The sequence below is a fragment of the Pseudomonas sp. BRM28 genome, from assembly GCF_002939405.1.
Lineage (GTDB): Bacteria > Pseudomonadota > Gammaproteobacteria > Pseudomonadales > Pseudomonadaceae > Aquipseudomonas > Aquipseudomonas palmensis.
Map to the genome: position 1 here is coordinate 3,208,586 of NZ_PEFV01000001.1, position 112,543 is coordinate 3,321,128.

105 protein-coding genes, 2 tRNA genes and 7 pseudogenes (2 of these 114 cut by a window edge) are annotated in these 112,543 nt (G+C 64.2%); 61 read left to right on the top strand and 53 right to left on the bottom strand.

Annotated features, from left to right (window positions below):
• Positions 1-90, bottom strand: the beginning of a protein-coding gene (locus CR917_RS15120; RefSeq protein WP_054914325.1) for a LysR substrate-binding domain-containing protein. Its footprint begins 858 nt before the window's first position; the window shows 90 of its 948 coding nt (coding positions 1-90); the start codon lies at positions 88-90; its stop codon lies off the left edge, out of view.
• Between the two features lie 101 nt (positions 91-191).
• Here CR917_RS15120 and CR917_RS15125 point away from each other — a divergent pair, with 101 nt between their 5' ends.
• The 5 genes from CR917_RS15125 (at position 192) to CR917_RS15145 (ending at position 8,930) form a co-directional block, all read left to right on the top strand.
• Complete coding sequence (locus CR917_RS15125; RefSeq protein ID WP_043864071.1) at positions 192-1,502, top strand: L-fuconate dehydratase; 1,311 nt, start codon at positions 192-194, stop codon at positions 1,500-1,502.
• 70 nt (positions 1,503-1,572) lie between these two features.
• A complete protein-coding gene (locus tag CR917_RS15130; protein WP_104572569.1) occupies positions 1,573-2,886 on the top strand; it encodes an MFS transporter in 1,314 nt (437 codons plus the stop codon).
• 198 nt (positions 2,887-3,084) lie between these two features.
• A complete protein-coding gene (gene mexE / locus CR917_RS15135) occupies positions 3,085-4,317 on the top strand; it encodes a multidrug efflux RND transporter periplasmic adaptor subunit MexE (protein WP_043864073.1) in 1,233 nt (410 codons plus the stop codon).
• Positions 4,318-4,329: 12 nt separating this feature from the next.
• Complete coding sequence (locus CR917_RS15140) at positions 4,330-7,509, top strand: efflux RND transporter permease subunit (RefSeq protein ID WP_054914324.1); 3,180 nt, start codon at positions 4,330-4,332, stop codon at positions 7,507-7,509.
• Positions 7,506-8,930 carry an efflux transporter outer membrane subunit gene (locus tag CR917_RS15145; RefSeq protein ID WP_043864075.1) on the top strand — a complete coding sequence of 475 codons (1,425 nt, stop codon included), beginning with the start codon at positions 7,506-7,508 and terminating at the stop codon, positions 8,928-8,930. The genes CR917_RS15140 and CR917_RS15145 overlap by 4 nt, the downstream gene beginning before the upstream one ends.
• Before the next feature lie 220 nt (positions 8,931-9,150).
• On the opposite strand, the gene nfuA is transcribed toward CR917_RS15145, so the two are convergent.
• From nfuA to CR917_RS15160, 3 genes are all read right to left on the bottom strand, one after another.
• The gene (gene nfuA, locus CR917_RS15150) at positions 9,151-9,735 is read right to left on the bottom strand and encodes a Fe-S biogenesis protein NfuA (protein ID WP_058540345.1); all 585 of its coding nucleotides are present in this window, start codon (positions 9,733-9,735) and stop codon (positions 9,151-9,153) included.
• A 57-nt stretch (positions 9,736-9,792) separates the two neighbouring features.
• On the bottom strand, positions 9,793-10,827 hold the full coding sequence (locus CR917_RS15155) for an acyltransferase (protein WP_104572570.1): 1,035 nt from the start codon (positions 10,825-10,827) through the stop codon (positions 9,793-9,795).
• A 111-nt stretch (positions 10,828-10,938) separates the two neighbouring features.
• On the bottom strand, positions 10,939-13,236 hold the full coding sequence (locus tag CR917_RS15160; protein WP_054914322.1) for a fatty acid cis/trans isomerase: 2,298 nt from the start codon (positions 13,234-13,236) through the stop codon (positions 10,939-10,941).
• Between the two features lie 156 nt (positions 13,237-13,392).
• Here CR917_RS15160 and metH point away from each other — a divergent pair, with 156 nt between their 5' ends.
• Together metH and CR917_RS15170 are read left to right on the top strand one after the other, a co-directional pair.
• Complete coding sequence (gene metH / locus CR917_RS15165) at positions 13,393-17,100, top strand: methionine synthase (RefSeq protein ID WP_104572571.1); 3,708 nt, start codon at positions 13,393-13,395, stop codon at positions 17,098-17,100.
• A gap of 54 nt (positions 17,101-17,154) precedes the next feature.
• A complete protein-coding gene (locus CR917_RS15170; protein ID WP_043864080.1) occupies positions 17,155-17,373 on the top strand; it encodes a DUF2970 domain-containing protein in 219 nt (72 codons plus the stop codon).
• 98 nt (positions 17,374-17,471) lie between these two features.
• Here the strand turns inward: CR917_RS15170 and CR917_RS15175 are convergent, their stop codons facing one another.
• Complete coding sequence (locus CR917_RS15175) at positions 17,472-18,092, bottom strand: TetR/AcrR family transcriptional regulator (RefSeq protein WP_043864081.1); 621 nt, start codon at positions 18,090-18,092, stop codon at positions 17,472-17,474.
• A 159-nt stretch (positions 18,093-18,251) separates the two neighbouring features.
• Here CR917_RS15175 and dkgB point away from each other — a divergent pair, with 159 nt between their 5' ends.
• The gene (dkgB, locus tag CR917_RS15180) at positions 18,252-19,055 is read left to right on the top strand and encodes a 2,5-didehydrogluconate reductase DkgB (protein WP_104572572.1); all 804 of its coding nucleotides are present in this window, start codon (positions 18,252-18,254) and stop codon (positions 19,053-19,055) included.
• Here the strand turns inward: dkgB and CR917_RS15185 are convergent, their stop codons facing one another.
• The 4 genes from CR917_RS15185 to CR917_RS15200 are packed head-to-tail and all read right to left on the bottom strand — an operon-like array spanning position 19,056 to position 21,708.
• A complete protein-coding gene (locus CR917_RS15185; protein WP_078481167.1) occupies positions 19,056-19,295 on the bottom strand; it encodes a DUF2790 domain-containing protein in 240 nt (79 codons plus the stop codon).
• 55 nt (positions 19,296-19,350) lie between these two features.
• The gene (locus CR917_RS15190) at positions 19,351-20,568 is read right to left on the bottom strand and encodes a cyanate transporter (protein ID WP_054914319.1); all 1,218 of its coding nucleotides are present in this window, start codon (positions 20,566-20,568) and stop codon (positions 19,351-19,353) included.
• The gene (locus tag CR917_RS15195) at positions 20,568-21,023 is read right to left on the bottom strand and encodes a nucleoside deaminase (protein WP_054914318.1); all 456 of its coding nucleotides are present in this window, start codon (positions 21,021-21,023) and stop codon (positions 20,568-20,570) included. Before CR917_RS15195 ends, CR917_RS15190 begins: the two co-directional genes overlap by 1 nt.
• Before the next feature lie 19 nt (positions 21,024-21,042).
• On the bottom strand, positions 21,043-21,708 hold the full coding sequence (locus CR917_RS15200; protein WP_080922938.1) for an ankyrin repeat domain-containing protein: 666 nt from the start codon (positions 21,706-21,708) through the stop codon (positions 21,043-21,045).
• 92 nt (positions 21,709-21,800) lie between these two features.
• On the opposite strand from CR917_RS15200, the gene CR917_RS15205 reads away from it, so the two are divergent.
• The gene (locus tag CR917_RS15205) at positions 21,801-22,724 is read left to right on the top strand and encodes a LysR substrate-binding domain-containing protein (protein WP_081315101.1); all 924 of its coding nucleotides are present in this window, start codon (positions 21,801-21,803) and stop codon (positions 22,722-22,724) included.
• Here the strand turns inward: CR917_RS15205 and CR917_RS15210 are convergent.
• Positions 22,666-23,676 carry an AraC family transcriptional regulator gene (locus CR917_RS15210; protein ID WP_104572573.1) on the bottom strand — a complete coding sequence of 337 codons (1,011 nt, stop codon included), beginning with the start codon at positions 23,674-23,676 and terminating at the stop codon, positions 22,666-22,668. The genes CR917_RS15205 and CR917_RS15210 overlap by 59 nt on opposite strands.
• Positions 23,677-23,856: 180 nt before the next feature.
• Here CR917_RS15210 and CR917_RS15215 point away from each other — a divergent pair, with 180 nt between their 5' ends.
• From CR917_RS15215 to CR917_RS15225, 3 genes are read left to right on the top strand one after another with little or no spacing between them, the layout of a single operon-like run.
• The gene (locus tag CR917_RS15215; RefSeq protein ID WP_043861759.1) at positions 23,857-25,041 is read left to right on the top strand and encodes an acetyl-CoA C-acyltransferase family protein; all 1,185 of its coding nucleotides are present in this window, start codon (positions 23,857-23,859) and stop codon (positions 25,039-25,041) included.
• Between the two features lie 13 nt (positions 25,042-25,054).
• The gene (locus CR917_RS15220; RefSeq protein WP_043861758.1) at positions 25,055-25,903 is read left to right on the top strand and encodes a 3-hydroxybutyryl-CoA dehydrogenase; all 849 of its coding nucleotides are present in this window, start codon (positions 25,055-25,057) and stop codon (positions 25,901-25,903) included.
• 9 nt (positions 25,904-25,912) lie between these two features.
• Complete coding sequence (locus tag CR917_RS15225; RefSeq protein ID WP_043861757.1) at positions 25,913-26,518, top strand: TetR/AcrR family transcriptional regulator; 606 nt, start codon at positions 25,913-25,915, stop codon at positions 26,516-26,518.
• Positions 26,519-26,537: 19 nt separating this feature from the next.
• Here the strand turns inward: CR917_RS15225 and CR917_RS15230 are convergent, their stop codons facing one another.
• From CR917_RS15230 to CR917_RS15250, 5 genes are read right to left on the bottom strand one after another with little or no spacing between them, the layout of a single operon-like run.
• A complete protein-coding gene (locus CR917_RS15230; protein ID WP_043861756.1) occupies positions 26,538-26,915 on the bottom strand; it encodes a response regulator in 378 nt (125 codons plus the stop codon).
• A gap of 55 nt (positions 26,916-26,970) precedes the next feature.
• Positions 26,971-28,197, bottom strand: coding sequence for a hybrid sensor histidine kinase/response regulator (locus tag CR917_RS15235; RefSeq protein WP_043861755.1), 1,227 nt, complete (start codon positions 28,195-28,197; stop codon positions 26,971-26,973).
• Positions 28,191-28,766 (bottom strand): chemotaxis protein CheB, encoded by a 576-nt coding sequence (locus CR917_RS15240; RefSeq protein ID WP_043861754.1) that lies wholly within the window; start codon positions 28,764-28,766, stop codon positions 28,191-28,193. The genes CR917_RS15235 and CR917_RS15240 overlap by 7 nt, the downstream gene beginning before the upstream one ends.
• Positions 28,763-29,584, bottom strand: coding sequence for a protein-glutamate O-methyltransferase CheR (locus tag CR917_RS15245; protein WP_043861753.1), 822 nt, complete (start codon positions 29,582-29,584; stop codon positions 28,763-28,765). Before CR917_RS15245 ends, CR917_RS15240 begins: the two co-directional genes overlap by 4 nt.
• Complete coding sequence (locus CR917_RS15250; protein ID WP_054914314.1) at positions 29,581-33,072, bottom strand: response regulator; 3,492 nt, start codon at positions 33,070-33,072, stop codon at positions 29,581-29,583. Before CR917_RS15250 ends, CR917_RS15245 begins: the two co-directional genes overlap by 4 nt.
• A gap of 269 nt (positions 33,073-33,341) precedes the next feature.
• Between CR917_RS15250 and CR917_RS15255 the strand changes: the two genes are divergently transcribed.
• A complete protein-coding gene (locus CR917_RS15255) occupies positions 33,342-33,701 on the top strand; it encodes a response regulator (protein WP_054914313.1) in 360 nt (119 codons plus the stop codon).
• A gap of 118 nt (positions 33,702-33,819) precedes the next feature.
• Entirely contained in the window at positions 33,820-35,133 is a 1,314-nt protein-coding gene (locus CR917_RS15260) for a glycosyltransferase (protein WP_104572574.1), read from the top strand.
• Here the strand turns inward: CR917_RS15260 and cobF are convergent.
• Both cobF and CR917_RS15270 read right to left on the bottom strand, forming a co-directional pair.
• Positions 35,102-35,839, bottom strand: coding sequence for a precorrin-6A synthase (deacetylating) (gene cobF / locus CR917_RS15265; protein ID WP_104572575.1), 738 nt, complete (start codon positions 35,837-35,839; stop codon positions 35,102-35,104). The genes CR917_RS15260 and cobF overlap by 32 nt on opposite strands.
• Before the next feature lie 65 nt (positions 35,840-35,904).
• Positions 35,905-37,194 (bottom strand): OprD family porin, encoded by a 1,290-nt coding sequence (locus tag CR917_RS15270; RefSeq protein WP_054914311.1) that lies wholly within the window; start codon positions 37,192-37,194, stop codon positions 35,905-35,907.
• Between the two features lie 358 nt (positions 37,195-37,552).
• Between CR917_RS15270 and CR917_RS15275 the strand changes: the two genes are divergently transcribed.
• From CR917_RS15275 to CR917_RS15285, 3 genes are all read left to right on the top strand, one after another.
• Positions 37,553-37,912, top strand: coding sequence for a histone-like nucleoid-structuring protein, MvaT/MvaU family (locus tag CR917_RS15275; RefSeq protein ID WP_043861747.1), 360 nt, complete (start codon positions 37,553-37,555; stop codon positions 37,910-37,912).
• Positions 37,913-38,131: 219 nt separating this feature from the next.
• Positions 38,132-38,653: a lactoylglutathione lyase gene (gloA, locus tag CR917_RS15280; protein WP_043861746.1), complete on the top strand. Its 522-nt coding sequence runs from the start codon at positions 38,132-38,134 to the stop codon at positions 38,651-38,653.
• 103 nt (positions 38,654-38,756) lie between these two features.
• Complete coding sequence (locus CR917_RS15285) at positions 38,757-39,005, top strand: hypothetical protein (protein WP_054914310.1); 249 nt, start codon at positions 38,757-38,759, stop codon at positions 39,003-39,005.
• A gap of 84 nt (positions 39,006-39,089) precedes the next feature.
• On the opposite strand, the gene ahpF is transcribed toward CR917_RS15285, so the two are convergent.
• The 7 genes from ahpF to CR917_RS15320 all read right to left on the bottom strand — a co-directional run bounded on the left by ahpF (position 39,090) and on the right by CR917_RS15320 (position 46,102).
• Positions 39,090-40,652 carry an alkyl hydroperoxide reductase subunit F gene (gene ahpF, locus CR917_RS15290; RefSeq protein WP_058540356.1) on the bottom strand — a complete coding sequence of 521 codons (1,563 nt, stop codon included), beginning with the start codon at positions 40,650-40,652 and terminating at the stop codon, positions 39,090-39,092.
• Positions 40,653-40,769: 117 nt separating this feature from the next.
• Positions 40,770-41,333 (bottom strand): alkyl hydroperoxide reductase subunit C, encoded by a 564-nt coding sequence (ahpC, locus tag CR917_RS15295; protein WP_043861743.1) that lies wholly within the window; start codon positions 41,331-41,333, stop codon positions 40,770-40,772.
• A 218-nt stretch (positions 41,334-41,551) separates the two neighbouring features.
• On the bottom strand, positions 41,552-42,907 hold the full coding sequence (gene gorA, locus CR917_RS15300; RefSeq protein ID WP_104572576.1) for a glutathione-disulfide reductase: 1,356 nt from the start codon (positions 42,905-42,907) through the stop codon (positions 41,552-41,554).
• A 98-nt stretch (positions 42,908-43,005) separates the two neighbouring features.
• Positions 43,006-43,845, bottom strand: coding sequence for a UTP--glucose-1-phosphate uridylyltransferase GalU (gene galU, locus CR917_RS15305; RefSeq protein WP_043861741.1), 840 nt, complete (start codon positions 43,843-43,845; stop codon positions 43,006-43,008).
• Between the two features lie 195 nt (positions 43,846-44,040).
• Positions 44,041-44,889, bottom strand: coding sequence for a c-type cytochrome (locus CR917_RS15310; RefSeq protein WP_370409331.1), 849 nt, complete (start codon positions 44,887-44,889; stop codon positions 44,041-44,043).
• A gap of 62 nt (positions 44,890-44,951) precedes the next feature.
• Positions 44,952-45,602 carry a cytochrome c gene (locus tag CR917_RS15315; RefSeq protein WP_100632575.1) on the bottom strand — a complete coding sequence of 217 codons (651 nt, stop codon included), beginning with the start codon at positions 45,600-45,602 and terminating at the stop codon, positions 44,952-44,954.
• 146 nt (positions 45,603-45,748) lie between these two features.
• Positions 45,749-46,102, bottom strand: coding sequence for a hypothetical protein (locus CR917_RS15320; RefSeq protein WP_043861738.1), 354 nt, complete (start codon positions 46,100-46,102; stop codon positions 45,749-45,751).
• 155 nt (positions 46,103-46,257) lie between these two features.
• On the opposite strand from CR917_RS15320, the gene CR917_RS15325 reads away from it, so the two are divergent.
• The 8 genes from CR917_RS15325 (at position 46,258) to csrA (ending at position 52,047) form a co-directional block, all read left to right on the top strand.
• Positions 46,258-46,560 (top strand): DUF1883 domain-containing protein, encoded by a 303-nt coding sequence (locus tag CR917_RS15325; protein ID WP_043861737.1) that lies wholly within the window; start codon positions 46,258-46,260, stop codon positions 46,558-46,560.
• Positions 46,561-46,564: 4 nt separating this feature from the next.
• Positions 46,565-46,735 (top strand): hypothetical protein, encoded by a 171-nt coding sequence (locus CR917_RS27435; RefSeq protein WP_088514404.1) that lies wholly within the window; start codon positions 46,565-46,567, stop codon positions 46,733-46,735.
• Positions 46,736-46,761: 26 nt separating this feature from the next.
• Positions 46,762-47,835: a nitronate monooxygenase family protein gene (locus CR917_RS15330; RefSeq protein ID WP_104572577.1), complete on the top strand. Its 1,074-nt coding sequence runs from the start codon at positions 46,762-46,764 to the stop codon at positions 47,833-47,835.
• A 78-nt stretch (positions 47,836-47,913) separates the two neighbouring features.
• Positions 47,914-48,672 (top strand): molybdate ABC transporter substrate-binding protein, encoded by a 759-nt coding sequence (modA, locus tag CR917_RS15335; RefSeq protein ID WP_043861735.1) that lies wholly within the window; start codon positions 47,914-47,916, stop codon positions 48,670-48,672.
• A complete protein-coding gene (modB, locus tag CR917_RS15340; RefSeq protein ID WP_043861734.1) occupies positions 48,672-49,352 on the top strand; it encodes a molybdate ABC transporter permease subunit in 681 nt (226 codons plus the stop codon). The genes modA and modB overlap by 1 nt, the downstream gene beginning before the upstream one ends.
• Before the next feature lie 3 nt (positions 49,353-49,355).
• Positions 49,356-50,444 carry a molybdenum ABC transporter ATP-binding protein gene (gene modC, locus CR917_RS15345; protein ID WP_054914303.1) on the top strand — a complete coding sequence of 363 codons (1,089 nt, stop codon included), beginning with the start codon at positions 49,356-49,358 and terminating at the stop codon, positions 50,442-50,444.
• Positions 50,445-50,496: 52 nt separating this feature from the next.
• Complete coding sequence (locus tag CR917_RS15350) at positions 50,497-51,534, top strand: DNA topoisomerase IB (protein ID WP_054914302.1); 1,038 nt, start codon at positions 50,497-50,499, stop codon at positions 51,532-51,534.
• A 315-nt stretch (positions 51,535-51,849) separates the two neighbouring features.
• Complete coding sequence (gene csrA / locus CR917_RS15355; protein ID WP_043861731.1) at positions 51,850-52,047, top strand: carbon storage regulator CsrA; 198 nt, start codon at positions 51,850-51,852, stop codon at positions 52,045-52,047.
• Positions 52,048-52,095: 48 nt separating this feature from the next.
• Here csrA and CR917_RS15360 read toward each other — a convergent pair whose 3' ends face one another.
• Genes CR917_RS15360 through CR917_RS15370 form a run of 3 tightly spaced genes read right to left on the bottom strand, consistent with a single transcriptional unit; the run spans position 52,096 to position 55,121 of the window.
• Positions 52,096-52,488, bottom strand: a complete 393-nt coding sequence (locus tag CR917_RS15360) for a response regulator (RefSeq protein WP_054914301.1) — start codon at positions 52,486-52,488, stop codon at positions 52,096-52,098.
• A gap of 19 nt (positions 52,489-52,507) precedes the next feature.
• Complete coding sequence (locus CR917_RS15365; RefSeq protein ID WP_043861729.1) at positions 52,508-53,953, bottom strand: ATPase domain-containing protein; 1,446 nt, start codon at positions 53,951-53,953, stop codon at positions 52,508-52,510.
• A 4-nt stretch (positions 53,954-53,957) separates the two neighbouring features.
• Positions 53,958-55,121 carry a nitrogen regulation protein NR(II) gene (locus CR917_RS15370; protein WP_043861728.1) on the bottom strand — a complete coding sequence of 388 codons (1,164 nt, stop codon included), beginning with the start codon at positions 55,119-55,121 and terminating at the stop codon, positions 53,958-53,960.
• A gap of 269 nt (positions 55,122-55,390) precedes the next feature.
• Here CR917_RS15370 and CR917_RS15375 point away from each other — a divergent pair, with 269 nt between their 5' ends.
• The 9 genes from CR917_RS15375 (at position 55,391) to CR917_RS15415 (ending at position 61,731) form a co-directional block, all read left to right on the top strand.
• Positions 55,391-55,585 (top strand): hypothetical protein, encoded by a 195-nt coding sequence (locus CR917_RS15375; protein WP_043861727.1) that lies wholly within the window; start codon positions 55,391-55,393, stop codon positions 55,583-55,585.
• Positions 55,586-55,599: 14 nt separating this feature from the next.
• On the top strand, positions 55,600-56,304 hold the full coding sequence (locus CR917_RS15380) for a YoaK family protein (protein WP_043861726.1): 705 nt from the start codon (positions 55,600-55,602) through the stop codon (positions 56,302-56,304).
• Between the two features lie 109 nt (positions 56,305-56,413).
• Positions 56,414-56,498, top strand: a tRNA-Leu gene (locus tag CR917_RS15385).
• Between the two features lie 208 nt (positions 56,499-56,706).
• A complete protein-coding gene (locus CR917_RS15390; RefSeq protein ID WP_104572578.1) occupies positions 56,707-57,129 on the top strand; it encodes a nuclear transport factor 2 family protein in 423 nt (140 codons plus the stop codon).
• On the top strand, positions 57,126-57,890 hold the full coding sequence (locus CR917_RS15395) for an SDR family oxidoreductase (protein ID WP_104572579.1): 765 nt from the start codon (positions 57,126-57,128) through the stop codon (positions 57,888-57,890). The genes CR917_RS15390 and CR917_RS15395 overlap by 4 nt, the downstream gene beginning before the upstream one ends.
• Positions 57,887-59,134: an NAD(P)/FAD-dependent oxidoreductase gene (locus CR917_RS15400; RefSeq protein WP_104572580.1), complete on the top strand. Its 1,248-nt coding sequence runs from the start codon at positions 57,887-57,889 to the stop codon at positions 59,132-59,134. The genes CR917_RS15395 and CR917_RS15400 overlap by 4 nt, the downstream gene beginning before the upstream one ends.
• Positions 59,131-59,946 (top strand): DUF1365 domain-containing protein, encoded by an 816-nt coding sequence (locus CR917_RS15405; RefSeq protein WP_104572581.1) that lies wholly within the window; start codon positions 59,131-59,133, stop codon positions 59,944-59,946. Before CR917_RS15400 ends, CR917_RS15405 begins: the two co-directional genes overlap by 4 nt.
• Positions 59,933-61,204 (top strand): cyclopropane-fatty-acyl-phospholipid synthase family protein, encoded by a 1,272-nt coding sequence (locus CR917_RS15410; protein ID WP_104572582.1) that lies wholly within the window; start codon positions 59,933-59,935, stop codon positions 61,202-61,204. Before CR917_RS15405 ends, CR917_RS15410 begins: the two co-directional genes overlap by 14 nt.
• A 26-nt stretch (positions 61,205-61,230) precedes the next feature.
• Positions 61,231-61,731: a DUF2878 domain-containing protein gene (locus CR917_RS15415; RefSeq protein ID WP_100632522.1), complete on the top strand. Its 501-nt coding sequence runs from the start codon at positions 61,231-61,233 to the stop codon at positions 61,729-61,731.
• On the opposite strand, the gene CR917_RS15420 is transcribed toward CR917_RS15415, so the two are convergent.
• From CR917_RS15420 to CR917_RS15430, 3 genes are all read right to left on the bottom strand, one after another.
• Positions 61,700-62,224, bottom strand: a complete 525-nt coding sequence (locus CR917_RS15420; protein WP_043861719.1) for a DUF3833 domain-containing protein — start codon at positions 62,222-62,224, stop codon at positions 61,700-61,702. The genes CR917_RS15415 and CR917_RS15420 overlap by 32 nt on opposite strands.
• The gene (locus tag CR917_RS15425; RefSeq protein ID WP_104572583.1) at positions 62,221-62,754 is read right to left on the bottom strand and encodes a chalcone isomerase family protein; all 534 of its coding nucleotides are present in this window, start codon (positions 62,752-62,754) and stop codon (positions 62,221-62,223) included. Before CR917_RS15425 ends, CR917_RS15420 begins: the two co-directional genes overlap by 4 nt.
• Positions 62,755-62,867: 113 nt before the next feature.
• Positions 62,868-63,059 carry a hypothetical protein gene (locus CR917_RS15430; RefSeq protein WP_104572584.1) on the bottom strand — a complete coding sequence of 64 codons (192 nt, stop codon included), beginning with the start codon at positions 63,057-63,059 and terminating at the stop codon, positions 62,868-62,870.
• Positions 63,060-63,227: 168 nt separating this feature from the next.
• Between CR917_RS15430 and CR917_RS15435 the strand changes: the two genes are divergently transcribed.
• On the top strand, positions 63,228-63,629 hold the full coding sequence (locus CR917_RS15435) for a glycine zipper domain-containing protein (RefSeq protein ID WP_054914293.1): 402 nt from the start codon (positions 63,228-63,230) through the stop codon (positions 63,627-63,629).
• Between the two features lie 71 nt (positions 63,630-63,700).
• On the opposite strand, the gene CR917_RS15440 is transcribed toward CR917_RS15435, so the two are convergent.
• The 3 genes and pseudogenes from CR917_RS15440 to CR917_RS28115 all read right to left on the bottom strand — a co-directional run.
• On the bottom strand, positions 63,701-63,997 hold the full coding sequence (locus CR917_RS15440; RefSeq protein WP_043861715.1) for a hypothetical protein: 297 nt from the start codon (positions 63,995-63,997) through the stop codon (positions 63,701-63,703).
• Positions 63,998-64,075: 78 nt separating this feature from the next.
• A complete protein-coding gene (locus CR917_RS28110) occupies positions 64,076-64,468 on the bottom strand; it encodes a CZB domain-containing protein (RefSeq protein WP_370409334.1) in 393 nt (130 codons plus the stop codon).
• A 3-nt stretch (positions 64,469-64,471) separates the two neighbouring features.
• Positions 64,472-64,747, bottom strand: a pseudogene (locus tag CR917_RS28115) (methyl-accepting chemotaxis protein); the annotation flags it as partial.
• Positions 64,748-65,272: 525 nt separating this feature from the next.
• Here CR917_RS28115 and CR917_RS15450 point away from each other — a divergent pair.
• Positions 65,273-65,794, top strand: a complete 522-nt coding sequence (locus tag CR917_RS15450) for a hypothetical protein (protein ID WP_146095015.1) — start codon at positions 65,273-65,275, stop codon at positions 65,792-65,794.
• Positions 65,795-65,825: 31 nt separating this feature from the next.
• Here CR917_RS15450 and CR917_RS15455 read toward each other — a convergent pair whose 3' ends face one another.
• A complete protein-coding gene (locus CR917_RS15455) occupies positions 65,826-66,248 on the bottom strand; it encodes a hypothetical protein (RefSeq protein ID WP_058540370.1) in 423 nt (140 codons plus the stop codon).
• 130 nt (positions 66,249-66,378) lie between these two features.
• Here CR917_RS15455 and CR917_RS15460 point away from each other — a divergent pair, with 130 nt between their 5' ends.
• The 4 genes from CR917_RS15460 (at position 66,379) to CR917_RS15475 (ending at position 67,953) form a co-directional block, all read left to right on the top strand.
• Entirely contained in the window at positions 66,379-66,813 is a 435-nt protein-coding gene (locus CR917_RS15460; protein WP_104572585.1) for a GNAT family N-acetyltransferase, read from the top strand.
• Between the two features lie 46 nt (positions 66,814-66,859).
• Complete coding sequence (locus tag CR917_RS15465; RefSeq protein WP_054914290.1) at positions 66,860-67,114, top strand: hypothetical protein; 255 nt, start codon at positions 66,860-66,862, stop codon at positions 67,112-67,114.
• Between the two features lie 154 nt (positions 67,115-67,268).
• A complete protein-coding gene (locus tag CR917_RS15470) occupies positions 67,269-67,601 on the top strand; it encodes a hypothetical protein (protein ID WP_043861710.1) in 333 nt (110 codons plus the stop codon).
• Between the two features lie 25 nt (positions 67,602-67,626).
• Positions 67,627-67,953 (top strand): DUF2388 domain-containing protein, encoded by a 327-nt coding sequence (locus CR917_RS15475; protein WP_043861709.1) that lies wholly within the window; start codon positions 67,627-67,629, stop codon positions 67,951-67,953.
• A 129-nt stretch (positions 67,954-68,082) separates the two neighbouring features.
• Here CR917_RS15475 and CR917_RS28120 read toward each other — a convergent pair.
• Positions 68,083-68,274: pseudogene (locus CR917_RS28120) on the bottom strand (hypothetical protein); the annotation flags it as partial.
• 170 nt (positions 68,275-68,444) lie between these two features.
• On the opposite strand from CR917_RS28120, the gene CR917_RS15485 reads away from it, so the two are divergent.
• Entirely contained in the window at positions 68,445-69,593 is a 1,149-nt protein-coding gene (locus tag CR917_RS15485) for a serine hydrolase domain-containing protein (protein ID WP_104572586.1), read from the top strand.
• A 34-nt stretch (positions 69,594-69,627) separates the two neighbouring features.
• Here CR917_RS15485 and CR917_RS15490 read toward each other — a convergent pair whose 3' ends face one another.
• From CR917_RS15490 to CR917_RS15500, 3 genes are all read right to left on the bottom strand, one after another.
• Positions 69,628-69,924, bottom strand: coding sequence for a hypothetical protein (locus tag CR917_RS15490; protein ID WP_043861706.1), 297 nt, complete (start codon positions 69,922-69,924; stop codon positions 69,628-69,630).
• 235 nt (positions 69,925-70,159) lie between these two features.
• Positions 70,160-70,579, bottom strand: a complete 420-nt coding sequence (locus tag CR917_RS27100; protein WP_146095016.1) for a hypothetical protein — start codon at positions 70,577-70,579, stop codon at positions 70,160-70,162.
• Positions 70,580-70,618: 39 nt separating this feature from the next.
• Complete coding sequence (locus tag CR917_RS15500; RefSeq protein ID WP_058540375.1) at positions 70,619-70,828, bottom strand: hypothetical protein; 210 nt, start codon at positions 70,826-70,828, stop codon at positions 70,619-70,621.
• Between the two features lie 65 nt (positions 70,829-70,893).
• Here CR917_RS15500 and CR917_RS15505 point away from each other — a divergent pair, with 65 nt between their 5' ends.
• Positions 70,894-71,379: a GNAT family N-acetyltransferase gene (locus CR917_RS15505; RefSeq protein WP_058540376.1), complete on the top strand. Its 486-nt coding sequence runs from the start codon at positions 70,894-70,896 to the stop codon at positions 71,377-71,379.
• A gap of 72 nt (positions 71,380-71,451) precedes the next feature.
• Here CR917_RS15505 and CR917_RS15510 read toward each other — a convergent pair whose 3' ends face one another.
• Both CR917_RS15510 and CR917_RS15515 read right to left on the bottom strand, forming a co-directional pair.
• Positions 71,452-71,919, bottom strand: coding sequence for an anti-virulence regulator CigR family protein (locus tag CR917_RS15510; RefSeq protein ID WP_082405690.1), 468 nt, complete (start codon positions 71,917-71,919; stop codon positions 71,452-71,454).
• Between the two features lie 103 nt (positions 71,920-72,022).
• The gene (locus tag CR917_RS15515; protein ID WP_043861703.1) at positions 72,023-72,223 is read right to left on the bottom strand and encodes a hypothetical protein; all 201 of its coding nucleotides are present in this window, start codon (positions 72,221-72,223) and stop codon (positions 72,023-72,025) included.
• A gap of 175 nt (positions 72,224-72,398) precedes the next feature.
• On the opposite strand from CR917_RS15515, the pseudogene CR917_RS15520 reads away from it, so the two are divergent.
• Positions 72,399-72,725 (top strand): annotated as a pseudogene (locus CR917_RS15520) (nucleoid-associated protein); the annotation flags it as partial.
• A gap of 497 nt (positions 72,726-73,222) precedes the next feature.
• Here CR917_RS15520 and CR917_RS15535 read toward each other — a convergent pair.
• Together CR917_RS15535 and CR917_RS15540 are read right to left on the bottom strand one after the other, a co-directional pair.
• Positions 73,223-73,296 (bottom strand) — tRNA-Cys (locus CR917_RS15535).
• A gap of 182 nt (positions 73,297-73,478) precedes the next feature.
• Positions 73,479-75,644: a methyl-accepting chemotaxis protein gene (locus CR917_RS15540; protein ID WP_058540377.1), complete on the bottom strand. Its 2,166-nt coding sequence runs from the start codon at positions 75,642-75,644 to the stop codon at positions 73,479-73,481.
• Between the two features lie 458 nt (positions 75,645-76,102).
• Between CR917_RS15540 and CR917_RS28125 the strand changes: the two are divergent.
• The 4 genes and pseudogenes from CR917_RS28125 to CR917_RS15555 all read left to right on the top strand — a co-directional run.
• Positions 76,103-77,035 (top strand): annotated as a pseudogene (locus tag CR917_RS28125) (sensor histidine kinase); the annotation flags it as partial.
• Positions 77,036-77,296: 261 nt separating this feature from the next.
• Positions 77,297-77,893 (top strand): annotated as a pseudogene (locus CR917_RS28130) (methyl-accepting chemotaxis protein); the annotation flags it as partial.
• Positions 77,894-78,101: 208 nt separating this feature from the next.
• Positions 78,102-80,192, top strand: a pseudogene (locus CR917_RS15550) (TonB-dependent receptor); the annotation flags it as partial.
• A 241-nt stretch (positions 80,193-80,433) separates the two neighbouring features.
• The gene (locus CR917_RS15555) at positions 80,434-82,899 is read left to right on the top strand and encodes an EAL domain-containing protein (protein WP_256589687.1); all 2,466 of its coding nucleotides are present in this window, start codon (positions 80,434-80,436) and stop codon (positions 82,897-82,899) included.
• A 41-nt stretch (positions 82,900-82,940) separates the two neighbouring features.
• On the opposite strand, the gene CR917_RS15560 is transcribed toward CR917_RS15555, so the two are convergent.
• A complete protein-coding gene (locus CR917_RS15560) occupies positions 82,941-84,425 on the bottom strand; it encodes a PLP-dependent aminotransferase family protein (RefSeq protein ID WP_058540379.1) in 1,485 nt (494 codons plus the stop codon).
• Between the two features lie 161 nt (positions 84,426-84,586).
• Between CR917_RS15560 and CR917_RS15565 the strand changes: the two genes are divergently transcribed.
• A complete protein-coding gene (locus tag CR917_RS15565; protein ID WP_058540380.1) occupies positions 84,587-85,651 on the top strand; it encodes a phosphotransferase in 1,065 nt (354 codons plus the stop codon).
• Positions 85,652-86,971, top strand: coding sequence for an aspartate aminotransferase family protein (locus CR917_RS15570; protein ID WP_043861696.1), 1,320 nt, complete (start codon positions 85,652-85,654; stop codon positions 86,969-86,971).
• Between the two features lie 96 nt (positions 86,972-87,067).
• Here the strand turns inward: CR917_RS15570 and CR917_RS15575 are convergent, their stop codons facing one another.
• Positions 87,068-88,102, bottom strand: a complete 1,035-nt coding sequence (locus CR917_RS15575; RefSeq protein WP_043861695.1) for an ABC transporter substrate-binding protein — start codon at positions 88,100-88,102, stop codon at positions 87,068-87,070.
• Between the two features lie 70 nt (positions 88,103-88,172).
• Positions 88,173-88,946, bottom strand: coding sequence for a class II aldolase/adducin family protein (locus tag CR917_RS15580; RefSeq protein ID WP_043861694.1), 774 nt, complete (start codon positions 88,944-88,946; stop codon positions 88,173-88,175).
• 171 nt (positions 88,947-89,117) lie between these two features.
• Between CR917_RS15580 and CR917_RS15585 the strand changes: the two genes are divergently transcribed.
• Positions 89,118-90,518 (top strand): PLP-dependent aminotransferase family protein, encoded by a 1,401-nt coding sequence (locus tag CR917_RS15585; protein WP_104572588.1) that lies wholly within the window; start codon positions 89,118-89,120, stop codon positions 90,516-90,518.
• Positions 90,519-90,701: 183 nt separating this feature from the next.
• The gene (locus CR917_RS15590) at positions 90,702-91,754 is read left to right on the top strand and encodes an NAD(P)-dependent alcohol dehydrogenase (protein WP_043861692.1); all 1,053 of its coding nucleotides are present in this window, start codon (positions 90,702-90,704) and stop codon (positions 91,752-91,754) included.
• Positions 91,755-91,763: 9 nt separating this feature from the next.
• On the opposite strand, the gene CR917_RS28135 is transcribed toward CR917_RS15590, so the two are convergent.
• The 3 genes and pseudogenes from CR917_RS28135 to CR917_RS15600 form a co-directional block, all read right to left on the bottom strand.
• Positions 91,764-92,591 carry a methyl-accepting chemotaxis protein gene (locus tag CR917_RS28135; protein WP_371920452.1) on the bottom strand — a complete coding sequence of 276 codons (828 nt, stop codon included), beginning with the start codon at positions 92,589-92,591 and terminating at the stop codon, positions 91,764-91,766.
• Positions 92,592-92,621: 30 nt separating this feature from the next.
• Positions 92,622-93,647: pseudogene (locus CR917_RS28140) on the bottom strand (cache domain-containing protein); the annotation flags it as partial.
• 222 nt (positions 93,648-93,869) lie between these two features.
• Positions 93,870-95,285, bottom strand: a complete 1,416-nt coding sequence (locus CR917_RS15600; RefSeq protein WP_043861690.1) for an amino acid permease — start codon at positions 95,283-95,285, stop codon at positions 93,870-93,872.
• Between the two features lie 360 nt (positions 95,286-95,645).
• Here CR917_RS15600 and CR917_RS15605 point away from each other — a divergent pair, with 360 nt between their 5' ends.
• The 4 genes from CR917_RS15605 (at position 95,646) to CR917_RS15620 (ending at position 100,443) form a co-directional block, all read left to right on the top strand.
• On the top strand, positions 95,646-97,058 hold the full coding sequence (locus CR917_RS15605; RefSeq protein ID WP_043861689.1) for a PLP-dependent aminotransferase family protein: 1,413 nt from the start codon (positions 95,646-95,648) through the stop codon (positions 97,056-97,058).
• Between the two features lie 81 nt (positions 97,059-97,139).
• Positions 97,140-97,775 carry a LysE family translocator gene (locus CR917_RS15610; protein WP_104572590.1) on the top strand — a complete coding sequence of 212 codons (636 nt, stop codon included), beginning with the start codon at positions 97,140-97,142 and terminating at the stop codon, positions 97,773-97,775.
• Positions 97,776-97,882: 107 nt separating this feature from the next.
• The gene (locus CR917_RS15615; protein ID WP_104572591.1) at positions 97,883-98,566 is read left to right on the top strand and encodes a response regulator transcription factor; all 684 of its coding nucleotides are present in this window, start codon (positions 97,883-97,885) and stop codon (positions 98,564-98,566) included.
• Positions 98,567-98,574: 8 nt separating this feature from the next.
• On the top strand, positions 98,575-100,443 hold the full coding sequence (locus CR917_RS15620) for an ATP-binding protein (protein WP_218278980.1): 1,869 nt from the start codon (positions 98,575-98,577) through the stop codon (positions 100,441-100,443).
• A 90-nt stretch (positions 100,444-100,533) separates the two neighbouring features.
• Here CR917_RS15620 and katG read toward each other — a convergent pair whose 3' ends face one another.
• A complete protein-coding gene (gene katG / locus CR917_RS15625) occupies positions 100,534-102,804 on the bottom strand; it encodes a catalase/peroxidase HPI (protein WP_104572593.1) in 2,271 nt (756 codons plus the stop codon).
• A gap of 346 nt (positions 102,805-103,150) precedes the next feature.
• On the opposite strand from katG, the gene CR917_RS15630 reads away from it, so the two are divergent.
• The 3 genes from CR917_RS15630 to CR917_RS15640 all read left to right on the top strand — a co-directional run bounded on the left by CR917_RS15630 (position 103,151) and on the right by CR917_RS15640 (position 104,823).
• Complete coding sequence (locus CR917_RS15630; RefSeq protein WP_256589689.1) at positions 103,151-103,783, top strand: hypothetical protein; 633 nt, start codon at positions 103,151-103,153, stop codon at positions 103,781-103,783.
• 121 nt (positions 103,784-103,904) lie between these two features.
• Entirely contained in the window at positions 103,905-104,414 is a 510-nt protein-coding gene (locus tag CR917_RS15635) for an autoinducer binding domain-containing protein (protein ID WP_104572594.1), read from the top strand.
• 76 nt (positions 104,415-104,490) lie between these two features.
• Positions 104,491-104,823 (top strand): hypothetical protein, encoded by a 333-nt coding sequence (locus CR917_RS15640; protein WP_104572595.1) that lies wholly within the window; start codon positions 104,491-104,493, stop codon positions 104,821-104,823.
• 36 nt (positions 104,824-104,859) lie between these two features.
• Here the strand turns inward: CR917_RS15640 and CR917_RS15645 are convergent, their stop codons facing one another.
• A complete protein-coding gene (locus CR917_RS15645; RefSeq protein ID WP_104572596.1) occupies positions 104,860-105,843 on the bottom strand; it encodes an Lrp/AsnC family transcriptional regulator in 984 nt (327 codons plus the stop codon).
• A gap of 97 nt (positions 105,844-105,940) precedes the next feature.
• Here CR917_RS15645 and CR917_RS15650 point away from each other — a divergent pair, with 97 nt between their 5' ends.
• Together CR917_RS15650 and CR917_RS15655 are read left to right on the top strand one after the other, a co-directional pair.
• Positions 105,941-107,233 carry an MFS transporter gene (locus tag CR917_RS15650; protein ID WP_043861683.1) on the top strand — a complete coding sequence of 431 codons (1,293 nt, stop codon included), beginning with the start codon at positions 105,941-105,943 and terminating at the stop codon, positions 107,231-107,233.
• Positions 107,234-107,321: 88 nt separating this feature from the next.
• Positions 107,322-108,734 carry an amidase gene (locus tag CR917_RS15655; protein WP_058540391.1) on the top strand — a complete coding sequence of 471 codons (1,413 nt, stop codon included), beginning with the start codon at positions 107,322-107,324 and terminating at the stop codon, positions 108,732-108,734.
• A gap of 59 nt (positions 108,735-108,793) precedes the next feature.
• Here CR917_RS15655 and CR917_RS15660 read toward each other — a convergent pair whose 3' ends face one another.
• The 3 genes from CR917_RS15660 to CR917_RS15670 all read right to left on the bottom strand — a co-directional run bounded on the left by CR917_RS15660 (position 108,794) and on the right by CR917_RS15670 (position 111,898).
• Positions 108,794-110,071, bottom strand: coding sequence for an NADH:flavin oxidoreductase/NADH oxidase family protein (locus CR917_RS15660; RefSeq protein WP_058540392.1), 1,278 nt, complete (start codon positions 110,069-110,071; stop codon positions 108,794-108,796).
• 95 nt (positions 110,072-110,166) lie between these two features.
• The gene (locus CR917_RS15665) at positions 110,167-110,607 is read right to left on the bottom strand and encodes a MerR family transcriptional regulator (protein ID WP_043861680.1); all 441 of its coding nucleotides are present in this window, start codon (positions 110,605-110,607) and stop codon (positions 110,167-110,169) included.
• A 124-nt stretch (positions 110,608-110,731) separates the two neighbouring features.
• Positions 110,732-111,898 carry an MFS transporter gene (locus CR917_RS15670; RefSeq protein ID WP_058540393.1) on the bottom strand — a complete coding sequence of 389 codons (1,167 nt, stop codon included), beginning with the start codon at positions 111,896-111,898 and terminating at the stop codon, positions 110,732-110,734.
• 94 nt (positions 111,899-111,992) lie between these two features.
• On the opposite strand from CR917_RS15670, the gene CR917_RS15675 reads away from it, so the two are divergent.
• Positions 111,993-112,543 carry the 5' portion of a LysR family transcriptional regulator gene (locus CR917_RS15675; protein WP_104572597.1) on the top strand. Its footprint extends 343 nt past the window's final position, so only the first 551 of its 894 coding nucleotides appear in the window; it begins with the start codon at positions 111,993-111,995; its stop codon lies beyond the right edge, outside the window.

Sequence of the window (112,543 nt, forward strand, 5' to 3'; positions counted from 1 at the left end):
GGCGTTGAGCAAGGTGATCTGGCGGCTGGAAATTTTCAGCGCGCCGAGGCTGCGTGGCAGCAGCGGATCGGCTTCAGGGCTCGCAGACATATCGAATTCGGTATCCCTGGTTAGGAAACCGCGATTATGCACGTATCGCTCGGCAACCTACAGTCGGGTCTCCAAGTGGTCACCGAGAACAAGAGCCCGCCATGAGCATTCGAATTACCCACCTGAGCGTTCGCGATATCCGTTTCCCTACCTCGCTGTCGCTCGACGGCTCCGACGCGATGAACAGCGCACCGGACTATTCGGCGTCCTACGTGGTGCTGCACACCGACAGCCCCCTGGAAGGCCACGGCCTGACCTTCACCATCGGCCGCGGCAACGAGATCTGCGTGGCCGCGATCCAGTCGCTGGCACCGATGGTGGTGGGCCTGACCCTGGAAGAGATCACCGCCGACATGGGCGCCTTCTGGCACAACTTCACCGTGGGCGACAGCCAGCTGCGCTGGCTGGGCCCGGAAAAAGGCGTGATCCACCTCGCCACCGCGGCCATCATCAATGCCGTGTGGGACCTGTGGGCCAAGCACGAAGAAAAACCGGTGTGGAAGCTGCTGGCCGACATGAGCCCCGAGCAGCTGGTGCGCTGCCTGGACTTCAGCTACGTCACCGACGTGATCACCCCCGAGGAAGCCATCGCCCTGCTGCGCCGCAATGCGCCGGGCAAGGCCGAGCGCGAGGCGCAGATGCTGCGCGAAGGCTACCCGGGCTACACCACCGCACCGGGCTGGCTGGGCTACAGCGAAGAGAAGATGCGCCAGCTGACCCGCGAGGCCGTGGCCGATGGCTGGACCCACGTGAAGCAGAAAATCGGCGCCAACCTGGAAGACGACATTCGCCGCGCCGGCATCCTGCGTGACGAGCTGGGCTGGGAACGCACCCTGATGATGGACGCCAACCAGGTGTGGGGCGTGGACGAATCGATCGAGAACATGCGCCGCCTGGCCGCCTTCGCACCGCTGTGGATCGAGGAGCCGACCAGCCCCGACGACATCCTCGGCCATGCCACCATTCGCCAGCGCATCGCGCCGATCGGCGTGGCCACCGGCGAGCACTGCCACAACCGGGTGATGTTCAAGCAGATGTTCCAGGCCGGTGCGCTGGACTTCTGCCAGCTCGACGCGGCGCGCCTGGGCGGGCTGAACGAGGTGCTGATCGTGCTGCTGATGGCGGCCAAGTACGACGTGCCGGTGTGCCCGCATGGCGGGGGTGTGGGTTTGTGCGAATACGTGCAGAATATCGCGCTGTTCGACTACATCGGCGTTTCGGCCTCGCTGCACAACCGCGTGCTGGAATACGTCGACCACCTGCACGAGCACTTCATCGACCCGGTGGTGATCCGCCGCGGCCGCTACATGCCACCGCTGCGCCCCGGCTACAGCATCGAGATGCACGCCGACACCCTGGAGCGCTACCAGTACCCGAACGGCCCGGTGTGGCTGGACATCGCCCGCACCTGATCGACACCCAAGCCCGCCGCCGCGCCCTGCGCGTTGGCGGGCCGCACCATCAATACCGGGGTTAACAATAATGACAATCCTCAATACCGCGACAGCGGCGGCCGCGCCCGCCGTGCCTGCCGAACAACGCCTGAACAGCCTGCTGCTGCGCAAACTGCTGCCGCTGCTGGTCATCGTCTACGTGATGAGCTTTCTGGACCGCACCAACATTGCCCTGGCCAAGGCCAGCATGGGCATCGACCTGGGGCTGTCGGCCGCTGCCTACGGCCTGGGCGCCGGGCTGTTCTTTCTGACCTACGCGCTGGCCGAGGTGCCGAGCAACCTGATCATGCACCGGGTGGGCGCACGTTTCTGGATCACCCGCATCATGATCACCTGGGGCCTGCTGTCGGCGGGCATGGCGTTCGTGCAGGGCGAGACCTCGTTCTACATCATGCGCCTGCTGCTGGGCGTGGCCGAGGCCGGGCTGTTCCCGGGGGTGATGCTGTACCTGACCTACTGGTTCGACCGCGAACAGCGGGCACGCGCCACCGGTTACTTTTTGCTGGGCGTGTGCCTGGCCAACATCCTCAGCGGCCCGCTGGGCGGTGCGTTGCTGCAGATGGACGGCTTGCTGGGCTGGCATGGCTGGCAGTGGCTGTTCGTGATCGAAGGCCTGCCGGCGGTGGCGCTGGCGTATGTGGTGTGGAAGAAACTGCCTGACGGGCCGGCCTCGGCCAAATGGCTGTCGGAGGCCGACAAGCGCGACATCGAGCAGCGCCTGAGCGCCGAAAAAGCCGCCGCGCCGCCACAGACCCGCCTGAGCCAGATGTTTCGCGACAAGCAGATCTGGCTGGCGATCGCGGTGTACTTCGTGCACCAGATCACCATCTACACGGTGATCTTCTTTCTGCCGGGCATCATCGGCACCTATGGCAACCTGTCGCCGTTCCAGATCGGCCTGCTGACCTCGGTACCGTGGATTGCCGCCGCCATTGGCGCCGCGACCTTCCCGCGCCTGGCCACCACCCCCACCCGCTGCCGGATGATCATGTTCTTCGGCTTGCTGACCATGGCGGCGGGGCTGGTGATTGCCTCGTTCTCCAACTCGTTCATCGGGCTGGTGGGCTTTTCGCTGACGGCGCTGATGCTGTTCGTGGTGCAGTCGATCATCTTCGTGTTCCCGTCCAGCCGCTTGAGCGGCAGTGCACTGGCGGCGGGGCTGGCGTTCGTGACCATGTGCGGGCTGTTCGGCGGGTTCGTCGGGCCGTCGGTGATGGGGTTGATCGAGCAGACCACCGGCAGCACGCGCAACGGGCTGTGGGTGATCGCCGGCCTGCTGGTGCTGGCGGCGCTGATCAGCACGCGGTTGCGTCAGGGGCAGGAGGAGAAGGTTCAGGCCTGACATCTCGAATCGGCGCTGCCTGCATCGCGGGTCAAGCCCGCTCCCACAAGGATCATCGCGGTCCCTGTAGGAGCGGGCTTGACCCGCGATGGTGTTCATATCATTCCGAATGATAGTTACCTTCGCCCCATTCGATTCGTTGTTAATAGTTACAAATCGCAGAATCCGCCCACTCTCAATACATTGGCGGATCTATCCATGGAACACTCACTCAAACCCTTGCGCTATCCCCTTGCTGCCCTGGCACTGGTGGTGATGAGTGCCTGTGGTCGTACCCCGGAGGCCCCGCAAGCGCCCGGTGCGCCGAAAGTCACGGTGGCCAAGGTGCTGGAGCAGCCCATCAACGAATGGGACGAGTTCACCGGCCGCCTCGAAGCCCCCGAAACCGTCGAAGTACGCCCGCGCGTTTCCGGCCAGATCGACCAGGTAGCCTTCACCGAAGGTGCCCAGGTCAAGAAAGGCGACCTGCTGTTCCAGATCGATCCGCGCCCGTTCCAGGCTCAGGTACGCCAACTTGAAGCCCAACTGCAACAAGCCCGCGCCACCGCCACCCGCAGCCAGACCGAAGCCCAGCGCGGCGAGCGCCTGCGCAGCAGCAATGCGATTTCCGCCGAACTCGCCGAGTCGCGCACCAGCGCCGCCGCCGAAGCCCGCGCCGGGGTGGCCGCGATCCAGGCGCAACTGGACCTGGCCAGGCTGAACCTGAGCTTCACCCGCGTGACCGCGCCCATCAGCGGCCGTGTCAGCCGCGCCGAGTTCACCGCCGGCAACATCGTCACCGCCGATGTCACCGCGCTCACCAGCGTGGTGTCCACCGACAAGGTCTACGCCTACTTCGACGCCGACGAGCGCGTGTACCTCAAGTACACCCAGCTGGCCCGCGACGGCCAGCGCGGCCAGAGCACCCCGGTGTACCTGGGCCTGTCCAACGAAACCGGCAACCCGCACCTGGGCCAGATGAACTTCGTCGACAACCAGGTCAATCCCAAGACAGGCACCATTCGCGGTCGCGCGGTGTTCGACAACAGCGACGGCCAGTTCACCCCCGGGCTGTACGCGCGCCTGAAACTGGTCGGCAGCGCCACCTATTCGGCCGTGCTGATCAACGACGAGGCCGTGGGCACCGACCTGGGCAAGAAGTTCGTGCTGGTGATGGACAAGGACAACAAGGCCGATTACCGCGCCGTGGAGCTGGGCCCCAAACTCGAAGGCCTGCGTATCGTGCGCAGCGGCCTGAGCAAGGAAGACCGCATCGTGGTCAAGGGCCTGCAGCGTGTACGCCCTGGCTCGCCGGTCAGCCCTGAAGAAACCCCGATGGCCAGCGATACCACCCTCGCCGCCCTCGCCCAGCAACGCCAGGCCCTGGAAGCCAGCACCCCGAGCAAGCCGGTCACGGTCAAGCTCGCCAGTGCCGCGGCACCACGCGGTTAAGGGACCAGACCGATGAATTTTTCCCAGTTCTTCATTACCCGGCCGATCTTCGCCGCCGTGCTGTCGCTGCTGATCCTGATCGCCGGCAGCATCTCGCTGTTCCAGCTGCCGATCAGCGAATACCCCGAGGTGGTACCGCCCACCGTGGTGGTGCGCGCCAACTTCCCCGGCGCCAACCCCAAGGTGATCGGCGAAACCGTGGCCGCGCCGCTCGAGCAGGCCATCACCGGTGTAGAGAACATGCTGTACATGTCCTCGCAGTCCACCGCCGACGGCAAGATCACCCTGACCATCACCTTCGCCCTGGGCACCGACCTGGACAACGCGCAGGTGCAGGTGCAGAACCGAGTGACCCGCACCCAGCCCAAGCTGCCCGAGGAAGTCACGCGTATCGGTATCACCGTCGACAAGGCCTCGCCCGACCTGACCATGGTGGTGCACCTGACCTCGCCGGACAACCGCTACGACATGCTCTACCTGTCCAACTACGCGATCCTCAACATCAAGGACGAGCTGGCTCGCCTGGGTGGCGTGGGTGACGTGCAGCTGTTCGGCATGGGCGACTACTCGCTGCGCGTGTGGCTGGACCCGAACAAGACCGCCTCGCGCAACCTGACTGCCAGCGACGTGGTGGCTGCCATTCGCGAGCAGAACCGCCAGGTGGCCGCCGGCCAGCTCGGTTCGCCGCCCGCCCCCGGGGCCACCAGCTTCCAGCTGTCGGTCAACACCCAGGGCCGCCTGGTGAGCGAAGAGGAATTCGAGAACATCATCATCCGCTCCGGCGCCGACGGTGAAATCACCCGCCTCAAGGACATCGCCCGGGTGGAGCTGGGCTCCAGCCAGTACGCCCTGCGTTCGCTGCTCAACAATCAGCCGGCGGTGGCGATCCCGATCTTCCAGCGCCCTGGCTCCAACGCCATCGAGATCTCCGACGAAGTACGCGCCAAGATGGCCGAGCTGAAGAAGGACTTCCCCGAGGGCATGGACTACAGCATCGTCTATGACCCCACCGTGTTCGTGCGCGGCTCGATCGAAGCGGTGGTGCACACCCTGTTCGAGGCGCTGATCCTGGTGGTGCTGGTGGTGATCCTGTTCCTGCAGACCTGGCGCGCCTCGATCATCCCGCTGGTGGCGGTACCGGTCTCGCTGATCGGCACCTTTGCGGTGATGCACCTGTTCGGCTTCTCGCTCAACGCGCTGTCGCTGTTCGGGCTGGTGCTGGCCATCGGTATCGTGGTGGACGACGCCATCGTGGTGGTGGAGAACGTGGAGCGCAACATCGAGCTGGGGCTCAACCCGCTGGAGGCGACCAAGCGCGCCATGAGCGAAGTGACCGGGCCGATCATCGCCACCGCGCTGGTGCTGTGCGCGGTGTTCATCCCGGCGGCGTTCATCTCCGGCCTGACCGGGCAGTTCTACAAGCAGTTCGCCTTGACCATCGCGATTTCCACGGTGATCTCGGCGTTCAACTCGCTGACCCTGTCGCCGGCGCTGGCTGCGGTGTTGCTCAAGGGCCATCACGCCCCCAAGGACCGCTTCTCGAAACTGCTCGACCGCCTGCTCGGCGGCTGGCTGTTCAAGCCGTTCAACCGCTTCTTCGAGCGTGCCAGCCATGGCTACGTGGGCACCGTGGGCCGCGTGATCCGCAGCAGCGGCATCGCCCTGTTCGTGTACGCCGGGCTGATGGTGCTGACCTGGATGGGCTTTGCCGCCACCCCGACCGGTTTCGTGCCCGCCCAGGACAAGCAGTACCTGGTGGCCTTCGCGCAACTGCCGGATGCGGCCAGCCTTGACCGCACCGAATCGGTCATCAAGAAGATGAGCGAGTTCGCCCTCAAGCAACCGGGTGTGGCCGACTCCATCGCCTTCCCGGGCCTGTCGATCAACGGGTTCACCAACAGCCCCAACAGCGGCATCGTGTTCGTCGCACTCAAGTCGTTCGACCAGCGCAAGGACCCCAGCCAGTCGGCCGCGGCGATTGCCGCCACGTTGAACGCGCAGTACGCCGACATCCAGGAAGCCTACATCGCGATCTTCCCGCCACCACCGGTTCAGGGGCTGGGTACCATCGGCGGTTTCCGCCTGCAGATCGAAGACCGTGGCAACCTGGGCTACGAGGCGCTGTACAAGGAAACCCAGAACATCATCGCCAAGAGCCACAACGTGCCGGAGCTTGCCGGGCTGTTCACCAGCTACCAGGTGAATGTGCCGCAGGTGGATGCCGCCATCGACCGTGAGAAGGCCAAGACCCACGGTGTGGCGATCAACGATATCTTCGACACCCTGCAGATCTACCTGGGCTCGCTGTACGCCAACGACTTCAACCGCTTTGGCCGTACCTACCAGGTCAACGTGCAGGCCGAGCAGCAGTTCCGCCTGGATGCCGAGCAGATCGGCCAGCTCAAGGTGCGCAACAACCAGGGCGAGATGATCCCGCTGGCGACCTTCATCAAGGTCAGCGACACCTCCGGGCCGGACCGCGTGATGCACTACAACGGCTTCATCACCGCCGAGATCAACGGTGGCGCAGCACCCGGCTACAGCTCCGGCCAGGCCGAACAGGCCATGGCAAAACTGCTCAAGGAAGAGCTGCCCAACGGCATGACCTTCGAATGGACCGAGCTGACCTATCAGCAGATCCTGGCCGGCAACACCGCGCTGTTCGTGTTCCCGCTGTGCGTGCTGCTGGCGTTCCTGGTACTGGCTGCCCAGTACGAGAGCTGGAGCCTGCCGCTGGCGGTGATCCTGATCGTGCCGATGACCCTGCTGTCGGCCATTACCGGGGTGATCCTGTCCGGTGGCGACAACAACATCTTCACCCAGATCGGCCTGATCGTACTGGTGGGGCTGGCGTGCAAGAACGCGATTCTTATCGTCGAGTTCGCCAAGGACAAGCAGGCCGAAGGGCTCGACCCGCTGGCTGCGGTGCTGGAAGCCTGCCGGCTGCGGCTGCGCCCGATCCTGATGACCTCGTTCGCCTTCATCATGGGTGTGGTGCCGCTGGTGTTCTCCTCCGGGGCCGGCGCCGAAATGCGCCATGCCATGGGTGTGGCGGTGTTCTCCGGGATGATCGGGGTGACGATTTTCGGCCTGTTGCTGACCCCGGTGTTCTTTGTGTTGATCCGTCGTTATGTAGAGCGCAGCGAGGCCCGCAAGGCGGCCCGCCAGCTGCAGCTGGAGAACCAGGCATGAACCACTTGAAACTGTGGGCACCGAGCCTGCTGGTGCTGGCCCTGGCCGCCTGTGCGGTCGGCCCGGACTACCAGGCCCCGCACACCGACGCCGCGCACCTGGCGGCGGCCGATGCGCAGGAGGCCAAGGCGGCCTTCGACCGCACCCGCTTCGATGCGATCTGGTGGCGTCAGTTCGACGACCCGGTCCTCAACCAGCTGGTGAGCCAGTCGCTGGCCGACAACCGCGAGCTGCGCGTGGCGTTTGCGCGCCTGAAGGCGGCGCGGGCGATCCGTGACGATGTGAGCAACGATGCGCTGCCCACCGTCACCAGCCGCGCCAGCAGCGACCTGGGCAAGGGTCAGATACCTGGCCAGACCGACCGCCGGGTCAACAGCGAGCGCTACGACCTGGGCCTGGACATGGCCTGGGAGCTTGACCTGTTCGGCCGCATTCAGCGCCAGCTGGAAGCCAGCGAGGCGCAGGAGGCCGCGGCACAGGCCGACCTGCAACAATTGCAGGTGAGCCTGATTGCCGAGCTGGTTGATGCTTATGGACAACTGCGCGGTGCGCAGTTGCGCGAGAAGATAGCCCTGGCCAACCTCAAGACCCAGCAGGATTCGCGCGGCATTACCGAAACCCTGCGTGATGCGGGGGTTGGCAACGAACTGGACGTGGTGCGCGCTGATGCGCGCCTGGCGGCGGTAGAGGCCAGCGTGCCGCAGCTGCAGGCCGAGCAGGTGCGTGCGCGCAACCGCATCGCCACCTTGCTGGGGCAGCGGCCGGATGCATTGAGTGTCGACCTGTCGCCGGCGCAGTTGCCGGCGATTGCCAAGGCCCTGCCGATTGGCGACCCGGGCGAACTGCTCAAGCGTCGCCCGGATGTGCGCAGTGCCGAGCGCCAGCTGGCGGCGGCCACGGCGAATGTGGGGGTGGCCACGGCCGACCTGTTCCCGCGGGTGAGCCTGAGCGGCTTCCTGGGCTTTACCGCAGGGCGTGGTTCGCAGTTGGGGTCGAGTGCGGCGCAGGCGTGGGCACTGGGCCCGAGCATCACCTGGGCGGCGTTCGACCTGGGCAGTGTGCGGGCGCGTCTGCGCGGCGCGAATGCCGAGGCCGAGGGTGCGTTGGCGACCTATGAGCAGCAGGTGCTGCTGGCGTTGGAAGAGTCGGAGAATGCGTTCAGCGATTACGCCAAGCGTCAGCAACGGCTGATGGCGCTGCTGCGCCAGAGCGAGGCGAGCCGCAAGGCCGCGGACCTGGCGTCGATTCGTTACCGTGAAGGTACGGTGGATTACCTGGTGCTGCTGGATGCCGAGCGTGAACGGCTTACTGCCGAGGACGCGCAGGCGTTGGGCGAGGTGGACCTGTATCGCGGGATCGTGGCGATCTACAAGGCACTCGGTGGTGGCTGGCAGACCGACAGCGTGGCTGCGGCGAACTGATTCAGAGCTCCTTTGGTTGGTTAGCACCGACCACTTTGCCCCGCCATTGGCGGGGCTTTTTTTTGTGGCCTTGCGGGCCTCTTCGCCGGCACATCGGCCTTCTTGGCCCTTGAAATGCAGCGGGCCCCTTCGCCGGCAAGGCCGGCTCCTACACAGGTCACGGTAAACCTGTAGGAGCCGGCCTTGCCGGCGAAGGGGCCCGCCAGAACGCTACAACTGCTTAGTAGTAGGCGTTTTCTTTCTGCGAATGGTCGGTCACGTCACGCACGCCCTTGAGCTCCGGAATGCGTTCGAGCAAGGTGCGCTCGATGCCTTCGCGCAAGGTAACGTCGGCCTGGCCGCAACCCTGGCAACCACCGCCGAACTGCAGCACCGCAATGCCGTCCTCGACCACTTCGATCAGGTTGACCTGACCGCCGTGGCTGGCCAGCCCCGGGTTGATCTCGGTTTGCAGGTAGTAGTTGATGCGCTCGTTGATCGGGCTGTCGGCATTGACCATCGGCACCTTGGCGTTCGGCGCCTTGATGGTCAACTGGCCGCCCATGCGGTCGGTGGCGTAGTCCACCACCGCATCTTCCAGAAACGGGATGCTGACCGCATCCAGGTAGGCGGTGAAGGACTTGAGCCCCACCGCTTCGTCTTCCGGCTTTTCTTCACCTGGCTTGCAGTAGGCAATGCAGGTTTCGGCGTAGTTCGTACCCGGCTGGGTAATGAAAATGCGAATGCCAATGCCTGGGGTATTCTGCTTTTCCAGCAGATCGGCCAGGTAATCGTGCGCGGCGTCGGTAATCGTTATGGCGCTCATGTAAGTTCCTCACAGACTTGTGCGCAGTTTACGCCAACACGGCCGGCGAACAAAGTCCTAGTAATTCTGTCGGGAAAGTGCCACCGGCACCGCCGGGCCCAGGCGCGCCTCGAACCAGCCACTCATGCGCCGGTACAGGCCCTTTTCCAGCCAGCGGTAACTGGCCCACGACGCCCCGCCGATCAGCGGCACGCACAGCGCGAACACCAGGTAGGGGTTGAGCCCCAGACGCTCGCTGGCAAACCAGCCGCCGTACAGCACCAGCACATGGATCAGGTACACCGAATAGGAGCAGTCGCCCAGGGCCTTGAGCACCCGGTTGCCTTTGAAATACGGCTCCAGCGAGATGCACGCCAGCACGATCAGCGCGCTCGGCAGGCCCCAGTGCAGCAGGCGCGACGAATTATCCAGGCGATAGATCGCCACCGATGCGGCCGCCAGGGTCAGCAATGGCAGCCACAGCCCCTGGGCAATCCAGCCGCGTCGGTAGAGCACGCCGATGGCTACGCCCAGCAGGAACTCGTAGATGATGTTGTTGCTGTAGAACCGCCCCAGCACGCCCAGGCCGGTGAGCACCTCGCTGACCGCGAACAGCGCCAGCGCCACCAGCCACAGGTGATGGCGCTGGCGCACCAGGAACACCAATGAGAACAGCAGGTAGAAGAACATCTCGTAGTTCAGCGTCCAGCCCACGTTGAGCGTGGGGTACAGGCCGTAGCCGCCGGGGTTTTCCGCCGGAATGAACAGCAGCGACAGCAGCAGGTGCGACAGCTCCAGGGTCTGATGCGGCATCCACTGGCTGGCCACCACCAGCAGCAGCGCCATCAGGCCGGTATAGAACCAGTAGGCCGGCACGATGCGCAGCACCCGGTTGAGCAGAAAGCGCCGGGGCGCCATGGGTTTGTCGCGGGTCGAGAGGTAGATCACCAGCCCGCTGATGACGAAGAAGATGTCCACCCCGACCGCACCGCGATCGGCCAGAAACTGCCCTACCGGGCCGCTGGCCTTGAAGTCGAAGAAGATCTGCATGAAGTGGTGACAGACCACCACCCAGGCGGCGAGCGCCCTCAATGCCTGAAGCGAAAACAGCATGTCGATTCCCGTCTCTCGTTACCCCACCCTGGCCCCGCACAAATCGGGACCGCTTGCGGGTGGGACTACGAAAGGCCGGGAAAGATCAGCCCGATCTGCCCGGCGGTTGCTTCAGAGGTTCTCGTAGCGGTTCATGTCGAGCACGCCGGCCTCCACCGGATCGGTCTGCTGGATGTAGCGGCTCAGGTCATGAAAGTACTGCCAGAACTGCGGGTGGCTGCGGCGCACGCCCCAGCGCATGACGATGCGCTCGAAGCGGGCCGGATCGTCCCGCGCCGCCTCCATGTCCTCGACCCACTCGGGCACGTCGCTGGCCGGAATGTTGAACATGAAGTTGGGGTAGCTGCTCATCACCCCCGGGTAGAGGGTCAGGGTGTCCAGCCCCGGCTGGTAGCGGTAGGCCTCGCCGAGCATGAACGCCACGTTGCTGTGGGCGCGGTTGCGCAGCAGGCTGTAGACCTTGCGCTGGCCGCCCTGCCCTTCGATGCGCAGCATGGTCGCCTCGGGCAGCTGGCCGATCACCTTGAGCCCGGCCGCCGGGCGCGAGGCCAGTCGGCTCAGGGCCTGCTCCACGTCACGGAACTCCTCGCTGCCGGGCAGCGAGCAGTACGCGCCCTGGCAGCGGTTGATCGGGTCTGGCGCGGCGTTCAGGCTGCCGGTGCGCTCCACCAGCTTGAGGCCGAAGTCGCGCTTGGGGTCGCGCGGGTCGAGCTTGAGGGCGGTCGGGGTCTTGCTGTCGATCGCCTCGTAGTCCAGCCACATCTTGACCTTGCCGCTGTTCTGGTACCAGTCGCCGAGGATGTCGCTGCGCTGCTTGGCCGGCATCAGGCGCAGGAAGTTGACCTCGGCCCCGTTGCGGATCAGGTCGAAGTAAAGGCGTGTCTGCGCCTGGTGCGAGACGTTGCCGTACACGTCGAAATTCACCGCCAGCTGGTAATAGGTGCGCTCGAACAGCGGGTAGTCGAACAGCCACAGGGTCTTGGGCACATCGCCGATCAGGCCCTTGCTCACCGAGGCACTGTCGAAGTGGCGGAAGATGGTCAGCAAGGCGTTGTCGTTGCCGGCCCACAGGCTCGACCAGCTCGGTGGCGGCAGGTCGGCATAGGCGTCGCGGCGCAGTTTTTCGTACTCGTTGCGCTTGTCGCGGTAGGCGTGCCACAGGGTCAGGATGCTGCCCACGTCGTCGATCTGACCGGGCATCGCCAACAGGGGCGTGGCCTTGCCGCGGTACTCGGCATCGGTGATGTAGCGGTCGTGTGCCGGCTCCTGGAACAGGGTCCAGAAGTTGTCGCGGATCACGTCGGTGGCGATCTGCCCACGGCATACCGGGCCGCGAATGAAGGTGCGCACGAAGTACTCGGCGTTATCGAGCATGAACTGGTAGCGCGCTATCGCCGGGATCGCCTCGAAGGTCTCGAACGGGTTGGCGCGGTGGCGCGGGCCGTAGCCGGGCAAGGCCGTGGCATGCCAGTCGCCGCTGTAGAACAGCTGCTTGACGCGCTTGAGCTTGTTCGGCCCCATCGGGTAGGTGATGTGGGTCTTGTGCACGATCACGCCCTGCACGGGCATCAGGCGGTAGTAGAAGTCGGTGCCGGGCGGATCGTTGGGGCGGCGTGTGGCGATCAGGTCGATCGGCTGGCCGCTGGGCGTGCGCGAGCGCACCCACTGGAAGAAGTGGCCCTGCTCGCCGCCGACAAAGTAGATGTGCGCCAGGAACAGGTGCTCGTACAGCCAGCGCCCCACCAGCGCCTCGGTGGACCCGGGGCGGTTGAGCAGCGCCTCCCACTCGGTGATCTGCGCGGCCTCGCTGGCACTTGGCTGGATCGGGTTGTACTCCACCGGCGCACCGGCGGCGAACCAGCGCTGCAGGGTCTGGTACTCGGCATCGGTAAGGCCGGTGACGGCCAGCGGCATGCCCTCCCTGGGGTGGGCGCCGGCGTAGGCGTCGAACTCGCCGGGCAGCGGGCACATGTTGTTGCGGTTGAGCCCCAGCACGATCTCCTCGGGCAGCTTGGCGTTGGGGGTGAGCGGCGTGTTGTGGCCCAGCTCGAGCATGCGCGCCATCAGCGCGGCCTGGCTGCCCTGGCTGTCGAGCACCGAACTGAAGCCCTTGCGCTGCCAGGCCTCGACGCTGTGCGCGTCGTAGAACAGCCGGGTCGGCGCGACCGCCGTACTGCGGTCGCCCTGATACACAGGCACCTTGGAGGCACCGCGCGCGGCGCCCTCGGCACTGCCCAGGTTCAGCTGGCAGGCCGCGTCGTTGCAGGCATGGCAGGCAACGCACTTCTCGGTGAAGATCGGTTGGATGTCCCGGGTATAGGAAATAGCCGGGCTTGTGACGGGGGCTTGTCCGAGCGCCGCGCCGCTGATGAGCAGTGCGAAGGCGCCGGCAAGTAAACGATGCACCATGTGCCAAATGTCCTGGGTATTGATAGCTTCACGATTCTACCGGTGGCGGCAGCGTGCCAACATGAATCAAATTCATGCAAACCGGCAACACGCCTAAAAACCGCGCAGGTTTGTTATTATTCCGCAACTTTTGTATTTGCCCGACCAGGTAGTCCTATGTCTGACCGCAGCGCCCGTTACCAAGCACTTCAGCAAGCCCTCAAAGAGCGCATACTGATCCTCGATGGCGGCATGGGTACTATGATCCAAAGCTACCGCCTGGAGGAACACGACTATCGTGGCACGCGCTTTGCCGACTGGCCTAGCGACGTCAAGGGTAACAACGACCTGCTGCTGCTTTCGCGCCCCGACGTGATCGCGGCCATCGAGAAAGCCTACCTGGATGCCGGCGCCGACATCCTCGAAACCAACACCTTCAACGCCACCCAGGTATCCCAGGCCGACTACGGCATGGAATCGCTGGTGTACGAACTCAACGTGGAAGGTGCGCGCATCGCCCGCCAGGTGGCCGATGCCAAGACCCTCGAAACCCCCGACAAGCCGCGCTTCGTCGCCGGGGTGCTGGGCCCCACCAGCCGGACCTGCTCGATCTCCCCGGATGTCAACGACCCCGGCTACCGCAACGTCACCTTCGACCTGCTGGTGGAAAACTACATCGAGGCCACCCGCGGCCTGATCGAGGGCGGCGCCGACCTGATCCTGATCGAGACCATCTTCGACACCCTCAATGCCAAGGCGGCGATCTTCGCCGTGCAGCAGGTGTTCGAGGACGACGGCATCGAGCTGCCGATCATGATCTCGGGCACCATCACCGACGCCTCGGGCCGTACCCTCTCGGGCCAGACCACCGAGGCGTTCTGGAACTCGGTACGCCACGCCAACCCGATCTCGGTGGGCCTGAACTGCGCACTGGGCGCCAAGGACCTGCGCCCCTACCTCGAAGAGCTGTCGAACAAGGCCGGCACCCACGTTTCGGCGCACCCCAACGCCGGCCTGCCGAACGCCTTCGGCGAGTACGACGAGACCCCGGCCGAAACCGCCGCGGTGATCGAAGAGTTCGCCGCCAGTGGGTTTCTGAACATCATCGGCGGTTGCTGCGGCACCACCCCGGGGCATATCCAGGCCATCGCCGAGGCAGTGGCCAAGTACCCGCCACGGGCGATCCCCGAGATTCCCAGGGCCTGCCGCCTGTCGGGCCTGGAGCCGTTCACCATCGACCGCAGCTCGCTGTTCGTCAACGTCGGCGAACGCACCAACATCACAGGTTCCGCCCGCTTCGCGCGGCTGATCCGTGAAGAGAACTACACCGAGGCGCTGGAAGTGGCCCTGCAGCAGGTCGAGGCCGGCGCCCAGGTGATCGACATCAACATGGACGAAGGGATGCTCGATTCCCAGGCGGCCATGGTCAAGTTCCTCAACCTGATCGCCGGCGAACCCGACATCTCCCGGGTGCCGATCATGATCGACTCCTCCAAGTGGGAAGTGATCGAGGCCGGCCTCAAGTGCATCCAGGGCAAGGGCATCGTCAACTCGATCTCGATGAAGGAAGGCGTCGAGGCGTTCAAGCACCATGCCCGCCTGTGCAAGCGCTACGGCGCCGCCGTGGTGGTGATGGCCTTCGACGAGGTCGGCCAGGCCGATACCGCCGCCCGCAAGCGCGAGATCTGCAAGCGCAGCTACGACATCCTGGTCGATGAGGTGGGCTTCCCGCCCGAAGACATCATCTTCGACCCGAACATCTTCGCCGTGGCCACCGGCATCGAGGAACACAACAACTACGCGGTGGACTTCATCGAGGCCTGTGCCTACATCCGCGACCACCTGCCGTATGCACTGACCTCCGGCGGGGTATCCAACGTGTCGTTCTCGTTCCGTGGCAACAACCCGGTGCGCGAGGCGATCCACTCGGTGTTCCTCTACCACGCGATCCAGAACGGCCTGACCATGGGCATCGTCAACGCCGGCCAGCTGGAGATCTACGACGAGATCCCGGCGCTGCTGCGCGAGAAGGTCGAGGACGTGGTGCTCAACCGCACCCCCGACGGCACCGATGCGCTGCTGGCGATTGCCGACGACTACAAGGGCGGCGGCGCGGTCAAGGAGGTCGAGAACGAGGAGTGGCGTTCGCTGCCGGTGGACAAGCGCCTCGAGCACGCCCTGGTCAAAGGCATCACCGCGTTCATCGTCGAGGACACCGAGGAGTGCCGCCAGCAGTGCGCGCGCCCCATCGAGGTGATCGAGGGGCCGCTGATGAGCGGCATGAACGTGGTGGGCGACCTGTTCGGCGCAGGCAAGATGTTCCTGCCCCAGGTGGTCAAGTCGGCGCGGGTGATGAAGCAGGCGGTGGCTCACCTGATCCCGTTCATCGAACTGGAAAAAGGCGACAAGCCCGAGGCCAAGGGCAAGATCCTGATGGCCACGGTCAAGGGCGACGTGCACGACATCGGCAAGAACATCGTCGGCGTGGTGCTCGGCTGCAACGGCTACGACATCGTCGACCTGGGCGTGATGGTGCCGGCCGAGAAGATCCTGCAGGTGGCGCGCGAGCAGAAGTGCGACATCATCGGCCTGTCGGGGCTGATCACACCGTCGCTGGACGAAATGGTGCACGTGGCCCGCGAGATGCAGCGCCAGGACTTCCACCTGCCGCTGATGATCGGGGGGGCAACCACCTCCAAGGCGCATACCGCGGTGAAGATCGAGCCCAAGTACAGCAACGACGCGGTGGTCTACGTGACCGACGCCTCGCGTGCGGTGGGCGTGGCCACGCAGTTGCTGTCCAAAGAGCTCAAGCCGGCCTTCGTGCACAAGACCCGCGAGGACTACGTGGAGGTGCGCGAACGCACCGCCAACCGCAGCGCGCGCACCGAGCGCCTGAGCTATGCGCAGTCGATCGAGGCCAAGCCGAAGTACGACTGGTCTGACTACCAGCCGGTGGCACCGACCTTTACCGGTACCCGCGTGCTGGAGAACATCGACCTCAAGGTGCTGGCCGAGTACATCGACTGGACGCCGTTCTTCATCTCCTGGGACCTGGCTGGCAAGTACCCGCGCATCCTCAACGACGAGGTGGTGGGCGAAGCGGCCACCGCCCTGTTCGCCGATGCACAGGAAATGCTGGCCAAGCTGATCGACGAGAAGCTGATCAGTGCCCGCGCGGTGTTCGGCTTCTGGCCGGCCAACCAGGTGGCGCACGACGACATCGAGGTGTACGGCGATGACGGCCAGCCCCTGGCCCTGCTGCACCACCTGCGCCAGCAGACGATCAAGCCCGACAGCAAGCCCAATTTCTGCCTGGCCGACTTCGTGGCGCCCAAGGACAGCGGCATCACCGACTACGTGGGCGGCTTCATCACCACCGCCGGCATCGGCGCCGAGGAAGTGGCCAAGGCCTACCAGGACAAGGGCGACGACTACAGCTCGATCATGGTCAAGGCCCTGGCCGACCGCCTGGCCGAGGCCTGCGCCGAGTGGCTGCACGAGCAGGTGCGCAAGGAGTACTGGGGCTATGCCAAGGACGAGCACCTGGACAACGAGGCGCTGATCAAGGAGCAGTACGCGGGTATCCGCCCTGCCCCGGGCTACCCGGCGTGCCCGGACCACACCGAGAAGGAAACCCTGTTCCGCCTGCTCGACGGCACGGCGATCGGCGAGACCGGCCCGAGCGGCGTGTTCCTCACCGAGCACTTCGCGATGTTCCCGGCGGCGGCGGTCAGCGGCTGGTACTTTGCCCACCCGCAGGCGCAGTACTTTGCCGTGGGCAAGGTCGACAAGGACCAGGTCCAGAGCTACACCGAGCGCAAGGGGCAGGACCTGGCGGTAACCGAGCGCTGGCTGGCGCCCAACCTGGGGTACGACAACTAAGCGCTGGTGAGGTAAGGGTCTACACTGAGCTGAAGCCTTTTACAGGAGCAGATCATGGAAGACCCGGCCGAACACAAACCGCCGACCTTCTGGCAAATGCTGCACAGCGTGCTGGCTGCAGCCTTTGGCGTGCAGACCGGCAAGAACCGCGCCCGCGACTTCACCCACGGCAAGCCCGCGCACTTCATTGCGCTGGGCACGGCCTTCACGCTGGTGTTCATCCTGGTGCTGATAGGGCTGGTTCAGCTGGCGATGCACCTCACCGCCCGCTGAGGCGACCGCGTTGGCGCCTTCGCCGGCAACGCCGGCTCCTACAGGTCATGTGTGGCCCTGTGGGAGCCGGCCTTGCCGGCGAAAAGGCCGGTACAGCCTCAGGGCTCCAGCCCGATCCCGCGCAGTATCACACTGGTCACCGTCTGCAACGCCCGCTCGAACTGCGGTTCGCTCAGCGGCTGGTGCGCGTTGAGCAGGTTCACCTGGTGGCTGAAGTCGGCGTAGTGCTGGGTCGAGGCCCAGATCATGTACAGCAGCCCCGAGGGCTCCACCGGCAGAATCCGCCCGTCCTCGACCCACTGGCGAATCTTGCCCTCCTTGAGCTTGGCCCATCCGTACAGGCTGTCATCCAGCGCCGCCCCCAGGTGCGGCGCACCGTGGATGATCTCGTTCGCCCACACCTTGGAGCCGTGCGGGCGGGTCCAGGAATGGTTCATCTTGGCGCGGATATAGGTGCTGAGCACGATGCGCGGGTCATCGTAGAGCTCGAAGCACAGGGCGTCCTGCTTCCACACTTCCAGCAAGCCGAACAGCACCGCCTGGTACAGCTCGGCCTTGGTGCTGAAGTAATAGTGCACGTTGCTGCGCGGCAGCGCGGCGGCCTCGGCGATGTCGGCCATGGCCGTGCCGGCAAAGCCCTTCTCGGCAAAGACCTTTTCTGCTGCCAGCAGGATGCTGTCGACATTGCGTTGGCGAATGCTGTGCTTGTGCGCGGCCATGGGCGGGTCCGTTGCGGATGACCCTGCAAGGCTACCACCGCCAGGGCGATTCGTGCCGCACGCTCAAAAAAGTTGTGCCGCGGGCGGTGTTTTTCAGCGCCGTGCGCTGTCCGATACTGCGCCTCACCGCATTACATCCCACACAAGAGGACGCACTCCATGACTATTCCCCTGCTCGGCCTGGGCACCTTCCGGCTCAAGGACCAGGTGGTCATCGACTCGGTCAGCCAGGCCCTCGAACTGGGCTATCGGGCCATCGACACCGCGCAGATCTACGGCAACGAGGCCGACGTCGGGCACGCCATCGCCGCCAGCGGCGTTGCACGCAACGAGCTGTTCCTGACCAGCAAGATCTGGACCGAGAACCTGGGCGCCGACAAGCTGATCCCCAGCCTGAAAGAGAGCCTGCACAAGCTGGGCACCGACTATCTGGACCTGACCCTGATCCATTGGCCGTCGCCCAAGGGCGCCGTGCCGGTGGCCGAGTTCATGGGCGCCCTGCTCGAAGCGAAGCGCCAGGGCCTGACCCGCCAGATCGGCGTGTCCAACTTCACCATCGCCTTGCTGCGTCAGGCCATCGAGGTGGTGGGCGCCGAACAGATCGCCACCAACCAGATCGAGCTGCACCCCTACCTGCAGAACCGCACGCTGGTGGATTTCATGCACGAACAGGGCATCGCGGTGACCTCCTACATGACCCTGGGCTATGGCAAGGTGCTGCACGATCCGCTGATCCAGCAGATCGCCGAACGCCATGGCGCCACCCCGGCGCAGGTGGCCCTGGCCTGGGCTAAGCAGCTGGGCTATGCGGTGATCCCCTCCTCGACCCGGCGTGAAAACCTGGCCAGCAACCTGAAGGCAGCGCAGCTGCGCCTGAGCGAACAGGACATGGCGCAGATTGCCGGCCTGGACAAGGGCGAGCGCCTGGTCGACCCCGAGTCGCTTGCACCCGCCTGGGACTGATCAACCGCGGTCGGTGCACACCTTGGCCAGTTTCAGGTACTGCACGGTGTGCTGCCGGCCGGCAGAGTCCACGTAGGTCATGTACGCCTTCACCACGTCGCAGACCTCGGTGGCCGGCTCGTCCAGTTGCACCACGCGCGCCACGTCCAGTGGCATGCCGTACTGATAGACCGTGGTCGTCTGGGCCTGGGCGGCACCGGCCAGCAACAGCGCCAGGGGCAGCAGCGTTCGCAGCGTCATGACAGTTCTCCCGTGAAATGGAAGGCACGCCCGGCACCGGCGCGCGCCGACCCTTTCAGTGTGGTGCCATGCCTGCCCTGGCGTCGCTTTCGCGGATCAACGGCATGCCCATCGCCTGCGCATAGCCGCTGGGGGCGAAGCGCCAGGTCACCAGCAGCATCAGCAGCACCGTCACGCTCAGCAGCAGCCAGGAGGCCTGGAAGTCGCCGCTGACGTCGCGCAACCAGCCGGTGACGTAAGGCACGATGCCGGTGATGATGAAGCCCACGCCCTGCACGAACGCCGCCAGCGCCCCCGCACTGGCGGGGGCCTTGAGGTGCTCGAGGGTCAGCGTGAGGCTGAGGCTGAAGCACGCGCCCAGGCCGAAGCCGATCAGGGCCACCCATAGCCCGGCGATTGCCGGGGCCAGCAGCAGGCCGACAAAGCCTGCCAGTTGCACGGTCAACGCCAGCCACAGGCCGGGGCGCCGATCCACCAGGCGACGCAGCAGCAAGGGCAGCCCGAGGGCGCCGGCCACCTGGAACACGGTCATCAGCCCCACCAGCTCGCCACCGCCCTGGGCACTGCCGCCGACCTGCTGGTAGTAGGCCGGCAGCCACGCCACCATGCTGGTGTAGCCGCCATTGATCAGCCCGAAATAGACCGCCAGCAGCCATGCCCGACGGCTGCCGAACAGGTGCCCGCTGGCACCTGCGCCGCCGACCGCCGCTTCGAGCTGCGGGCGCACCCAGGCCCATACCGCGAACGCCAGCAAGGCCGGCAACAGCCAGATGCCCAGGCCTGCCTGCCAGTGCGAGAACTGCTCGGCCACCCGCGGCCCGAGCACGGCGGCGGCCCCGCCGCCGCTCATCAGGGCTGCCGAATACACACCCATGGCCATGGCCAGGCGGTGAGGAAACCAGCGGTTGACCAGCCCCGGCATCAGCGCCTGAATGCAGGCCACCCCAAGCCCGGCCAATGCTGCGCTGGCGATCAGCGCAGCGGCGGAGTCGAGGGTCAGGCGCCAGGCGCAGGCCAGCGCGATGGCGGCCAGCCCGGCGAGCATCGCGCCCTGCTCGCTGACCCAGCGGCGCAACCAGGGTTGCAGCAAGGGCACCAGCCCCATGCACAGCACGGGCAAGGCGGTCAGCAGCGCGGCCTGCTGGTAACCGATGCCGGTGCTCTGGCGGATGGCCTCCAGCAATGGGCCGATACTGGTGAGGATGGGCCGCAGGTTCAGCGCCATCACCACCACCAGCAACAGCAGCAAGGTACTGCGAGCCTGCTCGCGCATCACCCCTGCACCTGCCGCCAGGCGGCGTACAGGCCCTGCTCGCCGGCTGGCTTCAGGGGTGCCAGGGGCAGCGACTGCTGCTGCGGCGGGCGTGCCATCTGCGCGTACACCGCTGCCGTCGACAGGCCATAGGGCTCGCCGTCTTCGTTGCTGTAGGCGAACCAGGCACGCTCGATACCGCACAGGTGCATGGCGGCCAGGCACATCGGGCAGGGGTGGCCGGTGGCGTAGATTTCGCAGCCCTCCAGGCGCGGGCTGCCGAGCACCTGGCTGGCCAGGCGGATGGCCTGCAGTTCGGCGTGGGCGGTCGGGTCCTGGGTCAGGTGGATCTGGTTGACCGCCTCGGCGATCACCCGGCCCTGGTGCACCAGCACCGCCGCGAACGGGCGGCCGCCGGCCTGGATGTTCGCCCGGGCCAGCCCCAGCGCTTGCTGCATGAAATGTTCGTTGGCCATGGTCAGGCTCCTGTCAGGTTCAATGGGCATCGTGGGCCAGCAGCAACTCGACGATCCGCTGCTGGCCGCGTTCCCGGGCGTGCTGCAGGGGCGTCACGCCCTGGCGGTCGGCAAGGTTGACGTCGGCACCGGCGTCTATCAGCAGTTGCACGATGGCCTGGTGGCGCGGGCCGCCATCGCTGAGCAGGATGGCTTCGAGCAGCCCGGTCCAGCCCAGCGAGTTCACGTGGTCGGGTGCAACGCCGGCGGCCAGCAGGCGGGCGACCACCTCGACATGGCCGCGCTCGCATGCGGGGATCAGCGCCGTGCCGCCATAGCGGTTGGTGCTCTTGAGGTCCGCGCCATGGGCCAGGGTCATCTCCAGAATCTGCAACTGGCCTTCGGCGCCGGCCAGCAGATACGGGCTGTCGTGCATCCAATTGCTGGCGTTGACGTCGGCGCCGGCGTCGATCAACCGGCGCGCCGCCGCCACATGCCCGCCGGCGGTGGCCAGCAGCAGCGGCGTATTGTTGCGCGAGTCGCGCTGATCGACGTCGGCGCCCTGGGCCAGCAAGGCGCCGACGCGGGTGGGGTTGCCGCTGGCGGCGGCTTCGAGCAAGGTGTCGGCCGCCCCGGCGGCCCCGGCGATGCCGAGGCTGGCGCACAGCCCGGCAACCCCGTACATCCAGTGTCTGAGCAATGACATGGCGCCTCCTTTGGTGCAATGAAGCGGGATTATCCGAGGCTTGGGGTGTAGCATGAAATTAATTGATTTCATGCATACCAGTGGGTAATCGAATGCTTGACCCCGTACTGCTGCGCAGCTTCGTGACCGTGGTGGAAACCGGCAATTTCACCCGCGCCGCCGAACGCCTGCACCTGACCCAGTCGACCATCAGCCAGCAGATCATTCGGCTGGAGCAGCACCTGGGGGTGCGCCTGCTGGATCGCAGCCAGCGCCAGGTGTGGCCGACCGAAGACGGCGAGCGCCTGCTGGGGTATGCCCGGCGCCTGCTGCGCCTGGACGAAGAGGCGCGCCAGGCGTTCAGCCCGGTGCAGGCGCAACGGGCACTACGCCTGGGGGTGCCGGAAGACCTGGCCGGGGAAGTGCTGACCGAGCCATTGAGCCGGTTCATCGGCGAGCGCCCGCATGTGCGCCTGGAGGTCGAGAGCGGGCTGAGCAGCCCGCTGCTGCGCCTGTACCGTGATGGCGAGCTGGACTTGCTGCTGGTCAAGCAATGGGGTGCGGACCGCGACCGCCATGCCGGCTGGCGCGAGCCGTTGTCGTGGGTGTGCAGTGCCGGGCAGACGCAGCTGGCCGACCCGGTGCCGCTGGTGGTGTTTCCGGTGGGGGCGCTGTACCGGCAGGAAATGATCAATGCGCTGGAAGCCCGTGGGCGCAGCTGGCGTATCAGCTATTCGAGCACCAGTCTGGCCAGCCTGGGGGCGGCGGTGAGTGCGGGGTTGGGCGTGAGCCTGATACCGACCCGCAGCGTGTTGCCGACCCATCGGGTGCTGGGTGAAGCGCAGGGGTTTACCCCGGTCCAGGGCCTGGAGCTGGCGTTGTACGGGCGCAAGGGGCTGGACGCCGATGGCCTGGCGCTGCGCGAGCTGCTGCAGACCCTGTGCGAGCAGCGCGCAGGGTGTCGAGGGGGCCAGCCCCCTACTCCCCCGCCACCCGCGCCCGGTAGCTCCCCGGGCTCTCCCCCGTCCATTTCTTGAACGCGCGATGAAACGCGCTGGGCTCCTGGAAGCCGGTCTGCTCGGCAATCTGCGCCACGCTCAACACACCATCGCGCAGACACTCGAACGCCAGTGCACGGCGCACCTCGTCCTTGATCTGCTGGTACGAACACCCCTCACGCTCCAACTGCCGGCGAAAACTGCTCGGGCTCAGGCCCTCGGCTGCCGCCATGCCCAGCAAGGTTGGCCACTGCCCGTACTGACGCCCGCGCAGATGCCGGTATACCCGCGCCGCCAATCCGTTCTGGTTGCGGTAGCGCACCACCAGCCACTGCGGCGCACTGCGCAGGAAGGTCTTGAGCGCACCCAGGTCCTGCACCACCGGCAAGCGCAGGTAGTGCGCCGAGAACTCGACCTGGGTGCGGCCACTGCCCAACTGCAGGTTCGGCCCCCACAGCAACGCGTCGTCCTCCAGCACCGCACGCCCGTCGCGCAGTTCGGTACGGTCGATGGCGATGCGCCGCCCCCCCAGCCAGCACAGCAGGCTGACCACCAGCACCAGGAAGGTCTCCTCTGCATATACCCGAGTCTGCGCATCGTCGAAATGCGACTCCAGGCTGATCACCGCACGCTGCCCACGCACCACCAGGCGCCCGCGCACGTCACGCAGGAACAGGCCGAAGTTGCTCAGGCACTGGCGCAAGGCCTTTTCCAGCGTCGGCTCCTGGATCAGCCCACGACAGATCAGGGCGAAACTGCCCAGCGGCATGCCGTGGCTGTCGAGGTTGAAGAATTCGTCGCCCAGGTCTTCAATGAGCAGCAGCCACAGCCGTGCGAACGCCCTGGCCGGCACCCGTGCATCGGGTGCGTCCACCACCGCCGGGTCGATGCCCGCCTGCACCAGCAACGCACTGGCGCGCGCCGGCTGTTGGCGCAGTGTGTACAGCATGATGTGCACGAAGTACACCGCGACCGAATCGTTTTCCCGCATGACTGTTTCCGCTATGCAGCGTAAGAATATGGCAAAAAGTGCCAGCCTCGCTGGGCAGTTATGGCATAGGCCCAGGCGTGACCTTTGCCTAGACTCGAACCCATCCCGAGCGTGGCCCCGGGCGCCATTCTGGCAGAGCCAGGCAGCGCCCCGCCACGCTTTCGCACACTGGAGTCGCGTATGAACACCCCGCAAATCTATGTAGTGAGCGCCGTTCGCTCGGCCATCGGCACCTTCGGCGGCTCGCTCAAGGACCTGCCCCTGGCCGACCTGGCCACCCAGGTGACCCGCGCCGCCATCGAACGCTCCGGCATTGCCCCCGAACAGATCGGCCACATGGTCATGGGCAACGTGATCCCCACCGAGCCGCGTGACGCGTACCTTGGCCGCGTGGCTGCGATGAACGCCGGCGTACCCAAGGAAACCCCGGCATTCAACGTCAACCGCCTGTGCGGCTCGGGCCTGCAGGCCATCGTCTCGGCCGCGCAGAGCCTGCTGCTGGGCGAGGCCGAGGCGGTGATTGCCGCCGGCGCCGAATCCATGAGCCGCGGCCCGTACCTGCTGCCGCAGGCGCGCTGGGGCGCGCGCATGGGTGACCTGAAGGGTGTCGACTACATGCTGGGCATTCTGCAGGACCCGTTCGAAGGCTTTCACATGGGCATCACCGCCGAGAACGTGGCGGCGAAAAACGGCATCACCCGCCAGATGCAGGACGAGGTGGCCCTGACCAGCCAGCAGCGCGCCGCCCGCGCCATCGCCGAAGGCCGTTTCACCAGCCAGATCGTGCCCATCGAGATCCCGAGCCGCAAAGGTCCGGTACGTTTCGAGGTGGACGAGCATGTGCGTGGCGATGTGAGTGCCGAGCAACTGGCCGGCATGAAGCCTGCCTTCAAGAAGGACGGCACCGTCACCGCCGGCAACGCCAGCGGCCTCAACGACGGCGCCGGCGCCCTGGTGCTGGCCACCGGCGAAATGGTCGAGCGCCTGGGCTTGCGCCCGCTGGCGCGCCTGGTGGCCTATGCACATGCAGGCGTCGAGCCCGAGCTGATGGGCCTGGGCCCGGTGCCGGCCACGCGCAAGGTGCTGGAAAAGGCCGGCCTGAGCGTCGCCGACCTGGACGTGATCGAGTCCAACGAAGCCTTCGCTGCCCAGGCCTGCGCCGTGTCGCGGGAACTGGGCCTGGACCCCGAAAAGGTCAACCCCAACGGCTCGGGCATTTCCCTGGGCCACCCGGTGGGGGCCACCGGGGCCATCATCGCCACCAAGGCGATCCATGAGCTGCAACGTATCCAGGGCCGCTACGCGCTGGCCACCATGTGCATCGGCGGCGGTCAGGGTATCGCCGTCGTGTTCGAACGTGTTTGAGTCGGAGTTAACCGTGAGTATTGAAAACATCGCCGTGATCGGCGCCGGCACCATGGGCAACGGGATTGCCCAGGTGTGTGCAGTGGCCGGCTACCAGGTCACCCTGATCGACGTGTCCGAGGCCGCGCTGGAGCGTGGCCTGGCCACCCTGCGCAAGAACCTGGAGCGCCAGGTCAGCAAGCAGACCCTGCAGGCCGAACAGGCCGAGGCAGCCCTGACGCGCATCGCCACCAGCACCGACTACGCGCAGCTCAAGGGCGCGCAGCTGGTGATCGAGGCAGCCACCGAGAACCTCGCCCTGAAGGTGAAGATTCTGCAGCAGGTGGCCGCCAGCGTGGCCGACGACTGCGTCATCGCCACCAACACCTCGTCGCTGTCGATCACCCAGCTGGGCGCATCGGTGAGCCAGCCCGAACGTTTCATCGGCGTGCACTTCTTCAACCCGGTGCCGATGATGGCGCTGGTCGAGATCATTCGCGGCCTGCAGACCAGCGACGCCACCTACGCCAGCGCCATGGCCCTGACCGAGCGCGTGGGCAAGACCGCCATCAGTGCCGGCAACCGCCCGGGCTTCGTGGTCAACCGCATCCTGGTGCCGATGATCAACGAGGCGATCATGGTGCTGCAGGAAGGCCTGGCCAGCGCCGAGGACATCGACACCGGCATGCGCCTGGGCTGCAACCAGCCCATCGGCCCGCTGGCCCTGGCCGACCTGATCGGCCTGGACACGCTGCTGGCGATCATCGAGTCGTTCCACGACGGCTTCAACGACAGCAAGTACCGCCCCGCTGCCCTGCTCAAGGAAATGGTCGCCGCCGGCTACCTGGGGCGCAAGAGCGGCCGCGGCTTCTTCACCTACTGAGGTACGGGCATGCCGCAGACCTGCGCCGAACGTTGCGCCAACTTTGAAGAACGTCGGGACAAGGCACTCGAACTCTTTGCGGTCAAGGGGTTCGGCCAGGTCAGCATGCGTGAACTGGCCAGCCACCTGGGGCTGACGGCAGGCTCGCTGTATCACCACTTCCCGAGCAAGCAGCACCTGCTGTTCGACCTGATCGAAGAGCTGTTCGAGGAGTTGCTGGCCACCCTGCAGCCCCGTGGGCGCGGCAAGCCCGAGGCCACGGCGTTGAGCCGGGTGATAAAGGCACACTGGGCGCTGCATGCCGAGCGCCCGTTGCAGTTTCGCCTGGCCGAACGTGACCTGTGCTGCCTGAGCGAGGAACAACAGGCACGTATCGCCCAGCTGCGCCGTGAATACGAAACCCGCCTGTTGCAGCTGATCGCCCCTCACGCGGCCCTGCCGCCGCCGGCCCGGGAGGCGACCGGCCATGTCATCGCCACGCTGCTCAACAGCCTGCCCGGCTGGTTGCAGGCCTCACCGCTGGGGCAGCCACAACGCCTGGCGCTGATGGAAAACATGCTGCTGGGGGCGATAGAGCGCACCCTGCAGACCGGTGCGCTGGACGCTGCCGCTTGAACTCACGCCAACGTCAGGCCTATTTCAGGAGTTCCTGAATCTGGTCGCGCAGGCTGTCCAGGTCGAACGGCTTGGCCAGGATCGGTGCCTTGAACGCGATCGGGCTGCCCGACTCGCGGATCTCCGCCGGGTAGCCACTGATGAAGATCACCTTCAGGTCCGGGCGCAGCTTGACCGCAGGTTCGGCGATCTGTACCCCTGAAATGCCGCCCGGCAGGCGGAAGTCGGTCACGATAAGGTCCAGGTGCGGCTTGCTGGCCAGGATCTTGAATGCCTGCTCGCCATCTTCGGCCACCAGCACGTGATAGCCCTCGCCTTGAAGATAGTCCTTCAGGATCATGCGAATGACCGGTTCGTCTTCGACGACCAGTACTACATCTTGCGCATCTTCACTCATGCCAATGCCTTCAACTCGTATTTGATTCATGGGGGATCGCTATACGACCCCGGCCTCACGCAGAGGTTGCCTGCTGCGCGCCACTTTCTTGCGGGCTGCGTACCAGTGGCAGGCGCACGCTGAATGTCGCGCCCTGGCCCTCGGTACTGCTGACCGTGATGCTGCCGCCATGGGCCAGCACGATCTGTTCGGAAATATACAGGCCCAGCCCCAGGCCGGCACTGCTCTGGTTGGAGCATACCCGCTCGAACTGCTGGAAGATGCGCTGCTGGTTCTCGGCACTGATGCCGATGCCATGGTCGCGCACCTGCACGCAGGCCATGCCCTGCTCCTCGAACACGCGCACCTGCACCGGCGACTTGGCGCCATAGCGCAGGGCGTTGGTGAGCAGGTTGGCGATCACCTGCTCGATACGAAACTCGTCCCAGTAGCCGACCAGTTCGGCGCCGGCCTGCAGGCTGATGCTCGAGTCGACCGCAGCCGCCTGGGCGGCAAAGTTCTCGACCAGGCCGCTGACCAGCTGGCACAGGTCGAACGATGCGGGCCGGATCGACAGCTTGCCGGTACGGATGCGCGACACGTCGAGCATGTCTTCGATCAGCCGGATCAGGCTGTTGATCTGGCGCTCGTCACGCTCGACCATGGCGTGCATCTTGTCCAGGGTGAAGGCATCGGCGTTGTTGCGCGCCAGGTGCAGCTTGCGCAGCTGGGTCTCCAGTATCAGACCGTTGAGCGGTGTGCGCACCTCGTGGGAGACGATCGACATGAAGTCGTCGCGCATGCGTACCGCGTGCTCCAGCTCGCTGCGCGTGACCTGCAGCTGCGCCAGCAGCAGCTCCTGCTCCTGGCGGCTGCGCTCCAGGGCCTCCAGCTGCTGGCCGAGGGCCTTGCGCTGGCGGTACAGGTCGATGAACACCGCCACCTTGCTCTTCACCGCCTGGGTGTCCAGCGGCTTGTGCAGGAAGTCCACCGCGCCGCTCTCGTAGCCCTTGAAGGCGTAGTTCATCTCGCGTGCCGCAGCGCTAACGAACACGATGGGAATGTTCTTGGTCTTTTCCGTACCGCGCATCATCTCGGCCAGTTCGAAACCGTTCATTCCGGGCATCTGGACGTCGAGGATGGCCAGCGCGAACTCGTGCTCGAGCAACAGCGACAACGCATGGTCGGCCGATTGCGCCTGGTACACGTTGCGGTCCGGCCCCTTGATCAGCGCCTCGAGCGCCAGCAGGTTTTCCGGCAGGTCGTCGACGATCAGCAGGTTTGCTTGGATATGGCTTAGCATGCACGTGGTTCCAGCTTGGCGAGCAATTGCCCGATGCCATTCAATGGGAGTATGTGGTCGGGCCGGTGCAGCGCCAGCGCCGCCTCGGGCATGACCGCGACTTGCGCCTCATGCGGGTCTTGAATCAGGGTAGTACCGCCGTGCTCCTTGATGCGCGCCAGCCCGCGCGCACCGTCTTCGTTGGCGCCGGTCAGCAACACGCCGACCAGGCCGTCGCCATAGGCATCGGCGGCCGACTCGAAGAGGATGTCGATCGAAGGGCGGGAAAAGTGCACGCGGTCCTCCTGGCTCAGGGACAGGCTGCGGTCACGCTCCACCGACAGGTGATAGCCGGGGCCGGCCACGTAGATCATGCCCGGCACCACGCTTTCCTTGTCGCGGGCCTCCTGCACGGGGCGCTGCAAGCGGCGGCTGAAGACTTCGGCCAGCTGGCTGTGGCGGTCGTCGGGCAGGTGCAGCACGCACAGCAGCGCAATGGCGTAGTCGGCGGGCAAGGCGGCAAACACCGTGAGCAGCGCCGACACGCCCCCGGCTGAAGCCCCCACCACGATCGCATCGGTGCCTTTCATGACTTTCGGTAGATCCGTTCTGGCTTGACCAGCGCGTCGAAGCGGTTGGCGTAAGCGGAAAAATCCAGGGTTTCCTTGCTGCCCAGCACCAGAAAGCCACGGTGGCACAGCGAGTCGTGAAACAGGCCGAAGGCCCGGTCCTGCAGGGTCTTGTTGAAGTAGATGAGCACGTTGCGGCACGAGATCAGCTGGGTTTCGGAGAACACGCTGTCGGTGGCCAGGCTGTGGTCGGCGAAGGTCACGTTTTCGCGCAGGCTGCTGTCGATGATCGCGTTGCCATAGGCGGCAGTGTAGTAGTCGCTGAAGGCCCGGCGCCCGCCGGCCTTCTGGTAGTTCTCGGTGTACTCGCGCATGTTCTGCATCGAGTAGATGCCCTGCTTGGCCTTTTCCAGCGAGCTGGGGTTGATGTCGGTGGCGTAGATGATGGTGCGTTCGAGCAACCCTTCTTCGCGCAGCAGGATGGCCATGGAGTAGACCTCCTCGCCCGTGCTGCAGCCGGCAATCCAGATCTTGATCGAGGGCCAGGTCTTGAGGTGCGGCACCACCTCCTCGCGCAGCGCGAGGAAGTGACCGGGGTCGCGAAACATCTCGCTCACCGGGATGGTGAGGTACTGCAGCAACTGCATGAACACACTCGGGTCGTGCAGCACCCGTTCCTGCAGGGCCGACACCGTGGCACATTCGAACTGGCGCACGGCATGCAGCACCCGGCGCTTGATCGAAGCGCCGGAATAGTCGCGAAAGTCGTAGCTGTACTTGAGGTAGATCGCCTCGATCAGCAGCCGGATTTCAATGTCGGTGTTACGTTCGATACTCAAATTCGCTCCAGTTGCGGCAGCCATACCCGAATCAGGGAGAACAGCCGGTCCAGCTCTATCGGCTTGGCCAGGTAGTCGTTGGCGCCGGCCTGCAGGCAGCGCTCCTGGTCATCCTTCATGGCCTTGGCGGTGACGGCGATGATCGGCAGCTTGCGCCAGCGCGGGTCCTTGCGAATGCGCCGGGTGGCTTCATAGCCGTCCATCTCCGGCATCATCACGTCCATCAGCACCAGGTCGATATCGCTGACCTGCTCGAGTTTTTCGATGGCCTCGCGGCCATTGCGACCGATCTCCACGATCGCGCCCTTGTGCTCCAGCGCACTGGTGAGGGCGAAGATGTTGCGCACGTCGTCGTCCACCAGCAGGATCTTGCGCCCCTCGAACACCTTGTCGCGGCTGCGCGCGGTCTTGAGCATGCGCTGACGTTCATGGGACAGCGTCGACTCGACTTTGTGCAGAAACAGCGTGACTTCATCCAGCAACCGCTCGGGTGAACGCGCGCCCTTGATGATGATCGAGCGCGAGTACTTGAGCAGGTCGGCCTCTTCGTCGCGGGTCAGGTTGCGCCCGGTGTAGACGATCACCGGCGGGAACGAGCGGATATCGTCGGCGGTCATGCGCTTGAGCAGCTCGTTGCCGAGCATGTCGGGCAGCTTGAGGTCGATGATCATGCAGTCGTAGATGTTCTCGCGCAGCAGCTCCAGGGCTTCCTGGGCCATGCCCACCGCGGTGATCTTGATGTCTTCGTCGCCGATCAGGCGGGCGATGCTTTCGCGCTGCAGGTCATCGTCTTCCACCAGCAGGATGTGCTTGAGCTTCTGGGTCAGCTTGGCTTCCAGGCGGCCGAACACGGCCTTGAGCTCCTCGCGGCTGGTGGGCTTGACCGCATAGCCGATCGCGCCCATGTGCATGGCCGCCTCGACACGGTCCTCGACCGAGATGATGTGCACCGGTATGTGCCGGGTGGACGCCTGCTCCTTGAGCCGCTGCAGCACGGTTAGGCCGGAATGGTCGGGCAGGCGCATGTCCAGCAGGATGGCGTCGGGGATGTAGCTGGCCGCCAGTTCGAAGCCTTCGTCGGCGGCCTGGGCCACCAGGCAGCTGTAGCCCAGTTCGTGGGCCAGGTCGAAGAGGATGCGGGCAAAGTTGGGCTCGTCCTCGATCACCAGGATGCAGCGGTTGCTGAACGGTGCCAGGTGACGGTCGTCGGCGAAGCTGGCCGCCGGGCGCGGGGCTTCGGCGGCCGGCAGCACGACGGGGGCCGCCACGGGCAACGGCGCGGCGGCGCGGGCCACCAGTGCCAGCGGCTGCGCCTCGACGCTCGGCTCGTACGACTCGGGCAGTATCAGGCTGAACACGCTGCCCTGGCCCAGTTGGCTTTCGACACGGATCTGGCCGCCCAGCAACTGCGCCAGGTCACGGGAAATCGACAGCCCCAGGCCCGTGCCGCCGTAGCGCCGGTTGGTGGTGCCGTCGGCCTGGTGGAAGGCTTCGAAGATGCTCTGCTGCTGGTCGTCGGCAATGCCGATGCCACTGTCGCGCACCGAGAACACGATGCCGGTGCCGGCCTGGTAGCCGATGGTCAGCGCCACCTGGCCGCGCTCGGTGAACTTCAGCGCGTTGGACAGCAGGTTCTTGAGGATCTGCTCCAGGCGCTGTCGATCGGTGAACAGGGTGGCCGGCACCTGCGGCTCTACGGTGACGCTGAAGGCCAGCTGCTTCTGCTGCGCCAGCGGCTCGAACAGGCTGCGCAGGCCTTCGGCCATGCGGCTGATGTGGGTGGTTTCGGCGCGTACATCGAGCTTGCCGGCCTCGACCTTGGCGATGTCGAGAATGTCGTTGATCAGGTTGAGCAGGTCGTTGCCGGCCGAATAGATCGACTCGGCGAACTTGACCTGCTCGGCGCTGAGGTTGTCCTGCGGGTTCTCGGCCAGCAGCTTGGCCAGGATCAGCGAGCTGTTGAGCGGGGTGCGCAGCTCGTGGGACATGTTGGCGAGGAATTCGGACTTGTACTTGCTCGAGCGCTGCAGTTCCTCTGCACGCTCCTGCAGCTCGACCTGCACCCGGTTCAGCTCGCCGTTCTTGCGGTCCAGCGCATCGCGCTGCTCGGCCAGCGCGTCGGTACGCTCGGCCAGTTGCTCGTTGGTCTGCTCCAGCTCGGCCTGCTGCGTCTCCAGATGGGCCTGGGACTCCTTGAGCACCCGGGACTGTTCCTCGAGCTCTTCGTTGGCAGTCTTGAGCTCTTCCTGCTGCACCTGCAGCTCTTCGTTGAGCTGCTGGGTTTCGGCCAGCACTTCCTGCAGGCGCTGGCGATAGCGCGCACTCTCGATGGAGGTGCCCAGGTTGTCGGCCAACCGCTCGAGAAACTCGATGTCGCGGTCCTCCACTGCGCGCAGAAAGCCCAGCTCGACCACACCATTGACCTGGCCGTCGTTGATCGCCGGAATCACCAGCACGTTGCGCGGGCACCCCTCGCCCAGCCCGGAGCTGACCTTGAAGTAGTCCTGCGGCACCTCGTCCAGGCGCATCAGGCGACGCTGCGCCACGGCCTGGGCAAGGATGCCCTCCTGGGCGCCGACGACCTGCTCCTGCCCCTGCTGCTCGCGGGAGAAGCCGTAGCTGGCCACGCGGCGCAGGCTGCCATGCTCGTCGCGCACGTACACGGCCGCCACAACGCTGCCCAGGTAATGGGCGAAGAACTGCAGGATGTTGTTGCCCAGCATCGGCAGGGTCAGTTGCCCCAGCACCTGCTCGGCCAGACGCGATTGCCCGGCGCGCTGCCAGGCCTGCTGTTCGAGGCGCTCGGCAGCGCGCTGCTGGGCCTCCAGGTTGGCCGCGTAGTTGCTGGACAGGTTGAGCAGGTCGCGGCGGCCGATGTAGGCCAGCAATGCGCTGAGCAGCACCACGAAGGCCAGGTAAAGGGAAATGGACCACTTCGTGGTGTTGCTGACCTGATCGTTGCGGGCAAGACGCAGCTGTTGCTCCATCGCGACGAAATCGTCGAACTCCTTGCGGATCTCGTCGGTCAGGCGCTTGCCCTGACCGAGCTTGATGGGCGTGCGGTAGTCGTCATTGGCGCGGCGCAGGGCGATCATGTCCTTGCCGAAGTTGTTCCAGGCGGCCTGCAGGGCTTGCAGGCGGCTCAGGCGGTCGACCTGCTGCGGGTTGTCGGCCACCAGTTCCTTGAGCGTCTCGAGTTCGGCCTGTATGCGTGGCTTGGCCACTTCATAGGGGTCGAGGAACTGCTCGTCGCCGGTGAGCAGGAACCCGCGCATGCCGGTTTCCATGTCGATGGACAGCTTGACCGCCTCGTTGGCGTTGTTGATCACCCGGTCGGTGTGGGCGACCCACTGGATGACCGACAGCAGGTAGGCAATCACGGCGACGAAAACCACCGCACTGATCAGACCGACCCCCAGGGGCAGGCCGATGTTGCGGCTCAGCAGCTTGCGAAAGCTCTGCTGATCGGTCGAGGCTGGTTGACTCATTGGAAAGGCCCGAGCAAGTAGACGAACGAAAGAGTGTGACGGATTTTCGAGCAATTGTTCCAGTTTTCCGCCAGTTCAATGCCCGCAGCGTGGCGCCGTGCCCGTGTTGGCCGGGCATCGAGCCCGTATTTGAGCCAGTGCTGCGCCAAACGTTCCCTGTTTGGCCAGAGCCCGCTATGCTCACTGGCTGGTACGTTTGACGATCCAGGGAACTAAGCACCGCGTGCTGTTTACAGATAGTGTGTCACCCATTTTCACAGGATCCTGCCATGCCCGATAATCACCCTCTTCTGGTCGTCGAAGACGACGCCATCGTGCGCATGCTGATGGTGGATGTGCTCGATGAACTGGGTTACCAGGTGGTGGAGGCCAAAGATGCCGAACAAGCGCTGCAAGTGCTGGGCAACCCGGACAAACCCCTTGCCCTGATGATGACCGATGTCGGCTTGCCCGACATGGACGGCAAGCAACTGGCGGGCAAGGCCCGCGAACTGCGGCCGCTGTTACCCATCCTGTTCGCCAGTGGCTATGCCGACAGCTTCGATGTGCCCGAGGGCATGCACATGATCGGCAAGCCGTTCAGCATCGACCAGCTGCGCGACAAGGTGACCTCGATTCTGGCCCTCTAGGCGCGCCAGCTCCCGCACCGCTGTACCTGCGGGAGCCGGCCTGCCGCCGAAGAGGCCGAAACGGGTGGCCCGGATTCTGGTTTAATACGCCTTTTTTGCCCAAAGGCCCGCCCTCCCCATGCACCCAACCGCCCTCCACGTCCTGGTCATCGGCTATGTCTGGCCCGAACCCCGCTCTTCGGCCGCCGGCGGGCACATGATGCAGCTGCTGGAGTGTTTTCTGGAGCGCGGCTGGCGCATCACCTTCAGCAGCCCCGCAGCCATCGGCGAACACAAGGCCGACCTCGCGAGCCTGGGCATCGCCGAGCAGGCCATCGAGCTGAACAACGCCAGTTTCGACCGTTTCATCGCCGACCTTGCCCCCGACGTGGTGCTGTTCGATCGCTTCATGATGGAGGAGCAGTTCGGCTGGCGCGTCGAGAAGCATTGCCCGGCGGCCCTGCGCGTGCTCGAGACCTCCGACCTGCAGAGCCTGCGCGATGCCCGTCATCAGTTGCTGCGCCGGCGCCTGGCCGAGGGCCTGGACAGCAACGACTTTCGCGCGCTGTTCAACACCTCGGGCCCCGACCTGTATCGCCAGATGGCCGGTGCCGACCTGGCCCAGCGTGAACTGGCGGCGATCTACCGCAGCGACCTGAGCCTGATGATCTCGGATGTCGAGATAGACCTGCTGGTCAATGGCTTCGGCGTGCCCGAGGCGTTGCTGCACTGGTGCCCGCTGATGCTGGCGCCGCCCACCGAAGCCTTCAGGCCGTTCGCGGAACGCGAGCACTTTCTCAGCATCGGCAACTTCCGCCACGCGCCGAACTGGGATGCGGTGCTGTGGATGAAGCACAGCCTGTGGCCGATGATCCGCCGTCGCCTGCCCAAGGCTCAGTTGCACATCTATGGTGCCTACACGCCGCCCAAGGCCACCGCGCTGCACAATGCTGCCGAAGGGTTTCACGTGATGAACTGGGCTGAGGACGCCCTGCAGGTGATGAGCGGCGCACGGGTGTGCCTGGCTCCGCTGCGCTTTGGCGCCGGCATCAAGGGCAAGCTGACCGATGCGATGCTGTGCGGCACGCCCAGCGTGACCACCCCGATTGGCGCCGAGGCCATGCACGGCGACCTGCCCTGGCCAGGCCTGGTGGCCGACACCGCCGAAGGGTTGGCCGATGCCGCGGCGCGGCTCTACAGCGAGCAACCGCGCTGGGAGCAGGCCCAGCGCGACGGGCGCCAGCTGCTGAGCGCCCGCTACGACAGGCGCTGGCACGACCAGGCCCTGGTGCAGCGCATCGAACACACGCTGGCGCACCTGGATGAACAGCGCCTGTACAACTTCACCGGGGCCATGCTGCGCCACCATCACCACAAGAGCACCCAGTACATGGCCCAGTGGATCGAGGCCAAGAACCGGCCTAGCGGCGGCGCAGCAGATACGTGTCCATGATCCAGCCCTTGCGCGCGCGGGCCTGCTCGCGCTGAGCCAGGATCTGCGCCTTGACCTGCATCAGCGGCCCCTCGATCAGCAGCTCGTCGGCAGTGCCCAGATAGGCGCCCCAATAGATGTGCAGGTGCGGATCGTCCAGTTCGACAAAGGCGCATTGCCCGTCCAGCATCACCACCACGTTGTCGATGCCTGACTCATCAGCCAGGCGTCGGCCCGGCAGGATATGCAGCGGCTCGCCAATACGGTTCAGTGCAATGCGGTGAGCGGCCGCCAGGGCCTGGACGCTGCTGATGCCGGGGATGACTTCAAGGCTGAACGCCGGCTGCGCCACCCGCTCCAGAATGCGCAGGGTGCTGTCGTAAAGCGTCGGCTCGCCCCACAGCAGGAACGCGCCGCATTGCCCCTCGGCAAGCTCGTCGTGCAGCAGGCGCCCATACAGCGCAGCGCGCTGGCGGTGCCAGTCCTCCACGGCACCGACGTAGTCTGCAGCCGCCGCGTCGCGTTGCGGGTCTTCGACCTGCACCAGGCGATAGGGCCGGGTGACGTGGCGCTCCAGCAGCTCCTTGCGCAGGCGCAGCAGGTCGTCCTTGGCGGCGCCCTTGTCCAGCACGAAGAACACGTCGGCGCGGTTCAGGCTGTCGATGGCTTCGAGGGTGATCTGCCGGGGGTTGCCCGGGCCTATTCCAATCAGCAGCAGGTGTTTCATCGCAAGCTCTCCCAGGGGCGCGCGGCCATTGTCGGCCGGCCCGCGCCACTTGGCAAAGCCTGCGCCTACAGTACGGAGAAGTTGTAGCTGACGATCACCCGGGTCTCATCCATGTCGCGGGCGAATTTTTCGTAGTTGCTGCGGTAGGTGGAGTTGCGCAGGCGCACGCTGACGTCCTTGAAGGTGCCGCTCTGCACCTGGTACTTGAGTTCGCTGTCGCGCTCCCATTCCTTGCCCTGTGCCGGGCTGCCCGGCACCTTGACGTGATCGCCGCTGATGTAGCGGGTCAGGAAGCTCAGGCCTTCGAGCCCTACTGCCTTGAAGTCGTAGTCGTAGCGCACCTGCCAGGACCGCTCCTGGGCCGCAGCGAAGTCGTTGACCTGGGCGTAGTTGACCAGGTAGGGGTTGCTGCCATCGAGGTACGGCATGGCGTTCTCGCCGTACATGCGCTGCCAGCCGGCGCTGAGCTTGTGCCCGCCCAGGCTGTAGCCAAGCATGGCGCTGAAGGCACGGTGGTCGATGTCGCCGGCACGGGCACGACCGATGTCGTCGCTCTTGATCAGGCGCAGGTCGGCCGAGAGGCGGCCCACGCTCAAGGGCTGGCTGGCCACCAGCCCGAGGAAATGCTGGCGATAGATGTTTTCGAGCTTGGCCACCTGGTACTGCGCGCTCAGGCGCTCGTTGAAGCGGTACTCCAGCCCGGCCGTGTCGAAGTGGTCGGCGCGGGTGTCGCAGGCATAGCGCTTGTTCTTGCAGTGCACGCGGATGTCTTGCTGGTCGGTCGAATCGCGGGCGGTGTACTTGTCGAGCCGCGCGGCGCTGAAGGTGAGGTTGTCGACCTCTCTGGACGTCAGCATCGCGCCATGGAACATGGTGGGCAACAGGCGCCCGTCGTTGTACTTGAGCAGCGGCATGTCCGGCAGCATGGCACCGTATTTCAATACGGTCTGCGAGTAACGCACCTTGCCGGCCACACCCAGTTTTGCGTACTGATCGGCCGAATGGCGCGGGTTGTGGCCGCTGGAAGGCAGCAGCCCGCTGTTGCTGTCGGCCGGGCTGGAATCGAGTTTGAAACCCAGCATGCCCAGCGCATCGATACCAAAGCCCACGGTGCCCTGGGTATACCCGGACTGCGCGTTGAGTATGAAACCCTGCGCCCACTCTTCACGTTTCGACGCGCCCTGGGAGGAGGCGGTGTGACCGTCACGAAAGTCGCGATTGAAATACACATTGCGCGCCTCGATGTTGACACTGCTGTCTTGCAGGAAACCACTGGCCTGGGCCGAAACAGTAACGAAGGACAACAACGCGCCGACCACCGGGCGTTGGGCAATGAAGGGAGTTGGGGCACGCATGAAAAGCAGTATCCAGAACGAAGGGCAAGGTATCCATCAGCCCCGACGGGGCTGGGCAAGGGCCGCTGCACACAACTAGGCAGCGACCGCTTATTGTCTCCAAAGCGCTCTGGCACGGGCCATTGGACCATGGTCTAGAACAGATGCCGATGCGGTAATTAATTCTTTAGTGTGGCGAGCACTGTGCAATAAGAAAGTTCCGTAGTGTGTTGTCGTAAAAGTTTGATGTTTATCGCAGGGCGATTGACTACACTCTTTTTACTGTGTTGTTTGTTTTCTACCCGGTGACGCGGCATCAATAGCGGCCTCAAGCGGTTGCGCCGCGCACGGCCCTTACCGACCAACAGGAGAGATGACAGTGTCCAGACTTGCAGAGTTTCGTGCTGCCGAAAAAGCCCTTCAGGAACAGCTTGCTCAACTGGAGGCACTGAAAAAAGACGCCGGCCTCAAACGGGAAATCGAATTCGAGCAGAAACTTGTCAGCCTGATGAAAACCTATGACAAGGGCTTGCGCGACATCATCAATATTCTCGACCCGGCGGCCACTACGCGCCGGCCTGCCAGCGCGCCGAAACAACGCCGTGCGCGCGTGGTGAAAGTCTATGAAAACCCGCATACCGGCGAGCTGATCGAAACCAAGGGCGGCAATCATCACGGCCTCAAGGCATGGAAGCAGGAGTACGGCGCACAGACAGTCGACAGCTGGTTGCGCAAGTGAAACAGTACTTCACACTTTTTTCACATGTACTGGCTCAGGATGAAGACTGCTAAAGGATTAGCGCCCCATACGCCCGCTTCGGCGGGCTTCTAATTCTTGCGCCCCGTCAGGCCTGGCCGACGGGGCGCAAACCGTTTGCGCAATCGCTTCAGTTCCGTATCATTGCTCCCTGACTGTTTTGCTGGCGCGCCAAGCGCCGGCCCTATCTGCGGAGTGCCCATGAGCCTGCAAAACCTCGACACCCTCCCCGGCGTCACCGCGCAACCGGATGCCGCGACCCACAACTTCGTGTTCAACCACACCATGCTGCGGGTCAAGGACGTCGCCAAGTCCCTGGACTTCTACACCCGCGTTCTGGGCTTCAGCCTCGTGGAAAAACGCGACTTCCCGGAAGCCGAATTCAGCCTGTACTTCCTGGCGCTGGTGGACAAGGCGCAGATTCCGGCCGACCCGGCCAAGCGTACCGAGTGGATGAAGTCGATCCCGGGCATCCTCGAACTGACCCACAACCACGGCACCGAAAACGATCCCGCGTTCGCCTACCACAACGGCAACACCGACCCGCGCGGTTTCGGCCATATCTGCATCGCCGTACCGGACATCCGCGCGGCCTGCGAGCGCTTCGAACAGCTGGGCGTGAACTTCCAGAAGCGCCTGAGCGACGGGCGCATGAAGCACCTGGCCTTCATCAAGGACCCGGACGATTACTGGGTAGAGATCATCCAGCCGACCGAGTTCTGACAGCGGCCCCGGGGGCGCGCTCGTCGGCGCGCCGCCCCCGCGCACCTGGCTGTGGTATACCGGAGCTGATACCGGTTGAAGCCACCACAGCGAGGTAGCGCTCATGCACACCCTTGAATGTGTCCACCGCAACTACACGGTCACGGCAAACGTGGTCCCGCATGCCGGCATTCCCCTGCCGTTCGAAGTCGGATGCCGCATCACCTCCCCAGACAAGCACAGCACCCGGCGATTGTGTGCCCACGCGCCGCTGTTTCTGGCCGACCTGGAAAACGCCCAGCGCGCGTCGATTGCACTGGGCAAGTCGCTGGTCGACCAGCAACTGGACAAGGGCCGGTCGCTGTTCGAATAGGCCACGCAAAAGCCCTGACAGGCTGACCTGTCAGGGCTTTTGCGTTGTTGCACCGTCACAGGCCGGCAAGGCCGGCGATGCGCCTCAGGCCGGAGCGCTGGTACGGATCAGGTGGTCGAAAGCTGCCAGCGACGCCTTGGCCCCCTCACCCACCGCGATCACGATCTGTTTGTAGGGCACCGTGGTCACGTCACCGGCGGCAAACACGCCCGGCACGCTGGTCTGGCCCCGCGCATCGACAATGATCTCGCCACGGGGCGACAGCTCGAGGGTGCCCTTGAGCCAATCGGTGTTGGGCAGCAGGCCGATCTGGACGAAGATCCCTTCCAGCGCGATGTCATGCTGCACGTCGCTGTTGCGGTCCTTGTAGCGCAACCCGTTGACCTTCTGGCCGTCGCCCAGCACTTCGGTGGTCAAGGCGCTGGTGATCACGGTCACGTTGGCCAGGCTGTGCAGCTTGCGCTGCAGCACCGCGTCGGCACGCAACTGGCTGTCGAACTCGATCAGCGTGACATGGGCGACGATACCGGCCAGGTCGATGGCCGCCTCCACACCGGAGTTGCCACCACCGATCACCGCCACACGCTTGCCCTTGAACAGCGGGCCGTCGCAGTGCGGGCAGTAGGCCACGCCACGGCTGCGGTACTCCTTTTCGCCCGGCACGTTCATCTCGCGCCAGCGTGCGCCGGTGGCCAGGATCACGGTCTTGGCCTTGAGCGTGGCACCGTTGGCCATGCGCACCTGGTGCAGCGCGCCGTCCTGGCCCGGCACCAGCGCATCGGCGCGCTGCAGGTTCATGATGTCGACGTCGTACTGCTTGACGTGCTCTTCCAGCGCCATGGCCAGCTTCGGCCCTTCGGTCTCCTGCACGGAGATGAAGTTCTCGATGGCCATGGTGTCCAGCACCTGCCCGCCGAAGCGCTCGGCAGCCACGCCGGTGCGAATGCCCTTGCGGGCCGCGTAGATCGCTGCTGCCGCGCCTGCCGGCCCACCACCGACCACCAGCACGTCGAAGGCGTCCTTGGCGTTGAGTTTCTCGGCCTGGCGCTCGCTGGTGCCGGTGTCGAGCTTGGCGACGATCTCCTCCAGGCCCATGCGGCCCTGGCCGAACACTTCGCCATTGAGGTAGACGCTGGGCACTGCCATCACCTGGCGTGCCTCGACTTCGGCCTGGAACAGCGCGCCGTCGATGGCCACATGGCGCACGTTGGGGTTGAGTACCGCCATCAGGTTCAGCGCCTGCACCACGTCCGGGCAGTTCTGGCACGACAGCGAGAAGTAGGTTTCGAAGTTGAACTCACCCTTGAGCCCGGCGACCTGTTCGATCAGCTCGGCGCTCGCCTTGGAGGGGTGGCCACCGACTTGCAGCAGCGCCAGCACCAGCGAGGTGAATTCGTGGCCCATGGGGATGCCGGCAAAGCGCAGGCTGATATCGCCCCCCGGGCGATTGAGCGAGAACGACGGGCGACGGGCGTCGGCACCGTCCTCGCGCAAGGTAATCAGATCCGACAGGCTGGCGATTTCCCGCAGCAGGTCGTGCATTTCACGGGACTTCGCGCCGTCGTCGAGGGAGGCAACGATCTCGATCGGCTGGGTGACCCGCTCCAGGTAGGCTTTCAACTGAGTTTTAAGCGTGGCGTCCAACATACGGGCGATTCCTTTTCAAACGGTAGAAAAAACAACGCCCGGGCAGAGTCGCCCGGGCGTTTTGCGGGGCGGGACAGACTTCAGGTGCGGTGGCCCGCCCTCGGCTGGTTCACGGTCTTAGATCTTGCCGACCAGGTCCAGCGATGGCGCCAGGGTAGCTTCGCCTTCTTTCCACTTGGCCGGGCAGACTTCGCCTGGGTGGGCAGCGACGTACTGGGCAGCCTTGACCTTGCGCAGCAGCTCGCTGGCATCACGGCCTACACCGCCGTCGTTGAGTTCGACGATCTTGATCTGGCCTTCAGGGTTGATCACGAAGGTACCGCGGTCGGCCAGGCCGGCTTCTTCGATCAGCACGTCGAAGTTGCGCGAGATGACGTGGGTCGGGTCACCGATCAGCGGGTACTGGATCTTGCCGATGGTTTCCGAGGTGTCGTGCCAGGCTTTGTGGGTGAAGTGGGTGTCGGTCGACACACCGTAGATTTCCACGCCCAGCTTCTTGAATTCAGCGTAGTTGTCGGCCAGGTCGCCCAGTTCGGTCGGGCAGACGAAGGTGAAGTCGGCCGGGTAGAAGAACACCACGGACCACTTGCCCTTCAGGTCGGCTTCGGAAACAGGGACGAATTCGCCGTTGTGGTAGGCAGTAGCGTTGAACGGTTTGACCTGGCTGTTGATGATAGGCATCGGTGACTCTCCTCAGGGTTGAAAAACTTGATGGGAGAATCCTAACCATTCATCGCCGATAGCGCTCATTGGCAAAGCTGATGCTGGTGATTGGTTTTGGCTATAAAGCTCAGTACAGATAGACGATTTATGTTGATGCGATCGCGGGCCAAGCCCGCTCCCACAAAGACCGTTGCAATCGCTGTGGGAGCGGGCTTGACCCGCGCTGGAAGCACCGCTTAGCGCGTAGGCGTACGCAGGGTCACGAACTCCTCCGCGGCTGTCGGGTGCACACCGATGGTTTCGTCGAACTGCTGCTTGGTCGCCCCGGCCTTGAGCGCGATGCCCAGGCCCTGGATGATCTCGCCGGCATCCGGCCCGACCATGTGACAGCCCAGCACGCGGTCGGTGTCGGCATCGACCACCAGTTTCATCAGGGTCTTCTCCTGCACGTCGGTGAGGGTCAGCTTCATTGGCCGGAAGCGGCTTTCGAAGATCTGCACCTTGTGCCCCGCCTCCAGCGCCTGCTCCTCGGTCAGGCCCACGGTGCCGATCGGCGGCTGACTGAACACCGCCGTCGGGATGTTCCGGTAATCCACCGGGCGATACTGCTCCGGCTTGAACAGGCGCCGCGCCACGGCCATGCCTTCGGCCAGGGCCACCGGAGTGAGCTGCACGCGGCCGATCACATCGCCAATGGCCAGAATCGACGGCTCGTCGGTCTGGTACTGGTCATCGACCTGCACGTAGCCGCGCTTGTCCAGTTGCACTTCGGTGTTCTCAAGCCCCAGGTTGTCGAGCATGGGGCGCCGGCCGGTGGCGTAGAACACGCAGTCGGCAATCAGCTCGCGACCATCCTTGAGGGTCGCCTTGAGGCTGCCATCGGGCTGCTGGTCGATACGCTGGATGTCGCTGTTGAACTGCAGGTCGAGACCGCGTTTTTCCAGCTCTTCCTTCAGGTGCGTGCGCACTGCGCCATCGAAGCCGCGCAGGAACAGGTCGCCCCGGTAGAGCAAGCTGGTCTTGGCGCCCAGCCCCTGGAGGATTCCGGCGAACTCCACCGCGATGTAACCACCCCCCACCACCAGCACACGCTTGGGCAGGGTCTTGAGGTAGAACGCCTCGTTGGAACTGATGGCCAGCTCGCGCCCGGGGATGTCCGGAATCTGTGGCCAGCCGCCGGTGGCGATCAGGATGTTCTTCGCGCTGTAGCGCGTGCCGTCCACCTCGACCTCATGGGGCCCGGTGAGGCGGCCGTGGCCTTCGAGCAGGGTCACGCCACTGTTGACCAGCAGGTTGCGGTAGATGCCGTTGAGCCGCTCGATTTCACGGTTCTTGTTGGCGATCAGCTGTGCCCAGTCGAACTGTGCATCTTCCAGCGACCAGCCGTAGCCTGCCGCCTGCTCGAAGTCATCGGCAAAGTGCGCGCCGTACACCAGCAGTTTTTTCGGCACGCAGCCGACGTTGACACACGTGCCGCCCAGGTAGCGGCTTTCGACCACCGCCACCTTTGCGCCGAAACCGGCAGCAAAACGTGCTGCACGCACACCGCCGGAACCGGCGCCAATCACGAACAGATCAAAATCGTAGGCCATATCAGTCTCCTTGGCAGGCCGCCAGCATACCGCCAGCCAGGCCCATAAACAAAAAAGCCACCCGAAGGTGGCTTTGTGACGCAACCGACCGAGTGAACTCAGTAGGCCTTGCCGGTCTTGTAGAAATTTTCGAAGCAGAAGTTGGTCGCGTCGATGTAACCCTCGGCGCCACCGCAGTCGAAACGCTTGCCCTTGAACTTGTAGGCAATCACGCAGCCGTCCTGGGCCTGCTTCATCAGGGCGTCGGTGATCTGAATTTCACCGCCCTTGCCCGGCTCGGTCTCTTCGATCAGCTTGAAGATGTCCGGGGTCATGATGTAGCGGCCGATGATCGCCAGGTTCGACGGGGCGTCTTCCGGCTTTGGCTTCTCGACCATGTTGCGTACACGGTACAGGTCGTCGCCGATCAGGTCGCCGGCGATCACACCGTACTTGCTGGTTTCCTGCGGGTCGACTTCCATGATCGCAACGATGGTGCAGCGGTACTGCTTGTACAGCTTGACCATCTGCTTGAGCACGCCGTCACCGTCGAGGTTGACGCACAGGTCGTCGGCCAGCACCACGGCAAACGGCTCGTCACCGATCAGCGGGCGACCGGTCAGGATCGCGTGGCCCAGGCCTTTCATTTCGGTCTGGCGGGTGTAGGAGAACGAGCACTCGTCGAGCAGGCGACGAATACCGACCAGGTACTTTTCCTTGTCGGTGCCCTTGATCTGGTTTTCCAGCTCGTAGCTGATGTCGAAATGGTCTTCCAGAGCGCGCTTGCCGCGGCCGGTGACAATGGAGATTTCGTTCAACCCAGCGTCCAGCGCTTCTTCAACGCCGTACTGGATCAGTGGCTTGTTCACCACTGGCAGCATTTCCTTTGGCATGGCTTTGGTTGCTGGCAGGAAGCGGGTGCCGTAACCGGCTGCCGGGAACAAGCATTTCTTGATCATAAACGTCCTTAACAAGGGGCTGTGCAGTACGAAATTCGGCGCAGTCTAATCAGGCGGCGATGCGCTTACAATGCCCCCGTGGCCCGGCCGAATGAATGATAGAGAAAAACTCAGTGTAGATAGTTCCCGCAGGTTGCAAATAATCCGCGTATCCAGGCCCGCAGGCAGGCCTGGATACGCGGATGGGCGAGCGTCCTAGCCGCCTGTGCCCTGCCCGATCAGCACCCCATCGACCTTCTGGCCGTAGAGGTTGACGCCGTCATTGGCGTGGAACTTGAGCCGGGTTTTTTCCACCGAGCCTTCGACCAGGCGCGGGTCCTGAGGGCGCTCATGCGCGTTGATGAAGGCCGCCACGTCCCAGGCCTGCTGGTCGGTCAGCGTGCCTGGCTTGCCCAGCGGCATGTTGTGCTTGATGAACGAGGCCGCCGTGTTGATGCGGTGCATGCCGGCACCCCAGTTGTAGGAGTCCTTGCCCCACAGCGGTGGCATCACATAGTCCTTGGCCACCTTCTGGCCCTGGCCGCTGTCGCCGTGGCAGATGGCGCACTGCTGCTGATACACCTGGGCACCGCGCTTGATGTCATAGCCCTGCGCAGGCTTGTCGACCTCCGGGTAGCCACGCCCCGGTGTCTCGACGCCGATCGGTGCCTTGCTCGCCAGCCAGTAGGCATACACCGACAACGCCGTCATCTCGGGGCTGTCGGCCGCCGGCGGCTTGCCGTTCATGCTGAACTGGAAGCAGCCCTGGATACGCTCGGCAAAGGTGTTGACCTTGTCGTTTTTCTTGCGATAGGCAGGGTACATCGGGTAAGCCCCCCACAGCGGCGCCGAATGCGCCAGCCGCCCCTGATCCAGGTGGCAGTTGCTGCAGTTCAGGCCGTTGCCAACATACTCGGGGGCCAGGCGCTTGGTGTCGACGAACAGCGCATAGCCGTCGCGCACCATCTTGCCGAAGGCGTTGTCGGGCAACTCGCTTTCGGCGGGGGGCTTGAAGCTGGCAGGCGTGCTGGCCGGCGCCACCTTCAGTTGCGACTGGTCTTCCATGGCGATCGGGGCCGCCTGAACGCCGCCCATGAACAGGGTCAGGGTAGTGAGTAGCAAGCGATTCATTGGGCGGCCTCCTGGCTGGCGCGGGTGGCAAAGTATTCAGCCAGCGCCTTGACCTCGGTATCGGTCAGGGCTTTGGCGACACCGACCATCAACTGGTTAGGGTCGTTGCTGCGCCGGCCGTCGCGCCATGCGTCAAGTTGCCCGGCCAGGTAGCTGGCAGGCTGGTGGGCCAATGGCGGAAAGTGCTCGCCTACCCCCACACCACCCGGCCCGTGACATTGCACGCACCCGGGGATGCCTCGGCTCCAGTCGCCGTAAAGCGCCAGCGACTCGACCGGGTCGGTTGCCATCTGCTGGCGACGGGTATCAGGGGTGGGCGGTACCGGCATTGCCGCCAGCGTGGCGCTGATGGCGCTGATCTCGGCGTCGCTCAGGGCCTTGGCCAGCGGCTCCATGATCGGCTGCTTGCGGCTGCCGTCACGAAAGTCCTTGAGCTGTTTGCTCACATAGGCGGCCGGCAGGCCAGCCAGGCGTGGGAAGCCGGCGGCGGCCATACCCAGGCCATCGGGGCCATGGCAGCTCATGCAGGCCATGGCAGAGGGGTTCTCCCCTCCCTGGGTGAATATCTTCTGGCCATCGGCGGCAGTGGCGGCTTGCATTGAAAGCAACAGCAGGCTGCCTATCAGGATTCGATCCAGTGGGATCATCACGGACTCCATTTTTCTTGTTATAAGCTTAGACTTATAAAATATAAGCCTACCGATACTAGGCCTATCCGGCCAGCGCTACAACGCGGGCAGGCACAGAAAAATGCAGGGACAACCACTGAATCGTTTAAACGAGGCTCACGCCGTCACTTGGAGATGCACACGCTCACAGCCGCTTTGACATCCCCCGGGCGCAGGGGAAAATTGCTCAACCGCTCATGCAGCTTGACCGCGCTGCCACTCGAGCGCTCGCTGATCTCCAGCACTGCAGCCGGGGACTTGTCCGAGAGCTTCTGCGGTACCACCACGCGCAGGCCGCTGCCCCGCTCCTCGATGGTCAGCGGGCCACGGCTATCGGCCAGTTTTTGCTGAACGCAGGTGGCAAACTCGCGTGGCGACTTGCCCGAGATCACGCTCATGGTCTCGGGGCTCTGTTCGATTTCGGCTACATTGGCACAACCGGTCAGCGCAACTGCCAGCGCTGGTACAACCCATTTCATCGGTACCCCTCCATAAAAAACCGTTGGACCATGGCCAGGCCGATTTGCTCCCTGGATTGGCAGTTTTATCTCTGGCCTTGGCACTCAGCCCCACAGTGTAACCCGACATCGTGCTATCGTTTTGATTTGCCAAAAGATCCCTTGCGGAGAGCGACATGAAATTCGTACACCAGCGCGAGCACCTCAATGAAGACGACATCGTCGTCATCCACTGCTCCCAGCGCTGCAATATCCGCCTGATGAACGATGCCAACTTCCGCAGCTTCAAGAATGGCGGCCGCCATACCTATCACGGCGGCGCCTTCGTCGACTTCCCGGCGAAGATCACCGTGCCCAGCGACGGCTTCTGGAACATCACCATCGACACCGTCGGCCCGCGTGCCCTGTCGGCGGTAAGCAAGCCGACCTTCACCCACACGATCAAGATCATCCGCCGTTCGTCGTCGAAGCTGAGATAACCCCATGAGCGAAAACATCAAGTACGTCATCAAGTACAACCTCGACGGCGAGCGTCGTTTCGACTTCGCCGTGCTCAGCAGCACGGCGCCACAGCAGGTCGAGGAAGCCTTGCGCAAACTGCACGGCGAAGACTTCAGCAAGATCACCGACATCAAGGTAAGCAAGGCGCTGTAACCCACGCCCACACAAGGAGCCCCGCGATGAGCCAATGGCCGGACCCACGTATCCTCGACCTGCTCGGTATCGAGTTGCCCATCATCCAGGCACCGATGGCGGGCGCCACGGGGTCGGCCATGGCCATCGCGGTCAGTAACGCCGGGGGGCTGGGCTCGCTGCCATGCGCGATGCTCACCCCCGAGCAGATACGCCAGGAGATCGCGACCTTCAGCCAGGCCAGTCGCGGCCCGCTCAACCTCAATTTCTTCTGCCATCGGCCACCCGCCGCCGATGGCGAACGTGCAATCCGCTGGAAGCAGGCACTCAAGCCGTACTACGAAGAAGTGGGTGCCGACTTCGGCGCCACCACCCCGGTCTCCAATCGCGCGCCCTTCGACGAAGCGGGCTGTGCCTTGGTGGAAGACTGCAAGCCTGCAGTGGTGAGCTTTCACTTCGGCCTGCCTGCGCCCGAGCTGCTGGCGCGGGTCAAGGCCAGCGGGGCCAAGGTACTGTCCAGTGCCACCACGGTCGAGGAAGCACGCTGGCTCGAAGCCCATGGCTGCGACGCGATCATCGCCATGGGCTATGAAGCAGGTGGGCACCGCGGCATGTTCCTGAGCGATGACCTCACCACCCAGATCGGCACCCTGGCGCTGGTGCCCCAGGTGGCCGATGCGGTCAAGGTGCCGGTGATCGCGGCTGGCGGCATCGGCGATGCCCGCGGTGTTGTGGCGGCCTTCGCACTGGGCGCCTCGGCCGTTCAGGTGGGCACCGCCTACCTGTTCTGCCCCGAGGCCAAGGTGTCGGCCGCGCATCGCCAGGCACTGCACAGCGCACAGGCCAGCGATACCGCGCTCACCAACCTGTTTACCGGGCGCCCGGCACGCGGCATCAATACCCGCATCATGCGTGAGTTGGGCCCGATGAGCCCCCTGGCCCCTGCCTTCCCCCTGGCCGGCGGCGCCTTGATGCCCCTTCGCGCCATCAGCGAGCCGCAGGGCAACAGCGATTTCAGCAACCTGTGGGCCGGCCAGGCGCTGCGCCTTGGCCAAGCCCTGCCGGCAGCCGAACTGACGCGCCAACTGGCAGAAAAGGCGCTGGCATTGATGTCACGGTAAAACAGATCTTTCCGTTTGTCGGGCAATCGCTATATATTCCAATGCATAACGATTACCTCATGCACATGGAGCTGTTTGATGAGAATGCGCGCCCCTCGTTTTGCCCTGACCGCCGTATTCGGCATGCTGACCCTCAACAGCGCCTGGGCCGATGAAGTCCAGGTGGCCGTCGCGGCCAACTTCACCGCGCCCATCCAGGCTATTGCCAAGGATTTCGAAAAGGACACCGGCCACAAGCTGGTCGCCTCCTTCGGCGCTACCGGGCAGTTCTACGCGCAGATCAAGAATGGCGCGCCCTTCGAGGTGTTCCTGTCGGCCGACGACACCACCCCCGAAAAACTCGAGAACGAAGGCGAAACCGTCAAGGGCTCGCGCTTTACCTACGCCATCGGCACCCTGGCGCTGTGGTCGCCCAAAGCGGGCTATGTGGATGACAAGGGCGAAGTCCTGAAGAAAAACGACTACAAGCACCTGTCCATCGCCAACCCCAAGGCCGCGCCCTACGGCCTGGCCGCCACGCAGGTACTGGCCAAGCTGAACTTGACCGAAGCCACCAAGGGCAAGCTGGTCGAAGGCCAGAACATCACCCAGGCGTTCCAGTTCGTTTCCACCGGCAACGCCGAGCTGGGCTTCGTGGCGCTGTCGCAGATCTACAAGGACGGCAAGGTCAGCAACGGCTCGGCCTGGATCGTGCCGGCCAACCTGCACGACCCGATCAAGCAGGACGCTGTGATTCTTAACAAGGGCAAGGACAACGCCGCCGCCAAGGCGCTGGTCGATTACCTCAAGGGCCCGAAGGCCGCTGAAGTGATCAAGTCGTTCGGCTACGAACTCTGATGCCACTGGACGCCGGCGACCTGGGCGCCATCTGGCTGACGTTCAAGCTGGCGTCGCTGACTACCCTGATCCTGCTGCTGATCGGCACCCCGATCGCCTGGTGGCTGGCGCGCACGCGCTCCTGGCTGCGCGGGCCGATCGGGGCGATCGTGGCCCTGCCCCTGGTGTTGCCGCCCACGGTGATCGGCTTCTATCTGCTGATCGCCCTGGGCCCCCACGGCTGGCTTGGCCAGGCCACCCAGGCGCTGGGCCTGGGCACCGTGGTGTTCAGTTTCACAGGCCTGGTGATCGGGTCGGTGGTGTACTCGATGCCGTTCGTGGTGCAACCGCTGCAAAACGCCTTCAGCGCCATTGGCGAACGCCCGCTGGAGGTGGCTGCCACCTTGCGCGCCAGCCCGTGGGACTGTTTTTTCAGCGTGGTGCTGCCCCTGGCCCGCCCTGGCTTCATTACCGCGAGCATCCTGGGCTTTGCCCACACCGTCGGCGAGTTCGGCGTGGTGCTGATGATCGGCGGCAATATTCCCGACAAGACCCGCGTGGTTTCCGTGCAGATCTTCGACCATGTCGAGGCCATGGAGTACATGCAGGCCCACTGGCTGGCCGGCGCCATGCTGGTGTTCTCGTTCCTGGTGCTGCTGGCGCTGTACGCCAGCCGCCGCGGCAAGCCGGCCTGGAGCTGACCGATGAGTGCATTGATCCAGGCCCGGTTGCAGGTGGCCTTCGACGATTTCCGGCTGGATGTCGACCTGCAACTGCCCGGGCGCGGTGTCAGCGCCCTGTTCGGCCATTCGGGCTCGGGCAAGACCACCTGCCTGCGCTGCCTGGCAGGCCTGGAGCGGGCCGACCAGGCCTACATCGAGGTCAATGGCGAGGTCTGGCAGGATTCCGCACGCCAGTACTTCATGCCGCCCCACCAGCGCCCCATCGGCTATGTGTTCCAGGAAGCCAGCCTGTTCCCCCACCTGAGCGTGAAGAACAACCTGATCTTCGGCTGGCGACGCATCGCCCAGCACCAGCGCAAGGTCGGCCTGGAGCACGCCTGCGAGCTGCTGGGCATCAGCCACCTGCTCGCGCGCAAGCCGGACACCCTGTCGGGCGGTGAACGACAGCGCGTGGGGATCGCCCGTGCGCTGCTCACCAGCCCCAAGGTGCTGCTGATGGACGAACCCCTGGCAGCCCTGGACGGCCCGCGCAAACGCGAAATCCTGCCGTACCTGGAGCGCCTGCACGACCAGTTGCAGATCCCGCTGATCTACGTCAGCCATGCGCAGGACGAAGTGGCGCGCCTGGCCGATCACCTGGTGCTGCTCGAACAGGGCAAGGTGCAGGCCAGCGGGCCGATCAGCCAGACCCTGGCCCGCCTGGACCTGCCGCTGGCCCTGCAGGAGGACGCCGGGGTGGTCATCGAGGGCGAGGTGGACGCCCACGACGCGGCCTACCAGTTGCTGGACCTGAAACTGCCGGGCAGCGACCTCAGGTTGCGCCTCACCCACGAGGCGCTGGCCCCGGGGGCGCGCCTGCGGGTCAAGGTCCAGGCACGCGACGTGAGCCTGAGCCTGGCCGACGACAGCCGTTCGAGCATTCTCAACCGCCTGCCGGTGCGCGTGTGCGCGCTGCGCGCCGGTGACAACCCGGCGCAGATGCTGGTGAGCCTGGACGCCGATGGCACAGCCCTGCTGGCGCGGGTGACGCGCTACTCGAGCGACCAGTTGGGGCTGCACGAAGGCCAGCAGTTGTGGGCGCAGATAAAATCGGTGGCATTGCTGGGCTAACTTGCGCGAACGGCTGCTGTCCATCGTCAGAGCCCCTACGCGAGCGCCCAGCATGAGTGTCGACCTGCCCCCTTTGCCCAGTGGCCTGCATTACGTGGATGACAGCCGCCCCGGTTTCCATCGGCGCCTGCTGCGCAAGCACTTCGCCTATTTCGACGCCCACGGCCAGCGCATCACCGCACCGGATACCCTGGCCCGCATCAAGGCGCTGGCCATACCGCCGGCCTATACCGATGTATGGATCTGCGCCGACCCGCGCGGCCACCTGCAAGCCACCGGACGCGACGCACGTGGTCGCAAGCAGTACCGCTATCACCCCGACTGGCGCGAACTGCGCGACAGCCACAAGTACGACCGCATGCTGGCCTTCGCCAAACGCCTGCCGAGGCTGCGCAAGCAACTCGACGAGCACCTGGCGCGGCCCGGCCTGGACCGCGAAAAGGTCATGGCACTGGTGGTCAGCCTGCTCGACAACACGCTGATCCGCGTGGGCAACCGTCAGTATGCCCGCGACAACCGCTCCTACGGGCTGACCACGCTGCGCACTCGCCATGTGCAGGTCGAAGGCAGCGCAATACGGTTTCGCTTTCGCGGCAAGAGCGGCATCGAGCACCAGGTGACCCTCAAGGACCGGCGCCTGGCACGCATCGTCAAGCGCTGCCTGGAACTGCCGGGCCAGGACCTGTTCCAGTGGCAGGACGCGCTGGGGCAATGTCACACCGTCGGTTCGGCAGACGTGAACGCCTACCTGCAGCAATTGACCGGTGCCGACTTCACCGCCAAGGACTATCGCACCTGGGCCGGCAGCGCGCTGGCGCTGGAGTTGCTGCGCGAGCTGCAATGGCAACCGGAAACCGAAGCGCGCCGACAGATCGTGGCCATGCTCAAGCAGGTGGCGTCGCGACTGGGCAATACCCCCGCCGTATGCCGGCGCAGCTATGTGCACCCGGCGCTGCTGGAGCGCTTCGTGCTGGGCGAGCTCCACGCGCTGCCACGGCCACGGGCGCGCCAGCGCATGGAGCTGGCCGAGGTGGCCCTGGCACGTTTTCTCATGACATTGAATGCATGCGATACGAATGAAAATCATTAACTAGCACATTAAATAACCCTACTTTTTAAACGCCGCCGTTCCATAGAAAAAAGACATATCCCCCATCAGGCAGAGAAATTTCCCATATGCGTTGAAGCCCCCTATGCTTGCGTCCATGGGCGATACCGGTTGTGCGTAATTGCCCATCTGCCCAATCGGAACCTGTGACTAAAGACCTCAACAGAATCTTGTGCTCGGGGAATTAATTTCCATCGAATGCGTCTTTAATGAAGGGAAAGACGGCTGTGCCACCGCGCACACCCGGCCTGTGCAGCTACCGCCTGCAAGGCATTCAAAGTTACCAAGGAGAAGTACATGCTGATACTCACCCGCAAAGTTGGCGAAAGCATCGTCATCAATGATGACATCAAGGTCACCATTCTAGGGGTCAAGGGGATGCAAGTGAGGATCGGCATCGATGCACCCAAAGATGTCCAGGTGCACCGTGAAGAGATTTACAAGCGCATTCAAGCCGGCAGCCCGGCGCCGGAGAAGGGGGATGATCATCAGTAACCAGGGCTAATCGAGTCGCACGGATGCGCTTGGTCCCGGCAACACGGTTCACTGAAGCTCTGGCGTATCCCGCCCGGCCTCCGCCACACCGATGAATGCCCTGACCCTGGCCACCATGCTGGCAGTATCGAACGGCTTGTCGAACACTGCAGAAAACAGGTCAGGTATGGCTTTGCCGATACTTGCCTGGGCCCCGCTCATGAGAATGACCGGTAGGTCAGCAAACTGCGCATTGCTGCGAATCGCTTTGGCCAACTCCTCGCCATTCATTATCGGCATCATGTAGTCGGTGATGACCAGGTCGATTCGCACCTTCTCCAGCACGTCCAGGGCCGTCTTGCCATTGGGCGCCTTCTCGACCTTGTAGCCGGCGTCCTCCAGGGCATACCCCAGGATATCGGCGATCACATACTCGTCGTCCACGACCAGAATCGTGCTCATGGCTGCCAGCCCAGGGCTTTCATGCCCCTTGCGCCGATGAAGCGGTGCCCGACATCACCGCGCTCGCCTGAACGAACGCCTTGTCGAGCTCGATGCCTGTCGAACGGATGACCAGCTCCAGCAGGGCCGGATCGTATTCACTGTCGCGCACCTTGAGGATCGACAGCAAGCGTTTGAGCTCGGCGTCCAGCTCGACGAAACGCATCAGGAACAGGTTGTCGACGATCGACGACAGCTCCGACGCGGGTGCGTTGATTTCAGAGCCGAACAGGTCGCGCATCTCCCAGGTCGCCAACACCGTCACATCCTCGGCACGCAGCTCGCCCATCAGCGCACGGAAGAACTCGTTGAGCCGCCCCTGGTTGGTGGCCAGCCGGGCAAACGCGCCCAGGCTGTCGATCAGCACCCGTTTGATGCGGTGCTTGCGTACATGGCTGAGCAAACGGGCGCCCACGCCATCGAGCAACCCTTCGGTAGTGGGCTGCCAGGCCAGGTGCACCGCCCCGCTTTTCTCCAGTGCCGGCAGATCGATACCGATGGCCCTGGCCTTGATGCGCAAGCGCTGCGGGGTCTCGTAGAAGCCGAAATGCAGGCCCGGCTCGGCCACTGTGGCACCGGCCAGAAAACTCAGGCCCAGGGAGGTCTTGCCAATACCCGACGGCCCCATCGCCAGCGAGACCGAAGCGCTGGGAAAGCCCCCGCCCAGCAAGCCATCGAGACTGGCCAGGCCCGTGCCGACGCGGGTCAACACCTCGCTGCCCGGGCTGGAGGGGTGGCTGTAGAGTGCTTCAAGGCGCGGATACACCTTCAGCCCCTGCTCGGTGATCTCGCATTCGTGCACCCCGGACAGCGCCCCGCTGCCGCGGGTCTTGCGCAACTGGATGCGTCGCACCGAACGTGCGCCGTACAGGTCCTCGCCCAGTTCGATGACGCCATCGACCATGGTGTGTTCCGGGCTGCCGTCATCCAGGCGCGAACTGGTAAGCAGCAGCAAGGTGCAGCCGGCAAACGCGGCATGGCCTTGCAGCTCTGAAATGAACTTCTTGGTGTCGAGCACGTTTTCGGCGCGTGAACGTGCATTGAGCAGGCCGTCGACAATCAGCAGGGAGGCGCCCTGGCGGCCGATTTCACCGCGCAGCAGCTTGACCACCGCCTCCAGCCCCTCGCTTTCGAGGGTATCGAAGGCACTGACGAACTGCAGCTGGTTGCCCACCAGCGCAGGGTCGAAAAAGCTCAGGGTGGACAGGTACTGGAACAGACGCTCATGGGACTCGCTCAGCAGCGTCGCCACCAGCACCCGCCCGCCCGTGGCCACATGGTTGAACGCCAACTGGTTGGCCAGGATGGTCTTGCCCGAGCCCGGGCGACCCTGGACGATATAGGACGAGCCGGCCACAAGGCCGCCCTTGAGCAGGTCGTCCAGACCTTCGATGCCTGTAGCAAGACGCTTGAGCTGCTCCACAATAGGTTCACTCGCTTTGAAGGTTGTCGGGCTGGGGTGGCTGCCATGCCGGCAGGCACAGGGTCATGCAGGTGCCGCGACCGCTTTCGCTCTCGACCCTGATGCAACCGTTGCTCTGCTTGGCAAAACCGTAGGCCTGGCTCAACCCCAGGCCGGTTCCCTTGCCAAAACTCTTGGTGGTGAAAAACGGTTCGAAGATGCGCGGCAACACCGCAGCATCGATACCACGTCCGGGGTCGCGCACGCTGATGAGCACATGATCGCCAACCAGCCCGTCCCACTCCCCCTGCAGCACCTGGTTGCGTGCAACCAGTTCGATGCGCCCCTCGGCATCCATGGCGTCACGGGCGTTGAAGATCAGGTTGAGCAGCACCATCTGCAACTGGCCGCTGTCCACCTCGATATCCGATACCTCGCCCTGGATATCTACCTGCAATTCGATGCCCTTGGGCAGCGCCTGGGACAGCAACGCCTGGCTCGCCCGGACCAACTGCGCCACATCGACCCGGCTTGTGCTCTGCACCTTGCGCCGGGCGAACCCGAGCAACTGCTGGGTCACCTGGCTGCCGCGTTCGCCGGCATCGACGATATGCTGCAACAGGCGCTCGGTACGCTGCGGGTCGCGAGAGGTCATGGCCAGCTTGGCCGAGCCGATGATGATCGTGAGCAGATTGTTGAAATCGTGGGCCATGCCCCCGGTAAGCTGGCCGAGGGCTTCCAGCTTCTGCGACTGGAACAGCTGCGCACGCATGGCGTCCAATTGTAATGCGGCTTCCCGACGATCGGTGATGTCGCGGGTGATTTTCGCCAGCCCGACCACCTCGCCCTGCTCGTCCCGAATCACATCCAGTGCCGCCAGGGCCCAGAACTGCGTGCCGTCCTTGCGCATGCGCCAGCCTTCGTCCTGTGCCCCGCCGGTGCTCAGCGCACGATTGAGCAACCAGCCAGGCCGGCCTTCGGCGCAATCCTGCGGCGTGAAGAACATCGAGAAGTGCCGACCGATGACCTCGTCGGCGTTGTAGCCCTTGATGCGCTGGGCCCCCAGGTTCCACGACACCACATGGCCCTCGAGGTCGAGCATATAGATGGCGTAGTCCGCAACGGTCTGCACCAACTGCTCATAGCGGCTGGCGTGCATGGTTTGAAGGTCAGAGCGCTGGGAAGAATCCATGGCAAACCCGCAGGCACCGCAGTGAGGACAATGAGAAGGTAGACAACCGGGTGCCTCTGCAATTCCGTAATTTCGAAACAGTCGTATCGACCTGCAGGACGTGAACGATAAATCACTGGCGGAACAGTGGCGCAGTGATTGCCCGGTGTCAACGGGTGCTCACCTATCCGGGCAGTGCCCGGGGAAATCGTTCCGGGCCGGGGGGCAACTTGTTATAGTCCACAGGTGCAAGCGCAACCGGGGGAAGGACGTTGACCACAGATGCAAGGATGAAAGGCATTCACGATGACCTGGAGCACACCGCCGCCGATCTGGAGCAGATCGCGCGCGAAATGGCCGGGCATGCGCGCTACCTGCAGCACTCGGCCCACCCGCAGGATGCCCTGGAAGTGCAGCGCAGCATCAATGGGCTGCAGGCATCGATCGACCAGTTGCGCAGCGTGGCCGACCGCATCGAACCCTAGCCCCGGAGACGCCCATGCTGCCAGAGCGCCCACAGGGCCAACGCGGGCCGCTGACTACCCTCGTCTACAAGCGCCGGGGCCGCGTCGGGTTGTTTTTCGTCGCCGCCCTGTCGGTGCTGGCGGGCATGACCGACGCCATCGGCTTTCTCGCCACCGGCGATTTCGTTTCATTCATGAGCGGCAACACCACGCGCATGGCCGTCGCCCTGGGCGATGCGCACTGGGCACTGGTGGCCCGCCTGGCCCTGCTGATCGGCGCCTTCATTGCCGGCAACGCGCTGGGGGTGATCATCGCCCGCCTGAGCGCCAAGCGCGCATGGCCGCTGCTCGCCCTGTCGGCGGCACTGCTGCTGGGGGCAGGCCTGTGGGGCGCGCAGGCGCAGTTGCCGGCGCTGCTGGGCGCGATCATCGCCATGGGCATGCTCAATGCGGCGGTCGAAGAAGTGAACGGGCTGCCCATCGGGCTGACCTATGTAACCGGCGCCCTGTCGCGCTTTGGCCGCGGCCTGGGCCGCTGGCTGATGGGGGAGCGGCGTCCGGGCTGGCGCGTGCAACTGGTGCCGTGGTCCGGCATGTTCGGCGGCGCAGTGCTGGGCGGGCTGCTGGAGCACCGCTACGGCCTGGCGGCGCTGATGGCCTGCGGTGGCTTCGCCCTGGCGCTGGCCATCGTGTCACTGCTGATTCCCCGTCGCTGGCTGCGGCGTTACATGGCAAAGTAGCGGGTGCGCGAGTTGACTCGAATATAACGATGAGTTATAAAGCCGCCTTGATCCGGAAGGTAAAGTGTCGCACACACCCTGTGCCTGACCTTGCAGCCGGATGATCCGTGCGAGTGTGGTGGAATTGGTATACACAGCAGACTTAAAATCTGCCGGCGTGAGCCTTGCGGGTTCGAGTCCCGCCACTCGCACCATCTTCTGAAAAGCGCCCCTTGGGGCGCTTTTCTGCTTTCTGCGTCCTGCGTTCTCCCCCGCCCTGCCCCTGCCCCTGCGTCCATCTCCCTGCAGCAAAATCTGCAGGGATGAATTGACTTGTACAAATTTCCCTCTAACCTGCAAATATCTTGTACAAATAACAATACGTGTACAACTAAATGACCACAATGGTCATGGGTGCAGGCAATGTCCGAGTATCTCAAACGCTTTGCAGAGCGATTCTGCGCGATCGACGCGCACAACCTGGGTGTGCTGCGCGAGTTGTACAGCGACGATGTCCAGTTCCGTGACCCGCTGCATCAGATCCACGGCATGGCCGCGCTGCAGGATTATTTCGCTCAGCTGTACGCCAACGTCGATCAGGTGCGCTTCGAGTTCCACGGTTATGACCAGGTCGACGACGGGAAGGGCTACCTGCGCTGGACCCTGCACTACCGGCATGCGCGCCTGAACGGTGGGCGCCCGGTTCAGGTACAGGGTTGCTCGCACCTGATGTGGCGCGACAAGGTCTACCTGCACCATGACTACTTCGACGCCGGGGCGCTGCTGTACGAGCACCTGCCGGTGATGGGCAGCGTGGTCGGCTGGCTCAAGCGGAGGCTGGCATGAGACGCATCTGGCTGACCGGCGCCAGCAGCGGCATTGGTGCGGCACTGGCCCCTCTGCTGCTGGCCCAGGGGCATCGCCTGGCGGTCAGCGCGCGCAATGTCCAGCCCTTGCAGGCATTGGCGCAGCGCTACCCCGACCAGGTACTGGTGGTACCGGGCGACCTTCGCGAGGTTGACCAGGTGCGCGCGATCGCCCAGCAGATCGCCCAGGCCTGGGGTGGCCTGGACCAGGTGATACTCAACGCCGGCACCTGCGAGTACCTGGACAGCGAAGCCTTCGAAGCCGCCATGGTCGAGCGCGTGGTGGCTTCCAACCTGTTCAGTGCCAGCCACTGCGTGGAGGCTGCCCTGCCCCTGCTGCGCCAGGGCCGACAGCCGCACCTGGTGGCCGTGGCCAGCGCCGTGACCTTTCTGGCGCTGCCCCGCGCCGGTGCCTATGGCGCCTCCAAGGCCGCGGTGCGCTACCTGTTCGAATCGCTGCGCATCGACCTGGCCCGCGAAGGCATTGCCGTGACGCTGGTCAGCCCGGGCTTCGTCGACACCCCGCTGACCCGGCGCAACGACTTCCCCATGCCGCTGTGCTGGCCCGCCGAAAAGGCCGCACGCCATATTGCCCGGCGCCTGCACAAGCGCCCGTACACCATTGCCTTTCCGCTCCTGTTCATCGCCGGCCTGCGCCTGGTCGCGCTGCTGCCGGTGAGCCTGCAACTGGCACTGGGCAAGCACCTGTCACGGCCACTGCGTCAGGAACCCCACCCATGAAGATAGCCATCATCGGCAGCGGTATCGCCGGGCTTACCTGCGCCCACCTGCTGCAGCGCCAGCACGCCATCACGCTGTACGAGTCCAGTGACCGGATTGGCGGGCACACCCATACCGTCGACGTGCAGCTTGGCGAGCGACACTACGCGGTGGATACCGGGTTCATCGTGTTCAACGACTGGACCTACCCCAACTTCATCCGCCTGCTCGATCAGCTGGGCATCGCCTCGCGTCCTACCGAAATGAGCTTTTCGGTCCACGACCCGCAGACCGCCCACGAGTACAACGGCAACACCCTCAACAGCCTCTTCGCGCAGCGCCGCAACCTGTTGTCGCCGCCCTTCTGGGGCATGCTCTACGACATCCTGCGCTTCAATCGCCAGGCCCTGAACGACCTGGAGCAGCAGCGAGTCAACGACACCCTTTCGCTGGGCGACTACCTGTACATGAACGGCTACGGCGAGCGTTTCATCGACCACTACATCGTGCCGATGGGGGCCGCCATCTGGTCGATGCCACTGGCGCAGATGCTGGGCTTCCCGCTGCAGTTTTTCGTGCGCTTCTTCAAGCACCACGGGCTGCTGTCCGTCAACGATCGCCCGCAATGGCGGGTAGTGGAAGGTGGCTCGCGCAGTTACCTGGCCCCGCTGTGCGCACCGTTTGCCGAACGCATTCGCCTCAACTGCCCTGTACTGGGCGTGACCCGCGATGCCGACGGTGTCAGCCTGTTCAGCCGAGCAGGCATGGAGCGTTACGACAAGGTGGTGTTCGCCTGCCACAGCGACCAGGCGCTGCTGATGCTGCATGATCCCAGCCAGGCCGAGCGCGAGATTCTTGGCGCGCTGCGCTATGCCGACAACGACGTGGTCCTGCACACCGACACCCGCCTGCTGCCGCGTCGTCCCCTGGCCTGGGCCAGCTGGAACTACCGCCTGGGCGGCTCGCAGTCCCAGCCGGCCGCCGTCACCTACAACATGAACATTCTGCAGGGCATCGATGCCCCGCAGACCTTCTGCGTGAGCCTCAACCAGACCGGCGCCATCGACCCCGGCAAGGTCCTTGGCCGCTACACCTATGCCCACCCGCAGTTCAGCCTGGCCGGGGTACGGGCCCAGGCGCGTCACGCCGAACTGTGCGGTGCCCGACACAGCTACTACTGCGGCGCGTACTGGGGCAACGGCTTTCATGAAGACGGCGTGGTCAGCGCGCTGCGCGTGGCCGCCGAATTTGGTGAGCAGTTGTGAACAGCGCGCTCTACCAGGGCTGGGTCAGCCACCGCCGCCCCGCCAGGGGGGATTTCGGCTTTGCCTACCGCATCGGCCTGCTGTACCTGGACCTGGACGAGCAGGCGCAGCTGCCAGCGCTGTCGAGGCTGGCCGGCGGGGGCCGGTGGAGCGCCTTTGCCTTCGACGAGCGGGACTATCTGCCAGCCGCCACTCACCAGGGCACGCCCCTCAAGAGCGCCGTGCTGGACCTGCTCGAACAGGTGCTGCACCACCGCCCCCAAGGGCCGGTGTGCGTACTGACACAACCCCGCAGCTGGGGCCTGGCCTTCAACCCCGTGAGCTTTTTCTACTGCTTTGAAGGTGACGGGCGTCTGGCTGCGATTCTCTGCGAGGTCACCAACACGCCCTGGCGCGAACGCTTTCACTACGTGTTGCCCGCCGACGGCCCGGGGCCGTGGAACTTCAGCGTGGCCAAGGCGTTTCATGTGTCGCCGTTCCTGCCCGCCGACCTGGAATACCGCATGCACTTCTGCACACCTGCAGCGCGTATCCGTGTGCGCATGGAGGACTGGCAGGCACACACCCGGGTGTTCAGCGCCCTGCTGAACCTGGCGCGCATCGAGTTGGACCGACGCAGCCTGCACCGGCACCTGCTGAGCTTCCCGTGGATGACCGCCAAGACCCTGCTGGCCATCCATTGGCAGGCGTTGCGCCTGCTGCTCAAGCGTCATCGCCTGTTCGACCACTTCGCCGCCCGGGGCACCTGGCGGCGAGCCAAACCGATCAATGCACCCGACAGCGCAAAGGACACCCCCCATGAAAAGCCCTGAGGCAATCCCGGCAAAACGCTTCGCGTCCGCCGGCAACGGCATCGGCGTGATGCTGCTGCGGCGCGCTGTGCTGCGCCAGCTCGAACGCCTGCGCCACGGCGCACTGGTTGTCATCGAAGCCAATGTGGTGCACCACTTCGGCGACGCCGGCGCGAACCTGCAAGGGCATGTCCAGGTAGTGGACGACGCGCTATGGGGCCTGGTGGCCAGCAACGGCTCGATTGGCGCGGGCGAAGCCTACGTGCACGGCTACTGGACCAGCCCGGACCTCACCGCCGTGGTCCGCGTGCTGGTGGCGAACCTGGAGGTACTCGACGGCCTGGAAGGCGGGCTGGCACGCCTGGGGCGCCCGCTGCTGCATGGCCTGCACTGGCTCAACCGCAATACCCGGCGCGGCGCCAGACGCAACATCGCCGCCCATTACGACCTGGGCAACGAACTGTTCGAGCGCCTGCTGGACCCGAGCATGATGTACTCGGCGGCCATGTTTCAGGGGGCAGACGATACCCTGGAACAGGCCCAGCACTACAAGTTGCAGCGCATCTGCCAGAAACTCGCCCTCACCCGCGACGATCACCTGCTGGAGATCGGCACCGGCTGGGGCGGCCTGGCCATTTACGCGGCACGCCACCACGGCTGCCGGGTAACCACCACCACGGTGTCGGCCGAACAGTTCGCCTATGCCCGTCGGCGCATCGACGAAGCCGGCCTGCAGGACCGCATCACCCTGCTGCTGGAGGATTACCGCGACCTGCAGGGCCAGTACGACAAGCTGGTATCCATCGAGATGATCGAAGCTGTCGGCCATCGCTACCTCAGCAGCTACTTCAGGCAATGCGCGCGGCTGCTCAAGCCCGATGGCCTGATGCTGCTTCAGAGCATCACCATCCGCGAACAGCGCTACGCACAGGCGTGCCGCTCGGTCGACTTCATCCAGCGCTACATCTTTCCGGGCGGCGCCCTGCCTTCGGTGGGGGTGATGCTGCAGGTGATGGGCCGCGACACCGATCTGAACCTGCACCACATGGAAGAATTCGGCCTGCACTATGCGCGCACCCTGCGCTGCTGGCACCAGAACCTGCAGCAGGCGCGCCAGCCGTTGCAGGCGTTGGGTTATGACGACACGTTCTACCGCTTGTGGGAGTTCTACCTGTGCTACTGCGAGGGGGGCTTTCTGGAGCGTGCCATCGGCACCGCCCAGCTGTTGCTGGCCAAGGCCGGCGCACGGCCCGCACCGCTGCTGGGGCAACCAGGCTGAACCGGCGGACAGCGCATTGGGCAGCGGTGCTGAGCAATGCGCTGTTGTTTCAGCTTGGCTGGTTCGCCTGCGTGCTGGGTGCTCGCCACCCCGCCTTGCTGGCAGTGGCAGTGGCCTGCCTGGTGACGCACCTGAGCTGCCTGGCCAGGCCCGGCGAGGTGCGCCTGATCGTCGCCGTCAGCCTGTGCGGGTGGCTGACCGACAGCCTGCTGCTGGCGCTTGGGGTGTTCGAGTTTGGCGGTCATCGCTGGCTGCCGCCGTTCTGGCTGCTGTTGCTGTGGCCCGTGTTCGCCTGCACCTTGCGCCACAGCCTGCACTGGACCGCCAACCCCTGGTGGCGGGCCAGCCTGCTGGGCGCGGTGGGCGGCCCGTTGTCCTACTGGGGCGGTGTGCAGCTTGCCGGTGCCGGGCTGCCATTGGGCACCTGGCCGAGCCTGCTGGTGCTTGCCGCCGTGTGGGCCTTGCTGCTGCCGGTACTGCACCGTCTCGGCCGGCCTACTGCACCTGCTTGCGAAAGAACAAGGTGACCTGCCCGACTTCGATGCCGAACTTGGTCATGTAGGAGCGGTTGGCCAGGGTGTTATCGTCCAGCAGGTACATCCAGTCGTCGAAGCGGATGGCCCAGGTCTTGCCGTCCACCGGTACGTCGAGCACGTACTGCCAGCGCAAGGCGAAACCGGCGTTCTGCCCGCGCGCCTCTTCCACCACATCCCCGGCCGTGCCGCGCCAACGTCCCGGGCCGTCCGGGCGAATGGTCCAGGTGCGTTGCTGCCGGGTGCCGTCGCTGTAGGTGAAGTGCTCGTTCAGCACCACGTTATCGCCTTCGCTGCGCCCTTCGATCAGCACGTGAAAACGCTTGATGACCTCGCCGGAACGCTTCTGCACGATGCCCCAGCCGTCGACGCGGCCGTTGAAGTACTGACGCAGGTCGAACGCCGGTGACTGGTTGCGGTAAGCCTCGACATCGACATTGCCGCAGCCGGCCAACAGCAGGAACACCAACAGGTACCAGGCTTTCATGGGGAAGCTCCAAGGAGTTGCCGACGCAAGTCGGGGTAGCGGCTGCGAGGGTCCAGCCAGATGGCGAAGAACGCACGGGCGAATACCTGGTCACGCACTTCGTGCTGCAGGCGCTCCCCCACATAAAAGCGACAGCCAAGCCCGGGAACGTACACGCCCGTGATGCGCATACCCGCCTCGACATCCACGAACGCCTGCTGCATCTGCGCCTGCCACTGGTCCCGTTGCGCTGCCGTCAGCGGGGTGGCAGACAGACGCTGGATCTCCTCGAGGCTGACCTTGACCAACCGCTCGCGACTGACCGCGCGCCGGTAGGTGATCTCGAGGGCGAAGCCATCGCCCTCATTCAAACGTGCACCGGGGGCCCACAATCGCGCCGTATAGATATCCAGGCCCCAGGTCCTGAATTCAGCACTGCCTACCAGAAGCGCATCCGGCAGGTCGGCCCGCCACCCCGCCTGGGCGTAACCGCAGGCCAGCACACCGATCAGCAACAGCAGCCTGCACAGCGCGATAGATGGCGGTCGCATGCGGTACTCCCTGGCAGCCCCTTGGGCGGGGGGTTGCGGCGATACTTGCACATGGAAAATTTTATGTACAAGTTAATTGCCGTATCTGTACACGCTAGCACAGCCTGCAGAAATCACTGCTTGACGAACACTACCCACGACGGCGAGGAGTCGATGATCTGCTCCTTGAACTCGATCTGGACCTGCCCTGCCCCGAACAGGCTGACGTCCTTCAGGCCCAGGCCACCCTGAACCACCACCCGTGCATCCTGCGGAAGCCGCGACAAGGCTGCCACCAGCTCGCCAACGGTCTTGTACTGCGCCATATCAACCTCACTGTGCAAAAGCCAATCGGCCATCTTCGCCGAGGCCCGCGAAGCCTCGCAAGGGCGCACCACGTTTTTAAATGGCGCGACGGGAAACCAAACCTTCAGCGCGCGGTCTGAACAGCACCAAAAAATCATCTTGCAGATCAAGTACCTGAGGTTCACATCATGCGTTTCACCCTGCCTACCCTCGCCCTGGGTATCCTGCTGCCCCTGACTGCCGCTGCCGGCGACGGCACCACCGCCATCGGTGGCGGGCTGGGCGGCGCACTGGGCAATGTCGTTGGCCAGCAGATCGGCGGCAGCACCGGCGCCGCCATCGGTGCCGGGCTGGGTGGCGCTGCAGGTAGCGCGGCTGGTGCGCGCAAGGGCAACCGCACCCAGGCCGCCGTGGGCGGTGGCCTGGGGTCGGCCGGCGGCTCGCTGATCGGCAATGCGCTGGGCGGCTCCACCGGTTCGACCGTCGGCGCCGGCCTGGGCGGCGCGGCCGGGGGCGCGGTGGGCAATCATCTGGCAGATGACAACAGGCACAGCGCCAGCAAGCACAAGCGCAAGCACCGCCACCGTTAAGTCGCCTGCCACTACGCAAACGTCCGGCCATGTGCCGGACGTTTGCGTTTTGCATTGCAGCACAGTTGCAGTCAAACCACGCTGTACCACAGCACAAATGCCGCCATTGCGATGCCCTGCACGATCAGCAACACCCGAGCACCATCAGGCCGGAACGCCAACAGCCAATAGGCAAACACCAGTGGCAGGCACAGCAGGTTGGTCAGTGCCAGCGCGAAGATCGCCAGCACCGGGCCCAGCGAGGGGAACATGCTGGCCGGGCTCAACAGGCAGTACAGGGAAGCACAGAGACCAACCGCCGCAATGATGACTGCACAGACAACGCAGAAACGACGCGCGACGTCGCGCTCATCCAGCTCCCCAACCATGCCGCACTCCCTTTACCCGATCCGATCGCACGGATCCTACCACTTTTGCTCCCTCGCGCCGGTGCCTGCAACTGTCGATCAATCGCCGCGATGGGCGAGCGCCTGCAGCACCTGGTTCACCTTGAGGCTGGCGGTCTCCATGCTGTCCAGCGAGGCCACCACCGCGCTCCAGTCCTTGTGCTGCGCCTGGTGCAGCGCATGGCTGGCCGATTCGTGGCAGATACGGTGGGGGTCGTCGAGCTGGGCGAATGCCCGGTCGTGCTGGTAGATCTGCTGGGTTTCCGGCATCAGGTACCACTTGCCCAGGCGGCAATGCTTATGGTCCGACAGCTCAAGGTTCGGGTCCTGATTGAACAGGCGCAGGTACACCATCAGCTTGAACAACAGGTGGTCGAGCTTGACCGCCTCGCAGAACGAACTGAGGGCCATGTTCTCGATCAGGGTGGTCATGTGGTCACCCATCACCACCATTTCGTCCAGGGTCTGCGCCGAGGTCGACACGTCGCCAGCCAGGCGCGTGGCTTCATTGGAGAGGTTGCCGATCGAGTTGCTCGCAGCCGTGGTATCGACATTGATGGCGTCCACCAGCACGCTGATGTCCTGGGTGGCCTGGTGGGTGCGCTGGGCCAGGGCCCGTACCTCGTCGGCCACCACCGCAAACCCGCGCCCCTGCTCACCGGCCCGCGCCGCCTCGATGGCGGCGTTGAGTGCCAGCAGGTTGGTCTGGTCTGAAATGGCCTTGATCAAGCCCACGATGCTGCTGATTTCGCTGACCCGCGCCTGCAGGTGGGTCACGCTCTCGACACTGCTCACGCCTTGACCGGCCATGTGCGTGAGCGAGGTGGAGAACGACGAAAGCAGTTCGGACGTCTCGCTGAACACGCCGCTGTTGGCCTTGAGGTGGTCGACCTCCCCGCGCAGGGTTTCGGCCTGGCTGACCACCCCATCACGGGTCTGCTTCATCGACTCGTCGAACATGCCCATCTTGCTGTGCAGATCACATTGGTAACGGCTGTAGGCATTGAGCTCGGCCTGCTCACCCTGGGTTTGCGCCAGCAAATCGGTCAGTTGCTGGTTTTCCTGCTGGAGCGCCAGATTCTGCTGCTTCAGCTCCTGCAACTCACGCGCCTGTGCGTTGACCTGTTCTCGCCACTTTCTACCAAACATTGCCACAACTCCCCGGCACGCAACGCCTATCGATATGTGCCTCGATTTTAAAGGCGCAGCAGGGAGGCAACATTGACATCAATCAGCCATCATGCATGAATTGGCCCCTTGCGCACTGCCGCAGAGCGTCTGCATCACGTTTTTCGCGTCCTTGAAAATGCCCATGGCCATGGCACAGTGCGTGGGCTGCAGTGTTTTCTCTTCGTTGTCGCAGGTAGCTGTATGGACAAACTCACCACCTTTCGAATGGGCCTCACCCTGGCTGCCGTACTGGGCCTGATGCCCCTGACGCTGCTGTTCATTGCCGGGTGCATCGGTTTTTTCTTCCCGATGTTGGTCATCAGTGAGCAACCGCTGTTCGCGATACCCATAGCCATGGGCCTGATGTCGATTTCGTTGTTCGGCCTCTGGTCGTGCTGGAAGATCTACCTGCTGGCGATGGCTGAAATACCCGTGGTACCCAACCGCCGCCTGCTGATCTGCGGGGTGGCAGTCACACTGATATGGGGCGGCGTGCTGGCCGGCTTCACTCACAAGTTCCCGCAGCTCGTGTATATCTTCATGATGCCCGGCCTGCTGTCGGCCGCCCTGTTGTGGCATACGCTGCGGCGGGAACGGCAGGCGGGGTGACGCGCCCCTTCATCCCCCCATGGTCAACGGCTTAGCGCTGGTCAGCCTCCAGCGACCTATCGGGCCTGCGCCGCTCGAGGGCGACCGCAAGCCCCGCCAGCAGAATGGCCAGCGCGTAGGCAAAAAGACCAAGGTTGACGCCCAGGATCATCTTCTCCGAACCGTCTGTGAGTACCATCGAGCCGCCGTAGCCATCGCGCAGCCAGTACGCCATCAGGAACCCGCCGGTGACGAACAGGGTCAGCAGGCTCGCCAGCCTCAGGTTATCGCGCCCCCACACCAGCCAGACGCTGTACGCACCAATGGCGGTATTGGTGAAGAGCTGCCAGGTTTCATGCAGGCGCGCGTGTGGCTCCCAGGCCTGATTGAAGACGTGGGTATCATTGATTTCGAGGATCGGTACCACGACGGCGTAAAACACGATACCAACGGTGACCATCAACTTCGCTATCATCGCAAACTTCCTTGTTCAGACCATGACGGGACTATTCGGCACTGTAGCGCCAAGTTGCGTATATCGCGACTTTTATGGATTCAGTGTCCCTGAAGTACACTTCGCGGCATCAAACCGACAAGGCGAGACCATGAGCCTATCCATCAGGCAGGCCCTGACAGAGGACATCCACCACCTGACAGGCATTGACGCTGTTGCACGCAACGATGAACGCCGCCGCGAGCAGCTTGCGCAGGCCATCCGCGCACGTGAGTGCTGGATTGCCTGCAAAGCGAACGACGCCGCCGCCCCCTTGGGTTATGGTTGCCTGGACCGAAGCTTTTTCGGTGAGTACTTCATTCCCCTGGTGGTCGTTTCAGATGCATCCAGGCGCACCGGTGTCGGCCGCCAGCTGATGACACACCTGGAGCGAGTCGCCTCGGCGCAGAAGGTTTTCACATCCACCAACACCTCCAACCTGCCGATGCGCCAACTCCTGGCACAGCTGGGCTATCAACACAGCGGGACAATCGAAAACCTCGACCCGGGCGACCCGGAACTGGTGTTCGTGAAGTTCATGGGTTGAGCGGGCTTGTCGCCAGGCTTCTACAGAACAGAAAAGGATTTCATCGATGGCATTTTCCCCTACAGAACGTACTGCCCTGCTGGCGCTCAAGGGCGTAGGCCCCACCGTTATCACCCGGCTCGAGCAGATGGGCATCGATTCCCTGGCCGAGCTGGGCAGATCGGATGTCACTGACATCCTTGCCCAGGCATCTGCCGCATTGGGCTCGACCTGCTGGAAGAACAGCCCCCAGGCCAGGGCCGCCATTACCGCAGCCGTGGACCTGGCCAGAGGGCTGGCCGACGGTGAGCCCGCGCGCTAGCGAACTTCCCATCGATAGCGGAACCGCCCGGCGCAGCACTGGCATCGCCCGGGCGAGTTCTTCAAAACGAGACTCAGCGCAGGGTAATGAAAACCATCACCCTGTAGTCTGCAGCGCTAACGCAACAATGATGCAACTAACAGGACCCGTGACCATGAAGTGCAAGTACCTGTTGCCCCTGGTGCTGCTGGCCGGCTGCACCACCCAGCCCAATCATCAGCCCAATCATCAAGGCATCGACTGGGGCCAGGGCACTTGCCCGGCCCCAGACCCGCAGAGCATCTCGCCCAACCACCAACTGGTGATCGAAGATGGCAAGACGCTCAAGTGCCAACTGCGCCCCTACGTGTCGAACATGGCATGCCAGGGCATCGTCGACAGCCAGAATGAAGGCGTCATCTGCCAGGACAACGTGGGCAACCAGATCATCTTTCTGTTCGACGACAAGGGCGTGCTGAGCCTGCATCGAAGCCTGAGATCACGCTAAGCCACCCGGTGCAATGGAACCGCAAATGACCGTATGGAACGCCCTGGGCGCCGCCCTGCTTGTCCTGGCCAGCAGCCACGCTGCGGCTGCCGAAAACGCCAATCCGTTCGACAAGGCGCTGATGTACACCACGTTCGTGCCGAGCATCCTGGTGGCGGGCACCACCGCGCTGACCTTCAATGCGCCCGATCTGTTCAAGTCGGCCAGAAGCGATGCGCTGGCCTTCGTTGGCTCGGATGGCCAGATACGCGGCGCACAGTTCGAGCAGGCGTCTCGGCATTATCGTGCGACCGCCCGGCCACCTTTGATGACAGATCGGCAGCTGGCTCAGGCGATCACCGCCACCTACTGACCAGGCGAGGGTTCAGGCACCGGACTCAGGATCGCTCGCAGGCACGTCGCGCGTCTCCTTTCTCTCATCGCCCTGCTCGCGCAATGGCGAGCCCGCATGCGGGTGGTCGTCGCGACTGTGGTTTCCTGCCTCGGGATGCTCGCTCAGTACCGAGTTGCCGGCCTCCACATCGGTCATGTCTTCTTCGACCGCCGCTTCGTCGTCAGGCGGCAGTGGCACCTCTGGCGCCTCGCGCCTTGGATCGTGACCGGTTTCGTTGTCGGTGGTGCGCGTAACGCCCTGCTGTGACCTGTTGCCAGGTGCGTTCTCGTCGATGTCCATGGTGCTTCTCCAGGCTGCTGCACGGGATGCCCGCGCATAAGCGTGAGAAGCCTCGCAGGGTGTGGGAGTGCCGGGCACTGGACGAACGGTGCGCACAAGCGCAGGGCACCGGCACCCCCACCGCGCAGTACGGGCTAGAGTTCAGCGCTCGATCGAATGGAGTCAATGAGATGCAGGTACAAGGACGATGTGACGCTGCTTTTGAACCGGTCCGCCAAGCCTTCGCCGCCATCCTGGAAGAGCCCCACGAGCGCGGTGGCGGTGTCTGCATACAGGTCGGCGGCAAGACCGTCGTAGACATCTGGGGCGGCGTGAAGGATGCGCACGGCCATGCACCCTGGCAGCGCGATACCCTGGTCAACGCCTATTGCACCATCAAGCCGATCACCGCTGTGGCGGTACTCATGCTGGTGGAACGGGGCCGACTGGGTCTGGATGATCCCGTGGCCAAACACTGGCCTGAATTCGTTCGACACGGCAAAGAACGAATCACCCTTCGCCAGGTGTTGAGCCATACCAGCGGCTTGCCTGCGCTGCGCCTGCCGGATCGCACGCCCCACATGTACGACTGGAACCACATGGCCCAGGTGACAGCAGACGAACAGCCGTGGTGGTCGCCAGGCACACAGGTGGGGTACGGCGCGACCACCTATGGCTGGATCATCGGTGAGCTGATCCGCCGCGTGGACGGTCGCGACGCCGGGGTTTTCATACACCAGGAGATCCTCGAACCCCATGCGCTGGATGTGTTCCTGGGCGTGCCTGCCGATCAGTTCAAGCGTATCGCTCACTTCGAGCATGCGCCCGGCCGAGTGGGTGACCGGTTCGCACAGGACCTGCGCACCCTCATCCTCAATGAGCCTGCGCATGTGGCGACCCTGGCATTCACCAACCCCAGCCTTTCACCCACCCGTACGGGTAATCCGCGCTGGTGGGGCTACCACCAGCCGGGCGTCTGCAGCCATGGCAACGCCCATGGCCTGGCGGGCTTCTACAGTGCCCTGCTGCAAGGCAAGTTGTTGGGGCCACAACTGTTGAAGGCGTTCGGCACAGAGCAAAGTGCAGGGTTCGACCAGACCCTGCGGCGCCCCATGCGCTATGGCCTGGGTTGCATGATGGAACATGCCGCCGACCCTGACGCGTCCTATTGCATGGGGCCGCAGGCATTCGGTCATGTTGGGCTGGGCGGGCCGGTGGCGTTCGCAGACCCAGACCGGGAGATGAGCTTTGGTTTCGTGACCACCACCATGGGCAGCCATGTGCTGATGGACCCTCGCGCCAGAACGCTTGCGGCACTTGCCTTCGCAGCGGTTGAGTGACGCATCGTGCCAGCGCTTACCGGGCGCTGGCGTTTCAGTCCTGATCGGCCAGTTCGCAGACGCCATTCGCACGATTCTTGCCGGTGTACGACACATCCGGCGAGCCGTCGGGCCTGATGGTGAGCGACACGGTTATCCCGCTGCCCTTGGCTTCGAAATAGTTGTCGTTGAATTTCTTCAACGTGGCCTCTTTGCCATTGATATAGATCGGCCCGCCTTCATCGGCGTGAACCTCGATGTTGCCTGGGCAGGTGGCGTTAAGCAGCGGGATGTCCGCATGGGCAATGCCGGCAGCGCTCACCAGCAAGGCGCCCAACAGTAGCTGTTTCATCGAATTGTCTCCTGAGTCGGCCAGGTGCCGAATCATCAGCAATAGCTCACTTCAACGGTGCACGCCACCCTGGTGCAGGGGCGGATGAATCGAATGCGCTACCACAGCGATGGATTCAAGATGAAAAGAGCCCCTCTCGGTCAACCAGCAAAGTGGCTGAAAGCAAAATGCCACCAAGTGCAAGAATGTTCGGAGCTGTTTTAAAATGCGCACTTTGTCATTTCAAAGGAATGAACTAGTGGTAAGTCACAATGCCGTCGCGTGCCCACACTGTCACGGGCAAAATGTTCAACTGCTGTCCGTTATCCATGCCGCAGGCACCTCCCGCATCAAAACCACTCATCAAGTGCAATCCGGAGTAGGGCCAAGTGTTACGGTCGAGACGACGGGTAAACATCAGACTGACCTGGCCGCCAGCGTCTCTCCCCCACCAGGCAAACGCTTGCTGGGGCCAGTCATACTTACGATCGTGGGCTCCATCATCCTGTATGACGGCCTTAAACTCATGAACACCTGGTGGGGAGTCGATTGGACCAGGTTCTTCATTGGCGTTGCGTTCATTGCAATCGGCGTGATCGGTTTTGTTCGTCATTGGCGGTTCAACGTCGCGCAATACGACAAGTTGGAAGTCTGGCGCCGTAGTTGGCTGTGTCATGCTTGCGGCACCCGATTTGAGCCCTCATAACGTGTGAGGTCACTGTCCCGACGCATACTTGAGCCCGTCTAGCGCGGGCTTTTTTTGAGCCATTTTTCTGCATGAGCATAATTTAAGGGCCGCCAGCTTCTGGTTGTACTCGTCGAGGCTCATGCCGCAGGCGCTGTCACTGTAGTTATTGGCCAGGTTCAGCTTTTTCTGGTTGATCCGGTCGGCGATGGTGGCGGCATCGGTCTGCTCATCACGCACCTGGACGTTGAAATAATGGTGAGTTGCCGGTATTGGTGAACATCAAGTCATCCGCAAGGCAAATCATGCAGCTAACGTTCCGACATCTCAGCGATGTTTCAACCGATGACATCATGGCGCTTAACAACAATCCAGATGTCTTACGCCAGATGCCCTTGGGCCGCCCCGACTTTGACGAAAAAAAATGCAAGGTATGGGTCGCCCAAAAAGAGGCCCAATGGGTCCTTAACGGATATGGGCCCTGGGCCTTCTTCGTCGAGAATGAATTTGCCGGTTGGGGTGGGCTACAGAAAGAGGGCGACGACGCCGATCTTGCCTTGGTGCTCCATCCACACTACTGGGGATTGGGAAAGGTAATTTTCAATGAAATCGTACGGCGCGCTGTTCAGGAGTTGAGGCTGGAGTCGATTACCCTACTGCTTCCACCAACCAGAGTTCGAATCAAAGGTGTACTGCGCCTAGGGTTTCGCCCTGACGGAGAAGTTGATATCGACGGTACGTACTTCAGGCGCTATCGGCTCCTTGTCGGTCCAAGCGCACAGCACCCGTAACCCTCCAACTCGCATGCAGAGGAGCAAGCGCGCCGCCTGAAAAGCCTGATGCGAGCTTCTAATAGATCGAGCTTAATCCAGCACTCCATTTATCACTTCGTAGATGATGCCAGTGGCAATAGCAACGAGAATCAAGTCTGTGCCAGCTTGTTGCCACTCATAGCCATCGTAGCGCGGTAGATGGCCGATAAGTCTTGCGTCGAGCTTTTTCGCGATGCCAGGAGGGAGCGGTTTTCCTCGTGCCAAGTTCTTCTGGATGCCGGGCGGTAGTGCTGGGCCTGGGGCCCAATAATTGTGGTAACTGTTCAGAACGTTCAGGACGCTGCCACGATCAATGTTCGGGCCGTGGTCCCAGTCATTTTGCCCTGAACGCGTTCCCTTAGCCCCGCTCCCCTGGTTGCCGTGGCCTTGAGCATTGTGAGCGTTACCCTTTCCGTTGCCTTGCCCTTTTCCATTACCGGGGTCAGCGCATGCGCCGACCGAGCCTGTAACTAAAACAAGGCTTGATAGCACTGAGATCAACGTTTTCGATTTGAGCATGGCCGTACTCTCAGAAAGGGGATAGCCCCTCCAATGTAGACGACGCTGTATGAAAAGGTTCATTCACCACCATGCCGCATCCGGCCACGGAGGGCCACCAGAGTCACCATCTGCCTGCCAGGTAGAACATGCCTCCTGCAAACACAGTCAAGATGATGCCGTCCAGTACATCGCCAAATGCGGCGTTATCTGAGCGCCATGCTTCGAGCTGTGCGGCCAGAAAGAAGACCGCGATGAACAAGACGACGCCCGCGATGCGCCGCTGAACCTTGAACCTGGCTTTGTCGGTTCCGAACCACAGCATTCACGCCTCCTTCAGTAATCCATCCATAACCGCACGATAACTTGCGTAGGCGCCCAGGTCACAAAGGGCGGCGCATGCCGCCGCGAAGCATTACGTCTTGCCCCACCTGAATGCGCTCCCGCATTGACCCTGTTCCGACCGGTTGATGTTGATATTTGGGCCTCACTACACGGTGCAGGTGCTCGATGAAGATCGACCCGCGACCTTCGCCGAATTTATCAAGGCCGGGGACTACGGCCTGATGGAAAGCTTCACTGCGCACAAGCGCACCCTGAACCAGTTCAGGCGCTACACCGGTCGAGCAGAGGGTTTGTCGATCAGCTTCGAGCCTCACTTGCTCGGCTCCAAGATTGAGTTCGACCAGGACAGCAGCAGCCTGACTATCCGCAACCTGCCAACGCAGCTTACTGATCAACTGAAGCGCCGCGCGGCCTGCCCCTTCGGCGCCGCCCGCCAGTGCCTCAGCGCTTGTCATGGAGCTCGGGAGGCCAAGCGCTCATGAACCACATCATTCCGGGAATCATCACGTAGATCCAGTGCTTGCCAGGGTAAACGCAGATGCCGACAGTCCAGATGACGAGCAACGTACCGCCCGCTCGCCGACGCCGCCGCGGCGTGAACCATTCCTGAAATACCTTATGCTTTTCCCGCAGTTTCACTACCACTCTCCCTGTTTGGTAAGCGGCGAAGCATAACACCAGCAGCGCTGCCCGCCAGCGCCTTCCCCCCATACGAAAACGCCACCTGATGAGGCGGCGCTGACTGTAACGGACGTTACCAGGTCTTTGGCTCTGACTTTTTGTACGAGCCACCGGTCATGCACTTCTCGACCAGGGAAAGAGGAAATCACCAAGCGTGTTTATCGCCGAGTCGGCGAAGTGGTCAGCCCGACCAAGTAGAGGGCTGATGCGGAAACGATGCCTCAAGATGCGGAAACGATCAGGTTTTCTATCGCCCAAAGAAAAACCCCGCAGACGTTGATCTGCGGGGTTTCAATAATGGAGGCCGAGGTCGGAATCGAACCGGCGTAGACGGATTTGCAATCCGGAGCATAACCACTTTGCTACTCGGCCTCAAATGACTGAACCCTCTGAAGCAGCTCAATCACGTACAAACTGTAGAGATTTGCATCTCATTGAAAACGTTGAGATTTTTATTTCTCGTCGCTTTCGATGGACGCCATTATGTCCGCATTCTGGAGGGCTTGCAACCCCCTGATTTAAAAAAGATTTGGGGTGGGTTTTCGCCAACGGGGTCATGCGGCGGCAGGCTCTCCTGCCCCGCGGCTGACTTCGAACACGCCCACCAGCTTCTGCAGCTTGTTCGCATTCAAGCGCACGGTCTCGGCACTGGTGTGCAGCACTGTCACGGTCTGGCGCATTTCCAGTGACGCCTGATCGACCTCCTTGATGGTGCGCCCGTACTCGAGGCTGCGCTGGTTGAGCTGCTGGATGATGCCGAACATGTTCTCCACGGCCCGGTGCAATTGCACGTTCTCGGACGAGGCCTGCTCGGCCAGGCGCAGGCTGTCATCCACGTCCTGCACGCCGCTCTGCATGAAGCCCACGGCCTGCTGCGTCTCGCTGTGCAAACCGTCGACCATCGTACGGATATCGTCGGCCGCCCGTGCCGTGCGCGCCGCCAGGCTGCGCACCTCGTCGGCCACCACCGCAAAGCCGCGACCATGCTCGCCGGCACGCGCCGCCTCGATGGCGGCATTGAGCGCCAGCAGGTTGGTCTGGCTGGTGATGTCGCTGATCAGCCCGGTGATGTTGCCGATCTCGGCCATGCGGCTGTCCAGCAACCTGACACTGGACGATGAACGCTGCACCACATCGCGTATCGACTGGGTGCCCGCCTGCACGGTCAGGAACTGCTCCCGCGCCCGGCTGACCACCTCGTCCATGGCCTGCTTCATCTGCTCGGCGCCGGCCGAGGCCTGCTGAATCTCGCCCAGTTGCTCCTCCACGATCACCATCATGCGGTGCACGGCATCGGCCACCTCCTCGGAGGTGAGGCTGGCGGCCTGGCTGCGCCCCAGCATCATCTGGTTGGTGGTGCCCACGCTGTGGCTGGCCTTGATCACCTGCCCCACCACCGCGTCCAGATGGTCGATGAAGCTGTTGATCCAGCGCCCCATGTCGCCGGTCTCGTCATTGGCCATGCGCGTGGTGTCCAGGCGCTGGCGCAGGTTGCCCTCGCCTTCGGCGATGGCCCTGATCACGCCGGTCATCTCGCTCAGGCGCGCGGCGAGGCGCCGCGGCCCCAGCACGCTGAACACCAGCGCGGCCAGCAGCAGGCTCACGCCCTCGCACGCATCGATCAGGCCCTGGTCGAGGCCGCTGTAGTGCTGCACCAGGTAGTTGCTGACGAACAGGCCGAGCATCGTCGCCAGGTACGGCTTCATCAGGCCGTAGCTCAGCGAGCGCCGCCGGTACACCTCCTCCAGGTCGGCTTCGCACATCATGCCCCAGCGGTCCGGCGAACCGGGCAACTGAAAGGTCACACCCTTGCCCACCACGGGAATGTGGCGGTAGTCCGAGTAGCCGGGGTAGCTCACGAACAGGTTGGCGCCGGTGCGGATGGTTTCGCGCACGCCAGGGTGCAATTGCCCGGTGGCCGGGTCGGTGAAGCGCAGCTCAAGCTCGGTGTGGCGCTGCACCTGCACGGTCTTCCACGGGGTGTGCACGCCGCTCTTGAGGTTCTCGCCGTGGCTGAAGGTGCCGTCCTCGAAGCGCGAGCGCGACAAGGCCACCCCCGGCTGCAGGCCGGGGTCGAAACGCGACTGCACCATGAACAGGTAGTTGTCCCCGGACTCGGCAAAGATATGCCCGGCCTCGCGCTGGATCAGGTCGCCCAGTACGTCGTTGGGCACCCGTGCGCACAGGCAGCCCACCACCTGGCGGTCGACCTTGATCGGCTGGTAGAACATCAGCGTCACTTCATCATGAAAGCTGGAGGTCGACGGGCCGATCGCCAGGGTCAGCGGGTCGCTGTAGGGCCCATGCAGAAACGGCGCCTTCAGCCCCTCGGCCAGCGGCCGTGGGTCGATGCGCGGGCGCGTGCCCTGGCCGCGCCAGGTCGAGGCAAGCACCTCGCCCGCCGCATCCACCACGAACAACTCGGAAAAGTCTTCGGCCTGGGCCAGCTTCTGCTGCAATACCTGCCCATCGAGGCTGCGGATGTCGCTGCCGGCACTGGCGGCCAGCTCCGCCAGGTGCTCCCACTGCTCCTGGGCCCAGCCCTGCAGCAACTTGACGCGGGTTTGCGCAATGGCTTCGAAGGTCTGCCCGATCACCGGGTACGCCGATCGGTTGAGGCGGCAGGCCCAGCCCATGGCCAGTTTGCCGGTCCTGCCAAACCATGGCAGCCAGCGCTTTTCTGCGGCGGACAGTTGCATGCAATTGTTCGATAGCGACATTTACATCTCCCGATACGACATTCCTTTGTCCATTCGGCAGGCAACTACCAGGCCAACGCAAAAAACCACCTTGAAAACCGACGCGCAAGCCAGCCAGATAGCACTCTGCCAGCCCCTTCCATGCCCCCTGCGAACCCACCTTTTCTGCGCCCCGAAACGGCGCATGAACGCGCTTGTGTGCACCGCAGGAGTGCGCAGATGAAATGTCCTACAATCCTTGCCTTTGCTGCTCAAGCGGCCGCTCGCCACGCCGATAACCCGACCAGACGAAACAACAATTAAACGGCGTCAGCGGAGCGGATATGAACATCAAACAGAAACTCACGTGGGGCTTCGCGACCATCGCCTGCGTACCGATACTGGTCGTCGCTACGCTGGTGATACTCAACATCCGCCTGGAAGCGCGGGACAACTTCGTCGACGGCAGCGACCGCGAGATTCGACAGGTGGCCAATGCCATGCAGTTGTTCTTCGACGGCATCAGCCAGAACATCGAATTTCTCAGCAAGCTGCCCATGCTGCAGAACACCGACGCCAGCCTGAAGAAGTACATTTCGCCCGACGCCCCCACGCTGCCGATGGGGCCGCAGGACAAACCGGTGTTCGACTACTTTGCCCGCCTCGGCGCCAGCCACCCGGCCTATGGCTACATCTCCATCGGCACCACCGAGGGCGGCTACATCTCATGGCCCGAAGACCCCAGCCTGGCCAACTACGATCCGCGCCAGCGCCCCTGGTTCAAGATGGCCCAGGCCAACCCGGGCAAGACCCTGCGTACCGCCGCCTACTACTGGGCCAACGACGACGCGGTACTGGTCAGCACCGTGCGCAGCCTGCCCAACGCGCTGGGCGCCAACGGCGGCGTGGTGAGCGTGGATGTGTCGCTCAAGCAACTGACCGAGATCATCAAGCAGCTCAAGCTGGGTGAAACCGGCTACGTGATGCTGCTGGAGCAGAGCGGCAACATCCTGGTCGACCCCAAGCAGCCGGCGCACAACTTCAAACAGCTCGACAGCCTCGGCCAGGGCTATGCGCAACTGGCCAAGACTACCCAGGGGCTGGTGGAGATCGAGCTTGACGGTGAGCGCTACATGGCCAACGTGTGGCCTTCCGAGCAACTGGGCTGGCGCTTCATCGGCCTGGTCAAGCAGAGTGAAGTGATGGCCTCGGCCACCCGCCTCACCTGGCTGATCGTCGGCATTGCCGCCGCGCTTGGGCTGCTGTTCGCCTTCGTCGGTGCCAGCTTTGCCAAGGTCATCGTGCGCCCGATCAACGACGTGTCCCACGGCCTGGAAGGCATCGCCCAGGGCGAAGGCGACCTGACCCGCAACCTGCATGTGCGCGGCAACGACGAAACGGCCCAGCTCTCGGGCTGGTTCAACCAGTTCCTGGGGGCGATCCGCAGCCTGATCCAGCACATCATGCACGCCGCCGATGGCATCCTGACCAACTCCCACAGCGCCACCAGCGTGTCCAACGAAATGGCCGACGCCGCCAGTCGCCAGCGCGAGGCCGTGGACATGGTGTCGACCGCCTTCCATGAAATGGTCGCCACCGCCAACGAGGTCGCGCGTTCGTGCAGCCAGGCCGCCGAGTCGGCCGACAACGGCCAGCGCCAGGCTTCCGAGGGCCAGCAGCAGATCGACGCCGCCGTGGGCAGCGTCGACCAGCTCAGCCAGGAAATCGCCCAGTCGGCGCAATCCATGCAGCAGCTGGAGCGCGACAGCAACGCCATCCAGTCGATCCTCAGCACCATCCGCTCGATTGCCGAACAGACCAACCTGCTGGCCCTGAACGCGGCCATCGAGGCGGCGCGGGCCGGCGAGCAGGGTCGCGGCTTTGCCGTGGTGGCCGACGAAGTGCGTGCGCTGGCCAAGCGCACGGCCGACTCCACCGCCGAGATCGACGGCATGCTCGCCAACCTGGCCCGCGGCACCAGCCAGGTCGCAGCACAGATGAACACCAGCCTGAGCCTGTCGCAGGACTCGGTCAGCCGCATCGGCGAGGCACGCACCCGCTTTGGCCAGATCCGCGAGTCGGTGGACATGATCCGCGACATGAACACCCAGATCGCCACCGCCGCCGAAGAGCAGCACCAGGTGGCCGAAAGCATCAACCAACACATCAGCCAGATCCACGGCGATGCGCAGCGGGTGGCGCAACTGGCCAGTGAAGCCAAGAGCGATGCGTTCAACCTGACCCAGCTGTCCAACGAAATGAACACGCTGGTACGGCGCTTCAAAACCTGAAAAAAAGGCGCTGCACGATTTATTTTGCAGCGCCTCTGTCACTTTTTGTTTCTCGTGCGGCAACAGGGTTACTGAGAACCATTCACATCAGGAACCTGACCCCATGTCCGTTGCCGCCCCTACGCCCCGCCCTCACCTGCTGGCGCTTGCGATTGCCTGCGCCGGTATCGCCACGCCGCTGCTGGCCGCCGATGAACAGGCTGTGCCCCAAGCCCGGCTGAACCTGCCGCAAACCGACGTCAACGCCACCCGCATCGCCGACGGCAGCGCCGAAGCCGGCTACCTCACCGACTCGCTGAAGAACGTCGGCGCCCTGGGCGGCATGGCCCTCAAGGACACGCCCTATTCGATCAGCGTGGTGTCCAGCGAGCTGATCCGCAACACCCAGGCCACCTCCACCGACGACATCTTCAAGCTCAGCCCCTTCACCCAGTTCACCTCGCCCTCGGGCGCCGGCTATGCCAGTTCGGTGGCGATCCGCGGTTTCAACGACCTGGGCAATCTCAACATCGCCAACGACGGCCTGCGTTTCAGCAATGGCTCCGACAGCGGCAACTTCGTCGAGGAGATGGAGCGCCTGGAGATCGTCACCGGCCTCAGCGGCTTCCTGTATGGCCCCGGCAGCCCGGGCGGGCTGGTCAACTACGTGCTCAAGCGCCCCACCTACGAGCGCTACAACAGCGTGACCCTGGGCAACGCCGGCGGCGAGAACGCCTATGTGCACGGCGACTTCGGCGGCCCGATCGACGATCAGGGCGTGCTGGCCTACCGCGTCAACGTGCTGGCCCAGGACGGCGAGACCGCCATCGACCTGCAGAACCGCCGTCGCAAGATGGTCAGCCTGGCGCTGGACTGGAACGTCAGCGACGACCTGCTGGTGCAGTTCGACGCCTCGTACAAGAAAAACCAGACCCACGGCCTGACCAGCTACTGGTACTTCGCCGACCAGCGCCTGCGCCCCGACGCCGATCAGTTGGACAACGACAAGCTCTACAGCCAGCGCTGGGCGTTCTCCGACAGCGAGCACGAGCGCGTCGGCAGCCGCTTCAACTGGCGCCTGAACGAGGTGTTCAGCCTGCGCGGCGCGGTGGCCCACGACCGCAACCGCACCCAGTACGCCTACACCGGCCCCACCGTGACCTCGCCCGGGGTCTACAGCCAACCGCTGTACGCCTTCGCCCCGGTCGAGCGCGAGGAAACCTCGGCCTACCTGTTCGCCGACGCGGCCTTCGACACCGCCAGCATCGGCCACAAGGTCACCTTCGGCTATCAGGGCAACGTGGCGCGGGTACGCGACTACACCGACTACATTCCCTTCCCGGGCCCGCAGTACCAGCCGGTGGGCGGCAACGGCTCGATCCCGCTGGATGAAACCCCGCAGTACGCCAAGCCCGACTACTCCATCGGCCACGGCGACCAGCGCCTGTCCTCGCGCACCCAGGCCGACAACCTGCTGCTGGGCGATGTGATCACCTTCAACGGACAATGGTCGACCATCCTCGGGGTCACCCGCACCCGCATCAAGACCTTCAGCGACAACTTCGTGTGGGCCGAATCGCTCGGCACCCCGAGCCAGATCGACAACTACAACCAGAGCAAGACCTCGCCCAACGTCTCGCTGATCTACAAGCCGCTGCCCTGGCTGACCACCTACGCCACCTACATCGAAGGCCTGCAGGCCGGCGGCATCGCGCCCAACACCGCACTCAACGCCGGCCAGGCCATGGCCCCGGCCATCAGCGAGCAGTACGAGGTGGGGGTCAAGGCCGAAGTGGGCGAAGCCCTGCTGACCCTGGCACTGTTCAACATCGACAAGCCCAATGGCTACACCAACCAGCAGCAGATCTACGTGCAGGACGGACGCCAGGAGAACAACGGCCTGGAGTTCGGCATCACCGGCAAGGTCACCCCGCAGCTGACCCTGGTCAGCGGCCTGACCCTGCTCGACCCCCAGGTGAAGAAGGCGGCCAACGCCAGCATCGAGGGCAACAAGCCGGTGGGCGTGGCCAGCCAGCTGGCCAAGGTGTACGCCGAATACGACCTGAACGGCGTGCCCGGATTCGCCGTGACCGGCGGCGCCTATTACACCGGCAAGCAGTACGTGGATGAGGCCAACCACTACAGCCTGCCGTCGTTCACCACCTTCGATGCCGGTGCGCGTTATCGCCTGCCGCTGGCGGACAACGCCCTGACCCTGCGCGCCAACGTCAGCAACCTGACCAACAAGGCGTACTGGCTGAGCGACCACTTCCTGGGCGCGCCGCGTACCCTGACGTTCTCGGCACAGCTGGAGTTCTGAGCCCCTTCGCCGGCATTGCCGGCTCCTGCACGGGCGCACGCAGCCTGCAGGAGCCGGCGTTGCTGGCCAAATGCCCACCTCGCGCCGCGCAAATCCCTGAGCGCCGCCAAAATCAGTACCAAAGAACCATTGCCGTTCGCATCCGGCCCTGATATTGAGTGTGCCGCTTTGCGCACCCGCGCCTTTCGTTTCCTCTTGCCCACCCCGCTGGCTTCATCCCCACGCGATCCGAGATGCCGACATGATTGAAAACTCCGATGTAATGTATCGCCTGCTGGTACAGAGCGTGATCGATTACGCGATCTACATGCTGACCCCGGAGGGTGTGGTCAGCAACTGGAACGCCGGGGCGCAGCGGGCCAAGGGGTATACCGGCGAAGAGATCATCGGCGAGCATTTCTCGGTGTTCTACAGCGCCGAGGAGCGCGCCACGCAGTTGCCGCAGAAAAACCTGCAGACCGCCCGCGACCAGGGCCGCTTCGAGGCCGAGGGCTGGCGCCTGCGCAAGGACGGCAGTGCGTTCTGGGCGCACGTGGTGATCGACGCGGTGCATGACGACGACGGCCACCTGGTCGGCTTTGCCAAGGTTACCCGCGACTGCACCGAACAGCGCCGCGCCCTGCTCGAACAACGTGAACAGGAGCGTCACTTCCGCCTGCTGGTACAAGGCGTGAACGACTACGCCATCTACATGCTCGACCCGCTGGGCCATGTGATCAACTGGAACGCCGGCGCCGAGCGGGCCAAGGGCTACACCCACGACGAGATCGTCGGCCAGCATTTCTCGGTGTTCTACACCCCGGCGGACCGCGCCGCCGGCCTGCCCGCCCAGTGCCTGGACGCCGCACGCCAGACCGGCCGCTTCGAGGCCCAGGGCCTGCGCCAGCGCAAGGACGGCTCGCACTTCTGGACCAACGTGGTGATCGAAGCCATCCACGACGACGATGGCCAGCTGCTGGGGTTTGCCAAGATCACCCGCGACATCACCGAGCGCCGCCAGTACGAACTCGACCTGCTGGCAGCCAAGGAGCTGGCCGAAGCGCAGAGCGAGAAAATGGCCGCGCTGTCGCAGTTTCTCGACTCGGTGATCAGCAACATCCCGTCCAGCGTGATGGTGCTGGACGTGGCCTCGCGCCAGATCCTGCTGGCCAACCCGCAGGCCGAGAAGCTGTTCTCCAGCCAGCAGTGCGCCCTGGTCGGCAGTACCCCGCAGCAGAGCCTGGTGCCGGTGATGGCCGGCTACCTCGAACACCTCACCGAGCATTGCCTGAACCACAACGGCCTGCACCTGACCGAAGACCACCTCGACACCCCGCTGGGCCGACGCACCCTGCGCTCACGCACCCTGCTCAGCCGCAACCCGCAGGTGGGTGCGGGCCACTATGTGCTGCAGATCGCCGACGACGTCACCGACGAGATCGCCGCGCACGCGCAGATTCACCACATGGCGCACCACGACGAACTCACCGGCCTGCCCAACCGCACGCTGTTCCACAACTGCCTGGAAGAGGCGCTGGCCGATGGGCAGGCGCGCCAGCACATGACTGCGGCGCTGTGTCTGGACCTGGACAATTTCAAGAACATCAACGATGCCCTGGGGCATGCCTTCGGCGACCGCCTGCTGCGTGCTTTGGGCCAGCGCCTGCGCAGCGTGCTGCGCGACCAGGACACCCTGGCGCGCCTGGGCGGTGACGAGTTCGCCGTGGTGCTGCCGCACCTGGCGCGCCTCGAGGATGCCCAGCGCACCGCCACGCGCCTGATCGAGGCAGTGGCGCCGGCGTTCCTGATCGACGGCCACAGTTTCTCGGTGGGCCTGAGCGTGGGTATCGCCATCGCGCCGGTCGACCACCACAAGGCCGACCAGTTGCTGCGCTACGCCGACATGGCGCTGTACGAGGCCAAGCGCAACGGGCGCAACCGCTACGAGCTGTTCCACCCCGAGCTCGACGAAGCCGCGCGGCGCCGTCGCATCATGGAAACCGACCTGCGCACCGCGCTGCACCTGGGCCAGCTGCACATGCACTACCAGCCGATCATCGGCAACGACGGGCAGATCACCGGCTACGAGGCGCTGATGCGCTGGCAGCACCCGGTCAAGGGGCAGGTCATGCCGATGGACTTCATCCCGATTGCCGAAGAGACCGGGCTGATCCACGAGGTGGGTACGCGGGCGCTGAACCTGGCCTGCCAGGAGGCCGCCAGCTGGGCCACCGAGCAATCGGTGGCGGTCAACCTGTCGCCGGTACAGTTCAAGAACAGCGACCTGGTGGAAGTGGTGCAGCTTGCGCTGACCGACGCCAGGCTCGACCCGTCGCGCCTGGAACTGGAGATCACCGAATCGGTGCTGCTGGAGAACAGCGACGGCAACCTGCGTACCCTGCAGGTGCTCAAGGACATGGGCGTGCGTATTGCCCTGGACGACTTCGGTACCGGCTACTCCTCGCTGGGCTACCTGCGTTCGTTCCCGTTCGACCGGATCAAGATCGACAAGTCGTTCGTGCACGACATGGGCGAAAGCCGCGAGGCGATGTCGATCATCCGCGCCATTACCGGCATGAGCAGCAGCCTGCTGATCAACACCACCGCCGAGGGGGTGGAGACCGAGGCGCAGTTCAAGCAGTTGCAGGCCGAGGGTTGCTCGCATTTTCAGGGGTATCTGTTCGGGCATCCGCAGCCGGCTGACAAGCGCCAGAAGGGAGGCCGGTAGATCAGCGAGCGCGCAGGCCGTTTCGCCGGCAAGGCCGGCTCCTACACGACAGGTGCGGGAGCCGGCCCTGCCGCCACCTGATCGTACAGCCGCCGCAGCCGCTGCACCGCCGCCTCGATCTCGCCCACCTTGACCCCGCCGTACCCCAGCACCAGCAGGTTGTCGTCATCGGCGTCGGGCTCCACGCTGTAGCCGCCGCGCAGCACCAGCCCATGTGCCGGGGCCTGCGCCAGCATCTTGCGCGCCGTGCCCGGGGCACCGATGCGTACCGCCAGGTGCAATCCCGCCTGCCCCGCCGAGTACCCGATCAGCGCCCCGAAGGCCTCGTCCAGGCACTGCTGCAGGCAACTGCGGCGCTGGGCGTACTCGGCGCGCATCTTGCGGATGTGCCGGGCAAAATGCCCTTCCTGGATGAAGTCGGCCATCGCCGCCTGAATCGACAGGTACCCTGGCCGGTACAGCTGGATCAGGCCCTTGCCGAAGGCCTCGGCCAGCCCCTCGGGCACCACCAGGTAACTCAGGCGCAGCCCCGGGAACATCACCTTGCTGAAGGTGCCCAGATAGATCACCCGCTCTTCGCCACCGAGCCCCTGCAGCGACGGCATCGGCTCGATGTCGTACCGGAACTCGCTGTCGTAGTCATCCTCCACCACCCACAGGTTGTTGGCCTGGGCATACGCCAGCCAGTCACGCCGGCGCTGCAGCGACATGATGTTGCCGGTGGGGTACTGGTGCGACGGCGTGACGAACGCCAGCCGCGGCGCAGCAGCCGGCACTGCCGAGGGCAGGCAGGCGCCCTGCGCATCGATCGCCAGCGGCGCGCAGTGCAGCCCCGCCGCCGAAAACACCACCGGCGCCCCCCAGTGGCAGGGGCTCTCGACCCACACGGTGTCCCCCGGGTCGCCCAGCAGCTTGGCCACCAGGTCCAGCGACTGGTGGGTGCCCTGGGTCACGATCACCTGCGCCGGGCTGCAACGGACTGCGCGGGCCGCATACAGGTAGGCACTGAGCGCCTCGCACAGCGGGCGATAGCCGCCCTGATCCACGTAGCCAGCCAGGTGCGCCTGGCGCTTGCTCAGGTAGCGGTTGTGCAGGCGCTTCCAGATATGAAACGGAAACAGGTCGGCGTCCGACACGCCGCCCACGAAGGCGCCCTCGGCCCGCGCCACCGCGCCGAAACGCGCGTTGATCGCCTTGCCCCGGGCCGACAGCGGCGCCTGGTCGGGCGTATCGGGGGCCGGCACGCCGGTTTTCACCTGGGGCAAGGTGTCGGCCACGAAGGTGCCGCTGCCGGGCCGGGCGTACAGGTAGCCTTCATCGAGCAGACGGTCGTAGGCCAGCGACACGGTCAGGCGCGAGACCAGCAACTGCTCGGCCAGCGCCCGGGTGGAGGGCAACTTGTGGTTGACCGGCAGGCGCCGCTGCAGGATCGCCGCCTGGATCGCCTGATACAACTGGCGCTGCAGGGTCACGCCGCCGTCGCGGTCCAGCGTGCCGACCAGCAGGTCGTGGAGAAGCGATGCCATCGGGTGCCTCACTGCAGGGGCGGGATCGGAACCGCGAGCATACAAGTGGCCTTAACAACTGATCAACTCTGGATATAACCGATATAGCCAAACAGGCCTATGTTCGAACCAGTGCTGGCCTGACACCCCAGCTTTCCCGGCAATCGACAGAGTGATGTTCAGTGACCCTTCACACACCCCCTGCCTTCGACGCATTGCTGGTCGCAGCTCCGCCCAAGGTTTCGGCCGAACAGGCGCAGGCCGTGGCAGCGCAGTACTTCGGCCTGCACGGCGCATGCCGCCTGCTCACCGGCGAGCGTGACCTCAACTTCCAGATCACCTGCGCCGACGGCGCCCAGTACCTGCTCAAGGTCTCCAACGCGGCCGAAGACCCGCAGGTGGCCGACTTCCAGAACCAGGCGCTTCTGCACATCCAGCACTGCGACCCGACCCTGGCGGTGCAGCGCATCTACCCCAACACCAGCGGCAGCTACCAGATCCCGCTGATGTTCGATGGCCAGCCGCTGCTGGTGCGGCTGTTCTCGTTCGTCGACGGGATCTGCCTGCACCGCGTCGAACACCCCGAGGTGGCGCTGCGCAGCAGCCTGGGCGAGCACCTGGCCCGCCTGGGGCTGGCCCTGCGCGGCTTCTTCCACCCCGGCGCCGGGCACGAGCTGCTGTGGGACCTCAAGCACGCCTCGCGGCTGAGCGACAAGATCGGCCTGATACAGGACCCTGAAGAGCGCCAGCTGGCCCAGCACTTTCTGGACAACTTCGAGCGCCACGCACAACCGCACCTCAAGGGCCTGCGCGCACAGGTGATCCACAACGACCTGAACCCGCACAACGTTATCGTCGATGCCAGCCAGCCGCACCCGGTGCGCAACATCCTCGATTTCGGCGACATGGTGCATGCGCCGCTGGTCAACGACCTGGCCGTGGGCGCCGCCTATCAACTGGGCAGCCAGGGCGACCCGCTGGAACACGCTGCACCGTTCATCCGCGCCTACCACCGCATCGCGCCGCTGGAGCCGCTGGAACAGGAACTGCTGGTGGACCTGATCGCCACCCGCCTGGTGCTGACCGTGACCATCACCAACTGGCGCGCTGCGCTGTACCCGGAAAACCGCACCTACATCCTGCGCAACGCGCCGTCTGCCTGGCGTGGCCTGAAGGCCCTGGCTGACGTGCCGCGCGAGGTCGCGCAGCAACAGATTCGTCGTATCTGCTCCGAGGAGACGCTGTAAATGACCATGATCAATGGCTTCACCGCCGAAGATGCCGCACGCCTTAGCGAAACCGAACGTGCCCTGATCGAGCGCCGTGCGCGCGTGCTGGGCCCGGCCTACCGCCTGTTCTACGAACACCCGCTGCACCTGGTCAAGGGTGAAGGCGTGTGGCTGTACGACGCCGACGGCAAGCGTTACCTGGATGCCTACAACAACGTGGCCTCCATCGGCCACTGCCACCCCAAGGTGGTCGAGGCGCTGTACGAGCAGGCCAAGGTGCTCAACACCCACACCCGCTACCTGCATGAAGGCATCCTCGACTATGCCGAGAAACTGCTGGCCACCTTCCCGCCCGAGCTGGACCAGGTGATGTTCACCTGCACCGGCAGCGAGGCCAACGACCTGGCCCTGCGCATCGCCCGTCAGTACACCGGCGGTACCGGCCTGATCGTGACCCAGCTGGCCTACCACGGCGTGACCGACCAGATCGCCGCCGCCTCGCCTTCGCTGGGTGCGGGCGTGCCGGTGGGTGACTTCGTGCGTACCGTGCGGGCTCCTGACGCCTACCGCCTGGGCGCCGAGAACGTGGCACAGATCTTCGCCGACGACGTGCGCGCCGCCATCGCCGACCTGCGCCGCTGCGGCATCAAGCCGGCAGCACTGCTGCTCGACGGCATCTTCGCCAGCGATGGCGTGCTGTCCGACCCGGCCGGCTTCCTGCAACAGGCGGTGGCCGTGGCCCGCGAAGAGGGCCTGCTGTACATCGCCGACGAGGTGCAATCGGGCTTTGGCCGTACCGGCTCGCACATGTGGGGCTACCAGCGCCATGGCGTGCAGCCCGACATCGTCACCATGGGCAAACCCATGGGCAACGGCCAGCCGATTGCCGGTGCGGTGTTCCGCGGCGAGGTGCTCGATGCGTTCGGTCGCACCGCCCGCTACTTCAACACCTTCGGCGGCAACCCGGTGTCATGTGCAGCAGCCAACGCGGTGCTCGACGTGATCCAGGGCGAAGGCCTGATGGCCAACTGCGCGGCGGTGGGCGAATATTTCAAGGCGGGTCTGCAAGGGCTTGCCGAGCGCTACCCGCTGATTGGCGACGTGCGCGGGGCCGGGCTGTTCGTGGGGGTCGAGCTGGTAACCGATCGTGCCAGCAAGGCGCCGGCCACCGAGGCAACGGCACGGGTGGTGAACGGCATGCGTGAACGTGGCGTACTGATCAGTTCGGCGGGGCCGGCGGCCAACATCCTGAAGATCAGGCCGCAGTTGATCTTCCAGCGCGAGCATGCCGATCTGTTCGTACAGACGCTGGAGGCGGTGCTGAAGTCGCTGAACTGACAGCAAGAGGCATTGACGGTTGTGGCCCTTTCGCCAGCAAGGCTGGCTCCTACAACGATTGGTGCAGGAGCCAGCCTTGCTGGCGAAGGGGTTCACTCACTTGGTCTTGGCAACCCAGGCATTGAAGCGCTGCTCGAGGTCTTCGCCGTTGTTGACCCAGAACTCGCTGTCCATCGGGATGGCCTGTGCCAGGTTGTCCGGCGCGGTGTTCAACTGCGCCGCCAGTGCAGGGTCAAGCAGCCCGGCGGTATGCAGGTTGGTCGACCCATAGCCCAGCTTGGTGGTGTGGATCTTCTGGTTTTCCGGGCGCAGCGAAAACGCGATGAAGTCCTCGGCCAGGGCCTTGTTCTTGCTGCCCTTGGGGATCGCCCACGAGTCGATGGCGTAGATGCTGCCATTCCATACCGTGTGCACATTGGCGCCGGCCGCCTGTGCGGCGAACACCCGGCCGTTGAACGCGGTGCTCATCACCACGTCGCCGCTGGCCAGGAACTGCATCGGCTGCGCACCGGCCTCCCACCACTGGATGTCAGGCTTGATCTGGTCCAGCTTGCGGAATGCACGCTCCACCCCTTCCGGCGTCGACAACACCTTGTACACGTCGGCATACGGCACGCCATCGGCCATCAGTGCCGCTTCCAGGGTGTACTTGGCGCCCTTGCGCAGGCTGCGCTTGCCCGGAAACTTCTTGGTGTCCCAGAAATCGCTCCAGCCGGTAGGCGCCTGCTTGAGCTTGTCGCCGTTGTAGGCCAGCGCCATCGACCATACCAGCAGGCCGCCGCCGCAGTCCGACAGGGTGCCGGGCACGAAATCCGCTTCCTTGCCGATACGGTTGAGGTCCAGGTGTTCGAACAGGCCCTCCTCGCAGCCACGGATCAGTTCGGCGCTCTCGACCTGCACCACGTCCCAGTTCACGCTGTTGGTGTCGACCATGACCTTGATCCGGCCCATTTCGCCGTTGTATTCACCCGCTACCACCTTGCTGTGGCTGGCGGCGGCAAAGGGGGCGTAGAAGGCCTCGGTCTGTACATCCTTGCTGGCACCGCCAAACGAAATCACGGTGATTTCGGCAGCAAGGGCGTTGGCGGCAAAAGCACTGAGCAACACGGCGGCAATGGTGGTTCTTTTCATGTCTACCTCTGTAATTTATTGGTTTTGGCAGAGTTGATACACGCTGGGCGTCCTTTCGGGTGGTCGCACTTCAGCTTCGGTAATCCACCTGATCACCACTGATCAGGCGCAAGGCGGCGGTCCAGGCCAACAGGTGAAGTTGCTGATCGAATTCGGCGTCGGACTGCTGCGCGGTCAGTTCGCAGACCGCTTCGTCCGGCAGGCGCAGCGGCGGGTTGCCCGCCAGTGCCTGTACCTGCGCCTGGCAGGCGCGCTCCAGGAAGTAGATCTGGTTGAAGGCTTCGGCAATGCAGCGCCCGGCGGCCAGCAGGCCATGGTTGCGCAGGATCATCGCCATGTGCGGGCCCAGGTCCCTGACCAGGCGCTCGCCTTCGGCCGGGTTCAGCGCAATGCCCTCGTAGTCGTGGTAACCCAGGCGGCGATAGAACTTCAGCGCATGCTGGGTGATCGGCAACAGCCCCTGCTCCTGGGCCGACACGGCCATGCCGGCAGCGGTATGGGTGTGCACCACACAGGCCAGGTCCGGACGTGCGGCGTGGATCGCCGAATGGATGTTGAAGCCGGCACGGTTGACGCTGCCGGCGTCATAGCCGGGGTCGATGGTGTTGCCGTGGTGGTCGATCTTGATCAGGTCCGAAGCGCGCATTTCATGAAACAGCACGCCGTAGCGGTTGATCAGGAAATGCCCCGGCTCGCCGGGGACACGGGCCGAGATGTGCGTGTCGATCAGATCGGTCATGCGAAAGTGGGCCAGCAGCCGGTACAGCGCTGCCAGGTCGCAACGGGTCTGCCACTCTTCGGGCGAAACCTGCTGCGCGTCGATCCGCGGGGTGTTGGGGTGCATCGCGCCTCCTTGTTCATGGTATGTTTCGGGCACTTGGCCCGCCGGCATGCAGGGATGTTGCAGCAGCCCCCGGCGGCCCACCATGCACAGAACGCGCTGGTTGTGCCGGCCCTGTTATGGTGTTTTCACCAGTACACCCACCGCCACACCCTCGCCTGACGGATGTTTTCTATGATGTTGTTGGATGCCAGCTCGTCGCAGTCGCTGGTCAACCAGATCGTTGCGGGCATCACCCTCGCGATCAACGAACAGCGCTTGCGCCCGGGCACCAAGCTGCCCTCCATCCGCAAGTTCGCGCAAACCCACAAGGTCAGCCATTTCACCGCCGTCGAGGCCTATGACCGGCTGGTGGCCCTGGGTTACCTGACGGCGGTGCGCAATGCCGGCTTCTATGTACGCAGCGCCCCCGACACCCCCGCCCCGCCGCCGATGCCCAGTGCCAGCGACGATGCCTTCGACTTCGACGCCTACCTGCTGCTGCAGAAGGTGTTCCAGCCGCTGGGCATGGACCTGCGCCCGGGCATCGGCCTGCTGCCCGAGCCCTGGAGCGACGATGACGGGGTGCAACGCAGCCTGCGCGCCCTGAGCCGTCGCGACCCGAGCGAGTTCACCGGCTACGGCCATGCCAAGGGGTGCGCCAACCTGCGCGCCCGGCTGGTGGAGAAACTGCTCGATACCCGGGTCAACGCCCACCCCGAGCAGATTCTGCTGACCAGCGGCGCCAGCCATGCGCTGGACCTGCTGGTGCGCTACCTGGTGCACCGCGGCGACAGCGTGCTGGTGGACGAACCGGGCTACCACAACCTGTTCCTCAACCTGCGCCTGCAGGGGGCCCGTCTGCTGGGGGTGCCACGCACCCGCGACGGCATCGACCTGGACGTGCTCGAGGCGCAGATCCGCGAACACCGGCCCAAGGTGTTCTTCACCAACACGCGCCTGCAATGCCCCACCGGCACCAGCCTGACACTGGCGGTGGCCCACCGTCTGCTGCAACTGGCGGAAAAGTACGACTTCCTGATCGTGGAGAACGACATCTACGCCGACCTCGACCCGTCCGACCAGCAGGCGCTGGCAGGCATGGACCAGCTGGCGCGGGTGATCTACGTGGCCAGCTTCTCCAAGAGCATCGCGCCGGCGCTGCGGGTGGGGTTCGTTGCCGCGCACCGCGACCTGATCGACGAACTGGTGCCACTGAAGATGGCCAGCGGCCTGACCACCTCGGCAATTGCCGAGGAACTGGCACTGGAGGTGCTGCTGCAGGGGCGCCACCGCAAGCACGTCAAGCAGTTGCAGGCCAACCTGGCCCTGGCCCATGAACAGGTGGCGCGCAAGCTCGAGGCGGTGGGCATGGAGATCTTCGTCAAGCCCCATGCGGGGTTGTTCCTGTGGGCCCGTCACCCCCAGGTCGAAGACGCCACGGCACTGGCCATGGACGCGCGCGAACACAAGATTCTGCTCGCGCCCGGGCAACTGTTCATGCCCGATGCGCGGGTGGTGCCGTGGCTGCGCTTCAATGTGGCGCACGCGCAGGATGAGCGGATCTACCGGCTGTTGGAGCAGGCCGCACACTGACCGGATTCGACTCGCCTCTTCGCCAGTAGGCGCCGGCCTTGCCGGCGAAGCGGCCCGCCCGGGCGACACACCCGCAGGTCCGGAGAATCAGGCATGACACGCAGAGAAATGCCGGTGGGCACGCCCGGTGCCCGCGCGGACAATGCGCCGCCTCTACCGTCATTGCTTTTGCGAGGTTCCCCCATGTACACCGCCATCGGCTACGCCGCCCAGTCGGCCACCACACCCCTCGCCCCCATGACCTTCCAGCGCCGCAGCCCACGCCCCGACGACGTGGCCATCGAGATTCTCTACTGCGGTGTGTGCCACTCCGATATTCACCAGGCCCGCAACGAATGGGGCATCGCCGTGTACCCGCTGATGCCCGGCCACGAAATCGTGGGCAAGGTCACTGCCGTGGGCGCCAGCGTCAGCCGCTATCAGGTGGGTGACCTGGTGGGTGTGGGCTGCATGGTCGACTCCTGCCGCCACTGCCAGGCCTGCGCCGCCAACCTGGAACAGTACTGCCTCGAAGGCCCGACCATGACCTACGCCACCCCCGACCGGGTCGACGGCAGCAACACCATGGGCGGCTATTCCAGCAGTATCGTGGTCGACCAGCATTTCGTGGTGCGCATCCCGGCCGGAATGGACCTGGCCAGCGCCGCGCCGATCCTCTGCGCCGGTATCACCACCTATTCGCCGCTCAAGCACCACGGGGTCAAGGCCGGGCACAAGGTCGGCATCCTCGGCATGGGCGGCCTGGGCCACATGGGCATCAAGCTGGCCAAGGCCATGGGCGCCGAAGTCACCCTGTTCACCCGTTCGGCCAGCAAGGCCGAGGAAGCCCGCCGCCAGGGCGCCGACCATGTGGTGGTGTCCACCGATGCCGCGCAGATGGCCGCCGTGGCCGGGCACTTCGACTTTCTGCTCGACACCATCCCGGTGCAGCACGACCTCAACCCCTACCTGGAAACCCTGAAGTTCGACGGCGTGCACATCCTGGTGGGCCTGATCGAACCGGTGGAGCCGCCCCTGCACGCCGCCAACCTGGTGCTCAAGCGCCGCGTACTGGCCGGCTCGCTGATCGGCGGCATCGCCGAAACCCAGGAGGTGCTGGACTTCTGCGCCGAGCACGGCATTTGCTGCGACATCGAGATGCTCGACATCCAGCACATCAACGAGGCCTACAGCCGCATGATCGCCGGCGACGTGAAGTACCGCTTCGTGATCGACATGGCCTCGCTCAAGGCCTGAGCCCCCGCCTCACAGGTTGAAACGCCCCAGCAGGTGGTGCTGTTGCCCCACCTGCTCCACCATCACCGCACACTGGCGCACCTGCACCTGGGTGCCTGCGGCCACTTCATGACTGATGTCGCGAATGGTCGTGGTGTTGCGGTTGATCTCTTCGCTGGTGGCGCTCTGCTGCTCGGCCGCGGTGGCGATCTGGGTGTTCATGTCGTTGATGCGGGTGATCGCCTGGCGAATGCGCACGAGCATGTCGTTGGCCGCGCCCGCCTCCTCGGCGGTCTTGCCGGCGCTGTCGCGGTTGTGCTGCATGCGCGACTCGGCGTGGCGCACCCCGGCCTGCAGCTGGTCGATCATCTGGCGGATCTCCTGGGTCGACTGCTGGGTGCGCGAGGCCAGCGTGCGCACCTCGTCGGCCACCACCGCGAAACCTCGCCCCGTCTCGCCGGCACGTGCAGCCTCGATGGCGGCATTGAGCGCCAGCAGGTTGGTCTGCTCGGCAATGCTGGTAATCACCGCCAGGATCGACTCGATGTTGTCGCTGAGGCGCGACAGGTCATTGATTGCATGGCCGGTGTCGTCCATTTCGCTGGCCAGTTGCCGGATCGCCGCGGTCGAGCGTCGCACCACGTCCTCGCCGCCGTGTGCTTCCTCGTCGGCAATCACTGCGGCCTGCGCCGCTGCCTGGGCGTTGCGCGCGACGTCTTCGGCGGTCGAGGCCATCTCCTGCATGGCCGTGGCCAGTTGGTCCAGCTCCTGCAACTGGCGCTGCAGGCGTTCATCGGTCTGGGTGGCTTCGGCCGACGTCAGGTGGGTGCTCTCGCGCACCTGGTTGGAAGTGCTCATCACCTGATGGATCAGGTTCTGCAGGTTGCCCAGAAAGCCGTTGAACTCGCGCGACACCAGCGCCACCTCGTCATTGCCGCCGTCGGGCAGGCGCCGCGTCAAGTCGCCGTCGCCCTGGTTGACCTCATGGAACGAGCGGTGCAGCAGGTCCAGCGGCTTGAGCAGGCGCCCGAGCAGCAGGCCCAGCACCACGAGGCTCACCAGCACGCCGAGCAGCGTGGCCAGCACTGCACGCCAGGTCAGGCTGTCGGCCTCGGCCATCACGATGCGCTGGTCGAGCACCACGCCGATCAGCCAGTCCATGCCCTCCAGGTAGGTCAGCGGAGTGAAGGACACCAGTGAATCGTGATCGCCGGTTCTAACCGTCTGCAGCTGGCTGTCCAGCGCCGGGTGCTGGCCATCGAACAGGCTGCTGTAGGGCTTGCCGTTGTACTGGCTGTCGGGGTGGGAAATGATCGTGCCGTTGCGGCTGAGCAGAAAGGCATGGCCGGCGCCGTTGAAGTCCAGGGTATTGATGGCATCGGCCACGCTCTTGAGGCGGATATCGCCGCCCAGCACGCCGGCGAAGGTAGCGCCATCGTGGAGGCGCGTGACCGCCGAAATCAGCGTTTCGCCAGTGGCCGAGTCGATGTAGGGCTCGGTGAGCACCGCCTTGTCGGCGCCCTTGGCGACGGCATACCAGGGCCGTGTGCGCCCGTCCCAGCTCGCATCGGGGCGCCAGCTGGGCGTGTTGGTGAGGGGTTTGCCGTCGCGTTGCAAGGCGCCGAATATCAGGATGAACTCGTCCTTGAGCATCGGGCTGTCGATGATGCGCTGGGTGTTTTCAGGGCTGTAGCGGCTGTCGATGACCTGCGCCACCAGGCCCATGAGCTTGAGCTTGGCGTTCAGCCAGTTCTCGATCTGCCGGGCCAGGGCACCGCTGGACTCGGCGATGCCGGCAGACACTTGCTTGTGCAGGGCGTCGCGCACCTGGCTGACCTGCGTGACCGACAGCAATCCGGTGGTAATGAACAGCAATGTGGCGGCCGCCAGGCCAGCCTTGTGAACGATCTTCATGCCTGCACTCCGTGCCGAATCGAGCAAACGGGCATGCTAGGCAGGCGTACTGGCACACTGCAATCAACGTTGCGATGATTGCCCGGTGCCGTAATGGGGATTGTTTACCGGCATCACGGCCACTGCCTGTAGGACGAACCCGGCGGGCGGCATCCGCGCCGCGGGCAGGCAAAAAAAAACCAGGGCCGTTTGCGGCCCTGGTCTTTTTCGTCATGGTGCCTGTCAGCCCTTGAGCTGCCTGGCCGCACGCACGTGCATGAACACGCCCATCAGTGCCACGATGGCCGCCGCCGCACCGGTGGAGAACACCAGTACCTGGTAGTCCGGCACAAAGGCCATGGTCACCAGGCACCCGATGATGAACACGATCACCAGGTAGGTCAGCCACGGGAACAGCCACATCTTCAGGCGGATTTCCTTGCCCTCGGCTTCCAGCTTGCGGCGCATCTTCAGTTGCGAGAACGCGATCACCAGGTACACCAGCAAGGCGATCATGCCGGTGGTGTTCATCAGCACGTCCAGCACGTCTTTCGGGCGCAGGGTGTCGCTGAAGTTGATCAGGGCGACGAACACCGCCACCGAGCACGAACCGATGATGGCGAACACCGGCACACCGGTACCGGCGCGGGTGATCTTGAAGAACGACGGTGCATCACCGCGGGTCGACAGCGAGAACAGCATGCGCGAGGCGGTGTAGTGCGCCGAGATCAGGCAGCTGCTCACCGAGGTCAGCACCACGAAGTTCATCACGAACTCAGCGCCCGGAATGCCCAGCAGCTCCAGGGTACGACGGTACGAACCGTAGCCCGACTGGCCCATCAGCGGGTCGTTCCACGGCACCAGGGCCACGATCAGGAAGATCGAACCCACATAGAACAGGCACACACGCCACACCACCGAGTTGGTGGCCTTGACGATCTGCTCGGACGGGTTCTTCGACTCGGCGGCCGCGATGGTCACGATTTCAGCGCCCAGGAAGGCGAACATCACCCCCAGCATGGCCACCACCACTGCCTCCACCCCATTGGGCATGAAGCCCTGGGCCGTGAGGTTGCTGATGCCGTGGACCTCACCGGTGGGCCACAGGTTGGCCACGGCCAGCCCGCACACCACAAGGAAGCATATGATCGCCACCACCTTTATCAGCGCGAACCAGAATTCGAACTCCCCGTAGTGCTTGACGTTGAAGAAGTTGACGCTGATCAGCACCAGGGTAGTGGCCAGCACGAACACGTTGACGCTGATGGAGGGGAACCAGCCGTGCAGGATCTTGCCCGCCACGTAGGCTTCCCAGGCCATCAGGATGACCCAGAACCACCAGTACAACCAGCCGATGGTGAAGCCTGCCCAGCGCCCGATGGCGCGCTCGGCGTAGGTGGAGAACGAGCCGGTGTCTGGCGAGGAGGTGGCCATTTCACCCAGCATGCGCATGATCAGCACCACCAGGATGCCGCCGGCCAGGTACGCCAGGATGGCGGCCGGCCCGGCGCTGTGGATCACACTCCCCGAGCCCACGAACAGCGCACCGCCGATCACCCCGGCGATGGACATCATGGTCAGGTGGCGCGATTTGAGCGAAGCGCTAAGCTTGCTCTCGGGCTCCACCTTGGAGGATGTGGAAGTCGATGTAGCGTCCATCAGTTGTCTACCCCTTGTTTTTCTTTTTCCAGCGAACACGCAAGACCGGCGAATGCCGGGCTTCATTGCTCGTCAGTGTCTGATTGTGTACGGGATGGATCGCAAACCCGGCGGGCATCCATGGCCTTGAAGGTCGGCAATCGTGCTGTGCACGCCCGGGGGCTTGCCCCTGGCGGTAGTGATCGGGCCTCTCAACATGCTTTAGCTGGCGAATACAGACCCCTAATGTAAAAATGTACGACACAGAGAGCCATGCACAGCGCCGTGAAATATGCACTGCACTGTACAGGCCGCCAATGCAGTACACCCCCGTTCCCTGCAGGCGCCAGGCGTTACGCACCCTGAAGGCACAGCCCCAACATGCTTGAATTACGACCCGACTCCGCCCCCCCGCTCGTCAACCAGATCATCAACGGGTTGCGTGAGTTGATCGAGAACCAGACCCTCAAACCCGGTGCCAAGGTACCGTCCATCCGCGCCTTCGCCGCCACCTACTCGGTCAGCACCTTCACCGTGGTCGAAGCCTACGATCGGCTGGTGGCCCAGGGCCTGCTGGTCAGCCGCGGCAATGCCGGCTTCTTCGTCAACCGCTCGGTGAACGAGCGCATCGAAAGCCAGGCCAGCGACGCCGAGCCGGGCAAGCCGGAGTTCAACTCCGAGTGGTACCTGCAGAACATCTTCGAAAGCCGCCAACTGGCCTTCAAGCCCGGCTGTGGCTGGCTGCCCAACGAGTGGATGTTCGAGGACGGCCTACGTCGCGGCCTGCGCCAGGTGGCCGGCAGCGTGATGGAACTGAGCGGTTACGGCGACCCCATGGGCCTGCTCGAGCTGCGCACCCTCACCGCGCAGAACCTGGAACAGGACCAGCGCATCGTGGCCAACCCCAACCAGCTGATGCTCACCCACGGCGCCAGCCAGGCGCTGGACCTGGCGGTGCGCACCCTGGTGCGCCCGGGCGATGTGGTGCTGGTGGACGACCCGGGCTACCCCAACCTGATGAGCATCCTGCGCTTTCAGGGCGCCACCCTGATCGGCGTGCCGCGCACCCCGGCCGGGTACGACCTGGAGCATCTCGAGCGGCTGCTGGCCCACCACCGGCCCACGGTGTTCTTCACCCAGCCGCACCTGCACAGCCCCACCTGCTCGCGCACCCCGCTGGCGCAACTGCACCGCCTGCTGCAACTGTCGGCGCAACACGGCTTTCGCCTGGTGGAGAACAACCTGTACGCCGACATGGTGGCCGAACCGCAACCGTGCCTGAGCAGCCTGGACCACCTGCAGCAGGTGGTGTACGTGGGCAGCTATTCCAAGAGCATCTCGCCGAACGTGCGGGTGGGCTACATGCTGGCCAACCCCGAACTGATCCAGAAGCTGCTGCAACTGAAGATGCGCTCGGGCCTGACCACCTCACAGGTGATGGAGCGCGTGGTGTATGCGGCCATCACCGACGGGCGCTGGCGCAAGCACCTCAAGCGCCTGCGCCAGCGCCTGGCCGAGGCGCAGCAGGAGGTCAGCCGGCGCCTGAACCGCCTGGGCTTCGAGATTTTCGTCGAGTCCGACGAGGGCATGTACCTGTGGACCCGCCACCCGCAGATCGCCAACAGCGCAGCGCTGGTGGACGACGCCCTGGAGCGCGGCATCATGATCGGCCCCGGCCAGTTGTTCATGGTCGACGCCCAGGCCACCGGCTGGATGCGCTTCAACGTGGCGTTCAGCACCGACCCGGCCTTGTGGCAGCAACTGGAAAAGCTGTTCGCCCGTCACGCCGCCTGAACCTGCGCAATTTTGTTCAATACGCCGCCCCCGGCCCCGCCACACACTTCCTGGACCCACATCCATAGAAGTGAAGGTTACATGGAGCAGTTCCTGATCATTGCAGCAGCGCACTTTCTGGCGCTGCTGTCACCCGGGCCGGATTTCTTCCTGGTGGCGCGCACCTCCCTGGCCACCAGCTGGCGCGTGGCCAGCCGAGCCTGCCTGGGCATCGCACTGGCCAACGGGGTGTTCATTGTCGCCGCCTTTACCGGCGTGTCGGTGCTGCAGCCGCACAGCACGCTGTTCATCGTGCTGCAACTGGCCGGTTGCGCCTACCTGCTGTACCTGGGCTGGCTGTTCATCCGCCATGCCGGTGCCAGTACGCTGGAGGTTGCCCCGCAGGGGTCGCCGGCACCGTCGCCCGCGGCCACCACCTGGCTGGGCGCCGCCGGCATGGGGGTGGTGTCCGGCATCCTCAACCCCAAGAACGCGCTGTTCTACGCCAGCCTGGCGGCCATGCTGAGCGGGCCGCAGGCAAGCCCTGGCTGGAAGCTGGCCTACGGCCTGTGGATGTTCGGCGTGGTGCTGGCGTGGGACCTGCTGGTGGCGGTGGTGATCGGCAACCGCCACGTGCGCCGCCGCTTCGCCCGTGCCCTGCCGTGGCTGGAGCGGGCCACGGGGGCGATGCTGGTGCTGCTGGCGCTGGGCGTGATCGCGGTAATGGCGCTGGGCTAGCACCGGGGCGTGGGGTAGGCTATGAGGCTTCATTTACCTGTTTTCAGGGATACCTATTGGCCGCTGCATAGGGCACATTCGCCCCCACCGCGCGCCCGAGACTGCCCATGCCTATCCAGACGACTGTTCCCGAACCCACGCTGCTCGCGCCGGTACTGCTGGTGGAGGACGAGCCGCTGATCCACCGCCGCCTGGAAGCCCTGCTGCTGCAACTGGGCTACCGGCCCGAGGCCCTGCTGTTCGCCAGCTCGCTGGCCGAGGCCCGCGCCTGCCTGGCAGTGCAGCCGGTGGCGCTGGCGCTGGTAGACCTGGGCCTGCCCGACGGCAACGGCATCGAGCTGATCGAAGAGATGCACGCCACCGACCCCGGCCAGGCGATCCTGGTGATCTCGGCATGGAGCACCGAAGACACCCTGCTCGCGGCGCTGCGGGCAGGCGCCACCGGCTATGTGCTCAAGGAACGCGACGACCTGGAGATCCTGTTGTCGCTGCGCAGCGTGCTGCGCGGCGGCGCCCCCATCGACCCGTTCGTGGCCCGGCGCATCATCGAGGAACTGCGCCCGGGGGCCGCCCAGCCGGTCGACACCACCGATGGCGAACGCCTGACCCCGCGTGAAGACCAGATCCTGCGCCTGGTGGCCGAGGGCCTGGGCAACCGCGAAATCGCCGAACAGCTGAACCTGTCGCGCTACACCGTCGAATGCCACGTCAAACGCATCTATCGCAAGCTGGCGGTGTCTTCGCGCACCCGCGCCATCCATGCGGCACGCACGCGTGGCCTGCTCGATTGAGAGGCCTGATGGCGTGCTGGCTGCTCGTCCTGTGCCTGTCGGGTGCAGCGCAGGCTGCAACGCCGGGCGGTGCAAGCTGCACCGTGCAGGTGCTGTCGGTAGCCGCCGCCCAGGGTGATGACCAGGGCAACCGCCCCGAGGCCGGCCCCTGGCAGGCCGTGACCCTGCCCGACGACTGGAGCCGACGCTGGCCGCAGCACGACGGCACGGTGTGGTACCGCCTCCAGTGGCAGCGCGACTGCGCGGCCGGTCAACGCATGCCGGTGGCACTGACGCTGCGCTCGGTGATCATGGCCGGCGAAGTGTTCGTCAACGACCAGCGCCTGTGGCGTGACAGCCAGCTGAGCGAGCCGCTGTCACGCAGCTGGAACATGCCCCGCTACTGGCACCTGCCCGAAGGCCTGCTGCACGAAGGCGTCAACACGCTGTGGGTACGTGTGGTGGGCCTGGCGGTACAGTCACCCGGGCTGGGGCCGGTGTACCTGGGGGATGAGGCCTCGGCACGCCAGCTGTATGAAGAGTTGCTGTGGACCAACCGCTCGTTGTTCGTGCTCAACCTGACCGTCTCGGCGGTGCTGGGCGGGCTGTTCTTCTGTATCTGGGTGATCCGCCGCGAGCAACGGATCTTTGGCTGGTATGCGGCCATGGCCCTGTGCTGGGTGCTGTTCATCGCCAATATACTGATGACCAGCCCCTGGCCCTTCTCCACCACCCTGATGGCTGCGCGCTTCAACGGCATCGCGCTGGTGATGTACGTCACCTGCTTCTGCGTGTTTGTCTGGCGCTTTGGCGGGCAATCGCTGCCGCGCCTGGAGAAGGCACTCTGGCTGCTGACTGCCGCACTGGTGGCCTTGATGGCACTGGCCCCGGATGCCCGCGTCGGCAACGCGCAACTGGTGGCGGTGCTGAGCACGGCGACGGTGTTTTTCCTCAACTGCCTGCAGTTTCAGCTGCATGCCTTGCGCACCCGGCGGCCCGAGCATGTGTGGCTGGCCGCCAGCCTGCTGGTATTCATGCTGGCCGGGGCCCATGACCTGCTGATAATGCTGAAGCTGATCGGCGAAACGCCCGCGTGGACACCGCTCACCAGCGTGGTGACGACCCTGTGCATGTCGGTGGTGCTGGGCTTGCGCCATGCGCGCAGCGTGCGCCGCATCGAGCGCTTCAACCTGGAGCTGGCCGAAGGCATCGAGCGCGCTCGCGGGGAACTGGCCACCACCCTCGAACGCGAACACGCCCTGGCGCTGACCAACTCCCGCCTGCAGGACCGCCTGCAGATCGCCCACGACCTGCATGATGGGCTGGGCGGCTCGCTGGTGCGCATGATGGCCATGGTCGAGCAGGCCAGCACGCCGCTGCAGGGCCCGCAGTTTCTGTCGATGCTCAAATTGCTGCGTGATGACCTGCGCCAGACCATCGACAATGGCTCCAGCGCCGGCATCAAGGTGCCGGCCACGCCGCAGGAATGGATCGCCCCGCTGCGCCATCGCTTCACCCAGCTGTTCGACGAACTGGATGTGGCCTGCACCTGGCACTTCGCCGCGCAGTGGCGCACACCGCCCAGCGCCTTGCAGTGCATGGCGTTGACCCGCCTGGTGGAAGAGTCGCTGACCAATGTGGTCAAGCACAGCCGTGCCCGGCATGTGCAGGTTGAGCTGCAGCAGCCGCAGCCCGACAGCCTGGAGCTGAACATCGAGGATGACGGTATCGGCTTCGACGTGCTGGCGGTACAGCGCGCCGGGGTGAGCGTGGGCATGCGCAGCATGCATGCGCGCATCGCCCGGGTGGGCGGTCAGTTGGAGGTGGTTTCGCTGCCGGGTTGTACGCGGCTTGTTGCACGCCTTGCGCTGCAACGGGAGGTGCCGGCCAGCGTGTGAGCCGGTACTGCAGGCATTCGCTTGGCCGGCAAGGCCGGCCCCTGCAGGGGTTGTGCTGCTCTGCAGGGGCCGGCCTTGCCGGCGAACGCGCTACTTCACATCGAAACGGTCCAGGTTCATCACTTTGGCCCAGGCCGCCACGAAGTCGCTGACGAACTGCTGCTGCGCATCTGCACTGGCATACACCTCGGCCACGGCCCGCAATTGCGCGTTCGAGCCGAACACCAGGTCGACCCGGGTCGCGGTCCACTTCACCTGCCCGCTTTTGCGATCACGCCCTTCGAACGCCTGAGCGGCCTCGGACACCGGCTTCCACTCCACGCCCATGTCCAGCAGGTGGGTGAAGAAGTCATTGGTCAGCGCCTGCGGCCGCTGGGTGAACACGCCATGGCTGCTCTGGCCCACATTGGCCCCCAGCACCCGCAGGCCGCCCACCAGCACCGTCATCTCCGGTGCACTGAGCGTCAGCAGTTGCGCCTTGTCAATCAGCAGCGCTTCGGCCGGCACGCGGTAGTGCCCCTTGAGGTAGTTGCGAAAACCATCGGCAATGGGTTCGAGAAAGCCGAACGACTCCACGTCCGTCTGCTCCTGGCTGGCATCGGTGCGCCCCGGCGTGAACGGCACCGTGACCGTATGCCCGGCGTTTTTCGCAGCCTGCTCGACGCCGGCGTTGCCTGCCAGCACGATCAGATCGGCCAGGGAGATCTTCTTGCCACCGGCCTGCGCCCCATTGAATTCGTTCTGGATGCCTTCCAGGGTCGCGAGCACGGCGGCCAGCTGTTCGGGCTGGTTGGCCTGCCAGAACTTCTGCGGGGCCAGGCGCAGCCGCCCGCCATTGGCACCGCCGCGCTTGTCCGAACCCCTGAAGGTGGAAGCCGCCGCCCATGCGGTGGACACCAGCTGCGCCACCGACAGGCCCGAGGCCAGTACCTTGGCCTTGAGCGCGGCGATGTCGCCGTCATCGACCAGCGGGTGGTCGACCTTGGGAATCGGGTCTTGCCACAGCAGCTCCTCAGCGGGCAGTTCCGGGCCCAGGTAGCGCGACAGCGGGCCCATGTCACGGTGGATCAGCTTGTACCAGGCGCGGGCAAAGGCATCGCTCAGCTGGTCGGGGTTTTCCAGGTAGCGGCGCGAGATCTTCTCGTAGATCGGGTCGAAGCGCAGCGACAGGTCGGTGGTCAGCATGGTGGGGTTGCGCCGCTTGGACGGGTCGTGGGCGTCGGGGATGATACCGGCGCCGGCGCCGCCCTTGGGCGTCCACTGGTGGGCCCCGGCCGGGCTCTTGGTCAGCTCCCACTCGAAGCCGAACAGGTTCTCCAGGAAGTTGTTGCTCCAGCGGGTCGGGGTGGTGGTCCAGGTCACTTCCAGGCCGCTGGTGATGGTGTCCGGGCCCTTGCCGGTGCCGAAGCTGTTCTTCCAGCCCAGGCCCTGTTCCTCCAGGCCTGCCGCTTCAGGCTCGGGGCCCACGTTGTCGGCCGGGCCGGCGCCGTGGGTCTTGCCGAAGGCGTGGCCGCCGGCGATCAGGGCCACGGTTTCCTCGTCGTTCATGGCCATGCGCCCGAAGGTCTCGCGAATGTCCTTGGCGGCGGCGACCGGGTCGGGGTTGCCTTCGGGGCCTTCCGGGTTCACGTAGATCAGCCCCATCTGCACTGCGGCCAGGGGGTTCTCCAGGTTGCGGCCCTGCTCGGTACGGCTTTCTTCGTTGCCGTGCTGCTCGGGTTCGGCCACCAGGGTGCCCTCGCCCGGCGGCTGCATGGCTTCAGGGTCTTTGCCGTAGCGCGTGTCGCCGCCCAGCCACTTGTTCTCCGAGCCCCAGTACACGTCCTCGTCCGGCGCCCACACGTCCGGGCGACCGCCGGAAAACCCGAAGGTCTTGAAGCCCATCGACTCCAGCGCCACGTTGCCGGTGAGCACGATCAGGTCGGCCCAGGAAATCGCCCGCCCGTACTTCTGCTTGATCGGCCACAGCAGCCGCCGCGCCTTGTCGAGGCTGACGTTGTCGGGCCAGCTGTTGAGCGGCGCGAAGCGCTGCTGGCCGGAGCCGGCACCGCCGCGCCCGTCGCCAGTACGGTAGGTGCCCGCACTGTGCCAGGCCATGCGCACGAACAGTGGCCCGTAATGGCCGAAGTCGGCCGGCCACCAGTCCTGCGAGTCGGTCATCAGCGCGGTGAGGTCCTGCTTGAGGGCCTGGAAGTCCAGGCTCTTGAACGCCTGGGCATAGTCGAAGCCCTCGCCCAGCGGGTCGGCCTGGGGCGCGTGCTGATGCAGGATCTTCAGGTTGAGCTGGTTGGGCCACCAGTCACGGTTGGTGGTGCCACCGCCGGCGGCATGATTGAACGGGCATTTCGATTCAGTTGCCATGTGAGAGCTACCCTTGGTCGAGTTCATGTCGCCAGGCAGCCCTGCCAGGGCGCCGTGGCAACGTGCGAAATCAGTTACACAGGTTGCATCGTCAACGACTCGAACGGCTGAGCGCCGCGATCTTGTCTCTTCATCAGGATGGGTCGGCCAGCTGGCGCCGGCACCGAACTAAGGCTAGTTCGCCGCCCCCGAGTCGGCAAATAGCCGCAGTATTGGTGGGTGATAGCCATAATCTCTTATACGGAACCCGCCAGGGAGCAGAAGGTAGGACAAACGCTCGCTGAGCCGTGCACCGATAACGCAGGCGTAGTCAGGGCGAGCGACCACCCCACGGGAGGCTCGCCCCATGGACATGCGCCCGCGTTCAACCGCCATCCACGAGGCCGGTCACGCCCTGGCCGTGTGGTGGAACGGCCAGCCCATTGCACGGGTGACCGTGCTGACCCACGCCCAGGCCGCCAGCGGCCCGCTGATCGACCTGAACGGGCGTGCGCACTTTGCCGAGGGGCTGGTGGAGGCGGACTACCTGATCGTGCACCCGGCCTTCGCCGCCCGTGGCATTGCCGAGTACCTGCCCTCCCTCGTCGAACCCATCGAGCGCGACCTGCTGCACTGCTTTGCCGGGCCCGTGGCCGAAGCCATCCACCGGCACGCACGCTATGACCGGGTCTTGCGCGGCAGCGGCCGTGGCGACCGATGCCGCGGGCATGAACTGATCAGCCTGTTGCCCGCGCACAAGCTGCTCGATGCCGAGGCCCTGGCCATCGCCCGGTCCGGCTGCCTGGTACGCCGGTACTGGGCGGGGCTGATGGCGGTGGCCGACCTCTTGCAGGCACGGGGCGTGGTGGACGGCGAGCGAGTCAGCGCGTTGCTGTGCCAGGTGACTGGTGAGTCACCGGCACAAGGGCCCGCAAGCCTGCGCGAACTTGACCCTGAGGGCGGGTCCGACCAGAGGCAGGCCACCCGGCAAAAGCGTTAGCGCTTTTTGCAATAGCGCAAAAAAGCTGAGCTACAGTCGTAAAAGGCGCATCTGATACGTATTTATCAGGAGAAACTGATCTGTATCCACGGATGTTCACATCATGCAGGGATGAGCAACGATGGATCACTGGACAACGGAGCAACTGCGTCAGCTGGTGTGCTCGAAGGACTTGGACAGCCAGTTGGCGCAATTGGAAAAGCTGCTTCGGTGCCTGGGTTTCGACTGCTACGCCTTCAGTTTCACCACCCCGACGTTTTCGATCACACAAAGCAACTGCCCCAACCCATGGGGCGAGCGCTACCGTCGCCATGAGCCTGCGGTCGTTGATCCCCTGCTTGCGCACAGCCGGCACTCATCCTTCCCGTTGTTGTGGACACCAGAGGCTTTCACCACCCCCCCCGAGTTGTGGGCAGGCGCGCAGGATCACGGCGTTTGCCTCGGTTGGACCCAACCCTTTCACGATGAGCACGGCAGGTTCAGCAGCTTGAGCGTGGTACGCCAACACCCGCCCGTGACCGTCAATGAGCTTTACCGCAAGGGGGCCGCGGTGCTGTGGCTGGTGCAGGTGCTGCATGCGACGGCGGCCGCTCTGGTGAATGACCCGCAGGGGCCGTCATCATCCGAGTGACCCGCAACGGGGTTCGCCAGCGCCACATGGGATATCCTCGCTACCTGGCCCGTTCAAAGATCGAGTGGAAGACCCATTGAAACTGCTCAAGGAAAACAGAGAAATCCTCCTGTCTGGAGAAGAAGCCATCCACCTTGTCGCCGATATCGAATACATGCTCATTTCCCTGAGAGACATTGCCCGCCATTACTACAAGGAGGTTGATGGCGACATCAGCCCAGGCAACAGAGCGCTGTATTGCGAAGAGACGACACGGTTCATCGATGAAAACCAGATCACCCGTCGACTGGCCGCCATGCGAAGAACAATCACTGAAAAGTTCAACCTCGAGCTGGGCTGCGACGACATGGATGACATTGAAAGAGCGGTGGCCGAGATGGTCTACTGGAAGCCCAAACAGGCAACGTAGCCAGCTACGTTGCTTGCACAAAGGCAGGCATGAGCCCTACTCGACCATCAACCCTCGACGCACCCGCCCCGCCCTTTTGTAGGCCCTGACCACCGTGTTGGTCTCGCACGAGATGATCCCCTCCAGGGATCCCATGCGGGCGGTCGAGACGGTCCATAGATCATGGATATCACGGCACAGCACATGCCAGAACAGCTGCGAGCCGCCACTGGTGCCAAACAGGCAACGCGTGTGTTCATCCTTCGCCAGTTCCTGGGCAATGCCCTCCGCCGCACCCGGTCGAGTCTGCAACGACACAATCGCCTCTACCCCATAGCCCACCAGCAACGGCTCGAGCTCCACACGAAATGTCAGGGCATTGCTGTCGACGAGCCCACTCAGCATCCGCTGAACCTTCGGCTCACTGACTCCACATGTCTCGGCAAGCACGCCCAGGCTGGCCCTTCCATCCAGGGTCAGGGCGCCCAGTAACCGCATTTCGTCATCACTCAGGCTCACAGGCCCGGCCAGCACCGGCTCGGTAGGCACCGAACCATCAATACGCCAGCGGCTGGCTCGTCGGAACGACCTGAGCACCACTTGCGTCTGAACCTGCCTAACCCCCGGCACCAGCGGCAACTCCCGCACCACCATGTCAGAAAGCGCTTCCACGCTGGGCAGGTTGATCTCGGTGAAGATGTCGAACTCGCCCGTTGTCGCCATCACAACCTGCGTCTGTGCCCACTGCGCCAGGTGCTGCGCCACTTCGCTCTGACGACCGTCTGCTACCCGAATCCAGGCATGCAGCACCGGGCCACTCCCCACCACAACCGGGTCGAGCTCGCCGATCACCCGGATATACCCGTTGTCCATCAAGCGTTGCAGGCGACGCGAAAGCGTACGCTCCGCCACATCGCAGCCGGCACTCAGATCCCGCCAGGTGCCGCGAGGGTTCGCCTGCAGTGCAATCAGGCAGGCCAGATCCGCGTCATCCAACGCAAAATGTCTTTTTTCATCCGAATCAACGATTGACGAGACCATATCCTTACAATACCTTCGCTCAAGTGGCCAAATTAATACAGAAAAACGCCGCATATGTCTAAAAACAATTACAACTCAAACCCAAAGGCACAAGCCAATGAATTATGCGACTCAAACGTCCGAAGCGGCAAAGCCGCAGGTATCAACCGCGCGCAAAATTGCTGCTGGCAGCATTGGCAATGCGGTGGAGTGGTTCGATTGGACGATCTATGCGTCGTTCGCGGTGTTCTTTTCCACACAATTCTTTCCAAAAAATGACGAAACGGCGTCCCTGCTGGCGACCTTCGCGATTTTCGCCGTGGGGTTCTTCATGCGCCCGATCGGTGGCTGGGCCCTGGGGATCTACTCTGATCGCTATGGCCGCAAATCGGCACTGGGGGTCACCATCCTGCTGATGGCAGGCGGGTCCCTGATGATCGGCATCACCCCCACCTACGAGAAGATCGGCCTGCTCGCGCCGGTCTTGCTGGTGATAGCGCGCCTGATGCAAGGCCTGTCGCTGGGCGGTGAATACGCTTCAGCCTCTACCTACCTTGCCGAGTTGGCGCCGGACCACCGTCGCGGGTTCTTTTCGAGCTTTGTGTTCTTCAGCTCCGCCGCGGGCATTCTGACCGCCTCGGCGATCGGCTGGGCGCTGACCACCCTCCTCACCGAGGAACAGATGAGAGAGTTCGGCTGGCGCATTCCGTTCCTGCTCGGCGCCCTGGGCGGTATCGCAGGCATCTGGCTGCGTATGTCGGTGCCTGAAGCAGAAGCCTCCACGCCGCCAACCGCAGACAAGGTAGAGAAGCAACCGCTGCGCACCCTGCTGCGCGATTATCCGCGCGAGACCCTGCGGATCGTGGGCTTTTCGATCCTGAGCACCTTTGCCTTCTACCTGTTCGTCATCTACATCCCGACCTATGCCATCCGTGCGCTGCACGTGGAGTCCTCGACAGCGTTCGCAGCAAACACGGTTGCAATGGTCGCGTTCATGCTCGTGCACCCACTCTTCGGCATGCTCTCTGACAAGTTCGGGCGCAAGCCGCAACTGATCGTGTTCGCCCTGGGCTACCTGGTGTTCTTCTACCCGATCATCACCAGCATGCAGCCGACGTTCTCGTCGATCCTGATGGTGGAGCTGTTCGGCCTTATGCTCTACGCGCTCTATACCTCCATCGCCCCGGCAATCATGTCCGAACAGTTCCCCAGCCGCGTTCGCGCCGTCGGCATTGGTGCTCCCTACAACCTGATGGTGGCGCTGCTGGGCGGTACCACGCCGTATCTGCTGACCTGGCTGCAGAGCAACGGTCAGGAGAGCTGGTTCTTCTACTACGTGCTCGCAGGCGCCGCGCTCACGCTTGTGACCTTCATCAAAATGCCGGAAACAGCCGGAAAGCCACTGAAATAGTCACTGGCTCGAACAACGCCATGCAATCCCCGTCAACGAGTATCGGATACGGGGATTACCGACCCACACCGCTTAGAACCTAGAACCCATGCTCGAACGATCCGAAGCCCTATGTTTCCAGTCTGCCCTGCAGATTGCCCATCTGATCGCTACCCGGCAGATCACCTCGCGTGCCGTCACGCACTACTTTCTGGACCGCATTGCTCGCGGCAGCGAGCTCAATGCCTTTACCGCAGTGTTCGCAGAGCAAGCCCTGGCGGCAGCCGATGCCGCCGACAGTGCGCTCGAGGCAGGCCACCCTTTGAGTGCTTTGCATGGCGTACCGGTCGCCATCAAGGACAACATCGAAATCGCCCATACCCCGGCATCGGCAGGCTCGTTGAGCCGCCTGAGCACTGTCAGTGCCGTGACCAGCACCGTCGCGCAACGATTGCAGGCGGCCGGAATGGTTATCCTGGGCAAGACCCAGATGACCGAATTTGCGTTCGGCCTGTCCGGGCAGAACCCGACCCGAGGCACGCCCTGGAACCCGTGGGACACAACGCTGCATCGCGCCCCGGGCGGTTCCTCTTCAGGTGCGGCGGTTGCTGTTGCCGCAGGGCTTGTACCTGTTGCAGTGGGGGGCGATACCGGCGGATCGATCCGAGCCCCCGCATCGCTCAATCATCTGGTCGGCTTCAAGCCGTCCAGCGGGGTCATCAGCGTGCACGGTGTTGTTCCGCTTGCGCCCAGCCTCGACGTGCTGGGCCCGATCGCCCGTGATGTCGGCGACGCCCATGCAATCACGGCCATCCTTGCCAGCCCGTCTACCGGCAGTGGGTCGAGCGTTCAGGCCGACCTTGCAGGTGAGCTGGTACCAGCCAAGCCGGGCACGGTGTTCGTACTGGACCAGAGCGCGTTCCCAAGTGCGCTGTCCGTGGGCGCTCGCCGGGTATGGGATCAGGCCCTGCGCACCCTGGAAAAGGCCGGCTGGACGCTCCAGAGCTGGGTTCCAGAGGATGAGTTGAACATCGGCCGGCTGTCCGAGTGCAACTCGATGATCATTGCCTATGAGGGGTATCGCGAGTTCGGCCACCTTGCACATGACCCTGCGCAGCCGCTCTGGGGGGTGGTGCGCAATCGCATCCTGGCCGGCGCGGCCATCAGCCGTGACGACTACGAACACGCCGTTGCACAGCGTGCCCACGTCGCCGAGGCCTTCAGACGAGCGATCGGCTCATCCGGTGTTCTGCTGATGCCGGTCAGCGGTCACGGGGCCCTGCCTCTTGATGACCAGGACGCTGCTCACGTGAGCATCGGCACGTTCAGCCGCGCCAGTAACTACCTCGGCACCCCGGCAATCGCCCTACCCGCCGGATTCGATGAAGCACAGATGCCGATTGGCGTGCAGCTGCTGTCACCGGTATCTACCGACATGCACTTGCTGAACATGGCGAGCGCCATGGCGCCTGCACTGCTGCTTGACGAGCGCAAGCCCGAGCTGGGGCGGTGGGGGCTTTAAGCCCGGAACAACACTCGCGTAGCACCTGGCGCAACGTCTTCAGTGATGTTGCGCAGGTGTCATCCAGGCAGACCATCGCCGTGCGCTGCGATCGTCAGGCCGTTGCAATGCGAAGACTTTTCTACCCATCTCCGGTACTGGCGAGTGCGAAAGGCCATGGCGGCCTGTTGCAGGATCAGCGCGAACAACGGTGAAACACTCGGGTCGGGATTTTTATTGCGACTGAGTTTACGCAGTTGAAACTTCACTACAGCCATGTTCGCCAAGGCCGCCATGGCTTTGTTTTTCCAGGTGATCGGCGGCAATTGCGGGGCATTGTCGTTGCCCGCCAACCACTGGCGAGGCAGGTGCGGGTCGATAGCAAGGGCGGTTCCGATGCCCACCATGTCCACACCGCTCTGCACGACGCTTTCGGCCACCGGGCGGCGGCGTATACCGCCAGTGACCATCACCGGCATGTTGGCGACGGTTTGGATATCACGGGCGAACTCGACAAAATAGGCTTCGCGAGCCAGGGTGCGACCATCGCGCGCGTCACCCTGCATGGCGGGTACTTCGTAGCTGCCTCCCGATAACTCCACCATGTCCACGCCCAGGTCGTTGAGCAACTCAACCACCTTTTTCGCGTCATCGGCGGTGAATCCTCCGCGCTGAAAATCGGCGGAGTTCAGCTTGACCGCCACTGCAAAATCCGCAGAAACCACAGCCCTGACCGCCTTGACGATTTCGAGCAACAGGCGCGCCCGGTTTTCCAGAGGGCCACCCCACTCGTCCGTGCGCTGGTTGGTCAACGGCGAAAGGAACTGGCTCAACAAATAGCCATGGGCAGCATGAATTTCCACACCAGTGAATCCGGCCTGCTCGCCGAGGCGTGCGGTATTCGCGAAGCGCTGAACAACCTCTTCGATCACGCCTGGGGTCATCGCATGAGGTGTGGCAAATCGCCTGGACATTTTGCCGAGATCCAGCGGCACGGCTGATGGGGCCCAGGTCTTTTGCCCAAGGTTGGACTGCATCTGGCGACCGGGATGATTGATCTGCAACCAGAACTGCGCACCGCCAGACCGACCTGTACGCGCCCAGTGCTTGAACTTGTGCAATTGCTGATCGTCTTGCAACACCACGCCACCCGGTCCGGTCATGGCGCGGCCGTCGACCATAACGTTGCCGGTAATGATCAGGCCGGCACCACCGTCGGCCCATGCTTGATAGAGACGCAGCAGGTCCTTGGAAGGCGCCTGATCGGCGTCCGCCATGTTCTCCTCCATGGCAGCTTTGGCGATTCGGTTCTTGATGGTTGAACCGTTGGGAAGCATCAGGGTGTCGAACACATTCATGGAGCAGCCCTCAACTGAAGAGGAGGCCACCTTAAGATTAAAGTCAACTTTAAGGTCAATACCCTTTTGCGCAGTGCAGCCAGTGGAGTTTGACCTTAACGCACCGCACGCTTGCCCGGCGCTTTGCCAATGCCTTCTTCACGCAGGCGATTGATCAGCATTTGCGCATTTTCCGCGCACGCCATGCTTTCGGGCTTATCCTCGATGCCCTTGATGACGAGCAGAAGCTGCGCTTTGTTGTGGGCTAGCCGTTGCTGTAGAACAGCGATTTCCTCAACCTTTTGCTTAAGCCCGCTGAGCAATTCATCGTGCTGCCAACCGCTGGCATTCATCGGCATCAACTGCCGAATTTCTTCCAATGAAAAACCCGCCGCCTGCGCTGCGGTGATCACCTCCAACACCCACTTGGTATCAGGCGCGTAGTCCCTGTAACCATTTGCTTTGCGCTCGACAGATTTGATCAAGCCGCTCGACTCGTAGAACCGGATGCGTGAGGGCGCCAAACCACTGATTTTCGCCAGTTCGCCTATTCGCATAACCCACCCTGAACACTCTGTTGACCTTGAAGTTGACTTTAAACCTAAAGCCATCGGGGCGGCCAACCATCACGCATTGAATTCAGGCTCGACCACTGTCTACGCCACTGGCATCAGCGCTTCGTCACGCCACTGTTGATGCAACAGTTCTGGAACGCCAGCCATACGCCAACACCATCAGCAGCCCCAGAGCACCCATCGACGCTCCGGCCAGGGAAATGGCCGGATAACCCAACCCGGCGTTGATCACCGCTCCGCCCAGCGCTGCGCCAATCGCGTTGCCAAAATTGAAGGCGCCAATGTTCACCGCAGAGGCAAGATTGGGCGCGTCCTTCGCTGCTTCCATCACACGCATCTGTAGTGGCGGCACCAGGGCGAAACTGGCGATACCCCATATCAGGATGGCCAGAGCGGCCGGCACCGCCCAACGCATCAGCAGGGTGAACGCCAGCAAGACGAGAATCAGAACGCTTAGCGAGACGATCAAGGTGCGATCTATCGAGCGGTCGGCGGCCTTGCCGCCCCACAGGTTGCCCAGCGTCAACCCCACCCCGAAAAGAACCAGCATGCCAGTGATGTAGGCGGTGGAACCATTGGTCTCGCTGCTGAGGATCGGCGCGATGTAAGTGAAGACAGTAAACATCGCGCTCGACCCGACTACGGTCAGGGCCAACGCGCCCAGCACCGGACCGCGCCCCAGCACTCGAATTTCGGCCATTACACCGACACTTTGCGACGTCTTCAGGTTAGGCAGGGCGAACCATAATGCGGCCATGGTCACCACGCCGAGGCCGGTAATTCCCCAGAAAGCGGTGCGCCAACCGAACAGTTCACCAAACCAGGTAGCCAGCGGCACACCGCCGATGGTCGCCAAGGTCAGGCCCATGAACATCGCCGCCACCGCCCCGGCACGTTTTTCCGGGGCGACCACGCTGGCGGCGACGATGGAGCCAACGCCAAAAAATGCACCATGGTTCAGTGAGGTCACCACCCTGGCGACCATGAGGCTGTAGTAATCGGTGGCCAGGGCTGACATCAGATTACCCAAGGTGAAAATCCCCATGAGCCCGATCAGCAGATAGCGTCGGGGAATCCTGCCGGTGGTCAGGGTCATCAGCGGTGCACCGAGCAATACGCCCAGCGCATAGGCACTGACCAGCAAACCGGCAGCGGGAATCGAAACGCCCAGATCCTGAGCGATACCCGGCAACATGCCCATGGGGGCGAATTCTGTTACGCCGATGCCAAAGGCACCGATGGCAAGTGCGACAAGTGGTGGATTGATACGCATGGAAGGCTCCTTATCTATGCCGCCAATGCTACGATGCAGTTTTTTAACGCGGTAGATAGCATTTTTGGCAATCACCTTTGCGCAGGAGGCACAAGTGGACTTCAACGGCAGGTCAGGTGAAATGAGCGTGTTCACCACCGTGGCGCATGAAGGCAGCCTGTCGGCCGCGGCGCGTGCACTGGGCGTGACACCCTCGGCAGTCAGTCGGGTCATCGCGCGTACCGAGCAACGCCTTGGCACCCGCCTGCTGTTGCGCACCACCCGAGCGCTCGCCTTCACTGCCGAGGGCGAAGCGTTCCTGCGTGGCGCCCGGCGTATCCTGGCCGATATGGACGAGGTCGAAGCAGCGATCGCTGACCAGGGCGTGCCCAGGGGGCGATTGCGGGTCAGTGCCGCCCTTGGCCACGGGCGGCTGGCCATCGTCCCGCTGGTGGCAGCATTCAGCGCCCGTTACCCGAACATCGTCGTCGACCTTACCCTCGGCGACGAAGTGGTCGACATTCTCGGCGGGCAGGCCGATGTCGCGATCCGCTTTGGCCATCTGCCCGACAGCCCGCTGACCGCGCGCAGGATCGGCGACACCGGCCAGGTAGTGGTGGCATCGCCCGATTATCTGCAGCGCGAGGGCATCCCCACGGAGCCGGA

Coding starts and splice junctions, on each gene's coding strand:
- CR917_RS15125 (WP_043864071.1), top strand. CDS start 192: ATGAGCATTCGAATTACCCACCTGAGCGTTCGCGATATCCGTTTCCCT.
- CR917_RS15130 (WP_104572569.1), top strand. CDS start 1,573: ATGACAATCCTCAATACCGCGACAGCGGCGGCCGCGCCCGCCGTGCCT.
- mexE (WP_043864073.1), top strand. CDS start 3,085: ATGGAACACTCACTCAAACCCTTGCGCTATCCCCTTGCTGCCCTGGCA.
- CR917_RS15140 (WP_054914324.1), top strand. CDS start 4,330: ATGAATTTTTCCCAGTTCTTCATTACCCGGCCGATCTTCGCCGCCGTG.
- CR917_RS15145 (WP_043864075.1), top strand. CDS start 7,506: ATGAACCACTTGAAACTGTGGGCACCGAGCCTGCTGGTGCTGGCCCTG.
- nfuA (WP_058540345.1), bottom strand. CDS start 9,735: ATGAGCGCCATAACGATTACCGACGCCGCGCACGATTACCTGGCCGAT.
- CR917_RS15155 (WP_104572570.1), bottom strand. CDS start 10,827: ATGCTGTTTTCGCTTCAGGCATTGAGGGCGCTCGCCGCCTGGGTGGTG.
- CR917_RS15160 (WP_054914322.1), bottom strand. CDS start 13,236: ATGGTGCATCGTTTACTTGCCGGCGCCTTCGCACTGCTCATCAGCGGC.
- metH (WP_104572571.1), top strand. CDS start 13,393: ATGTCTGACCGCAGCGCCCGTTACCAAGCACTTCAGCAAGCCCTCAAA.
- CR917_RS15170 (WP_043864080.1), top strand. CDS start 17,155: ATGGAAGACCCGGCCGAACACAAACCGCCGACCTTCTGGCAAATGCTG.
- CR917_RS15175 (WP_043864081.1), bottom strand. CDS start 18,092: ATGGCCGCGCACAAGCACAGCATTCGCCAACGCAATGTCGACAGCATC.
- dkgB (WP_104572572.1), top strand. CDS start 18,252: ATGACTATTCCCCTGCTCGGCCTGGGCACCTTCCGGCTCAAGGACCAG.
- CR917_RS15185 (WP_078481167.1), bottom strand. CDS start 19,295: ATGACGCTGCGAACGCTGCTGCCCCTGGCGCTGTTGCTGGCCGGTGCC.
- CR917_RS15190 (WP_054914319.1), bottom strand. CDS start 20,568: ATGCGCGAGCAGGCTCGCAGTACCTTGCTGCTGTTGCTGGTGGTGGTG.
- CR917_RS15195 (WP_054914318.1), bottom strand. CDS start 21,023: ATGGCCAACGAACATTTCATGCAGCAAGCGCTGGGGCTGGCCCGGGCG.
- CR917_RS15200 (WP_080922938.1), bottom strand. CDS start 21,708: ATGTCATTGCTCAGACACTGGATGTACGGGGTTGCCGGGCTGTGCGCC.
- CR917_RS15205 (WP_081315101.1), top strand. CDS start 21,801: ATGCTTGACCCCGTACTGCTGCGCAGCTTCGTGACCGTGGTGGAAACC.
- CR917_RS15210 (WP_104572573.1), bottom strand. CDS start 23,676: ATGCGGGAAAACGATTCGGTCGCGGTGTACTTCGTGCACATCATGCTG.
- CR917_RS15215 (WP_043861759.1), top strand. CDS start 23,857: ATGAACACCCCGCAAATCTATGTAGTGAGCGCCGTTCGCTCGGCCATC.
- CR917_RS15225 (WP_043861757.1), top strand. CDS start 25,913: ATGCCGCAGACCTGCGCCGAACGTTGCGCCAACTTTGAAGAACGTCGG.
- CR917_RS15230 (WP_043861756.1), bottom strand. CDS start 26,915: ATGAGTGAAGATGCGCAAGATGTAGTACTGGTCGTCGAAGACGAACCG.
- CR917_RS15235 (WP_043861755.1), bottom strand. CDS start 28,197: ATGCTAAGCCATATCCAAGCAAACCTGCTGATCGTCGACGACCTGCCG.
- CR917_RS15240 (WP_043861754.1), bottom strand. CDS start 28,766: ATGAAAGGCACCGATGCGATCGTGGTGGGGGCTTCAGCCGGGGGCGTG.
- CR917_RS15250 (WP_054914314.1), bottom strand. CDS start 33,072: ATGAGTCAACCAGCCTCGACCGATCAGCAGAGCTTTCGCAAGCTGCTG.
- CR917_RS15255 (WP_054914313.1), top strand. CDS start 33,342: ATGCCCGATAATCACCCTCTTCTGGTCGTCGAAGACGACGCCATCGTG.
- CR917_RS15260 (WP_104572574.1), top strand. CDS start 33,820: ATGCACCCAACCGCCCTCCACGTCCTGGTCATCGGCTATGTCTGGCCC.
- cobF (WP_104572575.1), bottom strand. CDS start 35,839: ATGAAACACCTGCTGCTGATTGGAATAGGCCCGGGCAACCCCCGGCAG.
- CR917_RS15270 (WP_054914311.1), bottom strand. CDS start 37,194: ATGCGTGCCCCAACTCCCTTCATTGCCCAACGCCCGGTGGTCGGCGCG.
- gloA (WP_043861746.1), top strand. CDS start 38,132: ATGAGCCTGCAAAACCTCGACACCCTCCCCGGCGTCACCGCGCAACCG.
- CR917_RS15285 (WP_054914310.1), top strand. CDS start 38,757: ATGCACACCCTTGAATGTGTCCACCGCAACTACACGGTCACGGCAAAC.
- ahpF (WP_058540356.1), bottom strand. CDS start 40,652: ATGTTGGACGCCACGCTTAAAACTCAGTTGAAAGCCTACCTGGAGCGG.
- ahpC (WP_043861743.1), bottom strand. CDS start 41,333: ATGCCTATCATCAACAGCCAGGTCAAACCGTTCAACGCTACTGCCTAC.
- gorA (WP_104572576.1), bottom strand. CDS start 42,907: ATGGCCTACGATTTTGATCTGTTCGTGATTGGCGCCGGTTCCGGCGGT.
- galU (WP_043861741.1), bottom strand. CDS start 43,845: ATGATCAAGAAATGCTTGTTCCCGGCAGCCGGTTACGGCACCCGCTTC.
- CR917_RS15310 (WP_370409331.1), bottom strand. CDS start 44,889: ATGGAAGACCAGTCGCAACTGAAGGTGGCGCCGGCCAGCACGCCTGCC.
- CR917_RS15315 (WP_100632575.1), bottom strand. CDS start 45,602: ATGATCCCACTGGATCGAATCCTGATAGGCAGCCTGCTGTTGCTTTCA.
- CR917_RS15320 (WP_043861738.1), bottom strand. CDS start 46,102: ATGAAATGGGTTGTACCAGCGCTGGCAGTTGCGCTGACCGGTTGTGCC.
- CR917_RS15325 (WP_043861737.1), top strand. CDS start 46,258: ATGAAATTCGTACACCAGCGCGAGCACCTCAATGAAGACGACATCGTC.
- CR917_RS27435 (WP_088514404.1), top strand. CDS start 46,565: ATGAGCGAAAACATCAAGTACGTCATCAAGTACAACCTCGACGGCGAG.
- CR917_RS15330 (WP_104572577.1), top strand. CDS start 46,762: ATGAGCCAATGGCCGGACCCACGTATCCTCGACCTGCTCGGTATCGAG.
- modA (WP_043861735.1), top strand. CDS start 47,914: ATGAGAATGCGCGCCCCTCGTTTTGCCCTGACCGCCGTATTCGGCATG.
- modB (WP_043861734.1), top strand. CDS start 48,672: ATGCCACTGGACGCCGGCGACCTGGGCGCCATCTGGCTGACGTTCAAG.
- modC (WP_054914303.1), top strand. CDS start 49,356: ATGAGTGCATTGATCCAGGCCCGGTTGCAGGTGGCCTTCGACGATTTC.
- CR917_RS15350 (WP_054914302.1), top strand. CDS start 50,497: ATGAGTGTCGACCTGCCCCCTTTGCCCAGTGGCCTGCATTACGTGGAT.
- csrA (WP_043861731.1), top strand. CDS start 51,850: ATGCTGATACTCACCCGCAAAGTTGGCGAAAGCATCGTCATCAATGAT.
- CR917_RS15360 (WP_054914301.1), bottom strand. CDS start 52,488: ATGAGCACGATTCTGGTCGTGGACGACGAGTATGTGATCGCCGATATC.
- CR917_RS15370 (WP_043861728.1), bottom strand. CDS start 55,121: ATGGATTCTTCCCAGCGCTCTGACCTTCAAACCATGCACGCCAGCCGC.
- CR917_RS15375 (WP_043861727.1), top strand. CDS start 55,391: ATGAAAGGCATTCACGATGACCTGGAGCACACCGCCGCCGATCTGGAG.
- CR917_RS15380 (WP_043861726.1), top strand. CDS start 55,600: ATGCTGCCAGAGCGCCCACAGGGCCAACGCGGGCCGCTGACTACCCTC.
- CR917_RS15390 (WP_104572578.1), top strand. CDS start 56,707: ATGTCCGAGTATCTCAAACGCTTTGCAGAGCGATTCTGCGCGATCGAC.
- CR917_RS15395 (WP_104572579.1), top strand. CDS start 57,126: ATGAGACGCATCTGGCTGACCGGCGCCAGCAGCGGCATTGGTGCGGCA.
- CR917_RS15400 (WP_104572580.1), top strand. CDS start 57,887: ATGAAGATAGCCATCATCGGCAGCGGTATCGCCGGGCTTACCTGCGCC.
- CR917_RS15410 (WP_104572582.1), top strand. CDS start 59,933: ATGAAAAGCCCTGAGGCAATCCCGGCAAAACGCTTCGCGTCCGCCGGC.
- CR917_RS15420 (WP_043861719.1), bottom strand. CDS start 62,224: ATGAAAGCCTGGTACCTGTTGGTGTTCCTGCTGTTGGCCGGCTGCGGC.
- CR917_RS15425 (WP_104572583.1), bottom strand. CDS start 62,754: ATGCGACCGCCATCTATCGCGCTGTGCAGGCTGCTGTTGCTGATCGGT.
- CR917_RS15430 (WP_104572584.1), bottom strand. CDS start 63,059: ATGGCGCAGTACAAGACCGTTGGCGAGCTGGTGGCAGCCTTGTCGCGG.
- CR917_RS15435 (WP_054914293.1), top strand. CDS start 63,228: ATGCGTTTCACCCTGCCTACCCTCGCCCTGGGTATCCTGCTGCCCCTG.
- CR917_RS15440 (WP_043861715.1), bottom strand. CDS start 63,997: ATGGTTGGGGAGCTGGATGAGCGCGACGTCGCGCGTCGTTTCTGCGTT.
- CR917_RS28110 (WP_370409334.1), bottom strand. CDS start 64,468: ATGGTGGTGATGGGTGACCACATGACCACCCTGATCGAGAACATGGCC.
- CR917_RS15455 (WP_058540370.1), bottom strand. CDS start 66,248: ATGATAGCGAAGTTGATGGTCACCGTTGGTATCGTGTTTTACGCCGTC.
- CR917_RS15460 (WP_104572585.1), top strand. CDS start 66,379: ATGAGCCTATCCATCAGGCAGGCCCTGACAGAGGACATCCACCACCTG.
- CR917_RS15465 (WP_054914290.1), top strand. CDS start 66,860: ATGGCATTTTCCCCTACAGAACGTACTGCCCTGCTGGCGCTCAAGGGC.
- CR917_RS15470 (WP_043861710.1), top strand. CDS start 67,269: ATGAAGTGCAAGTACCTGTTGCCCCTGGTGCTGCTGGCCGGCTGCACC.
- CR917_RS15475 (WP_043861709.1), top strand. CDS start 67,627: ATGACCGTATGGAACGCCCTGGGCGCCGCCCTGCTTGTCCTGGCCAGC.
- CR917_RS15485 (WP_104572586.1), top strand. CDS start 68,445: ATGCAGGTACAAGGACGATGTGACGCTGCTTTTGAACCGGTCCGCCAA.
- CR917_RS15490 (WP_043861706.1), bottom strand. CDS start 69,924: ATGAAACAGCTACTGTTGGGCGCCTTGCTGGTGAGCGCTGCCGGCATT.
- CR917_RS27100 (WP_146095016.1), bottom strand. CDS start 70,579: ATGACACAGCCAACTACGGCGCCAGACTTCCAACTTGTCGTATTGCGC.
- CR917_RS15505 (WP_058540376.1), top strand. CDS start 70,894: ATGCAGCTAACGTTCCGACATCTCAGCGATGTTTCAACCGATGACATC.
- CR917_RS15510 (WP_082405690.1), bottom strand. CDS start 71,919: ATGCTCAAATCGAAAACGTTGATCTCAGTGCTATCAAGCCTTGTTTTA.
- CR917_RS15515 (WP_043861703.1), bottom strand. CDS start 72,223: ATGCTGTGGTTCGGAACCGACAAAGCCAGGTTCAAGGTTCAGCGGCGC.
- CR917_RS15540 (WP_058540377.1), bottom strand. CDS start 75,644: ATGTCGCTATCGAACAATTGCATGCAACTGTCCGCCGCAGAAAAGCGC.
- CR917_RS15555 (WP_256589687.1), top strand. CDS start 80,434: ATGATTGAAAACTCCGATGTAATGTATCGCCTGCTGGTACAGAGCGTG.
- CR917_RS15560 (WP_058540379.1), bottom strand. CDS start 84,425: ATGGCATCGCTTCTCCACGACCTGCTGGTCGGCACGCTGGACCGCGAC.
- CR917_RS15570 (WP_043861696.1), top strand. CDS start 85,652: ATGACCATGATCAATGGCTTCACCGCCGAAGATGCCGCACGCCTTAGC.
- CR917_RS15575 (WP_043861695.1), bottom strand. CDS start 88,102: ATGAAAAGAACCACCATTGCCGCCGTGTTGCTCAGTGCTTTTGCCGCC.
- CR917_RS15580 (WP_043861694.1), bottom strand. CDS start 88,946: ATGCACCCCAACACCCCGCGGATCGACGCGCAGCAGGTTTCGCCCGAA.
- CR917_RS15585 (WP_104572588.1), top strand. CDS start 89,118: ATGATGTTGTTGGATGCCAGCTCGTCGCAGTCGCTGGTCAACCAGATC.
- CR917_RS15590 (WP_043861692.1), top strand. CDS start 90,702: ATGTACACCGCCATCGGCTACGCCGCCCAGTCGGCCACCACACCCCTC.
- CR917_RS28135 (WP_371920452.1), bottom strand. CDS start 92,591: ATGAGCACTTCCAACCAGGTGCGCGAGAGCACCCACCTGACGTCGGCC.
- CR917_RS15600 (WP_043861690.1), bottom strand. CDS start 95,285: ATGGACGCTACATCGACTTCCACATCCTCCAAGGTGGAGCCCGAGAGC.
- CR917_RS15605 (WP_043861689.1), top strand. CDS start 95,646: ATGCTTGAATTACGACCCGACTCCGCCCCCCCGCTCGTCAACCAGATC.
- CR917_RS15610 (WP_104572590.1), top strand. CDS start 97,140: ATGGAGCAGTTCCTGATCATTGCAGCAGCGCACTTTCTGGCGCTGCTG.
- CR917_RS15615 (WP_104572591.1), top strand. CDS start 97,883: ATGCCTATCCAGACGACTGTTCCCGAACCCACGCTGCTCGCGCCGGTA.
- CR917_RS15620 (WP_218278980.1), top strand. CDS start 98,575: ATGGCGTGCTGGCTGCTCGTCCTGTGCCTGTCGGGTGCAGCGCAGGCT.
- katG (WP_104572593.1), bottom strand. CDS start 102,804: ATGGCAACTGAATCGAAATGCCCGTTCAATCATGCCGCCGGCGGTGGC.
- CR917_RS15630 (WP_256589689.1), top strand. CDS start 103,151: ATGGACATGCGCCCGCGTTCAACCGCCATCCACGAGGCCGGTCACGCC.
- CR917_RS15635 (WP_104572594.1), top strand. CDS start 103,905: ATGGATCACTGGACAACGGAGCAACTGCGTCAGCTGGTGTGCTCGAAG.
- CR917_RS15645 (WP_104572596.1), bottom strand. CDS start 105,843: ATGGTCTCGTCAATCGTTGATTCGGATGAAAAAAGACATTTTGCGTTG.
- CR917_RS15650 (WP_043861683.1), top strand. CDS start 105,941: ATGAATTATGCGACTCAAACGTCCGAAGCGGCAAAGCCGCAGGTATCA.
- CR917_RS15655 (WP_058540391.1), top strand. CDS start 107,322: ATGCTCGAACGATCCGAAGCCCTATGTTTCCAGTCTGCCCTGCAGATT.
- CR917_RS15660 (WP_058540392.1), bottom strand. CDS start 110,071: ATGAATGTGTTCGACACCCTGATGCTTCCCAACGGTTCAACCATCAAG.
- CR917_RS15665 (WP_043861680.1), bottom strand. CDS start 110,607: ATGCGAATAGGCGAACTGGCGAAAATCAGTGGTTTGGCGCCCTCACGC.
- CR917_RS15670 (WP_058540393.1), bottom strand. CDS start 111,898: ATGCGTATCAATCCACCACTTGTCGCACTTGCCATCGGTGCCTTTGGC.